Below are 113774 nucleotides of genomic sequence, written 5' to 3'. Positions count from 1 at the left end.
GTTTCTGCAGAGGCGTCGAAGTCGGTTCCGGTGGTGTACTGACCAGGATCAAAACCGGCCGGGCTCCCTTCGGAGCAAAACACCAGGTTAGTCGCCGCTTGGGCGAAAGGTGCGGCAGCTAACAGGCTGGCGCCGACTAAAAACGGAATGACCGCGTGTTTGAGCATGGTGGCCTCATGATTTGTTGTCATTTTTGGAATTAGAGGACGACCTCGTGAGTCGTGCCTGCGGATACTTATGCAGGGGCCATACCCATTGCAAGATGCAGGGTGGCTACAAGCATTAAACTGTGGCACGAACGTACCTTAATGTCGCATATGTATAAATTCCCGCGCATTTGACCGTTTGCGCAGGTTTTTTTCGGTGCAACCGGCGCACCGACAGGGGGCAATCGGAGTGCATTGCGCACCCGGTTGACGCGGGGTGTTACTTATACATACCACCTGATCCGCACGTGTGGGCCTCTGTAGGAGCTGCCGGAGGCTGCGATCTTTTGATTTGTTCTTTCAATATCAAAAGATCGCCGCCTGCGGCAGCTCCTACCACCAATCAAGGCATCAACACTTCAATCGACCCATCCGCCGTCATGCTGACCTGGCTGGTGCCGGCTTCAACTTCCGGGGTCACCGGGGCGGCGTCCATGCTGGCGGCTTTCATCATCATCGGCCCGCGCATGTACGGCTGTGGATAACCGTTACTGTTGAGGTTCAGGTTGACGATCTTGTAGCCCTTGCCGCCCAGTGCATCGGTCGCCAGCTGGGCGCGGGCCTTGAAGGCGCTGACGGCGTCTTTCAGTAAAGCATCTTCACTGGCCTTGCGGGTCGGCGTGGCGATGGCGAAGTCCATGCCGCCCATTTTCAGGTCGGTGAGCAATTCGCCGGTCAGTTTCGACAGGGCGGCGAAATCGGAGCTTTCCAAGCGCAGCTCGGCACGTTCACGCCAGCCGGTGATTTTCTGGCCCTTGGTGTCGTAGATCGGATAGCTGTTGCGGCTGCCTTGGCGCAGGGTGATGTCCTTGACCTGTTTGGCCTGGCCCAGCGCCTTGTTCATGGTGGTGCTGACATCGGCGGCGAGTTTGGCCGGGTCGGTGTTTTGGTCTTCGGTGTAGAGGGTGACGATCATCAGGTCGCGGGCGACTTCCTGGCTGACTTCGGCGCGCAGGGAAATCTGGTTGTAATGCAGCTCTTCGGCGGCCAGGGCCGGGAGGCTGGCGACGGCGCCAACGCTAAGAGCAAGAAGGGCGGCGCTGCGGCGGAAAGTGTGCATGAAAACTCCTTGGGCGGTGCGCAGGGGTTAAGGTCCGAGCCTGCGTGAAACCATCAGACTCTAGCTTCATTGATCCGGTTCGCACAGTTACAACTTCTATACAGGTGGGATGTCGGTGGCCGCTGCGCGACCAATCGCGGGCAAGCCTTGCTCCCACAGGTCGGGAGTGTGCAAGCGACCTGGGCACTAAACAAAACTGTGGGAGCAAGGCTTGCCCGCGATGGCGGTCGACAAGACGCCGCGTCACTCCCGGCCATGTGGCCGTTTGCCGCACTTTTGCCTGCCAGCCCCCGCGCTTGGTTATACTCCCGGCGATCCGCCTGGAGCACTCATCAGGAGAGCTCATGCTCGCCCCCGTTCAAATCACTTCCGCGACTCGCCAGAATCTCTGGCGGCTGACGTTCATCCGCACTTTGGTCCTCGCCGCCCAGGCTGGCTCCGTGGGCCTGGCCTACTGGCTCGACTTGCTGCCGCTGCCCTGGTTTCAACTGGCCGTCACCCTTGGCTGCTCGATGCTGCTGTGCGCCTTCACGGCGATTCGCCTGCGCACCTCCTGGCCGGTCACCGAGCTTGAATACGCCGTGCAACTGGCCTGCGACCTGTTTATCCACAGCGCCTTGCTGTATTTCTCCGGTGGCTCGACCAACCCCTTCGTCTCCTATTACCTGGTGCCGCTGACTATCGCTGCCGTGACCCTGCCGTGGCGATTCTCGGTAATCCTGTCCGGCATCGCGCTGACTATGTACACCTTGCTGCTGGCGCGTTTCTATCCGCTGCAGACATTCCCCATCGCCCGGGAAAACCTGCAGGTCTACGGCATGTGGCTGAGCTTCGCCCTGGCCGCTGCGGTGATCACCTTCTTCGCTGCGCGCATGGCCGAGGAGCTGCGGCGTCAGGAAGAGTTGCGCGCGATCCGTCGTGAAGAGGGCCTGCGTGATCAGCAATTGCTGGCCGTCGCGACCCAGGCTGCCGGTGCCGCCCATGAGCTGGGCACACCATTGGCGACCATGAGCGTGCTGCTCAAGGAGATGCAGCAGGACCATCCAGACCCGCTGCTGCAGGATGATCTGAAGGTGCTGCAAGACCAGGTCAAAGCCTGCAAGGATACTTTGCAGCAACTGGTGCGCGCCGCCGAAGCCAATCGCCGCCTGGCCGTGGAGATGCAGGACGTTACCGACTGGCTCGACGAAGCCTTGAACCGCTGGCACCTGATGCGCCCGGAAGCCAGTTATCGCTTCCAGCGCCTCGGCCAGGGCAGCGTGCCGCGCATGGCGCCTCCGCCGGACCTGACCCAGGCGCTGCTGAATCTTTTGAACAACGCCGCCGACGCCTGCCCCGACGGGTTGCAGGTGACGCTGGACTGGAATGCCGAGGACCTGACCATCAGCATCCGCGACCACGGCGCCGGTGTGCCGCTGGCCATTGCCGAACAGATTGGCAAACCGTTTTTTACCACCAAGGGCAAAGGTTTCGGCCTGGGCCTGTTTTTGAGCAAGGCCAGCGTGACACGCGCCGGCGGCTCAGTGAAACTCTATAGTCATGAGGAAGGCGGCACGCTCACCGAGCTGCGCCTGCCCCGTGTCGCCCGAGGAGACGAACATGAGTGACGATATCCAAGTCGAAGGCGAAGAACTCCCGCATTTGCTGCTGGTAGACGACGACGCAACTTTCACCCGCGTAATGGCCCGTGCCATGGCCCGCCGCGGCTTTCGCGTCAGCACCGCCGGTTCCGCCGAAGAAGGCCTGACCATCGCCCAGGCGGACTTGCCGGATTACGCCGCGCTGGACCTGAAAATGGATGGCGATTCCGGCCTGGTGCTGCTGCCCAAGCTGCTGGAACTGGACCCGGAAATGCGCGTAGTGATCCTCACCGGTTACTCGAGCATCGCCACGGCGGTGGAGGCAATCAAGCGCGGCGCCTGTAATTACCTGTGCAAGCCGGCCGATGCCGATGACGTCCTGGCGGCCTTGCTGTCCGAACACGCCGACCTCGACACCCTGGTGCCGGAAAACCCGATGTCGGTGGATCGCTTGCAGTGGGAACACATTCAGCGCGTGCTCACCGAACACGAAGGCAACATCTCCGCCACTGCCCGCGCCCTGGGCATGCACCGTCGCACCCTGCAGCGCAAATTGCAGAAGCGTCCGGTCCGCCGCTGAACCGGTGCTGAACAATTGTTGTCCCACCGCGTTACAACACGAACTGATCATCTATGATCGGTTCGTGTGTTGTTCTTTTTTCCAATGAGCCTTTTCCATGAATCAGAACGCTGAATATTCTGCGGTCAATGATGCTGTGCGCGGCCAGTTTTTTCGCAAGGTCTGGGCGATGATCACGCCCTATTGGCGCAGTGAAGAGAAGGGCAAGGCCTGGACCCTGCTGATCGCCGTGATCGCGCTGTCGCTGTTCAGCGTGGCCATCTCGGTGTGGATCAACAGTTGGTACAAGGACTTCTATAACGCCCTGCAGAAAAAGGACGAGGCTGCTTTCTGGCAGTTGATCCTGTATTTCTGTGGCATCGCCGCCGTGGCGATCCTTGGTGCGGTGTATCGGCTGTACCTGACGCAGATGCTGACCATCCGCTGGCGAGCCTGGCTCACCGAGCAGCACTTCACCCGTTGGCTCAGCCACAAGAATTACTACCAGCTGGAGCAGGGTGGCTATACCGATAACCCGGACCAGCGGATTTCCGAAGACCTCAACAAATTCACCGCCAACACTCTGGGGCTTGGCCTTGGATTGATCCGCAACGTCGTCAGCCTGGTGTCGTTCTCGATCATTCTGTGGGGCGTGTCGGGCAGCATCGAGGTGTTCGGGTTCACCATTCCTGGCTACATGTTCTGGTGCGCCCTGGTTTACGCCGCCGTGGGCAGCTGGCTCACGCACTTGATCGGTCGCCGCCTGATCGGCCTCACCAACAATCAACAACGCTTCGAAGCTGACCTGCGTTTCTCCATGGTGCGGGTTCGCGAAAATGCCGAGAGCATTGCGCTGTACAACGGCGAGCCGAATGAAAACCGGCGCCTGAGCAGCCGCTTCGGGTTGGTCTGGCATAACTTCTGGGACATCATGCGCGTCTCCAAGCGCCTGACATTCTTCACCTCAGGCTACAGCCAGATCGCGATCATCTTCCCCTTCATCGTTGCTGCGCCGCGCTACTTCACCGGCAAGATCGAGCTCGGTGAGCTGATGCAGATCAACTCGGCATTCGGCAACGTCCAGGAAAACTTCAGCTGGTTCATCAGTGCGTACCAGGACCTGGCCGAATGGCGCGCCACCTGTGACCGTCTGCTGAGTTTCCGCCAGGCCATGAGCGAAAACGAGCAGCGTGCGCCGGCGATTGACGTACAGAACACGGGCTCGGTGTTGCAGGTGCATAACCTGGGCCTCGATCTGGCGGATGGTCGGCACCTGCTGACCAATGCCGACATGACCGTGGAGGAGGGCGAGCGCGTGATGGTCAGCGGTCGCTCCGGCAGTGGCAAGTCGACGCTGCTGCGGGCGATGGGGCATCTGTGGCCGGCAGGCCATGGCAGTATTCGCCTGCCAGCAGCGCGGTATCTGTTCCTGCCGCAAAAACCCTATCTGCCGATCGGTACCCTGCGTGAAGCACTAAGTTATCCACAGTCCGGCGATGTCTATACCGACGAGCGCTATGCCCAAGTACTGGAACTCTGCCGTTTGCCGCATCTGCGTTCGCGCCTGGATGAAGCCAATCACTGGCAGCGCATGCTGTCCCCGGGTGAGCAGCAGCGCCTGGCATTTGCCCGTGCGTTGCTCTTTGCGCCGCAGTGGCTGTACATGGACGAGGCGACTTCGGCGATGGATGAAGAGGATGAAGCGTCGCTGTATCAAGCGCTGATCGACGAGATTCCGGGCCTGAGCATTGTCAGCGTCGGGCACCGCAGTAGCCTGAAACGCTTCCACCCAAGGCATGTGCGAATCGATAATGGGCATCTGGTGGATCAGGCAGTGACCGCCTGAATACCCCCACCCCCGTAGGAGCTGCCGAAGGCTGCGATCTTTTTATCTTGTTGTTGATGAAGATCAAAAGATCGCAGCCTGCGGCAGCTCCTACGGGGGTAGAGGTGATCGTACAACTGCGTTGAGCTATGATGCTCTTTCAGCCGAATTTTTTGAGACCGATGTTCACCATGGAAAACCCGATCGCCGCACCACGCCTCCCTCGCAAGCGCCGCAGCCTCGCACAGGAACTGGTGACGGTGCTGTCCGAGCAGATCCGCGACGGCCATCTCAAGCGCGGCGACAAGTTGCCGACCGAGTCGGCGATCATGGATGCCCATGGTGTCAGCCGCACTGTGGTGCGCGAAGCGATTTCACGCTTGCAGGCGGCCGGGCAGGTGGAAACACGTCACGGCATCGGCACCTTCGTGCTCGATACCCCAAGCCCAAGCGGTTTTCGCATCGATCCGGCCACCGTGGTGACCTTGCGCGATGTGCTGGCAATCCTGGAATTGCGCATCAGCCTGGAAGTGGAATCCGCCGGCCTCGCCGCGCAACGCCGCAGCGCCGAGCAGTTGGCCCTGATGCGGGCCGCGCTGGATGCCCTGAATGAAAGCGCCGCCCACGCCAGTGACGCCGTGGGCTCGGATTTCCAGTTTCACCTGCAGATCGCGCTGTCGACCGGTAACCGCTACTTCACCGACATCATGACCCACCTGGGCACCAGCATCATCCCGCGCACCCGCCTCAACTCGGCGCGCCTGGCCCATGACGACCAGCAGCATTACATGAGTCGCCTGAGCCGGGAGCACGAAGAAATCTACGACGCCATCGCCCGCCAGGATTCCGACGCGGCACGCGCGGCCATGCGCCTGCACCTGACCAACAGCCGCGAACGGCTGCGCCATGCTCATGAAGAGGCTGAGGCGCAGCGGGGGTAAGCCTTGTGGGCACCTGTGGGAGCCGGGCTTGCCCGCGATGACTGCGGCACAGCCAATATCGATGTGACAGGAAGACCGCTTTCGCGATCAAGCCCGCTCCCACTGTGTCCGAGGTGAAATCTAGCTTTGTAACCGCCGCTGATCCCTGTGGGAGCCGGGCTTGCCCGCGATGGCGGCGGCCCATTCAGCATTGATGCGACTGGCAGATTGCAATCGCGAGCAGGCCAGCAGCCACACCACACCGGCATGTGTCTCCAACTCTTCCGACAACCTGCCTCCATGCCGTAGCTCTCCAGACCCCATCCTCCCAGCGTTTTCCCCAATTATTCCCATCCCAGCGATGAAATGCAGTTGACGATTATATTTTAAGTTGTACGATGACCTACAACTCGGCGAGAGCTGAACAGTTTTTTCAACAACAAATACGTCGCTACCCAGGGTGTTCGAATAATGAATCCACAAGAACTGAAGTCCATCCTCTCTTCCGGCCTGCTGTCTTTCCCGGTCACCGATTTTAATGCCCAGGGTGATTTCAATCGCGCCGGGTACATCAAGCGCCTTGAATGGCTGGCCCCATACGGCGCCTCGGCGTTGTTCGCCGCGGGCGGCACCGGTGAGTTCTTCTCCCTGGCGGCCAGCGAATACTCGGAAATCATCAAGACCGCTGTCGACACCTGCGAAACCAGCGTGCCGATTCTGGCTGGTGTTGGCGGTTCGACCCGTCAGGCCATCGAATACGCTCAGGAAGCCGAGCGCCTGGGTGCCAAGGGGCTGTTGTTGCTGCCGCACTACCTGACCGAAGCCAGCCAGGACGGTGTTGCCGACCACGTTGAAGCGGTGTGCAAATCGGTAAAAATCGGTGTGGTGGTCTACAACCGTAACGTCTGCCGGCTGACTGCTCCTTTGCTGGAACGTCTGGCCGAGCGCTGCCCGAACCTGATCGGTTACAAAGACGGCCTGGGTGATATCGAGTTGATGGTGTCTATCCGTCGCCGCCTCGGTGATCGCTTCAGCTACCTGGGTGGTTTGCCGACGGCCGAAGTCTACGCCGCGGCTTACAAGGCCCTGGGCGTGCCGGTCTACTCCTCGGCGGTGTTCAATTTCATCCCGAAAACCGCGATGGATTTCTACCACGCCATTGCCCGCGAAGATCACGCCACCGTCGGCAAGATCATCGACGACTTCTTCCTGCCATACCTGGACATCCGCAACCGCAAGTCTGGCTACGCAGTGAGCATCGTCAAGGCCGGGGCAAAAATTGCCGGTTATGACGCAGGTCCCGTGCGTGCCCCGCTGACCGATCTGCTGCCAGAAGAGTACGAAGCTCTGGCTGCGCTGATCGACAAGCAAGGTGCGCAGTAAAAACCGATTAAACAAGGCCGCTGAGTGATCAGCGGCCTTTTGCGTGAGGAGATCTGAAGTGGCTGATACAAAGCGTTTTGATAACTACATCAACGGTGAATGGGTTGCCGGCAGTGAATACTGCGCCAACATCAACCCGTCCGAACTGACCGACACCATCGGCGAATACGCCAAGGCTGACCTGGCTCAGGTCCACGCTGCCATCGACGCCGCACGCGCCGCGTTCCCGGCCTGGTCCACCTCAGGTATTCAGGCTCGCCATGATTCGCTGGACAAAGTGGGCAGTGAAATCCTCGCACGCCGCGAAGAACTCGGCACCCTGCTGGCCCGGGAAGAGGGCAAGACCCTGCCGGAAGCCATCGGCGAAGTCACCCGCGCCGGCAACATCTTCAAGTTTTTCGCCGGTGAAACCCTGCGTCTCTCCGGCGACTACCTGCCGTCGGTACGTCCGGGCGTCAACGTCGAAGTCACTCGTGAAGCCCTGGGTGTGGTTGGCCTGATCACGCCGTGGAACTTCCCGATCGCGATCCCGGCCTGGAAAATTGCCCCGGCCCTGGCCTACGGCAACTGTGTAGTGCTGAAACCGGCTGATCTGGTCCCGGGCTGCGCCTGGGCACTGGCTGAAATCATCTCCCGCGCGGGCTTCCCGGCCGGTGTGTTCAACCTGGTGATGGGCAGCGGTCGAGTGGTTGGCGATGCGCTGGTGCAGAGCCCGAAAGTCGATGGCATCAGCTTCACCGGTTCCGTTGGCGTGGGTCGCCAGATCGCCGTGAGCTGCGTGTCGCGCCAGGCCAAAGTGCAGCTTGAGATGGGTGGAAAGAACCCGCAGATCATTCTCGATGACGCTGACCTCAAGCAAGCGGTCGAGCTGTCGGTGCAGAGCGCGTTTTACTCCACCGGCCAGCGTTGTACCGCTTCGAGCCGCTTCATCGTCACCGCAGGGATTTACGACAAGTTCGTCGAGGCCATGGCCGAGCGCATGCAGTCGATCAAGGTCGGTCACGCGCTGAAAACCGGCACCGACATCGGTCCGGTGGTTTCGCAGGCGCAGCTTGAGCAGGACCTGAAATACATCGACATCGGGCAGTCCGAAGGTGCGCGCCTGGTCAGTGGTGGCGGTCTGGTGACTTGCGACACCGAGGGCTATTACCTCGCGCCAACCCTGTTTGCCGACAGCGAAGCAGCGATGCGCATTAGCCGCGAGGAAATCTTTGGCCCGGTGGCGAACATTGTTCGCGTGGCGGACTACGACGCGGCACTGGCCATGGCCAACGACACCGAGTTTGGTCTGTCGGCGGGCATCGCCACCACTTCGCTGAAATACGCCAACCACTTCAAGCGCTACTCCCAGGCCGGGATGGTGATGGTCAACCTGCCGACGGCGGGCGTGGATTACCACGTTCCATTCGGCGGGCGCAAAGGTTCATCCTATGGATCCCGAGAGCAAGGTCGCTACGCACAAGAGTTCTACACGGTCGTGAAAACCAGTTACATCGGATCGTAACCGCTGCACTGCGGTATCTGGCGCCGCCACGGTGGTACTGCTACCGCAACCCCCGTAGGAGCTGTCGAGTGAAACGAGGCTGCGATCTTTGCTTCTGAAGATCAAAAGATCGCAGCCTCGTTTCACTCGGCAGCTCCTACAGAGGGATACCCGTTTCACCCGCGCATAAAAATAATCAGTGGGAGTACATCTACATGCAAGCGACCAAGCCAACCCACGTCCGCTATTTGATATTGCTCATGCTTTTCCTGGTGACCACGATCAACTACGCCGACCGGGCAACCATCGCCATCGCGGGCTCCAGCCTGCAAAAAGACCTCGGCATCGACGCGGTCACCCTCGGTTACATCTTCTCCGCATTCGGTTGGGCCTACGTGGCCGGGCAAATCCCCGGTGGCTGGCTGCTGGACCGCTTCGGTTCGAAAAAAGTCTACGCACTGAGCATTTTCACCTGGTCGCTGTTCACCGTGCTGCAGGGATATGTCGGCGAGTTCGGCATCTCCACGGCGATCGTTGCCCTGTTCATGCTGCGCTTTCTGGTGGGCCTGGCCGAAGCGCCATCCTTCCCCGGCAACGCGCGCATTGTCGCGGCCTGGTTCCCGACCGCCGAGCGCGGTACGGCTTCGGCGATCTTCAACTCGGCGCAATACTTCGCCACCGTGTTGTTCGCACCGCTGATGGGCTGGATCGTCTACAGCTACGGCTGGCAGCACGTGTTTATCGTCATGGGCGTGATCGGCATCATCTTCTCGGGGATCTGGCTGAAGGTAATCTACAGCCCGCGCCAACACCCGATGATCAACGAAGCCGAGTTCAAGCACATCGCCGACAACGGCGGTATGGTCGACATGGATCAGGACAAGGGCAAAGGCGCCAAGGCTGACGGTCCGAAGTGGGACTACATCCGCCAGCTGCTGACCAACCGCATGATGCTGGGCGTCTACCTCGGTCAGTACTGCATCAACGGCATCACTTATTTCTTCCTGACCTGGTTCCCGGTTTACCTGGTGCAGGAACGCGGCATGACCATTCTCAAGGCTGGTTTCATTGCCTCGTTGCCGGCCATCTGCGGCTTTATCGGTGGCGTGCTCGGCGGAGTAATCTCCGATTACCTGCTGCGCAAGGGCCACTCCCTGACGTTCGCCCGCAAGGCGCCGATCATTGCCGGCCTGCTGGTTTCCAGCAGCATCGTGGCCTGCAACTATGTCGATGTTGAATGGATGGTCGTCGGTTTCATGGCCCTGGCCTTCTTCGGCAAAGGCGTGGGAGCGCTGGGCTGGGCGGTGGTGTCCGACACTTCGCCGAAGCAGATTGCCGGTCTCAGTGGTGGCCTGTTCAATACCTTCGGTAACATCGCCTCAATCACCACCCCGATCGTCATCGGCTACATCATCAGCTCCACCGGTTCGTTCAAATGGGCCCTGGTGTTCGTTGGTTGCAACGCACTGGTCGCGGTGTTCAGCTACCTGGTGATCGTCGGTCCGATCAAGCGTGTGGTGCTCAAGGAGCCGCCAGTCAGCGGTCCTGAAGCTCATAATAAATTGTCTCAAGCGCATTCCTGAGGAGCGGCGTCATGCAGTTGATCGAACATTCCGACTCGCCGCGCTACATCCGTTTGCACGAGCGGGACAACGTGGTCGTCGTGGTTAACGACCAGGGTGTGCCTGCCGGCACTGAATTTGCGGACGGCCTGATAACCCTGGACTTCGTGCCGCAGAGCCACAAAGTTACTCTGGAAGATATTCCCGAGGGCGGCCAGGTGATTCGTTACGGCCAGACCATTGGCTATGCGTTGCAGCCGATCCCCCGCGGCAGTTGGGTCAATGAAGATCAACTGCGCATGCCCACAGCGCCACCGCTGGACAGCTTGCCGCTGTCTACCGAAGTGCCAGCGGCGCAGGCTCCGCTCGAAGGGTTCACTTTCGAGGGTTATCGCAATGCCGACGGCACCGTGGGCACGCGCAACATTCTCGGGATCACCACCACGGTGCAGTGTGTTACCGGGGTACTCGATCATGCGGTCAAGCGCATTAAGGACGAGTTGCTGCCCAAGTATCCGAACGTCGACGACGTGGTGGCGCTGACCCACAGCTACGGTTGTGGCGTGGCGATTACCGCGACGGATGCGTACATCCCGATCCGCACCGTGCGCAACCTGGCGCGCAACCCGAACCTGGGCGGCGAGGCACTGGTGATCAGCCTGGGCTGCGAGAAATTGCAGGCCGGGCAGGTGATGCACGAGGGCGACAGTTCGGTGAATTTGAGCGATCCGTGGCTGTACCGCCTGCAGGATTCCAGTCACGGTTTCAGCGAGATGATCGAGCAGATCATGGCGCTGGCCGAGACCCGTTTGAAAAAGCTCGATCAGCGTCGCCGGGAAACCGTGCCGGCGTCCGAGTTGATTCTTGGCATGCAGTGCGGCGGCAGCGATGCGTTCTCCGGGATCACTGCCAACCCGGCCCTGGGCTATGCCTCGGACCTGTTATTACGCGCCGGTGCGACGGTGATGTTTTCCGAAGTCACCGAAGTGCGCGATGCGATTTACCTGCTGACCTCCCGGGCGGAAACCGAGGAAGTCGCCCAGGAGCTGGTGCGTGAAATGGACTGGTACGACCGATACCTGGCCAAGGGCGAAGCGGACCGCAGCGCCAACACCACGCCGGGGAACAAGAAGGGCGGGTTGTCGAACATTGTCGAGAAGTCCCTGGGCTCGATCGTCAAATCCGGTAGCAGCGCTATCAATGGGGTGCTCGGTCCTGGCGAACGGTTCAAGCGCAAAGGTCTGATTTTTTGCGCGACCCCGGCCAGTGATTTTGTCTGTGGGACTTTGCAACTGGCCGCCGGGATGAACCTGCACGTGTTCACCACCGGGCGTGGTACGCCGTATGGACTGGCGATGGCGCCGGTGGTGAAGGTGTCGACTCGGACTGAACTGGCGCAACGCTGGCCGGACCTGATCGATATCGATGCCGGGCGGATCGCCACCGGCCGGGCTTCGATCGAGGATCTGGGGTGGGAGTTGTTCCACTACTACCTGGACGTCGCCAGCGGCAGGAAGCAAACGTGGGCGGAGCAGCATAAACTGCATAACGACATCACCCTGTTCAACCCTGCGCCTATCACTTAAGACCGAGTCGCCTGCATCGCGGGCAAGCCTTGCTCCCACAGGAGATCTGCTTTGTTGCACAAATTGTGTGAATACTGCACATCCCCTGTGGGAGCAAGGCTTGCCCGCGATGGCGGTCTAACAGACGCCACGGGGCCTGGTGGCTTATCATTAGCCACCTAACGACGCCCACCCAAGGTTACCCCCGGCATGCTGGCAATCTTCCTCGAAACCCTGAACATCACCGCCCCGGTGTTTGCCATGCTGTTTCTGGGTGTGCTGCTCAAGCGCATCGACTGGATCAACGACAACTTTATCCACACCGCCTCCGCCCTGGTGTTCAACGTCACCATGCCGGCGCTGCTGTTTCTGGGCATCCTGCATGCCGACCTGCACGCCGCGCTGCAACCGGCGCTGTTGATCTATTTCTCGCTGGCAACCCTGGTCTGTTTCGCCATCGCCTGGGGCTGGGCGATCTGGAAGTGCCCACGGGAAGATCGCGGTATCTACACCCAGGGTGCCTTTCGCGGTAACAACGGGGTGATCGGTCTGGCGCTGGCGGCGAGCATGTACGGCGACTACGGGATCTCCCTCGGGGCGATTCTCGCGGCGCTGGTGATCCTGTTTTACAACACCCTGTCGACCATTGTGCTGGCGGTCTACAGCCCGGTGATCAAGTCCGACCCCTGGAGCATCTGCAAGAGCGTGATGATCAATCCGCTGATCATCAGCGTATTTGCTGCAGCACCCTTCGCCTATTTCAAGATCGGCTTGCCCGGCTGGCTGGAAACCTCCGGCCAGTACCTGGCACAGACCACATTGCCCCTGGCGCTGATCTGCATCGGCGGCACCCTGTCGCTGGCGGCGATGCGCAAAAGCGGCTCGATGGCGCTCAGTTCCAGCCTGGTCAAGATGATCGGCCTTCCGGTGCTGGCGACCCTGGGTGCATGGCTATGGGGTTTTCGCGGGGCGGAGTTGGGGATTCTGTTCCTGTACTTCGGCAGCCCGACTGCCGCTGCCAGTTTTGTCATGGCGCGCCAGGCCAATGGCAACCATGAGCTGGCGGCGGCGATCATTGTGATTACCACCCTGATGGCGGCGGTGACTACCAATGTCGGGATCTTTCTGTTGCAGTGGGGCGGGTGGATCTAGATCAAAGGATCGCAGCCTTCGGCAGCTCCTACAGGGTTACGCGTTCTCTTGTAGGAGCTGCCGAAGGCTGCGATCTTTTGACCTTACGGTTTTTGATAGCTATCTATCACTTCCTGCGCCGCCCGAAACGCATCGATTGCCGCCGGCACGCCCGCATACACTGCACAATGCAGCAGTGCCTCGCGAATTTCTTCCACCGTGCAACCATTGTTCAAGGCACCGCGCACGTGGCCCTTGAGTTCCTGCGGGCACTTCAATGCGGTCAGCGCGGCCAGGGTGATCAGGCTGCGGGTTTTTAGCGGCAGGCCTTCGCGGTTCCAGACGCTGCCCCAGGCGTGCTCGTTGACGAAGTCCTGCAGCGGCTGGGTGAACTCGGTGGCATTGCCGAGTGCGCGATCAACGAACGCATCGCCCATCACTTGTCGGCGCACTTCAACGCCGGGCTTTTTATTGTCGGTCATGGCAATTCCTTCTTGTGGTGTTGGCGGCGCCAGGCGAGCAGGGACGTGAACAGTAAAAACGCCACCAAGGCCGGCAGGACGAAAAACAGCATCAGGTGTTCGAGTTTGCCGGCCAGGGGCATGCCGGTGGTGAACGACACCACATGCAGGCCGTAGGCCAGGTACAGGCCCAGGAATACCAGGCCTTCGGCACGCGTCACCCGGTAGCCGGAATAGAAGATGGGCAGGCACAGCGCCGCGACGCCGAGCATCACCGGCAGGTCGAAATCCAAAGCGTTGGGCGAGACCGACAGCGGCGTCGGGGCGATCAGTGCGGTCACTCCGAGCACGCCCAGCAGGTTGAACAGGTTGCTGCCAATGACGTTGCCCACGGCGATTTCGCGCTGGCCGCGCAAGGCGGCAATCAGTGAAGTGGCCAGTTCCGGCAGGGAGGTGCTGATGGCGACGATGGTCAGGCCGATGATCCGCTCCGACAGCCCCAGGTCAGTCGCCACGGCCACCGCAGCGCCCAGCAGCAAGTGCCCGGCGTAAATCAGCATCGCCAGCCCGGCGACGATCATCAGCAGGCTGCTGAACCAGGGTGCCTGGCGAGTTTCATCGTGGGACGGTGGCCGGGCCGAGTGCCGCGACTGACGCAGCAGCAAGCCCAGGTACAACACCAGCGCGGCCAGCAGTATCACACCGTCGAGGCGGGTCAGTTCTTCATTCCACGCGAGGACGAAGACCAGCAGGCTGGCGCCGATCATCAGCGGGATATCCAGGCGCACCAATTGCCGCGACACCCGCAGCGGGATGATCAGCGCCGACAGGCCGAGCGTTACCAGGATGTTGAAGATGCTGCTGCCGATCACGCTGCCGACGGCGATATCGACGTTCTGCGCCAGGGTCGCCTGCAGGCTGACGGCCATTTGCGGCGCGCTGCTGCCGAGGGCGACGATGGTCAGGCCGATGATCAGTGGCCGAACGTGCAGGCGCGCGGCCAGGCGCACGGCGGCGCGCACCATCAGCTCGGCGCCGGCGATCAGTAGAACCAGGCCGCTGAGCAATTCAATCAGATTGATCAGGGGCAAATCTGCAAGTCCGAAAATGGTCGGCGCTCCAGCTGTCAGTCGTCGAGGGCTTGCACACGAACCCGTGCGGTCCCGCTTCTAAGCATACCCAGTCGCTCGGCAGCCTCGTGAGAAAGATCAATCAGGCGCCCACGGGTGTGTGGCCCGCGGTCATTGATCCGGACCACGCAGGATTTGTCATTGCTCAGATTGGTGACCTTCACCCGCGTACCGAAGGGTAGTTGGCGATGGGCGGCGGTCAGGGAATTCTTGTTGAAACGCTCGCCACTGGCGGTGCGTTTGCCTTGGTGTTTGGCGCCGTAATAGGACGCGGTGCCGGTCTTGTCGTAACCGTGGGGGTCGATGATGTCGTTGCTGGAGCAACCGGCCAGCAGGGAGAGCAGGGCGCAGGCGCTGAGTAGACGCTTCATTCAAAGTTTTCCACAAAGCAAATGTGGGAGCGGGCTTGCTCGCGAAAGCGGTGGGACATTCTACATTTTCGTTGGATGTCACATCGCTTTCGCGAGCAAGCCCGCTCCCACAGGGGGATCGAGCCAGGGTTGGGGGCTGGCTCGATTCTCATCAGCCTTCGAGCTTGCTTTTCAGCAGTTCATTGACCTGTTGCGGGTTGGCCTTGCCTTTGGAAGCTTTCATGGCCTGGCCAACGAAGAAGCCGAACATCTTCCCGCGTTTGGCTTCGTCTGCCGCACGGTATTGTTCGACCTGCTCGGCGTTGGCCGCGAGCATCTCGTCCAGTACCGCCGAGATCGCGCCGCTGTCGGTCACTTGCTTGAGGCCGCGTTTGTCGATGATCTCGTCAGCGCTGCCTTCACCGTTGGCCATGGCTTCAAACACCACTTTGGCAATTTTGCCGGAGATGGTGTTGTCCTTGATGCGCAGCAGCATGCCGCCCAGTTGTTCGGCCGAGACCGGCGACTGGTCGATGTCCAGGCCCTGCCTGTTCAACAGGCTGCCCAATTCAACCATCACCCAGTTGGCCGCCAGCTTGGCGTCGCCGCCAATGCTCACGACTTTCTCGAAGTAATCGGCTTGCTCACGGCTGGTGGACAGGACGCTGGCGTCGTAGACCGACAGGCCGAACTGCGCCTGGAAACGCTCGCGTTTCTGCGGCGGCAATTCCGGCAGGGTCGCGCGCACTTCGTCGAGGAACGAGTCCTCGATGACCACCGGCAGCAGGTCCGGGTCGGGGAAGTAACGGTAGTCGTTGGCTTCCTCTTTGCTGCGCATCGGACGGGTCTCGTCCTTGTTCGGATCGTACAGGCGGGTTTGCTGAATCACCCGGCCGCCGTCTTCGATCAATTCGATCTGGCGCTGCACTTCGCTGTTGATCGCCTTCTCGATGAAGCGGAACGAGTTGACGTTCTTGATCTCGCAGCGAGTGCCGTACTCAACCTGGCCCTTCGGACGGATCGACACGTTGCAGTCGCAACGCAGCGAACCTTCGGCCATGTTGCCGTCACAGATGCCCAGGTAGCGCACCAGGGCGTGGATCGTTTTGACATAGGCCACGGCTTCCTTGGCGCTGCGCATGTCCGGCTCGGAAACGATTTCCAGCAGCGGCGTGCCGGCACGGTTCAGGTCGATGCCGGTGGCGCCGTTGAATTCTTCGTGCAGGCTTTTACCGGCGTCCTCTTCCAGGTGCGCACGGGTCACGCCGACACGTTTGATCGTGCCGTCGTCCAAGGCGATGTCCAGGTGGCCCTTGCCAACGATCGGCAATTCCATCTGGCTGATCTGGTAGCCCTTGGGCAGGTCCGGGTAGAAATAGTTTTTACGGGCAAACACGTTGTGCTGGCCGATCTCGGCATCGATGGCCAGGCCGAACATCACCGCCATGCGCACCGCTTCCTGGTTCAGCACCGGCAATACGCCAGGCATGCCGAGGTCAACCAGGCTGGCCTGGGTGTTCGGCTCGGAACCGAAAGTGGTGGAACTACCGGAAAAGATTTTCGACCGGGTGGTGAGCTGGGTATGAATCTCCAGCCCGATCACGACTTCCCATTGCATGTGTTTCTCCTCAGAAGCCGGTTGGGGTGCGGGTGTGCCAGTCAGTGTGTAACTGATACTGATGGGCAACGTTCAACAGGCGACCTTCCTGGAAATACGGGGCAAGCAGTTGCACGCCCACCGGCAGGCCATCGACGAAACCGGCAGGCATGGACAAGCCTGGCAGGCCGGCGAGGTTGGCGGTGATGGTGTAGACGTCTTCCAGGTACGCGGCAACCGGGTCGCTGTTCTTGGCGCCAAGTTTCCACGCCGGGTTCGGCGTGGTTGGGCCGAGGATGATGTCGACCTCGGTGAAGGCGGCCATGAAGTCGTTTTTCACCAGGCGGCGGATTTTCTGCGCCTTCAGGTAGTAGGCGTCGTAGTAGCCGGCCGACAGCGCATAGGCACCGACCATGATCCGGCGCTGCACTTCCGGGCCGAAACCTTCGCCACGGGAACGCTTGTACAGGTCTTCAAGATTCTTTGGATCTTCGCAGCGATGACCGAAACGTACGCCGTCGAAACGCGACAGGTTGGACGAGGCCTCCGCCGGGGCGATCACGTAGTACGCAGGAATCGCATGCTGCATGTTCGGCAGGCTGATTTCCTTGATCACGGCACCGAGCTTTTCCAGCTCCTTGATGCTGTTGTGGATAAGCTCGGCGATGCGCGGGTCGAGACCGGCGCTGAAATACTCTTTCGGCACGCCGATGCGCAGGCCCTGCAGCGAACCGTTGAGGCTGGCGCTGTAATCCGGCACGGGCTCGTCGATGCTGGTGGAGTCATTGGCGTCGAAACCGGCCATGCCTTGCAGCAGGATCGCGCAGTCTTCGGCGGTGCGCGCGAGTGGGCCGCCCTGATCGAGGCTGGAGGCGTAAGCGATCATGCCCCAGCGCGAAACACGACCGTACGTCGGTTTCAGCCCTGTCAGGTTGGTAAATGCGGCGGGCTGACGAATGGAGCCCCCGGTGTCGGTCGCAGTAGCGGCCGGCAGCAGGCGAGCGGCTACGGCAGCGGCCGAACCACCGGACGAACCGCCCGGCACGTGTTCCAGGTTCCACGGGTTTTTCACCGCGCCGTAGTAGCTCGACTCGTTCGCCGAGCCCATGGCGAACTCGTCCATGTTGGTCTTGCCCAGCGTCACGGCTCCGGCAGCGGCCAGCTTGGCAACCACAGTGGCGTCGTATGGCGCCTTGAAGTTGTCGAGCATCTTCGAGCCGCAGCTGGTGCGGATGCCCTGGGTGCAGAACAGGTCCTTGTGGGCGATCGGCGCACCCAGTAGCGCACCGTTCTCACCATTGGCCCGACGTGCGTCAGCGGCCTTGGCCTGCTGCAGCGCCAGGTCTTCGGTGAGGCTGATGAAGCTATTGAGCTGCGGATCGAGCTGGGCGATGCGCGCCAGCAGGACCTTGGTCAGCTCTTCGGAAGAAAACTTTTTATCGGCGAGTCCGCGGGCGATCTCGGCCAGAGTCATGTGATGCATTGCAGGCTCTTTCCCTTTAGTCGATGACTTTCGGAACCAGGTACAGGCCGTTTTCGACCGCTGGTGCGATGGACTGGTAGGCCTCTCGATGATCGGTCTCGGTCACGACGTCCGCGCGCAGGCGCTGGCTGGCTTCCAGTGGATGGGCGAGCGGCTCGATACCGTCGGTATTGACCGCCTGCATTTCGTCGACCAGCCCGAGAATGCTGTTCAGGGCCGAAGTGATGTGTGGAAGATCGGCATCATTGAGGCCAAGGCAGGCCAGATGAGCGATTTTTTCCACGTCGGAGCGTTCAAGCGCCATGGGAATCTCCAGTGGAAAACAGAACGGACGGCGTCCGTGTGTTAGATTGTCGGAACACTACCGCATTTCTACGGTCATAAGGCCGCGATTGTGGGGGTTGGTGCACAGAAAAGCGGTCAATTTAACATATTGGCGCCTTGCCCAAAATCCCTGTCGTTGTTAGAGTTTGCCGCACTTTTTTACCCACGCGTTGCCTAGGGTCCTTTCCCCATGTTCAAGAAACTGCGTGGCATGTTTTCCAGCGATCTTTCCATTGACCTGGGCACTGCCAACACCCTTATTTACGTGCGCGAGCGCGGAATCGTTCTGAATGAGCCATCGGTTGTGGCCATTCGGACACACGGTAACCAGAAAAGTGTCGTGGCCGTCGGCACCGAGGCCAAGCGCATGCTCGGCCGTACACCAGGAAATATCGCTGCCATTCGTCCGATGAAAGACGGCGTTATCGCCGACTTCAGCGTCTGCGAAAAGATGCTGCAGTACTTCATCAACAAGGTTCACGAAAACAGCTTTCTGCAGCCAAGCCCGCGTGTGCTGATTTGCGTTCCGTGCAAATCCACCCAGGTTGAGCGTCGTGCCATCCGTGAATCGGCTCTTGGTGCCGGTGCCCGTGAAGTGTTCCTGATCGAAGAGCCAATGGCGGCTGCGATCGGTGCCGGCTTGCCGGTAGAAGAAGCGCGCGGCTCGATGGTTGTCGATATCGGTGGTGGTACCACTGAAATCGCACTCATCTCCCTGAACGGTGTGGTCTACGCCGAATCCGTACGGGTTGGCGGCGACCGCTTCGACGAAGCGATCATCACCTACGTGCGTCGCAACTACGGCAGCCTGATCGGTGAGTCGACTGCCGAGCGCATTAAGCAGGAAATCGGTACGGCCTACCCGGGCGGCGAAGTTCGCGAAGTCGATGTTCGCGGTCGCAACCTGGCCGAAGGTGTTCCACGTGCCTTCACCCTGAACTCCAATGAAGTGCTGGAAGCTCTGCAAGAGTCCCTGGCCACCATCGTTCAGGCAGTGAAAAGCGCACTGGAGCAATCGCCTCCGGAACTGGCTTCCGACATCGCCGAGCGCGGCCTGGTGCTGACCGGTGGTGGCGCCTTGCTGCGTGACCTCGACAAGTTGCTGGCCCAGGAAACCGGTCTGCCGGTGATCGTTGCCGAAGATCCGCTGACCTGTGTTGCTCGCGGCGGTGGTCGTGCCCTGGAAATGATGGATAAACACACCATGGACCTGCTCTCCAGCGAATAATTCGCCGGGTTGCATCTATGCTGTTGAGCGCGCAGGCAGCACTTTGCAGTGCTGCCTGTTGGCGTTTATCTTCTGTCAGTCTGCATCCAGCCGGTCTGCCGTATGAATAGACAAAACATTTGCCTGGGAGGAGCGGCTTATTAAACCGCTTTTCACCAAAGGGCCTTCACTGGGCGTGCGCTTGTTGGTGCTGGTCGTGCTATCGGTCGCGCTGATGGTGGTCGATGCCCGCTTCACACTGTTCAAGCCAGTGCGTAGCCAGATGTCGCTGGTGCTGATGCAGTCCTACTGGATCACCGACTTGCCGCAGCGGTTATGGCAAGGTGTGGCCAGCCAGTTTGGCAGCCGCACCGAACTCGTTGCCGAAAACGAAAAACTCAAGAGCGAAAACCTGCTGTTGCAGGGGCGCATGCAAAAGCTTGCCTCCCTCACCGAGCAGAACGTTCGGCTGCGCGAGTTGCTCAACTCTTCGGCACTGGTCAACGAAAAGGTCGAAGTGGCCGAGTTGATCGGCATGGATCCCAATCCATTCACCCATCGCATCATCATCAACAAGGGTGAGCGCGACGGTGTGGTCCTCGGTCAGCCGGTGCTCGATGCCCGTGGCCTGATGGGGCAGGTGGTCGAGTTGATGCCTTACACCTCTCGCGTGTTGCTGCTGACCGATACCACCCACAGTATTCCGGTTCAGGTCAACCGCAACGGCCTGCGCGCGATCGCCAGCGGCACCGGCAACCCGGAACGCCTGGAACTGCGCCACGTGGCTGATACGGCCGACATCAAGGAAGGCGATCTGCTGGTTAGTTCCGGCCTGGGGCAGCGATTCCCGGCGGGTTATCCGGTGGCGACGGTCAAGGAAGTGATCCATGACTCCGGCCAGCCGTTCGCGATAGTTCGCGCCGTGCCCACCGCCGCCTTGAATCGCAGCCGTTACCTGCTGTTGGTTTTCAGCGACGGTCGCACTGCAGAAGAACGCGCCAATGAAGCGGCGCAGGCCCAGGAAACCCTGGATCAGTACGGTGGTGGCCCGGTCATTCCGGCAACAGTGTCGAAGCCGGCCATGGTTCCGGCAGCAGTTGCTGCGCCTGTCGCACCGGCTGCCGTACCTGCCGTACCTGCCGCAGCTCCTGCGGCAACGACTCCGGCCAAGCCGGTCGCCACCAGGCCGCCGGCCAAACCACCTGCCAAACCGCCTGTCTCCGCACCGGCTGCCACTGGGGGACGAGAATAATGGTCGGTACGACTGCTTCGCGAAACGGCTGGATCGTCTGGCTGACCTTCGCCATCGGCATGCTGCTCAGCGTTTCACCGCTACCGCAGTTCATGGAAATCCTGCGTCCGTTGTGGCTGGCCTTGCTGCTGGCCTTCTGGGCGCTGGCGATGCCGCAGAAAGTCGGCATGGTCACCGCGTGGTGCCTGGGCCTGGCCGAAGACGTGCTCTACGGTACGCTGCTGGGCCAGAACGCACTGATCCTGACGCTCATCACCTTCCTGGTGCTGTCACTGCAACAACGCCTGCGAATGTTCCCGATGTGGCAACAGAGCCTGGTGATCCTGGTGATCTTCGGCCTCGCACAGCTAGTGCAGCTGTGGCTCAGTGCACTGACCGGTAATCGCCAGCCAACCCTGGCGCTGGTGTTGCCGGCGCTGGTCAGTGCCTTGCTCTGGCCGTGGATCAGCTACGGTTTGCGCGGATTGCGTCGACGCTACAAGATCAACTAATCCACTCGGGCATTTGCCATTTCGACAGGGAGATGTCTTGATGAAACAGCTATTTCTCGCCTCAGGCTCGCCACGTCGGCGTGAACTACTCACGCAAATCGGCGTGCCGTTCTCCGCCATCAGCGCGGACATCGATGAAACCCCATTAACTCAAGAATCCCCTTCAGCCTATGTCGAGCGCCTCGCGCGTGGCAAGGCCCTGGCCGGGAGAGGTGCCGTCGTGTGCCCCGCAGAGTTTTGCGTGCTGGGTGCCGATACGGCCGTGGTGCTGGACGGGAAAATTCTCGGCAAACCAGTAGACGAAGCCGACGCATGCGCCATGCTTATGCTGTTGTCGGGTCGCGAACATGAAGTTCTGACAGGTATTGCCTTGCTGGATGCAGAGCGTTGCGAATCCCGGGTGATCCGCAGCCTGGTGCGTTTTCGCCAGATCGGCCCCGGAGAAGCGGCCGCCTACTGGGCCAGCGGTGAACCTCGGGACAAGGCCGGCAGTTATGGCATCCAGGGGCTCGGCGCGGTGTTCGTGGCGGGGCTGGATGGCAGCTACTCGGCGGTGGTTGGCTTGCCGCTGTGCGAAACCGCAGAACTGCTGGGCCATTTCGGCATACCCTGTTGGCAAACCCTTAACGCGCTCTGAGCGTCGTACTGACAAGATGCGGCCATTATCGTGAAAATGCCTGAACGAGACCCTGCCATGAGTGAAGAGATCCTGATCAACATCACGCCGATGGAATCGCGCGTGGCGGTGGTGGAAAACGGTGTTCTGCAAGAGGTTCACGTCGAGCGCACGCAAAAGCGCGGGATCGTCGGCAACATCTATAAGGGCAAGGTCGTTCGGGTATTGCCAGGCATGCAGGCGGCATTTGTCGACATCGGCCTGGACCGCGCCGCGTTCATTCATGCGTCGGAAATCTCCCTGCGCGAAGGCCCGGCAGTCGAGAGCATCAGCGCGCTGGTGCATGAAGGCCAGAGCCTGGTGGTGCAGGTGACCAAGGACCCGATCGGTTCCAAGGGCGCTCGCCTGACCACCCAGCTGTCGATCCCCTCGCGTTACCTGGTGTACATGCCGCGCACCGCGCATGTCGGCATTTCCCTGAAGATCGAAGACGAAGCCGAGCGCGAACGGCTCAAGCAGGTGGTCACCGATTGCGTGGCCATGGAAGGCATCAAGGAAGCCGGCGGGTTCATCCTGCGCACTGCTGCCGAAGGCGCCGGCGCCGATGAAATCCTCATGGACATCCGTTACCTGCGCCGCTTGTGGGATCAGATCAACGAGCAGATCAAGACCATCGGCGCGCCAAGCGTGATCTACGAAGACCTCGGCCTGGCGTTGCGCACCCTGCGTGACCTGGTCAGCCCGAAGATCGAGAAGATCCGCATCGACTCCCGGGAAACCTTCCAGAAAACCACGCAGTTCGTCGCCGAGCTTATGCCGGAAATCGCCGACCGCCTGGAGCACTACCCTGGCGAACGGCCGATTTTCGACCTGTATGGCGTCGAAGACGAGATCCAGAAGGCTCTCGAACGCAAGGTCCCGCTCAAGTCCGGTGGCTACCTGGTGGTCGACCCGGCGGAAGCCATGAGCACTATCGACGTCAACACCGGGGCGTTTGTCGGCCATCGCAACCTCGAAGAAACCATCTTCAAGACCAACCTCGAAGCCGCCACCGCCATTGCCCGCCAACTGCGCCTGCGCAACCTGGGCGGGATCATCATCATCGATTTCATCGACATGGAAGACGAAGAGCACCAGCGCCAGGTGCTGCGCACGCTCGAGAAGCAGTTGGAGCGCGATCACGCCAAGACCAACATCATCGGGATCACCGAGTTGGGCCTGGTACAGATGACCCGCAAGCGCACCCGCGAAAGCCTCGAGCAGGTGCTGTGCGAGCCATGCAGCAGCTGCCAGGGCCGGGGCAAGCTGAAGACTCCGGAAACCGTCTGTTATGAAATCTTCCGGGAAATTCTCCGCGAGGCTCGCGCCTATCAGGCGGAGGGCTATCGTGTATTGGCGAACCAGAAAGTTGTCGACCGCTTGCTCGATGAGGAGTCGGGCAATGTCGCTGAGCTGGAGGGTTTCATCGGGCGCACCATTCGTTTCCAGGTGGAAACCATGTATTCCCAGGAACAATACGACGTGGTGCTGCTCTGAAGCCTTACGTTGTAAATCGCCTGGAACAGCTGGCCTCAGCTTTCTGTAGTTTTTATCCCATGGGAGCCACCTGACATGGACCGTCTGACACGCATATTGGCTGCACTGACCCGCTGGGGTCTGGGCCTGTGCGCGTTGGCTTTGGTGCTGATGGCGTTGTATGTCAGCCTCGGTCGGGAACTGACGCCACTGGTAGCCGAATACCGGGCAGAGGTCGAGAGCAAGGCCAGCGCGGCTTTGGGCATGCCCCTGCACATCGGTGAACTGGAAGGCAACTGGAGCGGGTTTGCACCGATCCTGCTGGCCCATGACGTGATGCTCGGCGAGGGTGCCAACTCCCTGCGTCTGGACCAGGTACGCGCGGTGCCGGATATCTGGGCCAGCCTGCTGGCTCGCGAAGTGCGCATTGCCCATCTCGAACTCAACGGCCTGAAGATCAGCCTCAAGGAAGGCGAGGATGGTCATTGGGCGCTTGAGGGTTTGCCGCTCCAGCAGGATCAGCCGCTGGACCCGGAACAACTGCTCAATCGCATGCAGATGGTTCAGCAGCTGACGGTTCTCGACAGCCAGGTGACCTTGCAGCCACTGGATCATCCGCCGCTGACCCTGACCTACTTGGGCCTCAGTCTCAAGACTGGCAGCTCGCGCCAGCGCCTCGATGCCCGCCTTACGTTGCCCGACGGCCAACCCATGGCCCTGAGCCTGCGCACTCGCCTGCGTGCCAGCGACTGGAAAAACGGCGAGGCGGACGCGTACCTCAGCGTGCCGCAAAGCGACTGGTCGAAATGGCTGCCGGAGCGCCTGACCCGGCAGTGGAATTTCAGCGAGATCAAGGCCGGCGGCGAGCTGTGGGTGAACTGGAACCAAGGCGCGCTGCAGAGCGCGGCCGTGCGCCTGAATGCGCCACAAATCAAGGGCGCCTACGCCGAGCGCAAGCCGGTGCAGATCAACAACCTGGCCCTCAATGGTTATTTCCAGCGCAACGCCGATGGCGTACTGGTAACCCTGGATTCCCTGGCCATGAACCTCGGCGAGACCCGTTGGGAATCTCGCCTGCAACTCAAGCAGACTGCGGCCACCGATAACACTGCGGAACTCTGGCACCTGCAAGCCGACCGCCTGGATCTGACGCCAATAACCCCGCTGCTGAATGCGCTGGGGCCGTTGCCCGAAGGCGTCGCCACGGCAGTTGAGCGACTGAAGGTGACTGGTGGCCTGCGTAACGTGCTGGTCGACTTCCGGCCAACGGCCACGGACGACAGCAAACTCAGCTTTGCCGCCAACCTGGATCAGGTTGGTTTTAATGCCTATCACGGTGCTCCAGCGGTTAGAAATGTCAGCGGCAGCATCAGCGGTGACCTGGGTCAGGGCGAGTTGCGCATGGACAGCAAGGATTTTTCCCTGCACCTGGACCCGATTTTCGCCAAGCCCTGGCAGTACATCCAGGCCAATGCGCGGTTGACCTGGAAGCTCGATAAAGATGCCTTCACCCTGATCGCGCCGTACCTGAAAGTGTTGGGCGAAGAGGGCAAGATCGCCGGCGACTTCCTGATCCGCCTGCATTTTGATCACTCCCAGGAAGACTACATGGACCTGCGGGTCGGCCTGGTGGACGGCGACGGCAAATACACGGCGAAGTATCTGCCGACCGTGTTGAGCCCGGCGCTGGACGAATGGCTGCGCACGGCCATTCTCAAGGGCGCGGTGGACCAGGGCTTCTTCCAGTACCAGGGTTCGTTGGCCCACGGTGCCGGGGACGCCGACCGCAGCATCAGCCTGTTCTTCAAGGTGCATGACGCCGAGTTGGCCTTTCAGCCGGGCTGGCCGCATGTCAGCAAGGTCAGTGGCGATGTGTTCGTCGAAGACAGCGGAGTGCGGATCCTCGCCAGCAAGGGCCAGTTGCTTGATACCCAGGTGCGCGATATCTACGTGGAAATTCCCCACGCGGCTCCCGGCAAAAGCAGTCACTTGCTGCTCGATGGCGCTTTTGCCGGCGGCTTGGGCGATGGCCTGAAAATCCTCCAGACCGCGCCAATCGGTACTGGCGAGACCTTCGCTGGCTGGGAAGGCGAGGGCGATCTGCAAGGCAAGTTGAAACTGGATATTCCGCTGGCCAAAGGCGAACTGCCGAAAATCCTGGTCGACTTCAAGACCGCCAAGGCGCGCTTGAAGTTGAGCGAGCCGGCCCTGGAGTTGACTCAGCTCAAGGGTGATTTCCGTTTCGACAGCGCCAAAGGCCTCAGTGGCCAGAACATCACGGCGCGGGCCTTCGATAAACCGGTGTCCGCGCAGATTTTTGCCGACGGCAGCGCCGGCAATCTCAAGACGCGCGTGACCGCTTCGGGCCAGGTCGAGGTGAAAAAGCTCACTGACTGGTTGCGCGTCACCCAGCCTCTGCCAGTGTCCGGGGTGATTCCATATCAGCTGCAACTCAACCTCGGCGGCGCTGACAGCCAGTTGCTGGTCAGTTCCAACCTCAAGGGCGTTGCTATCGATTTGCCGGCGCCGTTCGGCATGGCGGCCGACGTTGGCCGCGACACCACGTTTCGCATGACCCTGCAGGGCGCGGATCGGCGTTACTGGGTCAACTACGGTGAGCTGGCGAACTTCACCTACGAAGCGCCAACCAGCAATTTTGCCGAGGGTCGTGGTGAACTGCTGCTGGGCGGTGGACAGGCCGTTGTGCCAGGGGCCAAGGGCCTGCGAGTGCGCGGCTCGCTGCCGGCGCTGGACGTCGGCCCGTGGAAGGACCTGGCGGACAAGTACACCGGCCAGGATCCCGGCGGCAGCGCCAAGCAATTGCTCAGCAGCGTTGACCTGAGGATCGGCAAGCTGATTGCCATGGGCACGACTCTGGATCAGGCGTGGGTGCAGTTGAACCGCAGGGCGGCAACCTGGGCTTTGCAGCTCGACAGTCAACAGGTCAAGGGCACGGTCACTGTCCCCGATGCGAAAGCGGCGCCGATTGCGATCAATCTGCAGTACGTGAAGTTGCCGGCTCCCGATCCGACCGTTCTTGCCGATGAAAACTCTCCGGACCCGCTCGCTACCGTGGACCCGACCAAGATTCCGGCGCTGGATATCACGATCAACCAGCTGATGCAGGGCAAGGACCTGGTCGGCGGCTGGTCGCTGAAAGTCCGGCCGACGGCCAAAGGTATTGCCCTCAATACCCTGGACCTGGGGCTCAAGGGCATCCTGCTGCAGGGCAGCGGTGGCTGGGAAGGTACGCCCGGCGCTTCGAACAGCTGGTACAAGGGCCGGATCAGCGGCAAGAACCTTGCCGATGTGTTGAAAGGCTGGGGATTCGCGCCGAGTGTTACCAGCGAGGACTTCCATATGGACGTCGATGGTCGCTGGCCTGGATCTCCGGCCTGGCTGGCCACCAAACGTTTCTCCGGCAGCCTCGATGCATCGCTGAATAAAGGTCAGTTTGTCGAAGTGGAAGGTGGCGCCCAGGCATTGCGGGTGTTTGGCCTGCTCAACTTCAACTCGATCGGCCGGCGCCTGCGCCTGGACTTTTCCGACCTGTTTGGCAAAGGCCTGAGTTACGACCGGGTCAAGGGATTGCTGGTCGCCAGCAACGGGGTGTACGTCACCCGCGAGCCGATCCTGCTGACCGGGCCTTCAAGCAACATCGAATTGAACGGCACGCTGGACCTGGTGGGCGACAAGGTCGACGCCAAGTTGCTGGTGACCTTGCCGGTCACCAATAACCTGCCGATTGCCGCATTGATCGTCGGCGCACCGGCGATCGGTGGCGCGTTGTTCCTGATCGACAAATTGATCGGCGACCGCGTGGCGCGCTTCGCCAGCGTCAAGTACACCGTCAAGGGGCCATGGAAAGAGCCGAAAATCACCTTCGACAAGCCTTTTTGAAATCATCACCCCAGCTCTTTGGAGTAGCATGAACCCCGTAGGAGCTGCCGAAGGCTGCGATCTTTTGATCTTGATTTTGGCACGTTCAAAACCGTCCGGATCAAAAGATCGCAGCCTTCGGCAGCTCCTACGGGGTATGCGTCGATTTCAGGTTAGGAGTTCGCCATGTCATTTGCGGTGATTCAAATGGTCAGCCAGAGCGACGTGCTGGCCAATCTGGCCCAGGCCCGTCAGCTGCTTGAGCAGGCCGCTGCGGCGGGTGCGCAACTGGCCGTGCTGCCGGAAAACTTCGCCGCCATGGGCCGCCGCGACATCGCTGACATAGGTCGCGCCGAGGCTTTGGGTGAAGGCCCGATCCTGCCATGGTTGAAACAGACCGCCCTCGACCTCAAGTTATGGATAGTGGCCGGCACATTGCCGCTGCCGCCGGTGAATAATCCGACGGCCAAAGTGCATGCCTGCTCATTGCTGGTGAATGACCAAGGCGAGACGGTGGCGCGCTATGACAAGCTGCACCTGTTTGACGTGGATGTAACAGATAATCGCGGGCGTTATCGCGAATCCGATGACTATGCTTACGGCAGTGGCGTCGTCGTGGCGGATACGCCAGTCGGCCGGGTTGGCCTGACGGTGTGTTACGACCTGCGTTTTCCAGAGCTGTATAGCGAACTGCGTGCTGCCGGGGCGGAGTTGATTACCGCGCCGTCAGCCTTCACTGCGGTGACCGGCGCGGCGCATTGGGATGTGCTGATTCGCGCCCGGGCCATCGAGACTCAATGTTATGTGCTCGCGGCGGCCCAGGGTGGAACGCACCCAGGGCCCCGGGAAACCTGGGGGCACGCCGCCATCATCGACCCCTGGGGTCGCGTGCTGGCGCAGCAGGATCAAGGCGAGGCCGTGCTGCTGGCCGAACGCGATAGCAGCGAACAGGCGTCCATCAGGGCGCGCATGCCGGTGTCGAGTCACCGGCGCTTTTTCTCGCAGGGCGCTCAGCGACCTGCCTCAGAACGATGAATTTAAGGCGTAAAACATATGAGCGAGTTGTTGTCCTCAGTCAGTGAACACCTCCTGGCGCCCGGCGGCGTAACTATCGAAAGCCTGCAGGGTGTGCTCGGCGATCTCGCCGGCCCTGGCATCGATGCTGCCGACCTGTATTTTCAGGGACAGATCTCCGAGTCCTGGGCGCTGGAAGACGGCATCGTCAAGGAAGGCAGCTTCAATCTCGACCAGGGCGTTGGCGTGCGCGCGCAGTCCGGGGAAAAAACCGGATTTGCCTACAGCAACGCCATCACCCTCGAAGCCTTGGGCGCCGCCGCCCGTGCCGCGCGTTCCATCTCTCGTGCCGGGCAGAACGGCACCGTCCAGGCTTTCACCACCCAGGATGTTGCCCAGTTGTACGGGCCGGATAACCCGCTGGAAGTGATGAGCCGTGCCGAGAAAGTCGAGTTGCTCAAGCGCATCGACGTCGCGACTCGTGCCCTCGATCCGCGCATCCAGCAAGTCACCGTGAGCATGGCCGGTGTATGGGAACGCATCCTGGTGGCTTCCACCGACGGCAGCCTGTCGGCGGACGTTCGACCGCTGGTGCGCTTCAACGTCAGCGTGATCGTCGAGCAAAATGGTCGCCGCGAGCGCGGCGGGCACGGCGGCGGCGGGCGTACCGATTACCGATACTTCCTCAGCGATGACCGTGCCATGGGCTACGCCCGCGAAGCATTGCGCCAGGCGCTGGTGAATCTTGAGGCCATTCCGGCACCGGCCGGTACCTTGCCGGTGGTCCTGGGCTCCGGCTGGTCCGGGGTGTTGCTGCACGAAGCAGTTGGCCACGGCCTGGAAGGCGACTTCAACCGCAAGGGCAGCTCCGCCTACAGCGGGCGCATGGGCGAGATGGTTGCGTCAAAGCTGTGCACCATCGTCGATGACGGTACGCTGGCCGGTCGTCGCGGCTCGCTGAGCGTCGATGACGAAGGCACCCCGACCGAGTGCACCACGCTGATCGAAAACGGCGTCCTCAAAGGTTATATGCAAGACAAGCTCAATGCCCGTCTGATGGGCGTGGCCCGCACCGGCAACGGTCGTCGTGAATCCTACGCGCACCTGCCGATGCCGCGCATGACCAACACCTACATGCTCGCAGGCGAGAGCGATCCAGAGGAAATCATCGCCTCGGTAAAGCGCGGCATCTACTGCGCCAACCTCGGCGGTGGCCAGGTGGATATCACCAGTGGCAAGTTCGTGTTCTCCACCAGCGAGGCGTATTTGATCGAGGACGGCAAGATTACCGCACCGGTCAAGGGCGCAACGTTGATCGGCAACGGGCCGGAAGCCATGAGCAAGGTATCGATGGTCGGTAACGATCTGTCGCTGGACAGCGGAGTCGGAACCTGTGGCAAGGATGGGCAGTCGGTGCCGGTGGGTGTCGGCCAGCCAACGCTGAAAATTGATGCGATCACTGTGGGTGGCACAGGATCGTAGGAACACACATCCCCCTGTAGGAGCTGCCGAAGGCTGCGATCTTTTGACTTTGGATTGTTAAAATCCAAAGCAGGATCAAAAGATCGCAGCCTCCGGCAGCTCCTCCCGGATGGGTTGCACGCTACTTAACGCAGACCGCGTTGAGTCTCGTCCAGCTCACGGATGTACTTGAAGATTTTACGGCTCGATGCCGGCGGCTTGTTGGTCGCCAGTTCGTGCTGGGCCTGACGGATCAGGGAGCGCAACTGTTGACGATCAGCCTCCGGGTAGTCGACCACGAACTTCTCCAGGACCGCATCGTCGCCCGCGATCAAGCGATCGCGCCAGCGTTCCAGGCCATGGAAACGTTCGTTGTACTGCCGGGTGGAGGCATCAAGTTGATCGAGCAAGACCAGAATGGCGTCAGTGTCCTGATCGCGCATCAGTTTGCCGATGAACATCAGGTGCCGTTTACGCGCGATATTCGCGGTGTGCTTGGGCGCATCGGCCAGTGCCCGGCGCATGGCGTCGGTCAACGGCAGTTTTGCCAGCAGGTCAGGCTTGAGTGTTGTAAGGCGCTCGCCAAGGTCAACCAGAGCATGCAGCTCACGTTTGACCTGGGTTTTGCTTTTTTCTCCCGTATCGAGGGAGTCGTCGTAAGAATCAACCATGGTGGCCGTCCGCAAAGAAACGCCGCCATGATAACCAGTCGGGGGCCGCTTGTCCGGCCCGGTCGCTCGATGACCCTCGCCGAAAGCAGAATTTGAGTGGAGAACAGCATGAGTGCAGTTGAAAGCGTCGGCCCGAAAGCGTTGCCGGCACTGCAGGAACAAGTCGAGCAGATCATCGCTGAAGCCAAGCGTCAGGGTGCCAGTGCCTGTGAAGTGGCGGTGTCCCTGGAGCAGGGCCTGTCCACTTCGGTACGCCAGCGTGAGGTCGAGACTGTCGAGTTCAACCGCGATCAGGGCTTCGGCATCACCTTGTATGTCGGCCAGCGCAAAGGTTCGGCGAGCACTTCGGCCAGTGGCCCGGAAGCGATCCGCGAAACCGTCGCTGCCGCGCTGGCCATTGCCAAGCACACCTCCGAGGACGAAGCCTCGGGCCTGGCCGATGCCGCGCTGATGGCCAAGGACCTGAAGGATTTCGACCTGTTCCACCAATGGGACATCACTCCGGAACAAGCCATCGAGATGGCCTTGACCTGTGAAGCAGCGGCGTTTGAAACCGATAGCCGGATCAAGAACGCCGACGGCACCACGCTCAGCACTCACCAGGGCTGCCGTGTGTACGGCAACAGTCACGGGTTTATCGGCGGTTATGCGTCGACCCGTCACAGCCTGAGCTGTGTGATGATCGCCGAAGCCGATGGCCAGATGCAGCGTGATTACTGGTACGACGTGAGCCGTCAGGGCAACCTGCTGGCGGACCCGGTGAGTATTGGCCAGCGCGCGGCACAGCGGGCTGCGAGCCGGCTCGGTGCGCGCCCGGTCCCCACCTGCGAAGTGCCTGTACTGTTTTCCGCGGAACTGGCCGGCGGCTTGTTCGGCAGTTTCCTCTCGGCCATTTCCGGTGGCAGCCTGTATCGCAAATCGTCGTTTCTCGAAGGCACCCTGGGGCAGAAGCTGTTCCCGGAATGGCTGACCATCGATGAGCGGCCGCATTTGATGCGCGCCATGGGCAGTTCGGCGTTCGACGGTGATGGTCTTGCGACCTATGCCAAGCCGTTCGTCGAGAAGGGCGAGTTGGTGTCGTACATCCTTGGTACGTACTCCGGTCGTAAGCTGGGGATGCCGAGTACCGCCAATTCCGGCGGCGTGCACAACCTGTTCGTCACCCATGGCGACGAAGATCAGGCTGCCTTGCTGCGCCGCATGGGCCGTGGCTTGCTGGTCACCGAGTTGATGGGGCAGGGCCTGAACATGGTCACGGGCGACTACTCCCGTGGCGCGGCCGGCTACTGGGTCGAGAACGGCGAAATTCAGTTCGCGGTGCAGGAGGTGACCATCGCCGGCAACATGCGCGATATGTTCAAGCAGATCGTTGCGGTGGGTAATGACCTGGAACTGCGCAGCAATATTCGCACTGGGTCGGTATTGATCGAGCGGATGACCGTAGCTGGTAGCTGATGTTTACCGTTGCATAAACAGGCGCGCCACCCACTGGGTGGCGCGCTTTTTTTTTTGCCTGCACATCACACCTGGCACACATCTTTGGGAGCAAAGCTTGCTCGCGATGGCGGCTCTGCAATTGTCATCGCGAGCAAGCTTTGCTCCCACAGAAGACCATCCAGAATCCTGCCGCTTGTTTTGGTTCTCATTATCACCTAATAATGAGTCTCATTACATAATTAGCCATGGGTCATGAATCCTGCTTTTCGTGTAATCACCGCTACCGTTTTGGAGGCTCACCATGGAGCACTGGAAACGCACGATCGAAAGAGCAAATCGCTGTTTCATGCAGGGTGAACTGGTCGATGCCCGCGAGGCTTACTTGCAGGCACTGGCGCTGGCCCAGGTGTTGTTCGAGCGCTGGGCGGATGCCGACGAAGCGGTGGCGGCCTGCGTCATTTCCCACCACAACCTGGCGGACTTGCACCTGCGCCTTAATCAGCCGGAGGAGAGTGCTGAGTACCTGTGTGCCATCCACCAGCGTTTGTTGCAGACCATGCAGGACACTCGACTGGCGCCAGCCTTGCGCGAAGCGGCACTGCGCCAGAGCAGCAAGACCTACGTCGAGCTGCTGAATTTCATCAGCGAGCACGGTGAATACCCACGTACTCACCGCCTGCTGCACATCGGTGCCGTTGCAACTGCCAACCGGCCTGCGCCACTTCATCATGGAGTTCATTGAACATGGCTTTCACCTTGCCTGCCTTGCCCTACGCCTACGATGCCCTGGAACCGCACATTGATGCCAAGACCATGGAGATCCACTACACCAAGCACCACCAGACCTACATCAACAACCTGAACGCTGCCGTCGAGGGCACCGAGTTCGCCGAGTGGCCGGTGGAAAAGCTGGTGTCAGGCGTGCAGCAGCTTCCGGAAAAACTCCGTGCCGCCGTGATCAACCAAGGGGGAGGTCATGCCAACCATTCGCTGTTCTGGGAAGTTATGGCCCCGCACGGTGGCGGCGCACCTGATGGCGCGCTGGCCAAGGCAATCGCTGAGCAATTGGGCGGGCTCGACAGTTTCAAAGAGGCTTTCACCAAGGCTGCGCTCACCCGTTTCGGCAGTGGCTGGGCGTGGCTGAGCGTAACCCCGCAAAAGACCCTGGTCGTGGAAAGCAGTGGCAACCAGGACAGCCCGCTGATGAATGGCAATACGCCGATCCTCGGCCTGGATGTCTGGGAGCATGCGTACTACCTGCAGTACCAGAATCGTCGCCCGGAATACATCAATGCGTTCTACAACGTGATCAATTGGCCCGAAGTCGCGGCGCGCTACCAGGCGGCCCTGGGTTGAGTCTTCAATAAAAAACACCAAGGCTGATTATGGGCACTGAAACGCTGGCGATCGGGAGTGGGCGGATGTTCCGTTACGCTCTGGGATCGCTGTTACTCCTGGCGGGCACGTCCTTGCTGGTTGCGCAGGGACTGGCGTGGCTGGACCTTGAGCCGAAACTGCTGCGCGCCTTGCAGGGTGGGGCCATCTGCGCCTTGGGTACGGCGTTGGGCGCAGTGCCGGTACTGGTGATTCGGCGTATGCCGCAAACCGTCAGCGATACGCTGCTCGGGTTTGGCGCTGGGGTGATGCTGGCGGCGACCGCGTTTTCGCTGATCGTGCCAGGGATCTCTGCCGCCGAAAGCCTGGGCCTCACGCCTTGGGCGGCCAGTGGCCTGATCAGCTTTGGCATCATGCTCGGCGCTCTGGGTTTGTACCTGGTAGACCGAAAAGTCTCCCGGGCCAGCCCGGAAATGTTGGTTGGCACGCTGGAGCGACCGGTGATTCCACCGCGGATCTGGCTGTTTGTCTTTGCAATCATCGCCCACAACATTCCGGAAGGCATGGCGGTGGGGGTGTCGGCCGGGGGTGGCATGCCTGATGCCGACAGCCTGGCGATGGGTATCGCGCTGCAGGATGTGCCGGAAGGGTTGGTGATTGCGCTAGTACTGGCCGGGGCAGGGATGTCCAGGGTCAAGGCCTTCCTGATCGGCGCGGCGTCAGGTCTGGTTGAGCCGATATTCGCGCTGCTGTGTGCGTGGCTGGTAAGCCTGGCCGAGCTGTTGCTGCCGCTGGGATTGGCATTGGCGGCGGGGGCGATGTTGCTGGTGGTCACGCATGAAGTGATCCCCGAGTCGCGGCGCAATGGTCACGACAAACTGGCGAGCCTGGGGCTGCTGGTCGGGTTTTGTTTGATGATGGTGATGGATACGGCGCTGGGTTGAGGCAAGATCAAGAGATCGCAGGTGGGAGCAAAGCTTGCTCGCGATTACGGCGTGTCAGTCACCACCAATATTGAAAACGAGCCCCCAATCGCGAGCACGCTTTGCTCCCACTTCGGCAGCTGCTACGTGGCAAGCATTACTCGCCTTCGTCGAAGTAGTTATTGATCAAATTAACGAGCGCAGCCAGCGCTTCATCCGCCTGTTCGCCTTCCGTACTCAAATAAATTTTTGTGCCCTTGCCAGCCGCCAACATCATCATCGCCATGATGCTCTTGCCGTCGACCGTGGATTCCGGCGTGCGCCCGACCCTGATAGTGCAATCCTTGAACTGCCCAGCAACCCCGACAAATTTTGCAGAAGCGCGAGCATGCAGGCCCAGCTTGTTGATGATTTCGATTTCCAGAGCAGGCATCGCGATGTGAATCCTTTAGCTGAGGTCGCGGTGGCGGACCTGGACGTTCTTCAGGGATTGTTGCAGAACCTGGCCCAGACGTTCGGTCAGGTAGACGGAGCGGTGATGCCCGCCGGTGCAGCCAATGGCAATGGTGACATACGCACGGTTGCTGGCAGCGAAGCGCGGCAACCATTTGAGCAGGTAGCTGGAGATGTCCTGGAACATTTCCTCGACATCCGGTTGCGCCGCCAGGTAATCGGCTACCGGTTGATCAAGCCCGGATTGCTCGCGCAGTTCCGGTTTCCAATACGGGTTGGGCAGGCAGCGCACGTCGAACACCAGATCGGCATCCACCGGCATGCCACGCTTGAAGCCAAAGGACTCGACCAGGAACGCGGTGCCCGGCTCGGGCTGGTTCAACAGCCGCAATTTGATGGTATCGCGCAGCTGATACAGGTTCAGGTTGGTGGTATTGACCTTGAGGTCGGCCAGGTCGGCAATCGGCCCGAGCAAGTTGGACTCGTCCTGAATGGCCTCGGCCAGCGAACGATTGGCATTGCTCAGCGGATGCCGGCGACGGGTCTCCGAAAAACGCTTGAGCAGGGTTTCCTCGTCGGCGTCCAGATACAGCACATCACACTTGATATGCCGGCTGCGGACCTCTTCCAGCAATTCTGGAAAGCGCGACAGGTGGCTTGGCAGGTTGCGCGCGTCGATCGACACGGCCACCAGCGGTTGCGCAAGCTCGGTGTGAATCAGTGCTCGTTCGGCCAGCTCTGGCAACAGCCCGGCAGGTAAGTTGTCGATGCAGTAGTACCCGCTGTCTTCAAGGACATCGAGGGCAGTGCTTTTACCTGAGCCGGAACGGCCACTGACAATGATCAAGCGCATGATTAATGACCGTTCTGCTCGTCCAGGACGACCTGGTACAAGGCTTCATTGCTCGGGGCGCTGCGCAGTTTTTCGCGAACTTCCTTGCGATCCAGCATGCTGGCGATCTGGCGCAGGAGCTCCAGGTGCGCATCGGTGGCCGCTTGCGGGACCAGCAGCACAAACAGCAGGTCAACCGGGGCGCCGTCGATGGCGTCGAAATCGATAGGGGCGTCGAGGTGCATCAAGGCACTGACAGGTGACGCGCAGCCCTTGAGACGACAGTGGGGGATGGCGATGCCGTTGCCAAAACCGGTCGAGCCGAGTTTTTCACGGGCGATCAGAGCCTCGAAGACATCTTGCATCTCCAGATCCGGTACTTCTTTATGGATAAGGTTGGCAATTTGCTCGAGGGCTTTCTTTTTACTGCCGCCCGGCACGTTCACGAGGGAACGGCCGGGGGTCAGGATACTTTCAAGTCGGATCATGGGTTGGGAGTGTTAACGACCGGTTGCGCCCTGGAGGAGGCTCTGGGTCTTTTCCTTATGCTTTTTGAGTTGGCGATCCAGCTTGTCGGTCAGCAGGTCGATGGCGGCATACATATCGTCATGCTCGGCATTGGCGACCACTTCCCCGCCGGGAATATGCAAGGTGGCTTCGATTTTCTGCTTGAGCTTCTCGACGTTCATCGTGACTTGCACGTTGGTTATCTTGTCGAAATGCCTCTCTAAACGGGCGAGTTTTTCGCCGATATAGGTGCGCAGGGGTTCGGTAACTTCCAGCTGGTGTCCACTGATGTTGACTTGCATACAGCTTCTCCTTCGTTGCCAGTGCATAAAGCGGCAGACCAGATGATCTGCCACTGGAACGCTGTGGCGTGGCTTACATCAACCGCTTGCGTTCGCTCGAAGGCGCGATCCCAAGGGATTCGCGGTACTTGGCGACGGTGCGGCGAGCCACCTGAATGCCTTGTGCCTCCAGTAAACCAGCGATCTTGCTGTCACTCAACGGCTTTTTCTGATTTTCCGCCGCAACCAGTTTTTTGATGATCGCGCGGATCGCCGTGGACGAGCATTCGCCGCCTTCGGAGGTGCTGACGTGGCTGGAGAAAAAGTATTTCAGTTCATAAATGCCCCGTGGGGTATGCATGAACTTCTGCGTGGTCACCCGTGAAATCGTCGATTCATGCATGCCGACTGCTTCGGCGATGTCATGCAGTACCAGCGGCTTCATCGCTTCGTCGCCGTACTCCAGAAAACCGCGTTGATGCTCGACGATCTGGGTGGCAACTTTCATCAGGGTTTCGTTGCGGCTCTGCAGGCTCTTGATGAACCAGCGGGCTTCCTGCAACTGATTGCGCATGAACGTGTTGTCGGCACTGGTGTCCGCGCGGCGAACGAAACCGGCGTACTGGGCGTTGACCCGCAGCTTCGGCACCGATTCCTGGTTGAGTTCCACCAGCCAGCGTTCGTTGTCCTTGCGCACGATCACGTCCGGAACCACGTACTCGGCTTCGCTCGACTCAATCTGCGAGCCGGGACGCGGGTTGAGGCTCTGGACCAGCTCGATGACCTGGCGCAGTTCGTCTTCCTTAAGCTTCATCCGCCGCATCAACTGGCTATAGTCGCGGCTGCCCAGCAGATCGATGTAGTCCGTGACCAGGCGCTTGGCTTCAGTAAGCCAAGGGGTCTTGGCGGACAGCTGGCGCAATTGCAGCAGCAGGCATTCGCCCAGGTTGCGAGCGCCGATGCCGGCCGGTTCGAATTGCTGGATGCGGTGCAGAACGGCTTCGATTTCGTCCAGTTCGATGTCCAGTTCCGGGTCGAAGGCTTCGAGAATTTCCTCGAGGGTTTCGTCCAGGTAGCCCTGATTGTTGATGCAGTCGATCAGGGTGACGGCGATCAGGCGATCAGTGTCGGACATCGGCGCGAGGTTCAGTTGCCACAGCAGGTGGCTCTGCAGGCTTTCGCCGGCCGATGTGCGGGTGGTGAAGTCCCACTCGTCATCATCGTTGCTTGGCAGGCTGCTGGCGCTGGTCTGGTAGACATCTTCCCACGCGGTATCAACGGGTAGCTCGTTGGGAATGCGCTCGTTCCAGTCGCCTTCCTCGAGATTGTCTACCGTCGGCGCGGTTTCCTGATAGGACGGCTCCGAAACGTCGGCGTTGGGTTGCTGCTCGGCTTTGTCGGCCAAGGGATCGGCATTGTCGAAGTCGTCGCCTTCTTCCTGGCGTTCGAGCATCGGGTTGGACTCCAGCGCCTCCTGGATTTCCTGCTGCAGGTCCAGGGTCGACAATTGGAGCAGGCGGATGGCCTGTTGCAGCTGAGGAGTCATCGTCAGCTGCTGGCCCATTCTCAAGACTAGCGATGGTTTCATGGCAGGGGCTTAAACCTTATTCGCCGGCGCGCATGCGCCATCCACTACAGGGCGCCGGAGCGCCAAACTTAAGCAAATTATATGCCCGATATTGCAGTGTTTGCCTAGAGCGCTGTAACAATAAAAAAGTATTGATTTTTTAGAGTGTCGAGCGCCCGGGCGACTGGCCAGGCACCGCAGCGCTTAAAGGCGGAACTCGTGGCCCAGATAAACTTCCTTGACCAGGTCGTTGGCCAGGATGGTGGCAGAGTCGCCCTCGGCGATCAGCTGGCCATCGTTGACGATGTAGGCGGTCTCGCAGATGTCCAGGGTTTCACGGACGTTGTGGTCAGTGATGAGCACGCCAATGCCCTTGGCCTTGAGGTGATGGATGATCTGCTTGATATCGCCTACCGAGATCGGGTCCACGCCGGCGAAAGGTTCGTCGAGCAGGATGAACTTCGGATTGGTCGCCAGCGCCCGGGCAATCTCCACCCGGCGACGCTCGCCGCCCGACAGGCTCATGCCGAGGTTGTCGCGGATATGGCTAATGTGGAATTCCTGCAGCAGGCTCTCCAGCTCCTTGCGCCGACCGGCCTTGTCGAGCTCCTTGCGGGTCTCGAGGATGGCCATGATGTTATCGGCCACCGACAATTTGCGGAAGATCGACGCTTCTTGCGGGAGATAGCCAATACCGGCCTTGGCACGGCCGTGCATTGGCTGATGGCTGACGTCCAGGTCGTCGATCAGCACGCGGCCCTGATCGGCCTGCACCAGGCCGACGATCATATAGAAGCAGGTGGTCTTGCCGGCGCCGTTAGGGCCGAGGAGCCCGACGATCTGACCGCTGTCAATCGACAGGCTGACGTCGCGCACGACCTGGCGGCTCTTGTAAGCCTTGGCCAGATGCTGAGCTTTCAGAGTTGCCATTAATTGGCCTTTTTCTGGTCGTTTTTCGGCTTGGGCTGGATCACCATGTCGATGCGCGGACGCGATTCGGTGACCTTGTTGCCCGTGGCACGGCCGGCGCTCGCAAGCTTCTTGACCGTGTCGTAGACGATTTTCTCGCCCTGGGTGACGTTGTTGTCCTTGTCGATGACCTTGGCGCGATCAATCAGCACGACGCGGTTCTGCGAGGCGTGATACTGGATCGTGACGCCGTAACCCTGCACAGGCTTGGTGTCACCCTGGGTCTGAAGCTGCTCGAAGTAAGCCAGGTTGCCGACCGAAGTCACCACGTCGATATCGCCAGCCGGGGTGCGGGTGATGGTCACGGTATTGCCGGTCACCTTCATCGAACCCTGGGTGATGATGACGTCACCTTTGTAGGTGGCGATGCCATTCTTGTCGTCCAGTTGGGCGTCGTCGGCCTGAATGCGGATAGGCTGCTCTTGATCGTTCGGCAGAGCCCAGGCGCTCACGCTTCCCAGTGCTGCGCCCAGGCTGAGCAAAATAGGGAGGGTTTTAACGAGCCTCATACTGTCCTCTTACGTTCGATAGCAGGTGTATCCTGCTTTCTTTCAAATACGCCTTCATTCCCGTACCAGTCGACACGCCACCGGCGCCGTCGATTCTAACGGGTTGCTCCGTCTGCGCATATTGCTGCTTCGGGAACACGGTCATGCGGGTGGTGGTAATCAGCGTCTTGCGGTTTTTCTCGTCGAAACGTGTGATGCGCACCGAGTCGATCAGTTCCACCTCGGTACCATCCGGATTCACTTCTCCGCGTTCGCTCTGCACGTGCCAGGGAAACTCGGTGCCGCGAAACATGTTCAGGTCCGGGTTGGTCAGCAGCGTCACTTCCGTGGCTTTAAGGTGTTCGACCTTGTCCGACGTCATCTCGTACTGCAGTTTGCCGTCCGGGAGGAACTGCACGCTGTGGGCGTTCAGGGCGTAATAGTCGATCGCGCTTTCATCGACGGCCACTTTCGGCTGGTCGAGGAAGCGTTCCGGGCTGATGTTCCAGTAGCCCACGGCCGCAAAGATCGCGGCGATGCAGCCGAACAGCAGTATGTTGCGAAACTTTTTGCTCAGCATAGTTGGCTCACAGGTACGCGGCATTCGCCGCATCGAGGCGGCCCTGGGCGCGCAGGATCAATTCGCAGAACTCGCGAGCGGCACCCTCGCCACCGCGGGCTTGGGTGATGCCGTCAGCATGTTCACGCACGAAGCTGGCCGCGTTGGCCACCGCCATGCCCAGGCCGACGCGGCGTATCACCGGCAGGTCAGGCAAGTCGTCGCCGAGGTAGGCAACTTGTTCATAGCTTAGGCCGAGTTGGGCGAGAAGCTCGTCCAGCACTACCAGTTTGTCTTCGCGGCCCTGATACAGATGGGGAATGCCGAGGTTTTTTGCCCGGCGCTCAACCACCGGGGTCGTGCGACCGCTGATGATAGCGGTCTGGAGGCCGGCTGCCATCAACATCTTGATGCCTTGGCCGTCGAGGGTATTGAAGGTCTTGAATTCACTGCCGTCTTCAAGGAAGTACAGGCGTCCATCGGTGAGGACTCCGTCGACGTCGAAAATCGCCAGCTTGATATGCTTGCCACGTTGCAGCAGATCGTTGCTCATTACATGACTCCTGCGCGCAGCAAGTCGGAGAGGTTGAAGGCGCCAACAGGGCGATCCTCCTTGTCTACGACCACCAGGGCGTTGATTCGGTTGTCTTCCATGATCTTCAAGGCTTCGGCGGCGAGCATTTCGGCGCGCGCGGTTTTGCCGTGAACAGTCATGACCTGATCGATGGTGGCGTGATGGATGTCGATGGCGCGATCCAAAGTGCGACGCAAATCACCGTCGGTGAAGATCCCGGCCAGCTTGCCGTCGGCTTCGACGATCGCGGTCATGCCCAGGCCCTTGCGCGTCATTTCCATCAGCGCGTCCTTGAGCAGGGTGCCGCGTTGCACTTGCGGCAGGGCGTCCCCGGCGTGCATGACATTTTCCACTTTGAGCAACAGGCGACGGCCAAGCGCGCCACCAGGGTGGGAGAAGGCGAAGTCTTCTGCGGTGAAGCCGCGCGCCTCCAGCAGTGCAACGGCCAGGGCATCACCCATGACCAGCGCCGCCGTGGTGGACGAGGTGGGCGCCAGGTTCAGCGGGCAGGCTTCGTGTTCGACGTGCACGTTGAGGTTGACTTCGGCGGCCTTGGCCAGCGTCGAGTCGGGGTTGCCGGTCACGCTGATCAGCTGGATGCCCAGGCGTTTGATCAGCGGCAACAGGGTGACGATTTCAGTGGTCGAGCCGGAATTGGACAGGGCCAGGATGATGTCATCCCGGGTGATCATGCCCATGTCGCCGTGGCTGGCTTCGGCCGGGTGCACGAAAAATGCCGTGGTCCCGGTGCTCGCCAGGGTGGCGGCGATCTTGTTGCCGACGTGTCCCGATTTTCCCATGCCGACCACGACCACGCGGCCCTTGCTGGCCAAAATCATCTCGCACGCGCGTACGAAATCTGCGTCGATGCGTGGAAGCAAGCCCTGCACGGCTTCCAGTTCGAGACGGATGGTGCGTTGTGCCGATTGAATAAGGTCGCTGGATTGGCTCATGTCGGAAATCGTATAGCCTGATGAAAAGGCGGCGATTATAGCGGTAATGAGCAAAACCCTCACGCAAGTTCGTCGTGCTTTGTCATTCGCTGTTACGTAATCCTGTCAGCGTGAGGCTTTTGAGCTGTCACGCGGCTGAACATAGCCCGGCTTTAGCCTTGGGCGCCAAGCGCTTGCAGTGATATAGTTCGCCGCCAGTTCGGCCTGCCCACGAGGAATGTGCTTTCGCCAGAAAGTCAGGCGTCCGAGTGTGAGGCTGCATCGCAAGGAGTTTAGATGAGTGCCGATAACGCCTACGCGGTCGAGCTGAAGGGACTGACCTTCAAGCGCGGTGCGCGCAGCATTTTCAATAACGTCGATATCCGCATTCCGCGGGGCAAGGTCACCGGCATCATGGGGCCTTCCGGGTGTGGCAAGACCACGCTGTTGCGCCTGATGGGCGCACAGTTGCGGCCGACTGCCGGCGAAGTCTGGGTCAACGGCCAGAATCTGCCGAAGCTGTCGCGCAGCGATCTGTTCGACGCGCGCAAGCATATGGGGGTGCTGTTCCAGAGCGGCGCGCTGTTTACCGACCTCGACGTGTTCGAGAACGTCGCCTTTCCGCTGCGCGTGCACACCCAGCTTCCGGAAGAAATGATCCGTGACATCGTCCTGCTCAAACTGCAGGCGGTGGGCTTGCGTGGCGCAATCGACCTGATGCCCGACGAGCTGTCCGGTGGCATGAAGCGTCGGGTCGCGCTGGCGCGGGCCATTGCCCTCGATCCGCAGATCCTCATGTATGACGAGCCCTTCGTGGGCCAGGACCCGATCGCCATGGGCGTGCTGGTGCGCCTGATCCGCCTGCTCAATGACGCGCTGGGCATCACCAGTATCGTGGTTTCCCATGACCTGGCAGAGACCGCGAGCATCGCCGACTACATCTATGTAGTAGGTGAAGCGCAGGTCCTGGGGCAGGGCACGCCGGACGAGCTGATGAATTCGGACGATCCACGGATCCGCCAGTTCATGACGGGTGAACCTGATGGCCCGGTCGCGTACCACTTTCCAGCGACGGATTACCGCGCAGATCTTCTGGGGAAGCGTTGATGCGCAAGATTTCACTGATAGAACGTGTACGCCGGTTCGGCGAGGCGGCAATCGATGCCGTCGCGGTATTCGGGCGCGCTACGCTGTTCCTGTTCCATGCCCTGCTCGGCCGTGGCGGCATCGGTGGCGGCTTCGGCCTGCTGATCCGGCAATTGCATTCGGTGGGCGTGATGTCCCTGGTGATCATCGTGGTCTCCGGGGTGTTCATCGGCATGGTGCTGGCGCTGCAAGGTTTCAACATCCTGTCCAGCTATGGTTCGGAGCAGGCGGTCGGGCAGATGGTTGCGCTGACGCTGCTGCGTGAACTGGGCCCGGTGGTCACCGCCTTGCTGTTCGCCGGGCGTGCAGGCTCTGCGCTGACCGCCGAGATCGGCAACATGAAGTCCACCGAGCAGCTGTCCAGTCTGGAAATGATTGGTGTTGACCCGCTCAAGTACATCATTGCCCCGCGCCTGTGGGCCGGCTTCATTTCCCTGCCGGTGCTGGCGATGATCTTCAGCGTTGTGGGTATCTGGGGTGGTTCGTGGGTGGCCGTCGATTGGTTGGGAGTCTATGAAGGTTCCTACTGGTCGAACATGCAGAACAGCGTGACGTTCTCTGAAGATGTCCTCAACGGCATTATCAAGAGTGTCGTCTTCGCCTTTGTCGTGACCTGGATCGCCGTATTCCAAGGCTATGACTGCGAGCCCACTTCCGAGGGGATCAGTCGTGCCACTACCAAGACCGTTGTATACGCCTCGTTGGCGGTACTCGGCCTGGACTTTATTCTGACCGCCTTGATGTTTGGAGATTTCTGATGCAAAACCGCACCCTGGAAATCGGTGTCGGCCTTTTCTTGCTGGCTGGCATCCTGGCTTTGCTGTTGCTTGCGTTGCGGGTCAGTGGCCTGTCCCCGAGCGCAACAACCGATTCTTATAAACTTTATGCTTATTTCGACAATATCGCCGGTTTGACGGTCAGAGCTAAAGTGACCATGGCCGGTGTGACCATCGGCAAGGTCACGGCAATCGATCTGGACCGCGACAGTTTCACCGGCCGGGTGACCATGCAGCTGGACAAGAGCGTCGATAATCTGCCGACTGACTCCACTGCATCTATCCTCACCGCTGGGCTGTTGGGCGAGAAGTACATCGGCGTCAGCGTTGGTGGTGAAGAAGCGCTGCTCAAGGATGGCGGGATTATCCACGATACGCAGTCGTCGCTGGTGCTAGAGGACCTGATCGGCAAGTTCCTGCTCAACACCGTTAGCAAAGAAGCCAAATGAGGAGCTTTGAATGATCTCTACCTTGCGACGTGGCCTGTTGGTATTACTCGCGGCTGTGCCGCTGATGGCTAACGCCGTGGCGGCGCCGTCGGCGCATGAACTGGTACAGGACACCACTACCCGGTTGCTGGCCGACCTGGCTGCCAACAAAGCAAAGTACAAACAGGACCCTAACGAGTTCTACAACGCGCTCAACGAGATTGTCGGGCCGGTGGTCGATGCCGATGGCATCTCCCGCAGCATCATGACCGTCAAGTACTCGCGCAAGGCTTCGCCTGAGCAGATGCAGCGCTTTCAGGAAAACTTCAAGCGCAGCCTGATGCAGTTCTATGGCAATGCCCTGCTGGAGTACAACAATCAGGGCATCACCGTTTCTCCGGCGAAGGACGAAAGCGGCACCCGCACCAGCGTCGACATGCAAGTCAAGGGCAGCAGCGGTTCGCTCTACCCTGTGTCCTACACGCTGGAGAAGATCAACGGCGAGTGGAAAGTGCGCAACGTCATCATCAATGGCATCAACATCGGCAAGCTGTTCCGTGATCAGTTCCAGGATTCGATGCAGCGTAACGGCAACGACCTCGACAAGGTGATCAACAACTGGGCCGGTGAAGTCGCCAAGGCCAAGGAAACCACCGAGCAAGCAGCCCAGAAGCAAGCCCAATGAGTGAGTCGGCCGTCCAGATCAATGAATCCGGCGAACTGCACCTCAGTGGCACGCTGGATTACCGCAGCGGCCCGCTCCTGCGCAAGCAGGGCCAGGCGCTGATCAAGTCGAGCAAGGCTGCGGCACTGGTGGTTGATTGTTCGCAGGTGGTGAAGTCCAGCAGTGTCGGCTTGTCGCTGCTGCTGTGCTTCATGCGTGATGCCCAGGCGGCCGGCAAGGCCCTGAGCATCCGCGCGATGCCCGAAGATATGCGTGAAATCGCTCAGGTCAGCGAATTGACCGAGTTATTGGCGCATCCCTAACCGCATCTATAGGGAAGCCCCCCGTCAGAGTCCTGCTTGCCGGGGTTCGCAGGCGCGGGGCTTTTTTGTATGATGTCCGACCCGCGCGCACAAGGCGCCGATTGAGGTTGAGCATGCAGGCCGTAGAAGTGAAGAGCTTCCTTGAAGGAAAGCTGCCAGGCACGAAGGTGGAAGTTGAAGGCGAAGGCTGCAATTTCCAGCTGAACCTGATTAGCGATGAACTGGCGGCGTTGAGCCCGGTGAAGCGTCAGCAGCAGGTCTATGCCCATTTGAACCCATGGATCACCGATGGCAGCATCCATGCGGTCACTATGAAATTTTTCAGCAGCGCGGCCTGGGCCGAGCGCACCTGAGCCCAAGGGCGTCGAGATTCTTATGGATAAATTGATTATTACCGGTGGCGTTCGTCTTGATGGCGAAATCCGCATCTCCGGGGCAAAGAACTCTGCCCTGCCGATCCTGGCTGCAACCTTGCTGTGCGATGGTCCGGTTACCGTGGCCAACTTGCCGCACCTGCACGACATCACCACCATGATCGAGCTGTTCGGTCGCATGGGTATCGAGCCGGTGATCGACGAGAAGCTCAGCGTCGAAATCGACCCGCGCACCATCAAGACCCTGATCGCCCCGTACGAACTGGTGAAAACCATGCGTGCGTCGATCTTGGTGCTGGGCCCGATGGTTGCCCGTTTCGGTGAAGCTGAAGTCGCGCTGCCTGGCGGTTGCGCCATCGGCTCGCGTCCGGTTGACCTGCACATCCGCGGCCTTGAAGCCATGGGCGCGGTGATCGACGTGGAAGGCGGCTACATCAAGGCCAAGGCGCCTGAAGGTGGCCTGCGCGGCGCGCACTTCTTCTTCGACACCGTCAGCGTGACCGGTACCGAGAACATCATGATGGCCGCAGCCCTGGCCAAGGGTCGCAGCGTCCTGCAAAACGCCGCTCGCGAACCTGAAGTCATCGACCTGGCGAACTTCCTGATCGCCATGGGCGCGAAGATCTCCGGCGCCGGCACCGACACCATCACCATCGATGGCGTCGACCGTCTGCACCCGGCCACCTATAAAGTGATGCCGGACCGGATCGAAACCGGTACCTACCTGGTTGCTGCTGCCGTGACCGGCGGCCGTGTGAAGGTCAAGGACACTGATCCGACCATCCTCGAAGCGGTACTTGAGAAACTCAAGGAAGCGGGCGCGGAAATCACCTGCGGCGAAGACTGGATCGAGCTGAACATGCACGGCAAGCGGCCTAAAGCCGTGAACGTGCGTACGGCTCCGTACCCGGCGTTTCCGACCGACATGCAAGCGCAGTTCATCTCGCTCAACGCCATTGCCGAAGGCACTGGTGCGGTAATCGAGACGATCTTCGAAAACCGCTTCATGCACGTGTACGAACTGCACCGCATGGGCGCCAAGATCCAGGTCGAAGGCAACACTGCCATCGTTACCGGTACCGAGAAGCTCAAGGGCGCGCCAGTCATGGCCACCGACCTGCGCGCTTCCGCCAGCCTGGTGATCTCGGCGCTGATCGCCGAAGGCGACACCCTGATCGACCGCATCTACCACATAGACCGTGGTTACGAGTGCATCGAAGAGAAACTGCAGATGCTCGGCGCCAAGATCCGCCGCGTACCGGGCTAGTCCCTGCTGCATGGGCGCAGGGACGCGCCCGTTGAATTCGTTACGAGTCGAGCCGTCTGCGGCTCGAGTGTGTCCGGCGCCGCTTGCGACCGGGCATGAGTACCTTGATAAGGACTGACGTTTCCCATGTTGACCATTGCACTGTCCAAGGGCCGCATTCTTGACGACACCCTGCCGCTTCTGGCCGAAGCAGGCATTGTGCCGACCGAGAATCCGGAAAAGAGCCGCAAGCTGATCATTCCCACGACCCAGCCCGACGTACGTTTGCTGATCGTGCGCGCCACCGACGTGCCGACCTATGTCGAGCATGGTGCTGCGGACCTGGGTGTTGCCGGTAAAGATGTGCTGATGGAATACGGCGGCCAGGGCCTGTACGAGCCTCTGGACCTGCAGATTGCCCAGTGCAAGCTGATGACTGCCGGCAAGATTGGCGCTGTCGAGCCTAAAGGCCGCCTGCGCATCGCCACCAAGTTCGTCAACGTTGCCAAGCGTTACTACGCCGAGCAGGGCCGTCAGGTCGACATCATCAAGCTGTATGGCTCGATGGAGCTGGCACCGCTGATCGGCCTGGCAGACAAGATCATCGACGTGGTCGACACCGGCAACACGCTGCGGGCCAATGGCCTGGAGCCACAGGATTTCATTGCAGCCATCAGTTCCCGTTTGATCGTCAACAAAGCATCGATGAAGATGCAGCACGCTCGTATCCAGGCGTTGATCGACACCCTGCGCAAGGCAGTGGAGTCTCGACACCGCGGCTGATTCACCTGCGCGACCTTGAGTCGCGCCGTCTATCCGCCTCATAGCCAGAATTCTCAGGTGCCCAAGCGGATCGAATGTTAGCTTCGGGCGCCTGAGTTTTTGCCATTCCTATGAGGCTCTCGCTATGACCGCACCGACTGCAATTCGCCGACTCAACGCTGCTGACCCGGATTTCGCGCATCATCTGGATCATCTGCTGAGCTGGGAAAGTGTGTCTGACGACTCGGTCAATCAGCGGGTGCTCGAGATCATCAAGGCCGTGCGCGAGCGTGGTGATGCGGCGCTGGTGGAGTTCACCCAGAAGTTCGACGGCCTGGAAGTCGCCTCGATGGCCGACCTGATCCTGCCGCGCGAACGCCTGGAACTGGCCTTGACGCGCATCACTATTGCCCAGCGCGAAGCGTTGGAAAAAGCTGCTGCACGGGTGCGCAGCTACCACGAGAAACAAAAACAGGATTCCTGGAGCTACACCGAGGCCGACGGCACCGTGCTGGGCCAGAAGGTCACGCCGCTGGATCGCGCTGGCCTTTATGTGCCCGGCGGCAAGGCATCGTATCCGTCTTCGGTATTGATGAACGCGATCCCGGCCAAGGTGGCGGGCGTGACCGAAGTGGTCATGGTGGTGCCGACCCCGCGCGGTGAGATCAACGAGCTGGTGCTGGCGGCTGCATGCATCGCCGGCGTTGACCGGGTGTTCACCATTGGTGGCGCCCAGGCAGTTGCCGCGCTGGCCTATGGCACTGAAAGCGTGCCGAAGGTCGACAAGGTCGTTGGCCCTGGCAACATCTATGTTGCCACCGCCAAGCGCCACGTGTTCGGCCAGGTCGGTATCGACATGATCGCCGGCCCTTCGGAAATCCTCGTGGTGTGCGACGGCCAGACCGATCCGGACTGGATCGCCATGGACCTGTTCTCCCAGGCCGAGCACGACGAGGACGCCCAGGCGATTCTGGTCAGCCCGGACGCCGAGTTCCTCGACAAGGTCGCCGCCAGCATCGACAAACTGCTGCCGACCATGGAGCGCGCCGGGATCATCGAAACCTCGATCAATGGCCGCGGCGCCCTGATTCTGGTCGAAGACATGAACCAGGCCATCGAAGTGGCCAACCGCATCGCTCCGGAACACCTGGAGCTGTCGGTGGCCGATCCCCAAGCCTGGCTGCCGCAGATTCGCCACGCCGGTGCAATCTTCATGGGCCGTCACACCTCTGAAGCCCTGGGCGATTACTGCGCAGGTCCGAACCACGTATTGCCGACGTCCGGCACCGCGCGTTTCTCTTCGCCGCTGGGCGTCTACGACTTCCAGAAACGTTCGTCGATCATCTTCTGCTCCGAGCAGGGTGCGTCCGAGCTGGGCAAGACTGCTTCCGTGCTGGCCCGTGGCGAGTCGCTGACCGCCCACGCCCGCAGCGCCGAATACCGCATCATTGACGACAAGAAGGGGAACTGAAAATGAGTAAATTCTGGAGCCCGTTCGTCAAGGATCTGGTGCCGTATGTGCCGGGCGAGCAGCCGAAGCTGACCAAACTGGTCAAGCTCAACACCAATGAGAACCCCTACGGTCCTTCGCCAAAAGCCTTGGCAGCGATGCAGACCGAGCTGAACGCCAACCTGCGCCTGTACCCGGACCCGAATAGTGATCTGCTGAAAAACGCCGTGGCAACGTATTACGGCGTGCAGGCCAATCAAGTGTTCCTCGGTAACGGCTCAGACGAAGTCCTCGCACACATTTTCCATGGCTTGCTGCAACACGACAAAGCAGTGCTATTCCCGGACATCAGCTACAGCTTCTATCCGGTCTACTGCGGGTTGTATGGCATTAAATTCGACGCGGTGCCGCTGGATGAGCAGTTCCAGATCAACCCGGCAGACTACGCCAAGCCCAACGGTGGGGTGATTTTCCCTAACCCGAATGCGCCGACAGGTTGCCTGCTGGCACTGGACGCGGTTGAGCAGATCCTCAAGACCAATGCCGATTCGGTAGTGGTGGTGGATGAGGCGTACATCGACTTCGGCGGCGAGACTGCAATCAGCCTGGTCGACCGTTATCCGAACCTGCTGGTGACTCAGACCCTGTCCAAGTCCCGCTCACTGGCCGGCCTGCGGGTCGGTCTGGCGGTGGGGCATCCGGATCTGATCGAGGCGCTGGAGCGAATCAAGAACAGCTTCAACTCCTATCCGCTGGATCGCCTGGCGAATGTCGGGGCTGCGGCGGCGTTCGAGGATCGCGAGTACTTCGACAAGACCTGTCGGTTGGTCATCGAGCATCGGGAGTGGGTGGTCGCGCAATTGGAACAGAAGGGCTTTGAAGTACTGCCGTCGGCAGCCAACTTCATCTTCGCGCGCCACCCCAAGCATGACGCGGCAGGCTTGGCGGCCAAACTGCGTGAGCAAGGTGTGATCGTCCGCCACTTCAAGCAGGAGCGGATTGCGCAGTTCTTGCGGATTTCCATCGGCACACCTGAACAGAATCAGGCGCTGATCGACGGCCTCGGCGACCTTTAAAGCTCAATCTGCCTGTTCTATTTTGTGGGAGCTATACTCCTGTGAGAGCAAGGCTTGCCCGCGATGACAATCTTCAGCACGCCATCGCGGGCAAGCCTTGCTCCCACAAAGGCCTGGCTTCCAAAGGCCGTGGTCTCCCTCAGGATTTATCCCTCCCTGTTACAGTTCAAGCGTAAGGCTGACCGTAAAATTGCGCGGCTCGCCGGGGTTGACCCAGTAGTTGCTGTAAGAGCGCTCGTAGTATTTCTCGTCGAACAGGTTGTTCAGGTTCAGGCCTACGGTGACGTTTTCACTGGCCTTGTAATGGGCCAGTAGGTCGACGGTGTGGTAGGCCGGCAGTTCGAAATCGCTGCCGGACTCGCCCGAGCGGTCGCCGACGTAGGTGAACGCCGCGCCTACGTCGGAACCGCGCAAATGGCCATTTTGAAATTCATAAACCCCGAGCAGACTGCCGCTGCGTTTGGCCACGCCGAGGATTCGGCTGCCGGTGGGAATTACCTTGTCGCCTTCAGTGACCTCGGCGTCGATATAGGCGAAGGCACCGATCAGCCGCACGGCGTCGGTCACCTGCCCAGTAACTTGCAGGTCGAAACCCTGGCTGCGGGCCTTGCCCATGGTGCGGCTGGTGTCGGTGCCTGGGTCTAGTGCGAGGACGTTTTCCTTTTCGATATGGAAGGCGGCGAGGGTGGTGCTCAAGCGGTCGTCGAACAGCTCGCTCTTGATCCCCACTTCGTAACCCACGCCTTCTTCCGGGTCGAAGGATTTGCCGCCAGCGTCCAGGCCATTGTTTGGTTTGAACGAGGTGGAAGCATTGGCGAACAGGCCAACTTCAGGCGTGAGTTGATAGAGCAGGCCCGCCCGTTGGGTCAGTGCATCGTGACTCTGGCGACTGGTGGCGCCGCGGCTGTGATCGTCGATGCTTTGCTCGAAATGCTCGAAGCGTGCTCCGAGCATGCCGCGCAGCTTGTCGGTGAAGACGATCTGGTCCTGCAGGTTCAGCGCCTGGCTTTCGACATGCTCGAAAAAGTCCGTGCCTGAACGCGTGCCATTGGGTTTCGGCTGGCCGTAGATTGGCTGATAAATGTCGATGGCGTAGGGGCCGCCGGCAATGGTCGTGACCCGTTCGTTCTTGCGGAAATTCTCGTATTCGGTGCCAATCAGCAGTTCATGCTGCCAGTTGCCGAGGTCGAAAAAACCGCGCAATTCGAGTTGGGTGATGCTGTCGTGCCAATTGGTATCGCGTTCGCGGTAGCGTCGGTTGACGGTGTGACCGTCGGCATTCAGCGGGCGACTTTCGGAAGCGTAGCCCCAGAGTTTGCCTTCCTTGTAATGGCTGGCCAGGCGCAGTTTCCAGCTGTCATTGAGATGATGTTCAAGCGCGGCTTGCAGCAGATTGTTGTGATTGTCGATGTCGCCGTCATTGGGTTCGCCGAGAAAAGTCGAACGAGAAACGCCACTCCATTTATTGTTCGGCGCGACGATGCCGCGGTCGAATGTGGAGCTGTGACGGACGAATTCACTTTCCACCAACAGGCTGGTGTCCGGGTTTAGTTGCCAACTGAAGGAGGGCGCGACGAACACCCGCTGGCTGTCGACGTGATCGCGGAAGCTGTGGTTGTCCTCGACCGCCAGGTTAATTCGGGACAGCACGTTGGCGTCGTCATCCAGCGGCGTGTTGACGTCAAGGGCGGTGCGATAACGATCCCAACTACCGGCGCTGGTTTGCAGGGTGGTGAAGGCTTCAGGCTGGGGTTTCTTGGTGACGATATTGACCGTGCCGCCCGGATCGCCACGCCCATAGAGACTGGCGGCGGGGCCTTTGAGCACTTCGATGCGCTCGATGTTGGCCACGTCCGGCGTGCTTGGGTAACCACGGTTGGCGCTGAAGCCATCCTTGTAGAACTCCGACGTGGTGAAGCCGCGCACGCTGTATTCGTAAAGCGTAAGGCCGCCGAAGTTGTTTTGCTTCGACACGCCACCAGCAAAATCCAGCGCCCGTTCGACGCTGATGCTGCCCAGGTCCTTGAGCACGCTGGCGGGCACCACGCTGATCGATTGCGGGATGTCGCGGATCGCGGTATCGGTTTTGGTCGCACTTGAGGAGCGGGTGGCGCGGTAGCCGGTGACCGGGCCGGTAGGGGATTCATAGTCTGAAGTGACGCTAATCGCCTCCAGTTCGATGGGGTTGGAGTCTTGGGCAAACACCGGATCTGCCAGCAGGCCAAGGGCAAGGGTTGCCACGCAGGCCTTTATTCGAGACGACATGTCATGTTGTTCCAATAGTGATATTGAAACAACATAACATTTCTATTCGGAAAGTCTGCTGCTAACCCGCGATTGGCGGGTTAGTGCTTATTCCGCTTCTTTTTCCTTGACCGGCGGGGGCGCCGGCGGCGGACGCAAACCGATTTCGGCGGTGAGCTTGATCTCCTTGCCGTTACGCATCACCTGAATGGTCACCTTGTCCGTCGGCTTGATCCGCGCGACCTGGTTCATCGAGCGACGACCATCGCCAGCCGGTTCGCCATCGATCGCGAGAATCACATCACCCAATTGCAGGCCAGCCTTTTGCGCCGGGCCATCACGGAAAATTCCCGCGACCACGATGCCAGGGCGTCCGGACAAGCCAAACGACTCGGCCAGTTCCTGGGTCAGCGGCTGCACTTCGATGCCGAGCCAGCCGCGTATTACCTGGCCATGCTCGATGATCGACTTCATGACTTCCATGGCCAGCTTGACCGGGATGGCGAAGCCAATACCCTGTGAACCGCCGGATTTGGAGAAGATCGCGGTGTTGATCCCGGTCAGGTTGCCGTTGGCATCGACTAGCGCACCGCCGGAGTTGCCCGGGTTGATCGCGGCATCGGTCTGGATAAAATCTTCGTAGTTGTTCAGGCCCAACTGGTTGCGGCCTGTGGCACTGATGATGCCCATGGTCACGGTCTGGCCGACGCCGAACGGGTTGCCGATCGCCAGGGCAACGTCGCCGATACGGATGTTGTCGGAGCGGCCGACGGTGATCGACGGCAGGTTTTTCAGGTCGATCTTCAATACCGCGAGGTCGGTTTCCGGGTCGCTGCCGATCACTCGTGCCAGGGTTTCACGGCCGTCCTTGAGGGCCACGACGATCTGGTCGGCGCCGCTGGTGACGTGGTTGTTGGTGAGCAGGTAGCCTTCGGGGCTCATGATCACGCCCGAACCCAGGCTCGATTCCATGCGCTTCTGTTTAGGCGAATTGTCGCCGAAGAACCGGCGGAACTGCGGATCCTCGAACAGCGGATGGTTCGGCTTGTTGATCACTTTGGTAGTGTACAGGTTGACCACCGACGGCGCGGCCGTGGTCACCGCATCGGCATAGGACACTGGGCCTTGCTGCACGCTGGTGGTTTGCGGGGCTTGCTGCAGGTTCACATCGAGGCTTGGCAGCCCGACCCATTGCGGGTATCGCTGGATGATCAACAGAGCGATAAGCACGCCGGCCAACAACGGCCAGCCGGAAAAACGCAGCGCCTTGAGCATTAAGCACGTCCTGAAAGGTTGCAGGCGACATGAGACCGCCCATAATGTCGCGCATTATACGAGGCCGCGCGTGCCTCTGAACGGGATATTTAGGAGTCTTTTATGGCCGTTGCCTTGAGCACCCTGGTCGAAGAAGCCGACCGCTACCTCAGCAGTGCCAAAATCGCCGATTACTGCCCCAACGGTTTGCAGGTCGAAGGCCGGCCGCAGGTGATGCGCATTGTCAGCGGCGTCACCGCGAGCCAGGCGCTGCTGGACGCGGCGGTCGAAGCCCAGGCCGACCTGGTGCTGGTGCATCACGGTTATTTCTGGAAGGGCGAGAACCCTTGCGTCACCGGCATGAAGCAACGCCGCCTGAAGACCCTGCTCAAGCACGACATCAGCCTGTTGGCGTACCACTTGCCACTGGACCTGCACCCGGATGTCGGCAACAACGTCCAGCTCGCCCGCCAGCTCGACATCACTGTTGAAGGGCCGCTGGATCCTGACAACCTGAAGATTGTCGGCCTGGTCGGTTCCCTCAGCGAGCCGATGACACCACGGGATTTCGCCCGGCGAGTACAGGAAGTCATGGGTCGTGAACCGTTGCTGATAGAAGGCAGCGCGATGATTCGCCGGGTCGGCTGGTGCACTGGCGGCGGCCAGGGCTACATCGACCAAGCGGTGTTGGCTGGTGTCGACCTGTACCTGAGTGGCGAAGCGTCCGAACAGACCTTCCACAGCGCCCGGGAAAACGATATCAGCTTCATCGCCGCCGGCCACCACGCCACCGAGCGCTACGGCGTGCAGGCCCTGGGCGATTACCTGGCGCGTCGGTTTGCCGTTGAGCACATCTTCATCGATTGCCCCAACCCGATCTGAAACCACCGTGTAGGAGCTGCCAAAGACTGGGATCTTTTGACCTGGATTTTTAAGATCAAAAGATCGCAGCCTTCGGCAGCTTCTACAGTATGGGTTTGCATCTCCACAGCCCAAACAGGGGGGTATATTCATATACCCTTTCGATCTAGCCAGCGGCCTGATTAGAAGAGGTCGCTGTGCTAGGATTCCCCGCTCGAACACGGCCCGCTGGCCGTCCATAAGATCGTTTTCGTGAGTAGCCATGGTCGACAAACTGACGCATCTGAAACAGCTGGAGGCCGAAAGCATCCACATCATCCGCGAGGTCGCCGCCGAGTTCGATAACCCGGTGATGCTGTACTCCGTCGGTAAAGACTCCGCCGTGATGCTGCACCTTGCGCGCAAGGCATTCTTCCCGGGCAAGCTGCCGTTCCCGGTGATGCACGTCGACACCCGGTGGAAGTTCAAGGAAATGTACGCGTTCCGCGACCGCATGGTCGAAGAGCTCGGCCTTGACCTGATCGTGCACGTGAACCCCGATGGCGTCGCGCAGGGCATCAACCCGCTGACCCACGGCAGCGCCAAGCACACAGACATCATGAAAACCGAAGGCCTGAAACAGGCCCTCGACAAGCACGGCTTCGACGCCGCCTTCGGTGGCGCCCGCCGCGACGAAGAGAAGTCCCGCGCCAAAGAGCGCGTGTATTCCTTCCGCGACACCAAGCACCGCTGGGACCCGAAAAACCAGCGTCCAGAGCTGTGGAACGTCTACAACGGCAACGTCAACAAGGGCGAATCCATTCGTGTATTCCCCTTGTCGAACTGGACCGAACTGGACATCTGGCAGTACATCTACCTCGAAGGCATCCCGATCGTGCCGCTGTATTTCGCCGCCGAGCGCGACGTCATCGAGATGAATGGCACCTGGATCATGATCGACGACGAACGCCTGCTCAATCACCTGAGCGACGAAGACAAGGCGCGCATCGTCAAGAAGAAAGTCCGTTTCCGCACACTGGGTGACTACCCGCTGACCGGTGCGGTCGAGTCCGAGGCCACCAGCCTGACCGACATCATTCAGGAAATGCTCCTGACGCGAACTTCCGAACGCCAGGGCCGGGTCATCGATCACGATGGCGCAGGCTCGATGGAAGAAAAGAAACGTCAGGGTTATTTCTAAGGGGTTGTCATGTCGCACGTATCTGATTTGATCAGCGAGGACATCCTCGCCTACCTGGGCCAGCACGAACGCAAGGAAATGCTGCGCTTCCTGACCTGTGGCAACGTCGACGACGGCAAGAGCACCCTGATCGGGCGCCTGCTGCACGACTCCAAGATGATCTACGAAGATCACCTGGAAGCCATCACCCGCGACTCGAAAAAAGTCGGCACTACCGGCGAAGACATCGACCTGGCTTTGCTGGTTGACGGCCTGCAGGCCGAGCGTGAGCAGGGCATCACCATCGATGTCGCCTACCGCTACTTCTCCACCGCCAAGCGCAAATTCATCATCGCCGACACCCCTGGCCATGAGCAGTACACCCGCAACATGGCCACCGGTGCTTCCACCTGTGACCTGGCGATCATTCTGGTCGACGCGCGCTACGGCGTGCAGACCCAGACCCGTCGCCACAGCTTCATTGCCTCGTTGCTGGGCATCAAGCACATCGTGGTCGCCATCAACAAGATGGACCTCAACGGCTTCGACGAAAGCGTGTTCGAGTCGATCAAGGCCGATTACCTGAAGTTCGCCGATGGCATCGCGTTCAAGCCGACCACCATGGCCTTCGTGCCGATGTCGGCGCTGAAGGGCGACAACGTGGTGAACAAGTCCGAGCGCTCGCCGTGGTACACCGGCCAGTCGCTGATGGAGATCCTGGAAACCGTCGAGATCGCCAACGACCGCAACTACACTGACCTGCGTTTCCCGGTGCAGTACGTCAACCGTCCGAACCTGAACTTCCGTGGTTTCGCCGGCACCCTGGCCAGCGGCGTCGTGCACAAGGGCGACGAAGTCGTGGTGCTGCCGTCGGGCAAGAGCAGCCGCGTGAAATCGATCGTCACCTTCGAAGGTGAGCTGGAGCATGCAGGCCCAGGTCAGGCTGTCACGCTGACCATGGAAGACGAGATCGACATCTCCCGCGGCGACCTGCTGGTGCACGCCGACAATCTGCCGCAAGTCACCGACGGCTTCGACGCCATGCTGGTGTGGATGGCCGAAGAGCCGATGCTGCCGGGCAAGAAATACGACATCAAGCGCGCCACGAGTTACGTGCCGGGCTCGATCACCAGCATCGTCAATCGTGTCGATGTGAACACCCTGGAAGAAGGCCCTGCCAGCTCGTTGCAACTGAACGAGATCGGTCGGGTCAAGGTCAGCCTCGACGCCGCCATCGCCCTGGACGGTTACGCGAGTAACCGCACCACCGGTTCGTTCATCGTCATCGACCGCTTGACCAACGGCACCGTCGCCGCCGGCATGATCATCGCCCAGCCACTGGCCCATGGCAGCAGCTCGCACCACGGCAAACTGGCGCACGTTGCTACCGAAGAACGTGCCCAGCGCTTCGGCCAGCAACCGGCCACCGTGTTGTTCAGCGGCCTGTCGGGCGCGGGCAAAAGCACTCTGGCCTATGCAGTTGAACGCAAACTGTTCGACCTGGGCCGTGCGGTGTTCGTACTCGATGGCCAGAACCTGCGTCACGACCTCAACAAAGGTCTGCCACAGGATCGCGCCGGGCGTACCGAGAACTGGCGCCGTGCCGCACACGTCGCGCGTCAGTTCAACGAAGCCGGCCTGCTGACCCTCGCTGCATTCGTCGCTCCGAGCGCCGAAGGCCGTGAACAAGCCAAGGACCTGATCGGCAAGGAGCGTCTGCTGACCGTCTACGTCCAGGCCTCGCCGACGGTCTGTGCCGAGCGTGACCCGCAAGGTCTGTACGCTGCAGCGGGCGACAACATTCCGGGCGAGTCCTTCCCGTACGACGTGCCGCTGGATGCCGACCTGGTGGTCGACACCCAGTCACTGTCGCTGGAAGAAAGTGTGAAGCAAGTGCTGGATCTGCTGCGTCAGCGTGGCGCGATCTAAGCGTTAGGTGTTGATCAAAAAACCCGCCGATGAGTGATCATCGGCGGGTTTTTTTGTGTCCTTGAGAACGCCATCGCGAGCAGGCTCACTCCTACAGTGGATCTCCACAGAGTACAAATTTTGTGTTCGCAGAAGTTCCACTGTAGGAGTGAGCCTGCTCGCGATGAGGCCCTCAAAGCCACCTTATTCTTCCATGCTCAGTATTCACAAAGTGTTTGCCTTGAAAATACCCCCTACAGCCCGATGTAGTCCTCAGAATTAGGAAGTTGTAGGAAAAATCCTTTTTAACCTTTTCCTACACATCCCTGAACAATTGATCATTACTCACAAGATGAGTATTACAACTCACTCGGAATTCAAGAACTGCCATCCCTGTAACTTCACGAGTACGGTTTCCTTCCGCAACATTGCTTTAGCTAGGGAGGGTGCAACTATGCAGAGGATGCCGAGTAATCAAACTACAAACACCACGTATTCAATTTCATTGTTGCTTGCGTTGCTGTCGACACTATTTCCACCTTCTGCCCAGGCCACTATCGATGAAGGTCGCGCAACACTCTTAGCCGTCTATCAAGATGCACTGGCGAATGACGCCCAGCTATTAGCCGCCCGACACCACTATGAATCCCTCAAGGAAAAAGTCCCACAGGCCCGCGCCGGTTTATTACCAACCCTGAACTCTTCGGTACGGTCCTCCGCCGTCACCCAGGAGGCTTCCTCTGCAAGCCGCTCTCGTACCGATTCGGTTTTCCAGGCCAACCTGATTCAGCCACTGTTCCGGGCCGATCGCTGGTTTCAGCTGGACGCCGCGCAAGCCACAGTGACCAAGGATCAATATGAACTGCTGGCGAAGGAACAACTACTGATTCTCACCGTGGCGCAGGCCTACTTCGAAACCCTGCGGGCGCTGGACAGGGTGGCGGCAACCAAAGAAGCAGAGGAAACCGCGCTGCAGCGTCAACAGCAACAGGCGCAGGGACGACTGGCCAACGGCGCGGCCAACATTACCGATGTGCTGGAGTCCAAAGCGGCGCATGACAATGCCACCGCTAATCGCAAACTCGCCGAGCGCAAGGTAGGCGATGCATTTGGGCATCTGTCTCGACTGACCAATAGGTCCTACTCGTCGATTGAGGGTATTCGGCACCAGTTGCCGATAGTGGCGCCAGAACCTGGCGAAGCAGACGTTTGGGTCAATCAGGCGGTACAACAAAACCTCAGTTTACAAGCCAGTGAATCCTCTGTGGTCGCCGCAGAACACACGCTGTCGCAACGCAAGGCTGGTTTTGCCCCGACGGTCGACGCCGTGGTTTCCTTTCGAAAGGGCAATAGCGAGGCAATGGGCGGCATTAGTCAACGAGGAGATATCACCCAACGCAGCATAGCGCTTGAACTCAACATTCCGTTGTACTCGGGCGGCATGGTTCGCTCTCAAGTACGCGAAGCAACAGAGCAATTGACGCGTAGCCAATATGAAAAAGAAGATCGACTGCGCGAAACAGTACTCACCACTCGCAATCTGCATCGCAGCGTTAACTCCGATGTCGAGCAGGTCATTGCGAGGCTCCAGAGTATTCAGTCCAGTCAGGCATCGGTGCAGGCAAATAAGGTTGGTTGGCAGCTTGGGTCTCGTAACTTCTCGGATGTTCTGAATGCGCAACGCCAGCTCTACACCGTCGTCAGGGAATACAACAATGCTCGTTATGACTTCATTATCAATACCCTGAAGTTAAAACAGGCGGCAGGGGTACTAAGTCCGGCTGATCTGACAAGTCTGAGCGCTTATCTATCCAGCAATTACGATTTTGAACGGGACTTTCTTCCTCCGGAAAGTTCGCGCACAAATTTGCCATCGATCGACAAGGATGCCTCATGAACGATGATGAAATGCCCAAGCCGGCGGACACGCTCGCGCAAATCGATACGGGTGTGGCATGCCTGGTCATGCTCGCCCGCTTCCATAATGTGGCGGCGTCAAGCGACCAACTTTGTCACCAGCTATCCGCACATTCGAGCGCGCTTGGACACACCGAACTGCTCCTGGCAGCGCGCAAGCTGGGTCTCAAGGCAAAGTGGGTCAACACTACGCTCGCTCGTCTGGACCGTACGCCATTGCCCGCCATCGCGATGGATCGGGATGGCTCGTTCTTTATCATCGCCAAGCTGGATGCGGGTAAGGCGCTGATCCAGGATCCCCGTTGCAGTCGGCCGTTAGTTATCCCGCTGGATCAGCTCGACGCACGATGGACCGGCCGCTTGCTCTTGGTGCGATCCGAGTCACCCAACCCCAGAGAGACTTCGCGTTTTGATTTCTCCTGGTTCATTCCGGCCATCGTCAAATATCGAAAGTTACTGGGCGAGATCATCCTGGTCTCTTTTGTACTGCAGCTTTTTGCGCTGGTGACGCCGCTGTTCTTTCAGGTGGTCATGGACAAAGTGCTGGTGCATCACGGCTTGACCACCCTGGATGTGATCGCCTCAGGCTTGCTGGCCGTAATGATCTTCGAAACGGCGCTCAGCACATTGCGTAGCTACGTGTTTGCCCACACCACCAGCCGGATCGACGTGGAGTTGGGGTCACGGCTTTTTCATCACCTCATTGAATTGCCCCTGGCTTATTTCCAGGCGCGGCGGGTCGGCGATTCGGTGGCGCGGGTGCGCGAGCTGGAAAACATCCGCAGTTTTCTCACCGGCAACGCCATTACCTTGCTCCTGGACGTGCTGTTTTCGGTGGTGTTTATCATCGTGATGTTTGCCTACAGCGGCTGGTTGACCTTGATAGTGTTGGTGTCGCTGCCACTCTATGTGCTGGTCTCGGTGTGCGTAACGCCATTGCTGCGGGCGCGGTTGCAAGACAGCTTCGCGCGTGGCGCGGAAAACCAGGCGTTTCTGGTGGAGACCGTCAACGGCATCGACACCCTCAAGTCGATGGCCGTCGAGCCGCAAATCCGCCGGCACTGGGACAACCAGCTGGCAGCGTACGTCGCGGCCTGCTTCAAAACCCAGAACCTGTCCACAGTTGCCAATGAAAGCGTGGGGCTGATAGGCAAACTCGTCACCGTGGCAACGCTTTGGCTCGGCGCTCAACTGGTCATCACCGGGCAGCTGTCGGTGGGAGAACTGATCGCGTTCAACATGCTTGCCGGTCGTGTATCTCAACCCATCATGCGCTTGGCGCAATTGTGGACCAGCTTTCAACAGACTGGCGTCTCGGTACAACGCCTGGGCGACATCCTCAATACGCCGACCGAGCTGTCCAATGCCACGCGCAGCACATTGCCGCCCCTCAAGGGCCGGGTGGAATTCGACCAGGTGCACTTCCGCTACCGCGCTGATGGCTCAGAAGTTCTGCGGGGCGTGAGCCTGCAGATCCAGGCGGGTGAAGTCATTGGCGTAGTCGGGCGATCGGGTTCCGGCAAAAGCACTTTGACCCGGTTGATACAGCGTCTTTATGTCCCGGAGCGTGGCCGGGTGCTGGTGGATGGCACGGACCTGGCGCTGGCTGATGTTTCTTCGCTGCGGCGACAGATCGGCGTGGTGTTGCAGGACAGCATGCTGTTCAACCGCAGCATTCGCGAAAACATCGCCCTTACTGATCCGGGAGCACCATTGGAGTCAGTGATGGATGCAGCGCAAATGGCCGGCGCCCATGAGTTCATCCTTGAGTTGCCTGAAGGCTACGACACCGTTGTCGGCGAGCACGGTGCTTCGCTGTCGGGCGGACAACGCCAACGCGTGGCGATCGCCCGAGCACTGATGGGTAATCCTCGCATCCTCATCTTCGATGAAGCCACCAGCGCCCTGGACTACGAGTCCGAGCGAATCATCCAACAGAACATGCAGGCCATCTGTGAGGGGCGCACGGTGATCATCATTGCGCATCGACTGTCTGCGGTCCGCGAGGCCGATCGCATCCTGGTGGTGGATCGAGGGCAGATTGTCGAGCAAGGCACCCATGCCGAACTGCTGGCCGCAAAGGCCGAGCACTACTGTCGACTGCATCACCTGCAAAAGGGCTGAGGCAGTCAGTGTTTTGATTCAAGGAGCGAACCTTCCATGAGCGCAAGTCTTGATCTTATGCAGCGTTACCGTGACGCCTGGCGCCAATCCTGGCGCGCGCGGCGGCAGATGGATGCCCCCGAACGCCTGTCCCACGAAATACAGTTCCTGCCTGTTGCGCTGGAACTCCAGGATAAACCCGTACATCCCGCCCCCCGAATTTTCATCTGGAGCATCATGACATTCGCCCTGCTGGCGCTGCTGTGGTCATGCATTGGCAAGATCGAAATGGTCGCCATCGCACCGGGCAAGGTGGTGCCCAGCGGCAAGACCAAACTGATCCAGTCCAGTGAAACAGCGGTGGTCACTGCCATCCATGTCAGCGATGGGCAGTTAGTCCGTGTGGGCGAGTTGCTGGTGGAACTCGACCCGACGTCGGCACTGGCGGACGTCAAGCTTATCCAGAGCGATCTACTGGCAGCTCGAATCGATAGCGCCCGTGGCAAGGCAATGCTGGACGCCATCAATCACCAGCAAGCGCCGTCATCTTTGGTGGGTGCCATCCACGACGCCAACCCCGAACAAGTGCTGACGGCGCAGCGCTGGCTCGAAGGGCAGTACCAGGAGTACCGCAGCAGCTTGCAGCTGGTAGATGCTGAGATTCTTCAGCGCAGTGCGGAAATCCAGGCCGCCCGGGCCCAGGTCGCGAACCTGGTGAAAACCTTGCCCATTGCCACGCAGTTGGCTGACGACTACCAGCGCCTGCTCGATCAGCAATACGTGGCTCGTCACGAATACCTCGACAAGGAACAGGCTCGCCTGGATTTACAACGGCTGTTGAAAGTGCAGCAAGCCGCCGTACTGCAACACACCGCAGCCCAAACCGAAGCCCGCCGCCGCCGCGAAGGCGTCGTCGCCCAAACCCGCAAAGCCATGCTCGACCTGCAGCAACAGGCCGAGCAAAAAGTCGCGCGCCTGCTCCAGGAACTCGCCAAGGCCGATTACCAACAATCCCTGACTCTGCTCAAATCCCCAGTAGCGGGCCGGGTCCAGCAGCTGGCGATTCACACCATCGGTGGAGTAGTCACCCCAGCCCAACCCTTGATGGTCGTCGTTCCAGGAAATCAGCCAGTGGAAGTGGAGGCTTTGCTGGAGAACAAGGACGTTGGTTTTGTTCGGGCAGGGCAGGCGGTAACGGTGAAGGTAGAGACATTCACTTTTACCAAGTATGGAACCGTGGACGGCGAGGTGATTGGCGTGTCCAGTGATGCAATCGAGGATGAAAAGAAGGGGTTGGTATATAGCAGTCGTATTCGCCTGAAAGCCGATCATCTGGTGGTGAATGGGGAGAAAGTGCCGTTGTCCCCAGGAATGTCGGTGACGGCTGAGATCAAGACAGATCATCGGCGAGTGATCGAGTTTTTCCTGAGTCCGTTGCAACAATATACCAGTGAGAGTTTGAGGGAACGGTGAGGTGGGTTTGGGGGTTCCTACATATTCTTGCTAGTGGGTCAGAGGCTGAGGCAGTTTAGCTTTTAGTTTTGAGGGGAATGGATGTAAGAAAAATCCTTATTTGTTGTTTCTAGAGAGATTGAATGCGAGGGATTTGCAGAGTTGTTGAGCGTCAGCCCTGAAAAAAACAAGTGGCGAGTTGCCCGGTTTAGAGCGTGCTAAAGGAAAAACTGTTTAGTGGGTGGCGCTCTGCTGGAGGTAGGTATTGTTTTGTTGATCGTTGTATGAATAGTCCTACTACAGTATTGACCAGCGCCGGAAATTGCCTACGTGATAATCGGAAGTGCGAATGGTGTCTTTTTTATCGGCGTAATACTACGCTGTTAATTACTGATCCCGGTAGCGTGTCGAAGGTTGCCGATTTTTCATTTTAGCGAGAAGGTCTACTAAATGATCTGGTCTTGGATAAAGTATTTTTTGTATTTTCTCGGGGGATGCCTGCTCTTGATCGCTTGTGGGATTTATTGGCTTAAAGGTGAGACTGAAGAAGGACTCGGAGTCATTGATCGATTTGGTGGGAGTGAAGTGGTCAGCGATAGAAGCATCATTCCTGTTGGGATCGATGAAATCTATATGCGCTCGCTCCGCCTTAAGCCTGAGCAAGATATCGTGTATGACATCCGGGCTTTCAAGCCCTGCGCGGAATACAGCCAGAACTGTCTGATCCAGGACTCTGCCAAGATAAATTTTGACCTCATCAGTACAGGGATAGTGTTGAGAGAGGTCGATGAATTCTTGATAAGGCGAGCACGGGTTTTTTTGAAGGTTCTTGTCCGGTGGTTTATGAAACTACAGCGCTCATTAAGGGGCTTACGGTGCTGCGGCGCCTGAGAGATCGAAAAGCACGGTCCAAGGAAAAGATACAAAGTATCCACCGCGACGGCGGGTTGACGTACTCGATGACAACTCCAGAGTGCCTGAGTTTTTTTCGAAGAAAACCTTATATGGCGAGGGCGTATGTAGGCCATCTAGCTATGTTGATGAGTTTTGCGGAAGACACGTTTTTGGGTTAACTAAATACGGTAAAGTTGAAGGTGAGGTTGTCAGTATTTCAAATGATGCGATTGAGGATGAAAAGCGAAGTCCCATTTACAGTGGTCGTATTCGGCTTAAGTCCGACAGCCTAACGATCAAAGGGCAACGTGTTGCGCTAACACCAGGAATGTCTGTCACGACTGAAGTTAAAACCGATCAGCGCAGAGTTATTGATTGCTTTTTGAGCCCGCGGCAGCAGCATATCGAAGAGAGCCTAAGAGAGTGCTGAGGTCGGATAATGAAGGCAGTTAAAAAGAAAATGAATTACAGACTTTTGGATCTATTGGGGCGTCTGGCTAATGAAGTGATTTTCTGGAGGTTGACATGAGAATGAAACGATTGGCAGCTATCGCTAGTTTGGTTTTTTTGGCGTTTCCGGCGTCAGCTGAGTGTGTTTTTTCTGAGCTTCCTCAGGAGGAACGGCCATATAAGCTCAATCTTTCAGGCTCTGAGTGCAAGCTTGTTCGTTACAGCGGAGGAAGTGTTGTAACTATTTTTGTGAACTACCCGAGCATGGAGGTGGTTCGCGAGCGACCATTTGATGATTCCCTTGTGAGTATTCGTTTGGTTTACATATCCAAGTCCACATTCAATCAGAACGCTACTATCGAAGGTAGGCAGCCTGCGAGCATAAAAAATGGAATTGAAACCTATGGAGATGGAAATAGTAGATTTATTAGATTTATTGGTGGTGATGGTAATCCAACATTTGTGTCGGAGTGGCCAAACACATACGACGCTCGGCATTTGTTTAATTACGGAATCCAAATTCGCTACCAATATGCCTTAAAGCATGAAAATTTTAGGGGTATGGACGATTTTGCAATAACGTTTCTCAAGAAAATCACACGTGAATAAGGAGTCTCTATGAGTGGAATGATTTTGAGTCCGGAGCAGCTCGCCGAGCTAAGTGCATTGCGGGATAATAAAGAATATCCTGCAATGTATGGCTACCTGCAAAAACTGGTTACTGAAAAAATTGCAGCTTCACCTAGTGATCCTTCGATTTCAGAGCTGGAAAAAACAGCTAATTGGTTGTCAGGCGCGAAATCAATAAACTCGAACGACCGAAGCTTTTTTAGCGATATGGTTCGTGGCTCAATAAAATTTGCTGTAGCAACCACCGGAAGGCCACTAACGGATGACGAGTTTCAGATAGTTTCAAATAAACTAGCAGAGAGCGTCGCACAGACAGTTATAGACGCAAGAGCAATCGTCCCTCCTCAAGAGATAATCCAAACCGATGTTACCGCAGCCGTTAACGGCTTCGGTTTGCAACAATGGAATTGGCCGGGCACCATTGGTGACCAACTACCCTCTCCATTTGGGCTCGGACAAGACTTTGTTCAGGTGACAGGTAGTGATCGCGTAGAGTACGGTAAAAATTTAGGTATCGCGATCATGCAAAATGCCGCGGGGCTGAATAAGTTCTTGGATCGAGATACACCGCTTGATATAAATAAACAATGGAAAATGGCGAGGGATATTAATAAGTGGATTGGCGACAATCTGTATAAAATTTTCCCAAATTCTGTTGAGACACCTGTTGATACGGCGCCCAAGCAACTAATCGATATTGATATGACTCCATCACCTCAACCTCAGCAGAATATTCAAGGCGAAAACAAAGCTCGGCAAGATGTAAGCAATGGCTATGTTGTCAACTCGCCTACCCACAGCATTTTATTTAAAGATGATACCCTAAATAAAACAGATTTTACTTCAACGCAAATTGGTAGTTTGGCGACAGGTGGAATACGACCAGGGGAAATACAACTCGACCCTAACGCTCGCCCCAATACCTATCTTTCACAGTTCTACCAGACCCCGGACAGCACTAGGCCGGACTTCAGTTTACTCAATGCTGTAACCCTGAATGGCCTTTCGGCGATGACAACGGTCAATACCTATGTCGATCCGTTGCTGCTGGACTTGGGCGGCAACGGCGTTCGCATGACCGATATCCGGGATGGCGTATTGTTTGACACCGATCATAGCGGCACGCTCAAGCGTACGGGATGGGCTGACCGCAGTACCGGTATGTTGGTCATTGACAACGGTAGTGGCCAGATTAAAGACGTCAGTCAGATGTTCTCCGAATACTATGCTGGCAAGGCTGGCGTTGGCGGTGCCGCTGGGGAGGTACGATTCAAAGACGGTTTCGCTGCGTTAGCCAGCGAAGACGCCAATGCTGATGGTGTGATTGACAAGAACGATCCGATCTGGAGCAAACTGCGTGTGTGGGTCGATGCCTCTCATGATGCTCAAACCGATGCCGGTGAGCTCAAGACTTTGACCGAACTAGGTATCACCCAAATTAATGTACGAACCACCACGGCCAGCAATGAAGTCCGTGATGGGAACAGAGTGCTTGCCCAAGGCACCTTTACAATTAACGATAAAACCCAAGAAGCTCTCGCGGTTGATTTTTTGGGGGATCCTGTAAGCAGCACATTGCTTGATCAGGACGCGGGAACTAAGGTGACTTCCACCTCAGAAGGAGTGACAACGACTGCTTATGCAAGTAAGAGCACTATTGGTGAGACGTTGGATGCTGCTCAGTTAGGCGTTAGCAATCTATACGGTGGTCTCGGGAACGATGCCCTCATTGCCGCGCCAACAGGTAGTTGGCTCGTGGGTGGAGGGGGAAGCAATACCTACACGGGTTCTGCTGGTAACGATGTCTTTGTGATCAGTGCGTCAGACCGTATGGAAAATATCCACGGTAACGGCGGACGCGATACGGCCATTATCGTCGGCGATGAAGGTGTGGCTTTAAACATGGCGCGAGCTGGACTGACAATTGCTCAGGGCGGCCGTGGTAATGATGTTATTGCCAGTGGTGGCACCTCTAGTGCATTCATCAAAGGTGGTTCCGGAGATTCGACACTGATCGGTGGTGCGGGCAATGATGTCTTAGTCGGAGGGACGGGATACAACACAATTTTAGGCGGCAGTGGGAAGGCTGTCATTTATGCAGGTCCGAAAGGCGACACCATTTACGCATCAGAAGGCGGCAGCATCATTCACGCTGGCGGTGGGGATGACATAATTTACGGAAGTGTTGGCAATGATGTCGTTGAGGTCGGAGGTGGCAATGCCATTATTGACGGTGACGGCGGAATCAACATCGTTACCCTGCATGGCAACCATGGCGACTATAAGATCACACGCACTGCCACGGGTTACGAAGTGGCCGATACGGTTGCCGGGCGGGATGGTACCGTCACACTGAAAAACATCCAAAAGCTGAATTTTTCTGATATTTCGGCGGTGGACCTTCAGCTGCCGAGCGCCTTGCCCGTAGCGGATGCCTTGCGGCTCAATCAGGCCGGAGGTGAATTCAACCGTACCCAGCCGCAGCTGATATCTGCTGCCAGCATCCTTGCCAATGACCAGCGCTTGAACAGCCAAGGCAACTTGCGGATCGCTTTTGTTAGCGATCCGATTGGCGGTAATGTGAGCCTCGTTGAACAGGGCGATGTGCTGTTTACCCCCGACCCGAGCTTTACCGGAATTATGAAGTTCAAGTATGACGTCACGGATGAGGCTGGTAACCCGACAATCTCGGTGGCGAATTGGAAGACGGGTGAAATGGCGCTAATGCGGGCGACAGCTTCATTGCTGACACCAGATGTCCCGACCGACCCGCTGACCAACAGTCAGTGGTACTTGAACGACATCAACGTACTGCCAGTCTGGAAGGACTATACCGGCAAAGGTGTGCGCATCGGGCAGTTTGAGCCAGGAGGTGAGTTTTCCACCGCCTCGGAAATCTTCGACACCCAACATCCGGACCTGGCAGCAAATGTGGATCAGTCCTGGCTGCAGGCGCAGCGCACGGGCCAGACGCTGCCATCGCTGGTGTCGGATCACGCAACGATGGTCGCGGGCGTTATGGTGGCGGCAAAAAACGCGTTGGGTGGAGTCGGGATTGCCCATGAAGCAACACTCGGGGGGCACTATCTGGCTCGCGGCACATATATGCCCGGCATAGGCAAGATGCTCGGATATGACATTGCCAACCACAGCTGGAGCTTCGCGGATGACTTTGCTCTCAGCAATATGCAAAATTCAAGGGGTAGTGGAGCTCTTACGTTGTTAAGTAACGCGCAATACGCGGCCGAAAATGGTAGGGGAGGGCGCGGTACGGTAATTGTCACCATAGGTGGGAACGAACGGGCCAGTGGAGGTAGTGCTCAAGGATCGTTGACCAACAACAACCGCTTTTCGATTCAGGTCGGCGCCATCAATTCTTTAGGGGATATTTCGACCCTTGAGTCACGTTCTGCGCCTTTCTCCAATCCTGGTGCGAGCCTTTTGATTTCAGCACCAGGCAGCAACATTTTGTCGACCAGTCACAAACTGGAAACCGAGCGTGGTTCGACATTTGGCAGTGACTACAGTGCTTCGAATGGAACCAGTTTCGCCGCACCGATCATATCCGGAGTGGTTGCCCTGATCCTGCAGGCAAATCCCAATCTCAGCTATCAGGATGTGCAACAAATACTTGCGGTATCCGCGCGCAAAGTTGAAGACGAAAGCACTCAGTGGGCCGATAACGGTGCTCGAAACTGGAACGGTGGCGGGATGCATGTGAGTCACGATTACGGTTTTGGCAAAGTGGACGCGCGTGCCGCCGTGCGATTGGCGGAGAGCTGGATACCAAAATCCATGAACAAATCGACCTCTACATCGACATCTGGGCGAGGGCTATATATTGGTGCCGGACAGAGTCTCGTCGATATGCTGGCACCTTTCGCGGATCTCAGCATCGAGCATGTCGAAGTGGATTTAGACGCAACAGTCGGGCGGTTAGGCGACCTAGTGGTCAAGTTGATTGCACCCAATGGTACTCAGAGCGTTTTACTCAATCGGACTGGCAAAAGACCCGTTACAGCGCCAGGAGCGAACGACGCGGATGTCGGAAGCACTGTGTCGGGGGCATTCAAGTACACCTTCATGTCAACCCATCACCGTGGTGAAACCTGGACAGGGCTACCGAGGGAGGATTGGATATTGGAAGTGACTAACGCAGCTAATGGATTGCCTGTCACGCTCAATGGCTGGTCGTTACGTCTGTTCGGTTCTGGAAATTCTGATGGCGAAACCTACTTCTATACCGATGAGTTTGCGAATTCACTCGTACGCCAGAAGCAGAGGGCCATCCTAGATAATGGACCTGGGGGCAGCATTATAAATGCGGCAGCCGTTAGCGGTGATGTTTCGATTGATCTTAGTACAGGCATAGCGCTTATTACTGGTGCGGAAATGAAGGTGAACAACGTGCAGGGTATACACACTCTGCTAAGCGGTGATGGTAATGACACGCTAATAGCGGGGCCGTCTGACAGCTTGTTGAATGGCGGCCGTGGCAACAACATGTTGGTTGGGGGGGCGGGTAAAGACCTCTTCGTCGTTCATCGACGGGACGGGGGACTCGACACGTTGGTTAATTTCGATTCTGCTCGTGGGGAATTGATCAATCTGGTCGGTTTCAGAAGTAGAAAATTCTCTGATTTACGCCTCATTCAGCAACAAGCGGACGTGGTGGTGGAGTTGGAGGGGAAACAACGGATCTTGTTAAAAAATCAACTCGCCGCTGCATTAGGTCCCAGCCAATTTAAATTTCAGGCTACTTTTTTTGCTGACCCCGTGCTCCCCGATGAAGTGCGTATCCGCCTGGAATCCATGATTAACGCTCTTGGCGTCTCATCCGAGGTTGCAGCTATGGAGCAAGAACCCCCGGGTATACTGACACTTAGAGGTGGCGCAGAGGGGGTGGGCCATTTCCCAGACGCCAATGGGCGCATCATTGCGTCTTTAGATGGCTTAGTGTATGTGCATGACAGGGAGCCTTCCAATGTCTTCGTTGTTGCGAAGCAAGAGAATGTGGCGGATTACCTAAATGCTTTGCAAGGCTTTCGTCAGGGCGTCGACAAGATCGATTTGAGCCAAACAGGCGTCACTGAATTCAGCGCTTTAACGATCAGCAAACATTATCGCCTGCTGATCGATGATATACCGGTGATCCACGGAGTGACGGTCAGTATTGAAGCAGCAGCTCCAGATTCTGAAATAAAGCTGCTATATCTGGATGGGTTGGAGGTTACTCAGTTAGTTGAGTCTGACTTCATATTCGCCTACCCGCAGGCACAGACAGTCGTCAGTACTATATCAGAAGTTCCCACCCTAGCTGAAAACTGGACGAACAATCCATCAGGCGAGCTTACTCCCGGGGATATTGCCAAAAGCGGACAGCCTGTCATATCTGAGGCATTCCCATCTCGCTCCAACGCTGACGTACTGGTTCAAGCAATGGCGTCGTTCGCGCCGCGATCTGCCGCAGGCTTGACGTTTGCATCAATGGACCAAAGTTCGTTACATCCAATGTTGGCAGCGAATGCCGCCTGAGTAGAGTAGTAAAGTTGTCATTACCAAGTCGATGCCGTATCGCTCTTGCAACATCAATGTTGCAGGAGCGAATTTCGCTACGCCACCGGTAGGGCGTTCGCGAGCTAGGTAAAACGAGCGTGGCAATGATTAATTGCTGTCTCATGTCCCTAACCAATCGAAGCCGTAGTGTACTGAACGCATGCTCTGGGAGATTAATATGCGCAAATTATTTATCACCACGCTTTTGCTCGCACTGGCATCAAATAGTTGCTGGGCCAGCGAAGGTGAAGATCAAACCGCCTCATTCTTCAAGATTTACTCGTCGCTTTGCCTCAAGAATATTCACAAGTTTGAGGCGCTCAAAGAAACGCTGAAGCCTATGCCGAAGCTTCCGCCAGAAAAAGCAGAACCTTTTCTGGCAGGTCAGGCTGGAGACGCTTGGCCTGTTCCCGACGAACACGCAACAGCCGTACTTGCCATACTGTCTGGGAATAGTCTTTGCGCGGTATATGTCCGCAGAGCAGACACTGCTGCGGCGATAAAGCTGTTTACTTCAACGGTCGCAACCGCGCCATCTCCAATCAAAGTGAAACTATTGAAGAGTGAAACCATGGAAACCGTCTTGAATGGGCAGACGCAAACTGTTTCATACGAATGGTCAGCTCCAAACGCCAAGCGCGGGATATTGTTTACTCTCACGACAGCTTCAGCCGATTTCGCACACATTCAAGTGCTTGGCTCCGTCGCTGTCGTGGGACTTCACGACTCTCCCTCACTCACGTCCGAACCGGATACTCCCGATGCATCTGCCCCAGCAACGCATCCTTATCCAGCCACAACTGATTAATCCACCCCTGAAACTGCAACCGGTACTCCCCATCCTGCTCATAATTCTTGCCAATAAACTCCGGCGGAATCTTCAATTCCTGGAAGTGCACCACCACGTCCGCGACATTCCCACACAACAAATCCCAATACCCCGGTCGCCCGCCAGGATAATGAATCGTCACATCAACGATCGACTCCAGCTGCTCACCCATCGCATCCAGCACAAACGCAATGCCCCCAGCCTTGGGTTTCAGCAGGTATTTAAACGGTGATTTCTGCTGCGCATGCTTGCCTTCGGTAAAGCGCGTACCTTCGGCGAAGTTGAACATCCCCACCGCATGATTGCGAAATTTCGCGCAGGTCTTGCGCGTAGTTTCCAGGTCTTTGCCCTTCTTCTCCGGGTGCTTTTCCAGGTAGGCCTTGGAGTAACGTTTCATGAACGGGAAGCCTAAGGCCCACCAGGCCAGGCCAATCACCGGGACCCAGATCAGTTCCTGTTTGAGAAAGAACTTCAGCGGCTGGATGCGGCGGTTGAGTACGTATTGCAGCACCATGATGTCGACCCAGCTCTGGTGGTTGCTGGTGATCAGGTAGGAGTGTTGGTAGTCCAGGCCTTCCAGGCCGCTTAGGTGCCAGCGGGTGCGGCAGACCAGGTCCATCCAGGCCTTGTTGTTGCTGATCCAGGCTTCGTGGGTGTGGCTCATCAACCAGCGCGTGAAGCGCTGGGTAATGGCGAACGGCAGCACTTTGAAGATCGCCACGCAGAACAGGAACGAGCACAGCAGGATGGTGTTGAGGGCGAGCAATATCGAGGCGATCACGCCGCGCACGGCGGCAGGCAGGAAACCCAGCATTTAAAGATCCATAGGTCGGTTGGCGGCTTGGATCGCGGTCAACGCGATGGTGTAGACGATGTCATCGACTTGGGCGCCGCGCGGCAGGTCGTTCACCGGTTTGCGCAGGCCTTGCAGCATCGGGCCGAGGCTGACGCAGTCGGCGCTGCGCTGCACGGCTTTGTGTGTGGTGTTGCCAGTGTTCAGGTCGGGGAACACGAACACCGTGGCGCGGCCAGCCACCTGGCTGTTTGGCGCCAGTTGCCGGGCGACGGTTTCGTTGGCGGCGGCGTCGTACTGCAGGGGGCCGTCGATCAGCAGCGAGTTTTGCTGTTCGTGGGCGAGCAAGGTGGCTTCGCGGACCTTTTCGACTTCTTCGCCGCTGGCGGATTCGCCGCTGGAGTAGCTGATCATCGCCACGCGCGGGGTGATGCCGAAGGCGGCAGCGGAATCGGCACTCTGCAGGGCGATCTCGGCCAGTTCGCTGGCACTCGGGTGCGGGTTCATCACGCAGTCGCCGTAGACCAGAACTTCCTCGGGAAACAGCATGAAAAACACCGAAGACACCAGGGTGCAGCCCGGTGCGGTCTTGATCAGCTGCAGGGCCGGGCGGATGGTGTTGGCGGTGGAGTGGATGACGCCGGACACCAGGCCATCGACTTCGTCCAGCGCCAGCATCATGGTGCCGATCACCACGGTGTCTTCCAGTTGCTGTTCGGCCATTGGCGCGTTGAGGCTTTTGCTTTTACGCAGTGCGACCATGGGCTCGACGTAACGCTCACGGATCAGGTCCGGGTCGAGAATTTCCAGCCCCGGCGGCAGCTCGATATCGTGCGCGCGGGCCACGGCTTCGACGTCTGCCGGCTTGGCCAGTAACACGCAGCGGGCGATGCCGCGGGCCTGGCAGATGGCGGCGGCCTGCACGGTCAACGGCTCGCTGCCTTCGGGCAGGACGATGCGTTTGTTCGCGGCCTGGGCACGTTGGATCAGTTGATAGCGGAACACCGCCGGCGACAGGCGCATCTCCCGTGGTGTACCGCAACGCTGGTGCAGCCAGTTGGCGTCGAGGTGGCTGGCGACGAAGTCAGTGATGATCTCCGCACGTTCGCGGTCGTCGATCGGGATTTCCTTGTTCAGGCCGTTCAACTGGTTGGCGGTGTCGTAGGAGCCGGTGCTCACCGACAGCACGGGCAGGCCCGCCTGCAAGGCGCCGCGGCACAGTTCCATGATGCGCGGGTCGGGCAGCGTGTCGCTGGTCAGCAACAGACCGGCCAGCGGCACGCCGTTCATGGCAGCGAGGCTGACGGCGAGGATGATGTCGTCGCGGTCGCCAGGGGTCACCACCAGCACGCCGGGCTTGAGCAGCTCCACGGTGTTGCGCATGGTGCGGGCGCAAATGATGATTTTGCTCATGCGCCGGGTTTCGTAATCCCCGGCGTTGAGAATCTGCGCGCCCATCAGGTCGGCGACGTCGCGGGTGCGCGGCGCATTGAGTTCCGGCTGGAACGGGATGCAGCCGAGCAGTTTGAAATCACCGCTGCGCAGCAACGGCGAATGATCCTTCAGACGCGAGGCGAAGACTTCCATGCTCTCATCGGTCTTGACCTTGTTGAGTATCACGCCGAGGACCTTCGGGTCTTTCGGACCGCCGAACAATTGCGCCTGCAATTCCACGCGACCGGAGAGCTCGGTCAGCACTTCGTTTTCCGGCGCCGAGACCAGGATCACGTCGGCGTCCAGGCTCTTGGCCAGGTGCAGGTTGACCCGTGCGGCGTAGCTGGCGCTGCGGGTCGGGACCATGCCTTCGACGATCAGCACGTCCTTGCCGATGGCGGCCTGCTGGTAGAGCGTGATGATTTCTTCGAGCAGCTCGTCGAGCTGACCGTCGCCCAGCATCCGCTCGACGTGGGCCAGGCCCAGCGGCTTGGGCGGTTTCAAACCGTGGGTGCGCGCCACCAGTTCGGTGGAGCGTTCAGGGCCGGTGTCACCCGGGTGCGGTTGGGCGATCGGTTTGAAAAAACCGACCTTGAGCCCTGCGCGTTCGAGGGTACGCACCAGGCCAAGGCTGATGGAGGTCAGGCCCACTCCAAAATCGGTGGGTGCGATAAAAAAAGTTTGCATGCGGATTCTCTAAAGGAACGCAGGGGTGAGCATCTAGCAGTGACGCTCTACCGAAATTCAGTCGCCAAGGTTATCGCTAACCGAGCCTTGTGCGCACCAACCGCAAGCAAAGGGCTGGCCTATTTTTTCAAGACGTTGCGCGGGGTCCGTGACCCAGGCCCGGTTTTGCCACGGCGGCTGGTGCCGCAGGTGCTGCGTATGGCCGCAGGACAGCTCGGCCACCCAATGCCCGTCCTCGTCCAGATGAAAACCTGTGACTGTCGAGCCTGGCGCCGCGTTCCGTCTGTCCGGGTTGTGTTCGCTTTCGGACGATTGCTTCGCTAAACTTGGCCTTTCTTTATTCTTCTGCAAAAGGTCTCGCCCCATGCTGATCGCCGCCAATAAGGCTGTCTCCATCGACTATACCCTGACCAACGACGCTGGTGAGGTCATCGACAGCTCCGCCGGCGGCGCGCCGCTGGTCTACCTGCAAGGCGCAGGTAACATCATCCCGGGCCTGGAAAAAGCCCTGGAAGGTAAAGCAGTTGGTGATGAACTGACCGTTGCCGTTGAACCTGAAGATGCCTATGGCGAGTACGCTGCCGAACTGGTCAGCACCTTGAGCCGCAGCATGTTTGAAGGCGTTGACGAGTTGGAAGTGGGCATGCAGTTCCACGCATCTGCGCCAGACGGCCAGATGCAGATCGTGACCATTCGCGACCTGGACGGCGACGACGTGACTGTCGACGGCAACCACCCGTTGGCCGGTCAGCGCTTGAATTTCCAGGTCAAGATCATCGACATCCGTGACGCCAGCCAGGAAGAAGTGGCCCATGGTCACGTGCATGGCGAAGGTGGTCATCAGCACTGATTTTCTGCGCTAAGCTTTCGAGAACTGGAGAGGCGCCCGAGGGCGCCTTTTTTAGTCCGCGGTTGTCCATGGCAGCGCCGCCAGGTGGCTGTTTCGAGAAGAACACGGGAATTTGGAGTTCGTCATGAGTGCTTTTCACGACCTTAAATTGACAGCCCTGGATGGTCAGGAGCTACCGCTGGCGCCTTTCAAAGGGCGCGTCGTGCTGGTGGTGAACGTTGCATCCAAATGTGGCCTCACTCCGCAATATGCGGCGCTGGAAAACCTGTACCAGCAGTACAAGGACAAGGGTTTCAGCGTACTCGGGCTGCCGTGCAACCAGTTTGCCGGACAGGAACCCGGGTCTGAGCAAGAGATCCAGGACTTCTGCAGCCTGAACTATGGCGTGACGTTTCCGTTGTCCAGCAAGCTGGAAGTCAACGGGCATGACCGTCATCAGTTGTACCGCCTGCTGGCGGGCGAGGGTGCGGAGTTTCCTGGGGACATTACCTGGAACTTCGAAAAATTCCTGCTGGGTAAGGACGGCCGCGTGCTGGCGCGGTTCTCGCCGCGGACGGCGCCGGATGATGCTTCTGTTGTTCAGGCCATCGAGAAAGCGCTTAGCTGAAAGATCAAAAGATCGTCCGAACGCGGCCCGAGCCTTCGGCAGCTCCTACGGGTGTACGCATTTCACCGTAGGAGCTGCCGAAGGCTCGGGCCGCGTTCGGACGATCTTTTGCCTTTTGAACCTAAATCACCAAAATCAATAGTACTTTTCAATTCGCGGAACCCTCCATATTATGGCTGTCATAAAGCCTATCCCCGTGGAGCGTCCAATGCCCGTCAAAGCCCTGTTCAAACCGTTCCACCTCGGCACCCTGGAACTGCCGACCCGCGTCGTCATGGCGCCGATGACCCGTTCGTTCTCCCCAGGCGGCGTGCCTAATTCCAAGGTGATCGAGTACTACCGTCGTCGCGCTGGCGCCGGAGTCGGCCTGATCATCACCGAAGGCACCACGGTTGGGCACAAGGCTTCCAACGGCTACCCGAACGTGCCGCACTTCTATGGTGAGGCCGCGTTGGCCGGCTGGAAGAAGGTGGTGGATGCGGTACACGCCGAGGGTGGCAAGATCGTTCCTCAACTGTGGCATGTGGGCAGCGTGCGGCGCATCGGCACCGAGCCGGACGCCAGCGTGCCGGGTTACGGTCCGACGGAAAAACTCAAGGACGGCCAGGTCGTGGTGCACGGCATGACCAAGCAAGACATCCAGGACGTCATCGCCGCGTTTGCCCAAGCAGCCAAGGATGCCCAGAGCATTGGCATGGACGGCATCGAAATCCACGGTGCCCACGGCTATCTGGTCGACCAGTTTTTCTGGGAAGGCAGCAACCAGCGCACCGACGAGTACGGTGGCAGCCTGGCCAACCGTTCGCGCTTTGCCATTGAATTGATTCAGGCCGTGCGCGCAGCGGTGGGCGAAGGCTTCCCGATCATCTTCCGATTCTCCCAGTGGAAGCAGCAGGACTACACCGCGCGCCTGGTGCAAACCCCGCAAGCGCTGGGCGAATTCCTCCAGCCGCTGTCGGATGCCGGCGTGGATATTTTCCATTGCTCGACTCGCCGCTTCTGGGAACCGGAGTTTGACGGTTCCGAACTGAACCTGGCGGGTTGGACCCGCAAGCTCACCGGTAAGCCGACCATCACCGTGGGCAGCGTCGGCCTGGATGGCGAGTTTCTGCAGTTTATGGTCAATACCGACAAGATCGCGCAGCCGGCCAGCCTGGAGAAATTGCTGGAGCGACTGAACAATGATGAGTTCGATCTGGTGGCGGTAGGGCGTGCGCTGCTGGTGGATCCGGATTGGGCGCAGAAGGTGCGGGATGGGCGGGAGGAGGAGATCTTGCCGTTTAGTCGTGAGGCGTTGATGACTTTGGTTTAAGCGTTTACCGGGCTGGCCCCTTCGCGAGCAAGCCCGCTCCCACATTGGTTCTGCGTCGTACACAAATCCAGTGTGGGAGCGGGCTTGCTCGCGAAGACGGCTTCAGAGTCAGCTAAGATTCAAGGAATGGTCGGTGCATTCAGCACCCCCATCTCCCCCACACAAGCCCCCCGCAACTGCCCCTCAAACTGCTCGATAATCGCCGGCCATCCCTGCCGACTCGCATGCTGCCGGGCATTCAACCGAACGCAGCGCAACGTCTCGCGCTCTTCCAGCAGCCACACCGCTGCATCGCAAAACGCGTCCTCATCCCCAGGCATCGCCAACACCCCGTTGTAGCCATGGCGAATATGCTGGGCCGCCGCAGCCTGATCGTAAGCCACCACGCCCAAGCCCGAAGCCAGCGCCTCAAGCACCACATTGCCGAAGGTTTCAGTCATGCTCGGAAACAGAAACACATCCCCTGACGCGTAGTGACTGGCCAGCACTTCTCCGCGTTGGGCGCCGCAGAAAATCGCCTGCGGCAACTCCTTCTCCAGCGCAGCCCGTTGTGGCCCGTCACCAATCACGATCAGCTTCAGATTCTTCTGTGGATGACTTGCCTGCAGCGTATCGAAACAACGTTTGAGCAGACCCAGATTCTTCTCCGGTGCCAGGCGACCAACATGGATCACCGCAATGTCACGCTCACCCACCCCCCACTGCTCGCGCAGCGCCGGCAAGCGCCTGGTTGGATGAAACAACTGGCTGTCGACCCCGCGCGACAATAACGCCAGACGCTCGAAATGCCGCCGTTCCAGTTCCATTCGCTGGCTGACACTGGGCACCAGCGTCAGGTTCGAGCGGTTGTGGAACCAACGCAAGTAGTGGGTAAGCAACCGGGTCAGCAGGCCAAAGCCATACTGGCTGGAGTACTGCTGGAAGTTGGTGTGAAAACCACTGACCACGGAAATGCCCAGGCGCCGCGCAGCGCGCAGGGCGGATAATCCCAACGGGCCTTCGGTGGCGATGTACAGCACGTCCGGGCGATGGCGCTGCCAACGCCGCAGCAACTTGTGCATCGACGACTGCCCCCACTGCAACCCCGGATACCCGGGCAGTGGCCAGCCCCGGCACAGCAGCAACTCATCGTCGCCAGCCATTTGCTGGTCGCCATCCTGACGCGGTCGCACCAGCTCCACATGATGCCCGCGCGCGCGCAAGCCGTCGCACAGGCGGCCAAGGGTGTTGGCCACACCGTTGATTTCGGGAGGGAAGGTTTCGGTGATCAGGGTGATATGCAGAGCTGTCGTCATGACCCCAGTGTCGGCTGGGGCCATGTCGTCAGTGTGACGGAGAAATGATGTATTTATGAACGATCAGCGTTGGGTGATGAGGTTTTCCGCGCCGCGTTCACGCACCCAGAACAGCGTTGCACCCGCGACGGCTGCCGGCATCATCAGGATGTTGACTACCGGAATCAGCAGCACCAGGTAGACACTGCCGCCGAAACTCATGCTCTGCCAGCGCTTTTCGCGCAGCCAGGCGAGCATCTCGTTCCAGCCGAGCTTGTGGTTATCAGCCGGGTAGTCAATGTACTGGATCGCCATCATCCACACCCCGAACAGCAGCCACAGCGGCGCCGCGATGATGTTCACCACCGGGATGAACGACAGGATGAACAGCCCGAGCGCGCGGGGCAGGAAATAGCCGAGCTTGCGCATTTCCCGGGCCAGGGTGCGCGGGATCATGGCGATCAGTTCACCCCAGCTGAAGGCCGGGAAGTCATCAGTGCCACGCACCACCACTTCGACTTTCTCCGCGAGAAAGCCGTTGAAGGGCGCGGCGATGATGTTGGCCAGCATGGTGAAGGTGAAGAACACCATCAACACCACCAGCACGACGAAGATTGGCCACAGGATGTAACTGAGAAAACTCAGCCATTCGGGCAGGGAAGGCATCAGCGTATCGACCCACAGGCTGAACTGATGGCTGGCCAGGTAGATCAATCCGACGAATAGCACCAGGTTGATCATCAGCGGCAACAGCACAAACAGTCGCAGACTGGGGCTCAGCACCAGCTTGAGGCCTTCACGCAGGTATTGCGGGCCAGAGAGAACGGGGGCGGGCATAAGGTGCTCCGAGCAAGGGAAAACGCGCCGACCTTACCGGCTTTGCCCGAGGGGCGAAAGCGCGGCAGCAGTGTCGACATCAGCTTTAACAAATTAGTCTATATAGACGCGGCACCGGATAGAGACCCGCTATGAGCTGGATTGTTATTGCGTATTTCCTTAATCTTCGCCCCCTCGATAAGCTGCACCCATTCTTTTTACAGGACTGTCGAGCCCAAGCCTTCCCCAAGTGCTGTCAACGGTCCTTTTTTATTTCCGCCGGCAACCCGGCGTTCCGCGCCAGTTTTTCGGCCGGTCAACAGGAGCAGGTCATGTCTGAAGTCCGTCATTCGCGAGTGATTATTCTCGGTTCCGGCCCTGCCGGTTACAGCGCCGCGGTCTATGCCGCCCGTGCCAACCTCAAGCCGTTGCTGATCACCGGCATGCAGGCTGGCGGTCAACTGACCACCACCACTGAAGTCGACAACTGGCCGGGCGACGTCCACGGCCTGACCGGCCCGGCGTTGATGGAGCGCATGAAAGAGCACGCCGAGCGCTTTGAGACCGAGATCGTCTTCGATCACATCAATGCCGTCGACTTCGCTTCCAAGCCCTACAGCCTGACCGGCGACAGCGGTACCTATACCTGCGATGCCCTGATCATCGCCACCGGCGCCAGCGCTCGTTACCTGGGCCTGCCGTCGGAAGAAGCGTTCATGGGCAAAGGCGTTTCGGCCTGCGCCACCTGCGACGGTTTCTTCTACCGCAACAAGCCTGTGGCTGTGGTCGGTGGTGGTAACACTGCAGTGGAAGAAGCGCTGTACCTGGCCAACATCGCCAGCACTGTGACCCTGATTCACCGTCGTGAAACCTTCCGCGCCGAGAAGATCCTGATCGACAAGCTGAACGCCCGCGTTGCCGAAGGCAAGATCGTGCTGAAGTTGAATTCGACCCTGGACGAAGTATTGGGCGACAAGATGGGCGTGACCGGTGCGCGACTGAAGAACAACGACGGCAGCTTCGACGAGCTGACAGTCGATGGCGTGTTCATCGCCATCGGCCACACGCCGAACACTTCGTTGTTCGAAGGCCAGCTGACGCTGAAAGACGGCTACCTGGTAATCCAGGGCGGCCGTGAAGGCAACGCTACTGCCACCAACCTTGAAGGTATCTTCGCGGCTGGCGACGTGGCCGACCACGTCTACCGCCAGGCCATCACCTCCGCCGGCGCCGGCTGCATGGCGGCACTGGATGCCGAGCGCTACCTGGACGACCTGCAGAACGCGAAGTTCTGAGATCGATGAAATGAAAAAACCGGCTTCGGCCGGTTTTTTTGTGGGTGCCTGTCAGACTCCCTGACCACTGTAGGAGCGAGCCTGCTCGCGATGGACGTATCGGCGACGCGGGCATTCAGGAAACCCGCGTCATCGTTGACGTCCATCGCGAGCACGCTCGCTCCCACAGGGGGCGGGTTGTTCCTCTAGCCCTTGATTCGTTCCTGGACGAAATCCATCACCTTCAACGACTGATAGATCGCATTCGCCGCCACCCGGCCGAATGGCCCGCCATTCCAGTCCAGCAAGTACGGTTTGAACAACTCATACCGCCGGCTTTCCCCGCACACTGCTTCGGCAATCACCCGGCCGCCAATCGACCCGGTATTCAGCCCGTGGCCACCAAATGAAGTGCAGGCCCACACCCCCGGATCCAGCTGACCCAGGTTGGGCATCTTGTTGGTCGAATAGCCCATCAGGCCGGACCACGCCAATTCAATTTTCACCGAGGCCAGCTGCGGATAAACCGAGACCATGTCCGCCTTGAGCATGGCCGCCAGGGCTTTTTCATTCTGTTCATTGCGCGTGGTAATGCGCCCGCCCCACAGCAGACGATCGCCTTCAACCACCCGGTAATAATCCGAGGCGCGACGGTCGTCGGAGAATGCAGCGCCGGAGTCGAGGACGGATTTGATCGAGTCACCCAGATGCTCGGTCAGCACCACATAGGTGGCGATCGGCAAATAGGCGCGGCTGAGCTTCTGCAGCTCTGGGCCACCGTAGCCACCCGCGCAAAAAACCAGGTCCCGGCAGCGCACACTGCCGCGACCGGTCTTGATTACTTTGTCAGCGCCTTCATGGTGCCAGGCGAGCATTTTCGATTGCTCGTAGATCTTGCCACCAGCCGCTTCAATCGCCAGGGCCAGGCCCAGGCAGTAGTTGAGCGGGTGGAAATGCATGGCCTTCGGGTCTTCGACGCCCTGGAAATAGCGCTGGGTGTGGGCGCGCTCGCGGACTTGGGCGGTGTCGAGGTAATTGAGCTCGTAGCCGAAGTCGCGGCGCATTGTTTCGATGTGAGCCTTCACACCAGCGCCGTCGTCGTAGCGCTTGACCCGGATGGTGCCGGCAGATGGCGCGCACCCTTCGAGCCCGAGCTTGGCGATGTTGTCGCGAACGACCTGCACACCTTCGACCGACATCTGGAACAGCTCCCTGGCCTGATCCAGCCCGAGCTTCTTGCGAATCGCGCCCGAGCCTTCCGCCCAGCCGGGCGAGACCACGCCGCCGTTGCGCCCGGAAGCGCCCCAGGCGACCTGATGGGCTTCGAGCAGGACCACGCGCTTGCCGCGTCGGGTCAGTTCCAAAGCAGCGGTGAGCCCGGCGATGCCGGCGCCAATGATGCAGACGTCGCAGCTTTCATCGCCATTCAATTGGGCCCTGGCCGCGCGGGGCAGCGAGGTTTGGGAGTACCAGGTGTTGGGGAAGGACATGGTCGATCCTTGAGAAATTATTGACCGCACACACACACACACACACACAACCCTGTGGGAGCGGGCTTGCCCGCGAAAGCGGTGTGTCAGTCAACATCATCGGTGGCTGATACACCGCTTTCGCGGGCAAGCCCGCTCCCACAGGTGAATTGGTGCTTACTTCACAGTCGAATAGTCGACGCCATACCACTTGGTCGACAACTTCGTCAGCGTGCCGTCCTTGTGCATCTCTTCGATGATGGTACCGAGCTTGGCCTTCAGCTCTGGATCACCCTTGTCCGTAGCAACGGCCAGCGGTTCATAGAACGCCACTACGTTATCCACCGCACGCAGCGGATAACCTTTTTTCACCGCCGCATCCAGCGTACTGCGCTGGGTGAGGATCGCATCCAGGCGAGCGCCATCGCCCAGGCGCAGATCGTCCAGTGGCCCGACCGAACCGGCATAGGTCTTCATTTTTTCAGTCTTGACGTCATACACAACAGGCGGCACGTCGGTGGTTTCGATGGCCAGTGCCTGGTTGAGGAAGTCCTCGGAGGTGGTCCCACCTTCGACGCCGATGGTCTTGCCATTCAGCGCCTTGTGGTCAGTGACCGTGGACTTGTCGTGCACGGCAAACACGTACGGAACGTAGTAGTAGGTCCCCGGGAAATCGAGGATCCGCGCGCGGCTCTTGGTCGCGGTCATCGAGCCCACGGACATGTCCCAGCGCCCGTTCCACTTGCCGGCGGTGATGACATCCCAGTCGGGAGTGATGAACTTGACCTCGACGCCCAGGCGCTTGGCGATCTCTTTCGAGACATCGATATCGAAGCCGTCAATTTCGTTCTTGTCGTTGATGAACCCCTGGGGTGGCCAGGTTGCCGAAGTGGCAACGGTCATCGTCTTGCTGCTCTGGATCTTGTCCAGCACAGCACCGGCATTGGCGGCGCCAACGAACAACAGCGACATTGCGGCGGCGAGGGTGAGTACGCGTTTACTTCTGACCATGTCCATCTCCATGTCTCGTTATTGTTAGAAAGGGCAAAGCGGTCTTCAGTGACCGATAATCTGCGACAGGAATTTCTGCGCGCGTTCGGTCTGTGGGTTGTTGAAAAATTCCGCCGGAGTCGCCTGTTCGATCACCTGCCCCTGGTCCATGAACAACACGCGGTCGGCGACCTTGCTGGCAAAACCCATCTCGTGGGTCACGCAGATCATGGTCATGCCGTCGGTGGCCAGTTCGCCCATCACATCCAGCACCTCATGGACCATCTCCGGGTCGAGGGCCGAAGTCGGCTCATCGAACAGCATCACCTTGGGGTTCATGCACAGTGCCCGGGCAATCGCCACGCGCTGCTGCTGGCCGCCGGACAATTGCGACGGGTACTTGTCGGCATGCTCGGCAATGCGCACCCGTTCCAGGTACACCTGGGCGCGCTTTTTTGCTTCGGTGGAGGACACGCCTTGCACCAGTTGCGGGGCCAGGGTCAGGTTGTCCATCACGCTCAGGTGCGGGAACAGATTGAAGCTCTGGAACACCATGCCGATTTCACTGCGCACGGCGCTGACACTTTCCGCCTCGCTGGTGAGCACGATGCCGTTGACCTTGATCTGGCCTTTCTGGAAATTTTCCAGATGGTTGATGCAGCGAATCATCGTCGACTTGCCCGAGCCTGACGGCCCGCACACTACAAGAATTTCGCCCTCGGCGACGTTCAGGTCAACATCGCGCAGTGCGTGGAAATTGCCGTACCACTTGTTCAGGCCGGTGATGGAAATCATCGAGGGATTGCCTGACGCTACGGGGGCCAGGTCGAGACGTTCTGCGGTATTGGTTCGAGCCATCATCAACCCCTTGCCGTGGATCGGTTGACCCGTTTTTCGATTCGCGCCTGCACCCGCTCGAGGATGAACGACAGCGCCCAGTAGATCATCGCGGCGGTGATCAGCATTTCCAGGTGGCGGAAGTCCGCGCGGCCCTGGGTCTTGGCCAGGTACATCAACTCCCACACGCCGATGACCGAGACCAGGGAGCTGTCCTTGAGCATGGCGATGAACTGGTTGCCCGTGGGCGGGATAATCACGCGCAGGGCCTGGGGCATGATGACCCGGCTCAGGGTCTTGAACGGGCTGATGTTCAGGGCCCGGGAAGCTTCCCACTGGCCCACCGGAATGCTCTGGATGCCGGCGCGGAAAATTTCCGTCATGTACGCGCCGTAGCACAGCGACAGGGCGAGGATGCCCGCCGGAACTGCGTCGACCACATAACCGAGCTGCGGCAGGCCGAGGTAGATCAGGTAGATCTGGATCAGCAGCGGCACCCCGCGGAAGAACGAGGTGTAGAACGAGGCGAGGGCGTTGGCCAGGCCGTTGTTCGACAGCTTGGCCACCGCACCGATCAGCGCCAGGACAAAGGCAATCACGATTGCCACCGCCGAGATATACAGCGTGGTGGCGGCACCCTGGATGACCAGGAAGCCGACCTTGTCGAGGATGAAGCTGTAGGACAGGTTGAAGGTGTCGAAGAACGCGAGGAACAGGATTAGCAGTTCGATCCACACCACGGTGGTCTGCACCTTGAACTTGAGGCGCCCGAGGACGTGAAAATTCAGGGTGCCCAGCACGGCGATGGCCAGGCCGATGGCGATGTTGCGGGCGGTCAGACTGTCGGGAGCATTGCCCAGCAGAGGATGCAGGAAGTTGCTGATAGCGCTGTTGCCCAGGTTCATCAGGTAGGCGCCGAGGAATAACACCACGGCTACACCGAGCAGGAATTGCGGATCGTTGGACTTCTTCTTATAAATTATATTGTCGTGATACATGCATGCCTCGGCGTCTAAATGGTGATGATCTCGCTACATGAATGGGTCTTCAGTGAGTATTGCGACGCAAAATCAGGGACTGCAAGCGACCATAATTCGCTACGTCAGTCCCTGAGCTCATTTTGCTATCAGGTGAGTTTCGCCAGGCAGGCCTCGAGGATGTCCAGGCCTTCCTCCAGAACAGCAGCCTCGGTGGTCAACGGCGCCAGCAACCGAATGATGTGGCGCGATTTGCCGCTGGGCATCAGCAGCAAGCCGGCGTCGCGGGCGAGGGCCAGCAACTGGGTCAGCTGCGCCGGGGCCGGTGTGCCGTCGGGTTGGGTCAATTCAATGCCGCGCATCGCGCCAACGCCGGTCAAGCGCCCCAGGAAAGGCGACAGCTGGTTGGCGCGCCAGGACTGATAACGGCTGACAATGGCCTCTTCCTGCTGCGCACCCCAGTTGTGCAGTTGGGGGTCGGTCATTTCATCGAGGGTCGCCAGCGCCGCAGCGCAGGCGATAGGGTTGCCGGAATAGGTGCCGCCCAGTCCGCCCTTGGGCAGAACGTCGAGCAGCGCCTTGCGCCCGACCACCGCCCCCAGCGGCAAACCTCCGGCAATGCTTTTGCCCAGCAGGATCAGGTCCGGCTCGATGCCCAGGCGAGAAAACGCGAAGCGCTGGCCGGTGCGACCAAAGCCCGACTGGATTTCGTCGGCAATCAGCACGATGCCTTTCTCGTCGCACAAATGCCGCAGCGCCTGGGCGAACTGCGGGTCCATGGCGAGGAAACCGGCTTCGCCCTGCACCGGTTCGAAGATGACGCAGGCGACGTCCTCGAAGTCGATTTCCACGCTGAACAGGCGATCCATGGCTTTCAGGGCTTCAGCGCAGGTCACGCCGTTGTCCGGGCTGGGGAAGGGCATGTGATACACCGGGCCGGGCAGCACGCCGACTTTTTGTTTGTAGGGCGCGACCTTGCCATTGAGGTTGAGGGTGGCCAGGGTGCGGCCATGAAAAGCGCCGTCGAAAGCAATTACCGCGCTGCGGCCGGTGGCGCCGCGCACGATCTTCAAGGCATTTTCCGCGGCTTCCGCGCCGCTGTTGGTGAGCATGCCGCTGACCGGGTAGTCCACCGGAATGAACGCGCTCAGGCGCGCCATCAGGTCGATGTACGGCTGATGCTGGGCGGCGTTGAAGGCGTAATGGGTCAGGCGCGTGGCCTGCTCGCGAATGGCCTCGACGATGCGCGGATGGCAATGGCCGAGGTTCAGCACGCCGATGCCGCCGACGAAGTCGATGTAGCGCTTGCCATCGGTGTCCCAGACCTCGGCGTTTTTGCCGTGACTGAGGGTGACTGGGTGAACCACGTTGATCGAACGGCTGATGGTTTCGCTGCTCATGGGTGACCGACTCTGAAGAAGGGATGCTTCTTTTTATCTAAGCCGTGAGCGGTGGTGGCGGGCAAACGAAATAAAGTCGCCGGGTCAATCTTAAAAGTCGGGATGTGTGGTTTTTAACGTCAAAAGATCGCAGCCTTCGGCAGCTCCTACAGGCAAACGCATTCCACCGTAGGAGCTGCCGCAGGCTGCGATCTTTTGATTTTGATTTTATGTCAGCGGCGAGAAAGCGGTGGCTCAGAGAACTCCACACCCGCCAATCCATGAACAATCAACGCCCGAATATTGCCATGGTCACTGCCCTCAGGCGTCGCCACCACCGAACGATAATGCTCACCAAACGCCAACAGCGCCTCTTCATCGCTCAAACCTTCAAGCAGCGCCAGGCCCAGGGTCTTGCACGAACCTTCGTTCTGCCCGGCTGCGTTTTCCACGCCGCCATTAGTGAACGCCTGAGGCTGATAGTCGTAGCCGGCGGCGATGAAAGCGAGGGTGTCGGCAAACAGATGCTCGCTGCTCTTGAGGCTGGCGCGCAGGGTGTTCAAATCACTCATTGGGTTTTCCTTTGGCAAACGCCGCTTGTTGTTCGGCGCTGGCTTCTTGCTGATATTGGGCTTTCCACTCGGCATACGGCATGCCGTACACGACTTCGCGGGCATCATCCAGGCTGACGTCGATCTGGCGGTCGTCGGCCGCAGCCTTGTACCACTTGGACAGGCAGTTACGGCAGAACCCGGACAGGTTCATCAAGTCGATGTTCTGCACGTCCTTGCGGCTGTCAAGGTGAGCCACCAGCCGGCGAAAGGCGGCGGCTTCGAGTTCAAGGCGTTGTTGATCGGTCATGGGGGATTCTCTGCGAGACAGCTTCGAGCGGTAAGCTTCAAGCTGCAAGATGGTTTGCGCTAGCTTACCGCTTGAAGCTACAAGCTTGAAGCCTGGCGACTCGCCGCGAGCGTGATCGATACCGATTCGGCGAAGCGCAGCGCGTGGGGCTTGTCGACTTCGACCTCGGCGTACAGCACCGACTCATTGAGCATGACCAGGTCAAGTATCTCCTGGGTCAGGCGTTCGAGCAGGGCGAAGCGATTGCCTTCCACGTGAGCGATGATCGCCTTGGTGATGGTGCGGTAGTTCAGCGCGTGATCGATATCATTGTCGCGCACCGCTTCCTGGGCCGCATACAGGATCGTCAGGTTGATCAGCACGTCCTGCTTGTTGAGGATCTCGTCCTCGTTGATTCCGATAAAGGTGCGCAAACACAGGTCCTTGACCCGGATGCGTGCCATTCCTGGCTGAAGTTGTGGCATTGCTACTTGCTCCGTCCAATCAATTGCAGGAACTCCTGGCGGGTATTGCTCGACTCGCGAAAGGCGCCGAGCATCACCGAAGTATTCATGGTCGAATTCTGTTTCTCGACGCCGCGCATCATCATGCACATGTGCCGGGCTTCGATCACCACCGCGACTCCGGCGGCGCCGGTCACGTCCTGTATCGCGTCGGCAATCTGGCGGGTGAGGTTTTCCTGGATCTGCAGGCGGCGGGCGAACATGTCCACCAGCCGCGCGATCTTCGACAGCCCCAGCACCTTGCCGGTCGGAATATAAGCCACATGGGCCTTGCCGATGAAGGGCAGCAGGTGATGTTCGCACAACGAGTACAGCTCGATGTCGGCGACGATGATCATCTCGTCGGTGTCCGAGGAGAACAGCGCACCGTTGACGATCTCCTCGACACTCTGCTCGTAGCCATGGCAGAGGTACTGCATGGCCTTGGCGGCGCGTGCCGGAGTATCGAGCAGACCCTCGCGGTCGGGATTTTCACCGATGCCGACGAGGATCTCGCGATAGCTCTGGGACAGCGCCTTCTGGGGTAGCGTTAACGTCATGGGACATCCTCGCGGGGCGGCTTATTTGACGTGCCGTCCGCCGTTGACGGTCAGGGTCGTGCCGGTGACATAGGGATTGTCGAGCAAATAGCGCAGGCTTTGATAGACAACTTCGCTGCCAGGTTCGATCCCCAGCGCGGACTTGGCCAGGGCCTTGGCGCGGTACGCCGCGTCGTCGTCAGGGTTGAACAGTAGCAGGGCGGGCGCAATGCCGTTCACCTTGATTGCCGGGGCGTACCTGGCCGCGAACGACAGCGTCAGACTATCGAGCCCGGCCTTGCTGGCGCAATAGCCGATATGCCGGCTGCTGCCCTTGCGTGTCACGTCGTCGCTGATGTGCACGATATCGGCCGGGCTGCAGCGTTTGAGCAGGTCGGCGCAGTGCAGGTTGATCAGGTAGGGCGCCAGCATGTGCACGTTGAACATGCGAGTGAAGGCAGCCGCGTCGGTGTCCGGTGTTTCGGCCAGCCACTCGGAGGCGTTATGCACGATCGCCCGCAGGCTGCTGGTTAGGCTTTTCAGCTGGTCGATGAACGCGAGGATCCCGGCTTCGCTGGAGAAGTCGGCGAACACCGCCGTCGCCCCGAGCTCACGCAGGGCCTGCACTCCAGGGCGTTCGCTGCGATAGCTGAAGATGACCGGATGGCCATCCTCAAGCAAGCGCTGCGCACAATGCAGCCCGACCCGCTGGCCGGCACCGGTGATGAGGATTGGGGCTGCGCAAGAGGTCATGTCGGGCTCGCTTTGCGATGAGAGCAAAACTATACCAGCGACGGGATGGATCTACCTCTAAACCTCTAAACCTCTAAACCTCTAAACCTCTAAAACCCATGAAATCTATGAAACCTGTGGGAGCAAAGCTTGCTCGCGACGGCCTCCACTCAATCTCAATGATTCTGCGCCGAAGCCTTCACCGCCAACCGCCGCGCAGAATCACCACTCAGCCACCCCGCCAGCATCCGCGTCGACAGCGGAATAAAGAAATAAACCATCAACGGCGTCAGGCACAGCGTGCTGATCATCACCCGCGGCAACAGACTCATCTCGCCGAGCAATGGCCCCAGCACAAAATTAAACAGCAGCGACACCGGGAAAAATGCCAACCAGATCGCCACTGCCTGCTTCCAGCGCGGCGGTCGGGCACCTGTGGCACCAAACCACCCTTCAATCCCGCTGACCCGATGCTCCTTGGGATGGGCGAACAAATCACTGCCACGCGCCAGCCAGGCCGTACGTGAGGCCGAGTGTTCCCAGGCGTGCATGGTCTGCTCGTCGGCGAAGCGGAAAATAATCTGGAATTCGTTATCGCCAGGTGGTGGAGCGAGCACGCCGGAGCCGAGGTAACCCGTGAAGTCGGTCGCCAGCTGTTCGCCTTCGCGCAGCCAATCCATCAAGTCCTGGTAGCGCCCATCGGCGACTCGACGCGCAACCATCAGCGTGACGGGGGAAGTAGACATTGTGTATCTCCGTAAGACAAATGCCTCGCTCCGGATAGGAGTTCGGCCAGGCGCTGCACCGGGGTGATGGGCTGCGCTTTGAGACAAGCAAGGATTATTCCTGATTCTGAATATTACGCCAGTGTCTTTGGTCGCTCATCAATGGCTTGAATAGTCAGGGGGCAGGAGAGGTAAGATGAGATCCGTTGCATACATGGACGTGGGACCGCGAAATGCCTGTATTGACTGATATTGCCCAAGAAGCCCTGCAGGAGCGCTCCCTGCAGCGTGAAGATCTGTTCCCGATCCGCGAAGTGTCGCGCCTGACCGGGATCAATCCGGTGACACTTCGAGCCTGGGAGCGCCGTTATGGCCTGATTCAACCCACGCGCACCGAAAGTGGGCATCGGCTGTACTCCATGACCGATATCGAAAAGGTCCGGAGCATTCTTGGCTGGATCGAGCGCGGCGTTGCGGTGAGCAAGGTCGGCAAGATCCTGGCGAAAGCCGAGCCGCTCCAGGCGCTGGCCAAAATCATCCCCGATGAACTGGTGCTGGCTGACTACGCGCAATGGCAGCATCAGATGCAGTCGGCAGTCACCGGTTTTGACGAGCTGCAGCTGGAGCAAATCTACGGGCAGATTTTTTCCAGTTATCCGCTGTCGGTGGTCTTTCAGGACATCCTGATGCCACTGTGGAACCGCCTGCTACAACGCCGTGAAGCATTCGGGCAAATCAGCGAGTGGTTGTTCCTCGACGGATTCCTGCGGTCCCGAGTATTGCAGCGCATGCTGCTGGTGCGGGTGATGCAACCGCGACGGGTGATTGTCTGCGGCCTGGGCGATCAAGTCCGTGAACTCGAGGTGCTGGTCACGGCGCTGTACCTCAGCCATGTCGACTCGGCTATTCAATTGCTGGCGATCGGTCAACCCTTCGACGAGCTCACGTTGATTTGCGAACGGCTCAAACCCCAGGCGCTGGTCCTGGTGTCCAATCACGCGCCAGCTGCCGACTTGCCCAAACGTTTGAATCGTCTGGCCATGAGCCTGGATTGTCGTTTGTTTCTGGCCGGCGACGCGTCCGACCTGTCACAGGAGAGCCTGGCCGAGTCTTCGATCGGGTGTCTTGGCGGGGAGGGCGTGGTGATGCGTCAGCGCCTGAAGCAATTTCTGGCGGGCACGCTTGATACCTAGAGCCCCTGATACCTGAATCAGAGGTGCAGGGCGGGGTGGGTCAGGCGGTGTTGCTGGAGGATGAACTGACGCAGGCGCTCGGTTTCGTCCTTGTCGCTCTGACTCAGTTGATAGGCATAAAAACCGCTTTCGGTTTCTTTCTCGAACGTGCCGCGCAAGGCGATTCGTTCGTAGCCCGACGGGCTGAACCACAAGGCAAAATGTTTCGGCGGTTTGGTCTTGTTGCGCACTTCCAGCAGCACACCTTTGAACGACACTTCATGCACCCACAGGGTGCCAGGCTGGCCGTTGGCATTTTCCAGAGCCACTGGCTCTTCGAGTACCAGGCGCCACGGCCGGACCATGGGCCCGTCTTCATAAATGCTGGGCACGCCCAGACGCAGATGCAGCGCATGAAACTCGTCTTCCACCAGGTGCAGCGGAAAGGTCATTTGCTGATTTTCGAAATTGGCCTGGATGGTCACCTGTTCATGCGCTGCCAGGCGCGTGAGCAAATCACGGATCTGCGAGCCACCGTTGACGAGCAGGCTCGACGTCGCATCCCGCATGTTCAGCTGCGGGTTATGTTGCATGGTCTGGATGAAATCCAGCTCATCCTGAGTCAGGAGCGCGTCGCGTTGCATGATCTACTCGAAAGAAATAGTTACAAAGTCATCGGTGATTGTAGTTAATGACAATTAATTCGCTTTTTAGTTTTGACCGTTCGTCGCTTTGAGTGCTGCGAGCTCGGCCTGGACTTCAGCCAGTTGCGCCTCTAATTGGGCAACTCGCTGCTGCGCCTTGACCTGGACGCTGACATCTTTCTGCACTCCGATGAAATAAGTGATGCCGTCGCTCTCGTTTTTTACCGTGGAAAGCGACAGCTCGTTCCAGAACGGCGTGCCGTCCTTGCGGTAATTGCGCAGGACCTCCCGGCAAGAGCCATCATTCCTCAAGGCATCGCGAATGTGCGTCAGTGCCTCCTGGTCGCGGTCGCCGGCCTGCAGGAAGCGGCAATCCTGATACAGGACGTCTTCGCTGGAATAACCCGTCAGGCGTTCGAATGCCGGGTTCACATAAATCAGAATGTTGTCCTGCTCGCCTTCTTTTTCGGCAATCACGATGCCGTCGTTGGAGGCGTTGATAACCAGTTGCAGCAGCTGGGCGTTAATCATTGAAGAATCCTTTCCTGTTTGATGGTCTGTGCCATTCTAAAGAAACCATCGTGGTGCTGCTGTTAATATCCGGCGATATTTACTCAGCATCAGGATCAGATTGATGAAAGTCGCCATTTTTTCCGGTTCGGTCTACGGTTCGGCCGAAGAAGTCGCTCGTCACGCGGCAAAGATTTTGAACGCCGCAGGCTTCGAAGCCTGGCACAACCCGAGGGCAACGCTTGCAGATGTCCAGGCTTTTGGCCCAGAAGCATTGCTCGCCGTGACCTCCACCACCGGCATGGGTGAACTGCCAGACAACCTGCAGCCACTGTATTTCGCTATACGCGATCAACTGCCTGCAGCCTGGCGCGGTCTGCCGGGTGCCGTGATCGGCCTGGGCGACGCGAGCTACGGCGACACCTTCTGCGGCGGCGGTGAGCTGATGCGTGAATTGTTCGGCGAGCTGGGTGTTCGCGAAGTGCTACCAATGCTGCGCCTGGACGCCAGCGAAAGCGTCACCCCGGAAACCGATGCTGAGCCTTGGCTTGCGGAACTGGTAGGCGCTTTGCGCAACTGACTCGCTCGGCCATCAAGCTGGCTGCCAATGCAACTACGCGAATCCCGGGGGCTGACTAGACTGCTGACACGTGCAAAACAATAAGAACAGGAGTTCCTTGTCGTGAGCGTAGCCCCCGTCTCGTCACCCCCCAACGTCAAAGATCAGGTCAGCGCTGCCGAGTGGCAGGCCCGCGTCGATCTGGCAGCCTGCTATCGCTTGGTGGCCCAGCATGGCTGGGACGATCTGATCTTCACCCATATTTCCGCCAAGGTGCCCGGCACCGAAGACTTCCTGATCAACCCGTTCGGGCTGATGTTCCACGAAATCACAGCGTCGAGCCTGGTCAAAGTTGACCAAGCCGGTAACAAGCTGATGGACACCCCGTACGAGATCAATCCTGCGGGCTACACCATCCACAGCGCCGTACACGAAGTGCGTCACGATGTGGTTTGCGTGTTGCATACCCATACTGCATCCGGCGTTGCGGTCTCGGCCCAGAAACAGGGGATCCTGCCGATCAGCCAGCAGTCGTTGTTTGTGCTTTCGAGCCTGGCTTACCACGCCTACGAAGGAGTCGCGCTCAACCACGAAGAGAAGGCGCGCCTGCAAGCCGACCTCGGCGACAGCAACTTCCTGATGCTGCACAACCACGGCCTGCTAACCTGCGGCGGCACCATAGCCGACACTTTCCTGATGATGTTCACCTTCCCGCGCGCCTGCGATATCCAGGTGCTGGCGCAAAACGGTGGTGCCGAGCTGATCGCCATCGAGCCGCAGATTTTGGCCGGGGCCAAGGCGATGATCGCCGGTGTCACCAAAAGTGCTCAAGGGATGGGTGGTGCCCTGGCCTGGCCAGCGTTGCTGCGCAAACTCGATCAACTTGACCCGGGTTATAAACTCTAATGCCACTCGCCGAGATTCCCCTGTGTGTCTGGCGCAAGCGCGGCCAGACGTTTGAATTCCGTGGCCAGGCAATCCGTTACTGGACGGCCGGGCAGGGTGAGCCATTACTGCTGATCCATGGTTTCCCGACCGCCAGCTGGGACTGGCATTTTCTGTGGCAGCCGCTGGCCCAGCGCTATCGGGTGATAGCCTGCGACATGCTCGGGTTCGGCGATACCGCCAAGCCGCGCCAACATGAATACAGCCTGCTGGAGCAAGCCGATTTGCAGCAGGCCCTGCTCGCGCATCTGCAGGTCGAAGAGCCGGTTCATGTCCTCGCCCACGATTACGGCGACAGCGTGGCCCAGGAATTATTGGCCCGGCACCACGAGACGCGGCTTGAGCTGGCCAGCTGCGTGTTTCTCAACGGCGGCCTGTTTCCCGAAACCCATCGCCCGATACTTATGCAGAAACTCCTGCTTAGTCCATTGGGCTGGATGATCGGCCGGGCCTTCACCCGTGACGCACTGGTGAAGAGTTTCCGACAGGTGTTCGGCCCGCAGAGTCGTCCCAGCGAGAGCGAGATGGATGACTTTTGGAGCCTGGTCGAGAGCAATCACGGGCCGCGGATCATGCACAAATTGATCGGCTACATCCCCGAGCGACGAGTGCAGCGTTATCGCTGGGTCGGGGCGATGCAGCGCAATGAGGTGCCGATGCGGGTGATCGATGGCGAGGCCGATCCGATCTCCGGTGGGCATATGGTTGCGCGTTATCGGCAGCTGATTGCCAATCCCGACACGGTGTTGTTGCCTGGCATTGGACACTATCCGCAGATTGAGGCGCCTGTACAGGTGCTGAAGCATTACCTGGAATTTCGCGAAAACTGCATGCTACCGCCGCGCAAGGTAGCGTGCTCGTAGGCTCCATTCCCTGTGGGAGCCTGGCTTGCCAGCAATGGCGGCCTGACGTTCACCACTGCAATCGCTGGCCGAATCCTACGACTTTGCGTCCGCAGGAGCTCCCGAAAGCTGCCCGTTCCTTGTGGGAGCCTGGCTTGCCAGCGATGGCGACCTGACGTTCAACGCATCATCCCCCTACCTTATCGAACACCATTCAGCCCCGACCGTATTCATTGTGACCCGCAGCCCGCTGCCTGACACTCGGACTAACGTCCCCTTGGCCTGGAGTTGTCCCCTATGAGTGAGTCTGTGCGCTTCGAAGATAAAGTCGTGATTATCACCGGAGCCGGCGGCGGTCTCGGTCGCGCCCATGCATTGCTGTTTGCCAAACAGGGCGCCCGGGTACTGGTCAACGACCTTGGCGGTTCGGCCCAGGGGGAGGGCGCCAACGCTTCGGCAGCGGATCGCGTGGTCGCGGAAATTCGCGAAGCCGGCGGCACTGCCGAGGCTAACCATGACTCCGTCACCGACGGCGACAAGATCGTCCAGCATGCCCTGGATGCATTCGGCCGGGTCGATGTCGTGGTCAACAACGCGGGCATCTTGCGCGACAAGACCTTCCACAAAATGGAAGACGCCGATTGGGATCTGGTCTACCGAGTCCATGTCGAAGGCGCTTATAAGGTCACCCGCGCCGCCTGGCCGCATATGCGCGAGCAGAACTATGGCCGGGTGATCTTCACTGCTTCGACTTCCGGGATTTACGGCAACTTTGGCCAGTCGAACTATGGCATGGCCAAGCTTGGCCTTTACGGCCTGACCCGCACCCTGGCCATCGAAGGCCGCAAGAACAATATCCTGGTCAACGCCATTGCCCCTACTGGCGGCACTCGCATGACCGAGGGGCTGATTCCGCCGCAGGTGTTTGAGCAACTCAAGCCGGAGTTGGTCAGTCCGTTGGTGGTGTATCTCGCCAGCGAGAATTGCCAGGAGACTTCGGGGTTGTTCGAAGTGGGTGGTGGCTGGATGGGCAAGGTTCGTTGGGAGCGTAGCCTGGGTGCCGGGTTTGATCCGCGAGTGGGGTTTTCGCCGGAGGACGTTGCGGCGCACTGGCAGCAGATTTGTGATTTCGAGGGGGCGGCGCATCCTAGGGATAATATTGAGGCGCTGAAGGAGATGATGGCGAATTTGCAGAAGTATTCGCTGTAGCAGGGGGGGGGGTAAGCGGGGTTACGCCGTTTTTCTGTAGGAGCTGTCGAGTGAAACGAGGCTGCGATCTTTTGATCTTGCCTCTTTGACTGTGGACATATCCGTTCCTGATGTCACGGCTTCCATTGGTTCCGCTTTTACAGCGGGTCACTTGGAACAGCGCCAAGTAACCAAGCGCTTTTTGCCCCACCACTCGGCACCTCGCCTAGGCTCGGTGTGCCCGCACTCCGGCATTGCTCCGCGGGTCGCTGCGATGGGCCTTCCCTGGCCCAGCGCAGCTAAACCGGCATCCTTGCCGGTTTACCCGCTGCGCAATACCTGCGTTCGGCCATCGTGGTTAACGGGGCGTCCGCGATCAAGAACCGGGCCGTGGCGGCCTTCGGGCCGACCAAGGCATCAAGCCGGCGCGCTTCGCTTATTTTGATTGTGCACATCCGCCGCGTTTGATGTGGTCCCTCCCTGTGGGAGCAAAGATTGCTCGCGATGGACGTCAACGATAACGCGCGATCCCTGGAGAAACACAATCCACTGTAAATCGACGCTGGTCCTCCCGATCGTACGGTTCAGACAGCGGCACATTGCCCTTCGTGCCCAACTGCCAATCAAGACAAATCATCTACCCGCACCGCATCCAGAAAATTTTGCACAGCGATAGCTTGCTCGCTGAGCATCTGAATCGTCTGAAATATCAGTCTGGAATCGCAGGCTGCCTGATATGAAGTGAGCCAAGCCTTTATCGCGACGCCATCGCTGTTAGCATCCGACTCCATGCCCGCTGCCTTGAGGTAAAAATCTGCCAAGGATTTATCAACAGGGTCGCTGCCGTAGAACAGATTGGCAATTCTGATCTTCTCGCGGTACTCGGCGTTTTTTCGTGCCAGTAACTTGTTGCGTACTTCAATCTCTCGGTTTATCGCATCTAGGAGTGAAGCAGTATCGATAGCGCCAACCATCCGTGTGGCGGTCAGCTCTTTCTCAATTGATTGAGATAGTTGATGACAATGGGTCTGATATTTTTGCTCTATCCAAGCTTTGTGCATATCCATCAGTTGCGAATATTGTGTGATCGCATGCATCGGATCAAGAGTAACGTCGTTGGTTTCGTTGTTAGATGGGTTGGTAAGTAGAGGTCGCGCAGCTTCATCTGTTGTTCTACTGCTGTGTATGATTTCCGCTGTTTCAAACTCTACAAAGATTGAGCTTGAGGTTTTTAATACAGCTCCCGGTGGGGTTTGCATGTTCTTTTCCTTCCGATGTGCAGGCGTTGACTAATGAGATTTTCAGATCGCAGCATTTAAAGGGGCGTAGAAAATACTTTTTGCGGTCATTGAAGCTACATTGAAATCAGAAGTAATGGGTCTGTGAATTTTGTGGGCGATGCTTTTGAAAGTCGTAGGATATTTCCGAAGCGAGTTTGGATCGGAAAAAGCTCAGAGTGAAAGCGAAAAATCCTACATTCGTAGGGTTAATGTGGGATTTCCTACTCGCTGGGAGATAAGTTATGTAGGGGGTTTGAGAATATTTAAACGGTGTTGCATCAGGTTGTTTATTTAGGCTGATTTTTGGTTTGTCAGGCAAACGGGTATGGTGAGTAAATCCAGCAGGGTTTATTGAAGGAGGTGAGTTGGTTCTGTGAAAGAGGCTCTCTATTCCCGGTCAATGGTCGTGACATTCGGCATTGATGGTGACTGAATCGGCCGCTTCGCGAGCAAGCCCGCTCACAGGGGATCACATCAGGGCCGGAGGGGGCGCACGCCCAAACAAGCGCAGCGCGCCGGCTTGATGCCTTGGTCGGCTCGAAGGCCGCCACGGCCCGGTTTTTGATCGCGGACGCCCCGTTAACCACGCTGGCCGAACGCAGGTATTGCGTAGCGGGTAAACCGGCATGGATGCCGGTTTAGCTGCGTTGGGCCATGGATGGCCCGTCGCAGCGGCCCGCGGAGCAATGCCGGAGTGAGGGCACACCGAGCCTTAGCGAGGTGCCAAGTGGTGGGGCAAGAAGCGCTTGGTTACTTGGGGCCGGGGCGCGTAGCCATTTCCAAGTGACCCGCTGTAAAAGCGGAACCGATAGAAGCCGTTACCGCAGGAATGGATATGTACGCAGAAAAAGAAGCCAGATCAAAAGATCGCAGCCTCGTTTCACTCGACAGCTCCTACAGGGGGATGGGGGGGGCAGACAAAACCTGCGCCCATAAAAAAGGCCGCTGCAAACGCAGCGGCCAAAGTAAGACGTTCATCAAGGAGCTACAAATCAACGTCTATGAACGCAGTGCGATAAACCGAAAAAATCTTCAGCTCATCAGAAAACGGTAAGCAGCGGAGCGCCAACAACACACCCCTGTCAATCCTCGCCTCCAGCCAGTTCCCCTGAAAGCCTGCCCACAATAAACCCTTGTCCCCAAAGGAAAAATAGCGATTCCCGAGATGCACTGTTACCGCCACGACAACAGTGCCAGTCACATCCATACACACCGCTGATCCAACGCCATCCCAAGCGACCATACCCCCATGTCAGCAGGTCACTAATCCTAAAGAGCGACACCACAAATACCTCCTTGGTGCGCTTATCGCCCCCCGTAGCCAGCAGTAGGGTGAGCGCTTCTGTCACTCACCGGGGAAGACGCATGACAAAAACAACAATGCGCGCCATCTTCACGCCGCAGGCACTGGCCGCTGCGGTGGCCTTGGGTTGCTGTGCCCAGGCGCAGGCTGTTTCATTCAATGTCGGGGAAATCGAGGGCACCTTCGATTCTTCGCTGTCGGTTGGCGCAAGCTGGGGCATGCGCGATGCCGACAAGTCGCTGGTGGGTACCGTCAACGGTGGGACTGGCCAGGCGTCGACCGGGGACGATGGTCGGCTGAATTTCCGCAAGGGCGAGACATTTTCCAAGATCTTCAAGGGCATCCACGACCTCGAACTCAAGTACGGCAACACCGGGGTCTTCGTTCGCGGCAAGTACTGGTATGACTTTGAACTCAAGGACGAAGACCGTCCGTTCAAGCCCATCAGCGATCAAAATCGCAAGGAAGGCTCGAAGTCGGCCGGGGCGCAGATTCTCGATGCGTTCGTCTATCACAACTACTCCATCGCCGACCTGCCGGGCACCGTGCGGGCCGGTAAACAGGTGGTCAGCTGGGGCGAAAGTACCTTCATCGGCAACTCGATCAACAGCATCAACCCGGTTGACGTCTCCGCGTTCCGCCGGCCTGGGGCCGAGATCAAGGAAGGCCTGATTCCGGTGAATATGCTGTTCGCCTCCCAGGGCCTGACCGACAAACTCACGGTCGAAGGTTTTTATCAGCTGGAGTGGGACCAGACGGTCCTCGACAACTGCGGGACCTTCTTCGGTGGTGACGTGGCAGCGGATGGTTGCACCAAGGGCTACACGGTCGCCAGCCCGGCCATTGCGCCCTTGCAGCCGATCGCTGCGGCCTTCGGCCAGGGTTTTGAAGTCACCCGCGAAGGCGTGGTGGTACCCCGTGGCGGCGATCGCGATGCGCGGGATTCCGGACAGTGGGGCACGGCGTTGCGCTGGCTCGGGGACGACACCGAGTACGGCTTGTACTTCATGAATTATCACAGTCGCTCGCCGAACGTCGGCACCACCACCGCCGGTCTGGGCACACTCGCCGCCCTTCCGGGAATCGTCGCCACCGCCAACGCAATCGCCCCCGGTACCGGTTCGGCCCTGGCGCAAAGCGTGATGCTCGGCCGCGGTCAGTACTACCTCGAATACCCCGAAGACATTCGCCTGTACGGCGCCAGCTTCTCCACCACCTTGCCCACCGGTACTGCGTGGACCGGCGAGATCAGCTATCGCCCCAACGCTCCGGTGCAGATCAACAGCACCGACCTGACCCTGGCCATGCTCAACCCGATTGCAGGCGGCGCCGCTTCACCAATCGCCAGTGCACCCGGTGCGGACAACAAGGGTTATCGGCGCAAGGAAATGACCCAGCTCCAGAGCACCCTCACGCACTTCATCGATCAAGTCGCTGGTGCCGATCGCCTGACCCTGGTCGGCGAAGCAGCAGTCGTTCACGTCGGTGGCCTGGAAGCGCGTTCCAAGCTGCGTTACGGCCGCGATTCGGTGTACGGCCAGTACGGTTTCAACGGTGACACCGACGGCTTCGTGACCTCGACCTCCTGGGGTTATCGAGCTCGCGCCATCCTCGACTACAACAACGTGATCGCCGGGATCAACTTCAAGCCCAACCTGTCGTGGTCGCATGACGTTTCCGGCTACGGCCCCAACGGCCTGTTCAACGAAGGCGCCAAGGCCATCAGCGTCGGCGTCGATGCCGACTACCGCAACTCCTACACCGCGAGCCTGAGTTACACCAATTTCTTTGGTGGTGACTACAACACCCTGGAAGACCGCGACTTCCTGGCGCTGAGCTTTGGCGTGAATTTCTGATCTGGCTGAGAAGGATGATGGTTATGCGCAAGATGATTCTGCAATGCGGCGTGCTGGCCTTGAGTTTGCTGGCCGCCCAGGTGATGGCTGCGGTGTCGCCCGAGGAAGCCAACAAGCTGGGCACCAGTCTTACCCCGCTGGGCGCCGAGAAGGCCGGTAATGCTGATGGCTCGATTCCGGCGTGGACCGGTGGCATTTCGAAAAACGCCGGGGCGGTCGACAGCAAGGGCTTCCTGGCCGACCCGTTCGCCAATGAAAAACCGTTGTTCACCATCACGGCGAAGAACGTCGACCAGTACAAGGACAAGCTTTCTGACGGCCAGGTCGCCATGTTCAAACGCTACCCGGAGACCTACAAAATTCCGGTGTATCCGACCCACCGCACTGTGGCTGTACCACCGGAAATCTACGAGTCGGCCAAGCGCAGCGCGTTGAATGTGACACCGATCAACGACGGTAACGGCCTGGCCAATTTCACCGGCAATCGCTACTACGCTTTCCCGATTCCCAAGAACGGCGTCGAGGTCATCTGGAACCACGTCACCCGTTATCACGGCGGCAACCTGCGCCGCACCGTGACCCAGGCGACGCCGCAATCCAATGGTGATTTCACCGTCATCCGGTTCAAGGATGAAGTGGCGGTGCCTTCGCTGCTGGGCGACCTGAAGCCGGGCAGCGACGAGAACGTGCTGAACTACTTCAAGCAGGAAGTCACCGCGCCGGCGCGCCTGGCGGGCAACGTATTGCTGGTTCACGAGACGCTCGATCAGGTCAAGGAGCCGCGCAAGGCCTGGATCTACAACGCTGGCCAGCGCCGCGTGCGCCGCGCGCCGCAGGTGGCTTATGACGGAGTCGGCACTTCGTCCGACGGCCTGCGCACCACCGACAACTTCGACATGTTTTCCGGCGCTCCAGATCGCTATGACTGGAAGCTGGTCGGCAAGAAGGAAATGTACATCCCGTACAACAGCTACAAGCTCGATTCGCCCAATCTCAAGTACACCGACGTGATCAAAGCCGGGCACATCAACCAGGACCTGACCCGCTACGAGTTGCACCGGGTGTGGGAGGTGGTCGCCACGGTCAAGCCGAACGAGCGTCACGTGTACGCCAAGCGCCACATGTACATCGACGAAGACAGTTGGCAGGTCGCACTGGCCGACCACTACGACGGTCGTGGTCAGTTGTGGCGAGTCGCCGAAGGGCATGCGCAGTTCTACTACGATCACCAGGTCCCGGCGTATACGGTCGAGGCTTTGTATGACCTGATTGCCGGTCGCTACATTGCCCTCGGAATGAAGAACGAGGAGAAGCGCAGCTTTGAATTTAACATCGATGCAAAATCAGGGGACTACACCCCTGCTGCCCTACGGAGTACAGGTGTGAGGTAGTTTTCCTACAGTGCTTTACACAAACAGGTGACCTCGTGGTCACCTTTTTTATAGGGCTTGATCAGTACGCTGAATACTTCTTCAACAAGCCGGCGAGACAGGGCTAGGGTGGCGCCACAACGATAACAAGGCGCACTTATATGACTGCCATGACGCGGTGTCTGGATCGACCTGGAATCCGCCCCCGGTTGTCTGCCCACCACCAGTCTCGGCAGCGGTTGATCGAACCGCTGCTGGCGTCCCCAGCGCGGGTGAAACTGTTTTGTGCGCCGGCTGGCAGTGGAAAAACTGCGCTGCTGACTGAATGCCTGATGCTGGCGCCCGAGGGCTGTCAAGTCAGTTGGCTATCTCTGGCCGGCGAGTCGATGAGTGCGGATGATTTGCTCCAGCGACTGATTTGGGCACTGGAGTTGGCTGGCACAGGTGAAGCATCTTTGCTCGCAACCCTGGCCAGCATCCACACGCCAATGTGGATTTTTCTCGATGACTACTGTCGCATCCGCAACCCTCAGCTGGACCTGCTGCTGGACCAACTGCTGACCGTCAGCAGCCCGGCGATCACCTGGTGGATCAGTGGGCGCCGCCGCCCGCAAATCAACTGGCCACGCTTGCTGCTCAACGACGAACTCTACGACTGCGCGCCCGGGACGCTGGCGTTCACTCAGGCGGAAATCGCAACGCTGCTGCATTGCCATGGCTCCGCCGACGCGACCAAGGCCGCCAGCAGGATTTATCGACTCAGCGGTGGCTGGTGTGCCGGCGTGCGGATCGCGCTTCTGCAGAAATGCGACTGGTCGCGTAATGACGGGCAAGGTCGAGCGGGCACCCTGCACGACTACCTGGAACACGAATTGTTCGCCAGCCTGTCGCCAGAGCTGTTGGAGGCGTGGCGAGTGTTGGCGCATCTGCCGCGATTTAATGCGCGCTTGTGCGAGCACTTGTTTGGCGCAGTCGCCGGCGTACAGATTCTGAACGAGCTGCATGAGCTGGGGTGTTTCATCGAGCCTTGGGAAGACAGCGCCGACTGGCTGCAGATCTTCACCCCGCTGACCCGACTGATTCGTGAGGAACCCTGGATCCAGGGACGCTCCTGGCATCGGCGCGCCTGTCAGTGGTTCGCCGGAGAGTCGGACTGGAAGGCCGCATTCGAGCAGGCCTTGCTGGCCGAGGAATTCGAGGTTGCCGTCAGTCTGTTGCAGCATTTCACCTTCGAGCATCTGTTCGAGGAACAGACGGTGGTGCTGTTGTTGCGACTCTACGAGCAGCAGGGCGAAGCATTGCTGTTCGGTTCACCGCAACTGATTGGTTTGATAACCGCAGCCTTGTTGTTTGCCGGCCGGTTTGACCCGGCAGGCGAGTGCATCGCGCAGCTGTCGCGCTTCCTCCCCCAGCCGACGGAGTTTCTGCAGCGCCAACTGCTGGCGCGCTGGCTGGCGCAACAAGGCTGGCTACTGCATCTGCAGGGTCGCATGGAGGCTTCCCGGGCGCACTTTCTCGAAGCCTTGAGTGAACTCGGTCCCGAACTCTGGACGGTGCGGCTGCTGTGTCTGTCCGGCTTGACCCAGCAAGCCTTGCTTCGGGGCGAGCTCGATGTGGCACAGGCGACCAGCCGCGAAGCGTTATGCCTGGCCCGTGCCAAGGGTTCACTGGTGTTTGAAAGCCTGTTGGAGCTGGATCATGCGCAATTGCTGGAGCAACGCGGCGCGGCCGGCCGGGCCGAGCAGTTGCTGGCGGCCATGGCCGATTTACTCGCCGGGCAAAAAATCGCCGAGCCCTTGATTGGACGAATCGCCCTGCGGCGTGGCCGTTTGAGTTTGAGCCAGGGCCTGGACTCACAGGCGGCCGGATTCTTCGAGCTGGGGCTGCAGATTTGCCTGCGCAATCACGACAAACGCGCGCTGTACGGATTTCTTGGGTTGGCGCAGCTGGCGGCCAATCAGGCAGATTACGCCCAGGCGTTCGTATTGCTGCGCGACGCGGAACGCTTGATGCAGCAGCGGCAGATCCCCGATACCGTTTACCGTGGGGTGTTATTGCAGGTCAGCAGTCACTTCTGGTTGCAGCAGGGTCGCCCGGAACTCGCCCGTGAAGCGCTTACCCGAGTACTGCGCCACTATCGCGGGCCCTATGCGCGCCAGGCGCCACCGGCAACGCTTGAGCTGATTGCGCGTATCGAATATCAACTGGTGCTGGCCGAAACCTTTCTGCACCCTGCGCCATCTGCGCTGCAGCAGCTCAATGTCTTGCTCGCCCGCGCCCAGGAAAGAGCAATGTTCGCGCTGGAAGCCGAATTGCAACTGGCGATCAGCGAAGTAGCGCACCTCATCGGCCAGCCCGCGCTCGCCAGCGCGGCGCTGCGAGCAGGGCTGGAACGGGTAGACCGATGCAACCTGCAACAGGCTTTACGTGAATCAAGGATGCGTCAGCCTGAGCTGCCGTGTCGTGTGGGGGAGATGGGCCGGGAGATTCCTGCAGCCCTGGAGGCAAATCCGTTAAGCGCCAGGGAGCTGGAAGTGTTGGGCCTGATTGCCCAGGGCGATTCCAATCAACAGATCGCCGAGCAATTGTTCATCTCACTGCACACGGTGAAAACCCATGCCCGCAGGATTCACAGCAAGCTCGGAGTAGAGCGCCGCACGCAGGCAGTTGCCACGGCGAAGAAACTGGGACTGATCACTGCGTCCTGACTAGCGGTGTTACCTAAGCGGGTTGAAATCCCATCCGCCAACTGACTGCACGGGTCGCTGCCAACAACCGCTGAGCCGCCGGGCCGTCTTCATCAGCGTGGAACAACGACGCCGGGCCGACGATAGTCATCACCGCCACTACATGCCCCACCGCATTGAACACCGGTGCCGACAATGCGTCGACACCGGGCATCAACAAACCATGCACGTGATGCAGGCCGCGGTCACGAATCTGCCCGCACAGGGCGGCGTACACCTGATCGTCCGCCAGTGCGTGGGCCGTGGTTGACTGCAATTCCAGCTCGCGCAAATCCACGGTTTCCCGTTTGGGCAGGTACGCGCCAAACACCAGACCGGTGGATGAGCTGAGCAGCGGCAACACTGAGCCCAATTGTGTCACTACCGTCACCGCACGCACGGCGGGTTCGATATGCACCACGGTCGCGCCCTGATTGCCCCACACCGCCAGGAAACAGGTTTCGTTCAGCTCGTCGCGCAACTCGGCCAGGGGCAGGGCGCCAACTTTCAGCACGTCCATACTGTTGAGGGCCGCCAGGCCCACGCGCAAGGCTTCACGGCCCAGGCCGTAATGATTGGTGGCGGTATTTTGTTCGGCAAAACCGCTGGCGATCAGCGCCTGCAGATAACGGTGGACCTTGCTCGCCGGCATCTGCACGTGTTCGGCCAGGCGCGACAACGAGGTCGAGGGAGACAGTTCGGCCAGCGCCTTGAGGATGTCAGTGCCGACCTCGGCCGAGCGGACTTTCTGCTTGTCGTTGCTGCGCGGCGTTTCCATGAAGGCGATTCGATCCTATAACGAATGGGCGTCTTTATAACTTGACGGTCGATACCAATCAAATTACGTTATGCGTAATCGAATTACGATAAAAATAACCCAGGCGTGCCGAGATCTCTGCGAAGGAGCGACAGGCCACAGCCTGTTACCTGTTCAGGAGGCTCCATGAACCTCGATTCAACGGCGCCCGCGCTGGCTTACCAGTCCGGTTTCGGCAACGAGTTCAGCAGCGAGGCGCTGCCTGGCGCATTGCCCATTGGCCAGAACTCCCCGCAAAAAGCCCCGTACGGCCTGTACACCGAGTTGCTGTCCGGGACCGCATTCACCATGGCCCGTGCCGAGTCGCGCCGGACCTGGATGTACCGCATTCAGCCGTCGGCCAATCACCCGGCATTCACCAAGCTGGAGCGGCAACTGGCAGGCGGTCCGTTGGGTGAAGTGACGCCCAATCGGCTGCGCTGGAATCCGCTGGACATGCCAAGTGAGCCGACCGATTTCATCGACGGTCTGGTGAGCATGGCGGCCAATTCAAGCGCCGAGAAGCCGTCCGGAATCAGCATCTACAGCTACCGTGCCAACCGCTCCATGGAACGCGTTTTCTTCAACGCCGATGGCGAGCTGCTGCTGGTGCCGGAACAGGGGCGCCTGCGCATTGCCACCGAGCTGGGCGTGCTGGAGATCGAGCCGCTGGAAATAGCCGTGCTGCCCCGGGGAATGAAATTTCGGGTCGAGCTGCTCGACCCGCAAGCCCGTGGTTACATCGCCGAAAACCACGGGGCGCCGTTGCGTCTTCCGGATCTCGGCCCGATCGGCAGCAACGGCTTGGCCAACGCCCGGGACTTCCTGGCACCAGTCGCGCATTACGAAAATCTGCAACAGCCGACTTCCCTGGTGCAGAAATTCCTCGGCCAGTTGTGGGGCTGCGAGCTGGATCATTCGCCACTCAACGTGGTCGCCTGGCATGGCAATAATGTGCCGTACAAATACGACCTGCGCCGCTTCAATACCATTGGCACGGTGAGCTTCGATCATCCTGATCCGTCGATTTTTACCGTCCTGACTTCGCCTACCAGTGCCCTTGGCCTGGCCAACCTCGACTTCGTTATCTTCCCGCCACGCTGGATGGTTGCTGAGAAGACCTTCCGTCCGCCCTGGTTCCACCGCAACCTGATGAACGAATACATGGGCCTGATCAAGGGCGAATACGACGCCAAGGCCGAAGGCTTCTTGCCTGGTGGTGCGTCCCTGCACAGCTGCATGAGCGCCCATGGGCCGGATGGCGAGACGTGCACCCGGGCGATCAACGCTGAGTTGGCGCCGGCAAAAATCGATAACACCATGGCCTTCATGTTCGAAACCAGCCAGGTCCTGCGCCCGAGCCGTTTCGCCCTGGAGTGCCCGCAACTGCAAACCAACTACGATGCCTGCTGGGCCACGCTGCCCGCCACTTTCGACCCGACCCGGAGATAACCCATGACTCAGACTTCCATTCCTCGCAGCTGGGTTGCTTCGGCCAACGACCATGTTGATTTTCCACTGCAGAACCTGCCACTGGGCGTGTTCAGCATCGATGATGGGGCACCGCGTAGCGGTGTGGCAATTGGCGAGCACATCTTCGATCTGCAAGCGGGCCTGGAGAACGGGCTATTTGAAGGTGCTGCCAAGGCGGCGGTGGAAGCTACCGTTGGCGGGCAACTGAATGCGTTTTTCCAGTCGGGCCCTGAGGCGCGGATAGCGCTACGTAAACGTCTGCTGGAGTTGCTGGCAGACGGCAGTAGCCTGCGCGGCAAGATCGAAGCTCTGGGCGCGAAACTGCTGCCGCTGGCGGCGAACTGCGAGATGCACCTGCCGGCGAAAATCAACGACTACACCGACTTTTACGTGGGCATCGAGCATGCGCAAAACGTCGGCAAATTGTTCCGTCCCGACAACCCGTTGCTGCCGAACTACAAGTACGTGCCGATCGGCTACCACGGTCGCGCCTCGACCATTCGCCCATCCGGCACTGATGTACGCCGCCCGAAAGGCCAGACCCTGCCGGCCGGCCAGACCGAGCCGGTGTTCGGTCCGTGCGCACGCCTGGATTACGAGCTGGAGCTGGGCATCTGGATCGGTCAGGGCAACGAGATGGGCGACTCGATCGCCATCGATGATGCCGCTGATCACATCGCCGGTTTCTGCCTGCTTAACGACTGGTCGGCACGGGACATCCAGGCGTGGGAATATCAGCCGCTGGGCCCATTTCTGTCGAAGAGTTTCATCACCAGCATCTCGCCGTGGGTGGTGACGGCTGAAGCGCTGGAGCCGTTCCGTCGTGCCCAGCCTGCTCGTCCACAAGGCGATCCGCAGCCGCTGCCGTACTTGTTCGACACCCGTGACCAGGCCGCTGGCGCTTTCGACATTGAGCTGGAAGTGCTGCTGCTCACCGAAACCATGCGCGAGCAGAATCTGCCGGCCCATCGCCTGACCCTGAGCAACACCCGGCACATGTACTGGACCGTGGCGCAGATGGTCGCGCACCACAGCGTCAATGGCTGCCAGTTGCAAGCGGGTGATCTGTTCGGTTCGGGCACCTTGTCCGGCCCTGAGAATGGTCAGTTTGGCAGCCTGCTGGAAATCACCGAAGGCGGAAAAAAACCGATCGAACTGGCGTCCGGCGAGGTACGTAAATTCCTTGAGGACGGCGACGAGATCATCCTGCGCGCCCGTTGCAGTCGCGACGGTTTTGCATCCATCGGCTTCGGTGAGTGTCGCGGCAAAGTGCTGCCGGCGCGCTAGGGGGATCGGCCCATGCAACTTTTTACCTACTACCGTTCGACCTCGTCCTACCGGGTGCGAATTGCCCTGGCGCTCAAGGGCCTGGATTACCAGGCGCTGCCGGTCAATCTGATTGCACCAACGGGTGGCGAGCACCGCCAGCCGCCGTATCTGGAGATCAATCCACAAGGCCGTGTGCCGGCGTTGCGCACCGATGGCGGCGATCTGTTGATCCAGTCGCCGGCGATCATCGAGTATCTGGAGGAATGTTATCCACAGGTGCCGCTGTTGGCCTCGGACCTGGTTGTTCGTGCACATGAGCGTGGGATCGCGGCGTTGATCGGTTGCGATGTGCATCCGCTGCACAACGTCAGCGTGCTCAACAAGCTTCGCCAGTTGGGCCACGATGAGCCGCAGGTGGTGGAGTGGATCGGCCACTGGATCAGCCAGGGACTGGGGGCGGTTGAACGGTTGATTGGGGATGAGGGGTATTGCTTCGGGCCGCAGCCGGGGGTGGCGGATGTGTATCTGATACCGCAGTTGTATGCGGCTGAGCGTTTTAATATTTCGCTGGAGGCCTGGCCGCGGATACGGCGGGTAGCTGCGCTCGCAGCGGCCCATCCGGCATTCATCAAGGCGCATCCGGCGAATCAGCCCGATACGCCCTGATGAAGCAAGATCAAAAGATCGCAGCCTCCGGCAGCTCCTACATGGTACTGCTCGATCCCTGTAGGAGCTGCCGGAGGCTGCGATCTTTTGCTTCTAATGAACTATGGAGTTCGGTGGCAGATGCCCCAGCCGTTCCGTCAGGCGGATCCGCTGGATCGGATCGTCGCTAAGCATCAAGGCATGCTCCAGGTCGAAGCGCTCGGCATTGGGGCAGTCCAGTCGTTGATACAGGCTCGCCCGGGCCAGGTAATCGGCGGCGCTGGCATTGCCCAGCTCCAACACCCGTTCGGCGTCGATCAGTGCACCGATGTAGTCATCGTGGGCAAGGTGCAGCTGGCGCAGGTTGCGGGACAGCCGTTGCAGCATCTGCAGGGGTGCGGCAGACATCAGGTGTTCGGCGCTCAGCTTCATGTTCGGACCGTACTGGCGATGCAGCAACTCCCGGCAATCATTAGGGTACAGACGTCGGCCGCCGCAGGGATCAAGCAAGTGATCGGCACCCGGGACACGCAGCAGAAAATGTCCCGGAAAGTTGACCCCGACCAGGGGGATCTCCAGGCATCGCGCCAGTTCCAGCGCAATCAATCCCAACGCCAGCGGTTGCCCGCGCCGACGCGCCAGCACCTTGTCGAGCAACGCAGCTTGCGGACGCAGGGGCGTGAAGTCGTCCTGGGCAAAACCCAGGTCATTCATGCGGCGCAACAACGGCTGGGCCAGTTCGCTCACCGGTAACATCGGCAAGCCGTGGCTGACCCGTTGCTGCAGATCCTTGAAGTCAGCCAGCAGGGATTCGGTACTCAGCTCCTTGTCATGCTCGACCGCCATCCACAGCGCCGCCTCGAACAGCGCGGGCGGTGTTCGTTGCAGGCACTCGAAGAAGCGTTGGCGGGGCGTCATCACAATCTCCCGGGGAATGCCTCGTTTTAGCCCCGTCTCCTGCATTCGTCCAGTGTCGCGAAAGGTTATGTCCGAAAGCCCTGAATCGTAGCGACGCTTATTCCGGTGCGCTCCGGCAAATTTTGGGCGCAAGCCTATACTGGCGACTACAGGAAGCATTTTCGGGAGCCTTACGATGTTCGCTCTCATGCAAAGCAATCGCGTTGAATCGCTGCACCTGAGCGTCGACCCGGTCACCGGGTTGAAGGCGGTGATTGCCATTCATAACAGCCGCCTCGGCCCCGCACTTGGCGGGTGTCGATACCTTGCCTACCCAGACGACGAGTCCGCTGTCGAGGACGCTGTTCGCCTGGCCCAGGGCATGAGCTACAAGGCCGCGCTGGCCGGCCTGGCTCAAGGCGGCGGCGTCGCGGTGATCATCCGGCCGATGCACGTGGAAAACCGTGCGGCGCTATTTGAAGCCTTCGGTCGCTGCATCGATCAACTCGAAGGACGTTACATCACCGCCATCGACAGCGGCACGTCGGTGGCGGACATGGACTGCATCGCCCAGCAGACTCAGCATGTCACCAGCACCACCTCAGCGGGCGACCCGGCGCCGCATGCCGCGATGGGCGTGTTCGCCGGGATTCGCAGTACCGCGATGGCGCGATTGGGCAGCGACAATCTCGAAGGCCTGCGCGTGGCGATCCAGGGACTGGGCAACGTAGGCTATGCACTGGCAGAACAGCTGCATGCGGCCGGCGCCGAACTACTGGTAAGCGACATCGACCATGGCAAGGTGCAGCTGGCGATGGAGCAGCTGGGGGCTCATCCCATCGCCAACGACGCGCTGCTAAGCACACCCTGCGACATACTTGCGCCTTGCGGCCTGGGCGGAGTGCTCAATAGCAATAGCGTGTCACAATTGCGCTGTTCGGCGGTGGCAGGTTCCGCGAACAACCAGCTGACCCATCTGGAGGTTGCCGATCTACTTGAGCGCCGGGGGATTTTGTATGCGCCGGACTACGTGATCAATGCCGGCGGCCTGATCTATGTGTCGCTCAAGCATCGCGGTGAGGCGTTGACCACCATCACCGCTCACCTGTCAAAAATCAGCTCCCGGCTGACCGAGGTGTTTGCCCATGCCCAGGCGGAAAAGCGTTCGCCCGCGCGGGTGGCGGATGAGCTCGCGGAGCGGGTGTTGTATCGCTGACGCCCAGGCATGAAAAAGGCCCTGAGTCGCTGGACTCAGGGCCTATTCAATTCGGGCACCGATTACTTCGGCGCTTTGGCCGTCTTTGCAGGCTTGGCCAGAGCAACGGTCTCAGCTTCTTCAGGTGCTGGTTGCACTGCAACCGGTTCAATTACTTCGGCAGGCGCGCTCAGCAGCTCGGACAGGGCGTCCGGTTGACTCTTGAATGCCTTGGCAAACACATCGCGGTTCTTCGCCATGTAGATTCCGGCTTCTTCCACTTGCTGTTCAGTCAGGGACGGAACGGCTTTTTGCAACACTTCAGCCAGCAATTCGGCGAGTTCGAGCATTTTGTCATGACGGTCAGCTTCGGCTTTATCCATGAACAAGCGCTCCAGATCTCGGCTGCTGCGGTATACCACTTCGACGGCCATTCACCACCTCACATGCCTTCACATTAAGTTGTCTTATTCGACCACTGTATTTATATACAGCGAAAAGGATAAGCGAATCCCTGCGCTTTGGGTAGTGACTTTTCACTTTAGACCGGTTTTGAGGTGTTCGCGGCTGGCATTTGGCTCCTACTTTATGGCAATGATGCCCCGTAGGAGCTGCCGAGAGAAACGAGGCTGCGATCTTTTGATCTTGCTGTGTACATATCCGTTGCTGCGGTCATGGCCGCTAATGGTTTCGCCCTTACGGCGAGTCCCTTTTGGCAAACGCCCGGAATGCCGGCCCAGCCAAAAGGAACCAAAAGGTCTATGCCCCTCCACTCGGCACCTCGCTAAGGCTCGGTGTGCCCGCACTCCGGCATTGCTCCGCGGGCCGCTGCGACGGGCCATCCATGGCCCAACGCAGCTAAACCGGCATCCATGCCGGTTTACCCGCTACGCAATACCTGCGTTCGGCCATCGTGGTTAACGGGGCGTCCGCGATCAAGAACCCGGCCGAGGCGGCCTGAAAGCCGACCTGGCCGATAGTTCGGCTGTGCATCAGTGGTGAATGGCACACCCTGGAATGGAAGTACCCCCTGTGGGAGCAAAGCTTGCTCGCGATGACAGATTGGCATTTACAGTGATGGTGACTGTTGCGCCGCCATCGCGAGCAAGCTTTGCTCCCACAAGCATCAGCTCCCACAAGTATCACTTCCCACAGATTTTCATTTCGAATTCGGTAAAGGTGCACTACCAAACAAGCGCAGCGCCCCCGCTTGAAGCCTTGGTCGGCCTGAAGGCCGCCACGGCGAGGCTGTAGATTGCAGGCGCCCCGTAAACCACGCTGGCCGAACGCAGGTATTGCGTAGCGGCTAAACCGGCAAGGATGCCGGGTTAGCCGCGCTGGGCCAGGGAGGGCCCATCGCGGCGGGCCCGCGGAGCAATGCCGGAGTGCGGGCACACCGAGCCTAGGCGAGGTGCCGAGTGGTGGGGCATAGACCTTTTGGTTCCTTTTGGCTGGGCCGGCATTCCGGGCGTTTGCCAAAAGGGACTCGCCGTAAGGGCGAAACCATTAGCAGCCGTTACCCCAGAAATGGATATGTACACCAAAAAGAAAAACACGAAGTGCCTCATATCACCCAGCCACCATCTCACCTCTCAACCCCTGGCCTTTTTTCTGCATGCCAAACAACCGTCACGTCAAAACCGCATCATCCGGTCAAGCCGACCTAAGGAAGAACCATCGTGAAAATCAACTGGGCCGAGAAACTGCGGCTGAACGTGCACCAACTGGCCGAATCCCTGGGCAACCTGTTCGTCGAGAGCTTCCACTACCTGGCATTGTTCGCCATCGGCGCGGTAACCGCCTGGGCCGCAGTGATGGAATTTCTGGGAATGCTGGACAAGGGCAACATCAAGATCGATGACATCTTGCTGCTGTTCATCTACCTGGAATTGGGGGCCATGGTCGGGATTTACTTCAAGACCAACCACATGCCGGTGCGTTTCCTGATCTACGTGGCAATCACCGCGCTGACGCGACTGCTGATTTCCAACGTCTCACACCACAACCCACCGGACATCGGCATCATCTACCTGTGCGGCGGAATCCTGCTGCTGGCCTTCGCGATACTGGTCGTGCGGTACGCCTCGTCGCAATTCCCTTCGGTGAAGATCGAACACCCGCAACGCAAAGTCGGTGCGGGCTCCGGTGAACACCCCGAAGTGGAGAAGGGCGAGATTTAAAGCCCCATCGCCGGGCGCGTCAGGCCTTGGATGAGCGGCGGTGGCAACGCGCGGTTGTCGCCGTCGGTCATGGCTTCGAGGATGGCCACGGCACTGTGGCCCTGCTCGATGGCGATGCCGAACTGAATGCTTTGCACCAGGCGCTTCAGGCGCTTGGGATCGTTGCGCTGTTCCGCACTGATCATCCGCTTGGCCACCACACGACCACTGTTGGACAGGGTCAGCATGATGCTGCCGTCGAGTCCCTGAATGCTCAGGTTGATCTGATAGTCCGGCGCAAAGGCATCGGTAATGAGCTGAAAAGGGTTGTCCATGATGCGTCACCGCCTGATTGAACGTGCAGTTGTTGACCGGCCATGTTCGGGTTGGTTCGCAACACCGGACCATTGGTGATCTCGCATAACAGCCGTAGCAAGCGGCATGCCGGAAAGATTGTCAGACAATCCACAACCCTGTGGGAGCGAGCCTGCTCGCGATAGACGTCAACGATAACGCGTGTTTTCTGAAACAACGCATTGTTCTGAAGTGCATCGCGAGCAAGCCTGCTCCTACAGAATCAGCTCATTTCCTGCACGTTTCAGGGCAGGAATGAAAAGATGATCGCTGACAGTGCAATCAGGCCGATCAACACCACGAACACATTCGAAGCCTGACCCGAATACTGGCGCAAGGCCGGTACGCGGCGTATGGCGTACATCGGCATCAGGAACAGCAGGCACGCGATGATCGGCCCGCCGAGGGTTTCGATCATGCCCAGGATGCTCGGATTGAACGTCGCCACGGCCCAGCAGCTGAGGATCATGAACACTGCCGTCGCACGGTTCAGCCAGCTGCTCGACATCTCTTTGCCGCGGCCGCGCAGGCTTTTCACGATCAGGCCCTGGAAGCCTTCGCTGGCGCCGATGTAGTGGCCCAGGAAGGACTTGGTGATCGCCACCAATGCAATCAGCGGGGCGGCGTAAGCGATCACTGGGGTCTGGAAGTGGTTGGCCAGGTACGACAGGATCGAGATGTTCTGCGCTTTCGCCGCCGCCAGATCCGCCGGGGACAATGCCAGCACGCAGCTGAAGCAGAAGAACATCACCGTCACCACCATCATCCCGTGGGCGATGGCGAGGATGCCGCTGCTCTGGGCTTCAGCCTGATCACCGTAGCGCTGTTTCTGATCGACCGCGAAGGCCGAGATGATCGGCGAGTGGTTGAACGAGAACACCATCACCGGGATCGCCAGCCACAGGGTCTTGACGAACAGCGGCATCGGCATGCCTTCGCTGGCCGTGGCGAAGAAGGCGCCGTTCCAGTTCGGGATCAGGCTGAGGCCGAGCAACAGCAATGCCGCCACGAACGGGTAGACCAGCACGCTCATGCACTTGACGATCACGCCCTGGCCGCAGCGGACAATGGCCATCAAGCCAAGGATCAAGCCCAGTGACAGGATGGCGCGCGGCGGCGGGACGATGTGCAGCTGGTGCTCCATGAAACTGCTGAGCGTGTTGGTCAGCGCTACGCTGTACACCAGCAGAATCGGGAAGATCGCGAAAAAGTAGAGCAGGGTGATCAGCTTGCCGGCGCCAACGCCGAAGTGTTCTTCCACGACCTCGGTGATGTCGCCCGAGCGGCCGGACAACACGAAGCGGGTCAGGCCCCGGTGGGCAAAGAAGGTCATCGGGAATGCCAGCACTGCCAGGATCAGCAGCGGCCAGAAACCGCCTACCCCGGCGTTGATCGGCAGGAACAGCGTACCGGCGCCAATCGCCGTGCCGTAGAGGCCGAGCATCCAGGTGGTGTCGTGTTTGCTCCAG

General features: G+C 59.2%; 103 protein-coding genes and 2 pseudogenes (2 of these 105 running past the window's edge). 60 read left to right on the top strand and 45 right to left on the bottom strand.

Going from position 1 to position 113774, the window contains the following annotated elements; translation table 11 throughout:
• A protein-coding gene (locus ACYZTK_RS11465; protein WP_462014539.1) for an ABC transporter substrate-binding protein crosses the window boundary here: on the bottom strand, positions 1 to 167 show its 5' end (the start). It extends 1459 nt beyond the left edge of the window; only the first 167 of its 1626 coding nucleotides appear in the window; it begins with the start codon at positions 165 to 167; its stop codon lies beyond the left edge, outside the window.
• A gap of 382 nt (positions 168 to 549) precedes the next feature.
• Entirely contained in the window at positions 550 to 1266 is a 717-nt protein-coding gene (locus ACYZTK_RS11460; RefSeq protein ID WP_462014538.1) for an SIMPL domain-containing protein, read from the bottom strand.
• 344 nt (positions 1267 to 1610) lie between these two features.
• On the opposite strand from ACYZTK_RS11460, the gene ACYZTK_RS11455 reads away from it, so the two are divergent.
• From ACYZTK_RS11455 to ACYZTK_RS11415, 9 genes are all read left to right on the top strand, one after another.
• Positions 1611 to 2873: an ATP-binding protein gene (locus ACYZTK_RS11455; protein WP_462014537.1), complete on the top strand. Its 1263-nt coding sequence runs from the start codon at positions 1611 to 1613 to the stop codon at positions 2871 to 2873.
• A complete protein-coding gene (locus ACYZTK_RS11450; protein WP_027924503.1) occupies positions 2866 to 3426 on the top strand; it encodes a response regulator transcription factor in 561 nt (186 codons plus the stop codon). Before ACYZTK_RS11455 ends, ACYZTK_RS11450 begins: the two co-directional genes overlap by 8 nt.
• Before the next feature lie 97 nt (positions 3427 to 3523).
• Positions 3524 to 5251, top strand: coding sequence for an ABC transporter ATP-binding protein/permease (locus ACYZTK_RS11445; RefSeq protein WP_462014536.1), 1728 nt, complete (start codon positions 3524 to 3526; stop codon positions 5249 to 5251).
• A gap of 170 nt (positions 5252 to 5421) precedes the next feature.
• The gene (locus ACYZTK_RS11440) at positions 5422 to 6171 is read left to right on the top strand and encodes a FadR/GntR family transcriptional regulator (RefSeq protein WP_462014535.1); all 750 of its coding nucleotides are present in this window, start codon (positions 5422 to 5424) and stop codon (positions 6169 to 6171) included.
• Positions 6172 to 6621: 450 nt separating this feature from the next.
• Positions 6622 to 7533, top strand: coding sequence for a 5-dehydro-4-deoxyglucarate dehydratase (kdgD, locus tag ACYZTK_RS11435; RefSeq protein ID WP_462014534.1), 912 nt, complete (start codon positions 6622 to 6624; stop codon positions 7531 to 7533).
• Positions 7534 to 7591: 58 nt separating this feature from the next.
• Entirely contained in the window at positions 7592 to 9037 is a 1446-nt protein-coding gene (locus ACYZTK_RS11430; RefSeq protein WP_462014532.1) for an aldehyde dehydrogenase family protein, read from the top strand.
• A 194-nt stretch (positions 9038 to 9231) separates the two neighbouring features.
• The gene (locus tag ACYZTK_RS11425; protein WP_462014531.1) at positions 9232 to 10599 is read left to right on the top strand and encodes an MFS transporter; all 1368 of its coding nucleotides are present in this window, start codon (positions 9232 to 9234) and stop codon (positions 10597 to 10599) included.
• 11 nt (positions 10600 to 10610) lie between these two features.
• Entirely contained in the window at positions 10611 to 12164 is a 1554-nt protein-coding gene (gene garD / locus ACYZTK_RS11420) for a galactarate dehydratase (RefSeq protein WP_462014530.1), read from the top strand.
• 189 nt (positions 12165 to 12353) lie between these two features.
• The gene (locus tag ACYZTK_RS11415) at positions 12354 to 13295 is read left to right on the top strand and encodes an AEC family transporter (RefSeq protein ID WP_462014529.1); all 942 of its coding nucleotides are present in this window, start codon (positions 12354 to 12356) and stop codon (positions 13293 to 13295) included.
• An 83-nt stretch (positions 13296 to 13378) separates the two neighbouring features.
• On the opposite strand, the gene ACYZTK_RS11410 is transcribed toward ACYZTK_RS11415, so the two are convergent.
• The 6 genes from ACYZTK_RS11410 to gatC all read right to left on the bottom strand — a co-directional run bounded on the left by ACYZTK_RS11410 (position 13379) and on the right by gatC (position 18599).
• Positions 13379 to 13756 (bottom strand): carboxymuconolactone decarboxylase family protein, encoded by a 378-nt coding sequence (locus ACYZTK_RS11410; RefSeq protein ID WP_462014528.1) that lies wholly within the window; start codon positions 13754 to 13756, stop codon positions 13379 to 13381.
• Positions 13753 to 14811: a calcium/sodium antiporter gene (locus ACYZTK_RS11405; RefSeq protein ID WP_462014892.1), complete on the bottom strand. Its 1059-nt coding sequence runs from the start codon at positions 14809 to 14811 to the stop codon at positions 13753 to 13755. Before ACYZTK_RS11405 ends, ACYZTK_RS11410 begins: the two co-directional genes overlap by 4 nt.
• A 50-nt stretch (positions 14812 to 14861) precedes the next feature.
• The gene (locus tag ACYZTK_RS11400; protein WP_462014527.1) at positions 14862 to 15236 is read right to left on the bottom strand and encodes a septal ring lytic transglycosylase RlpA family protein; all 375 of its coding nucleotides are present in this window, start codon (positions 15234 to 15236) and stop codon (positions 14862 to 14864) included.
• A 151-nt stretch (positions 15237 to 15387) separates the two neighbouring features.
• Positions 15388 to 16833: an Asp-tRNA(Asn)/Glu-tRNA(Gln) amidotransferase subunit GatB gene (gene gatB / locus ACYZTK_RS11395; protein WP_462014526.1), complete on the bottom strand. Its 1446-nt coding sequence runs from the start codon at positions 16831 to 16833 to the stop codon at positions 15388 to 15390.
• A 10-nt stretch (positions 16834 to 16843) separates the two neighbouring features.
• Positions 16844 to 18295, bottom strand: coding sequence for an Asp-tRNA(Asn)/Glu-tRNA(Gln) amidotransferase subunit GatA (gene gatA, locus ACYZTK_RS11390; RefSeq protein WP_462014525.1), 1452 nt, complete (start codon positions 18293 to 18295; stop codon positions 16844 to 16846).
• A 16-nt stretch (positions 18296 to 18311) separates the two neighbouring features.
• Complete coding sequence (gatC, locus tag ACYZTK_RS11385; RefSeq protein WP_045061473.1) at positions 18312 to 18599, bottom strand: Asp-tRNA(Asn)/Glu-tRNA(Gln) amidotransferase subunit GatC; 288 nt, start codon at positions 18597 to 18599, stop codon at positions 18312 to 18314.
• Between the two features lie 210 nt (positions 18600 to 18809).
• Here gatC and mreB point away from each other — a divergent pair, with 210 nt between their 5' ends.
• From mreB to tldD, 8 genes are all read left to right on the top strand, one after another.
• Positions 18810 to 19847: a rod shape-determining protein MreB gene (gene mreB, locus ACYZTK_RS11380; RefSeq protein ID WP_002555108.1), complete on the top strand. Its 1038-nt coding sequence runs from the start codon at positions 18810 to 18812 to the stop codon at positions 19845 to 19847.
• A 175-nt stretch (positions 19848 to 20022) separates the two neighbouring features.
• Complete coding sequence (gene mreC / locus ACYZTK_RS11375; protein WP_462014524.1) at positions 20023 to 21078, top strand: rod shape-determining protein MreC; 1056 nt, start codon at positions 20023 to 20025, stop codon at positions 21076 to 21078.
• Positions 21078 to 21569 (top strand): rod shape-determining protein MreD, encoded by a 492-nt coding sequence (gene mreD / locus ACYZTK_RS11370; protein WP_045061471.1) that lies wholly within the window; start codon positions 21078 to 21080, stop codon positions 21567 to 21569. Before mreC ends, mreD begins: the two co-directional genes overlap by 1 nt.
• Before the next feature lie 40 nt (positions 21570 to 21609).
• Positions 21610 to 22206, top strand: a complete 597-nt coding sequence (locus ACYZTK_RS11365; RefSeq protein ID WP_462014523.1) for a Maf family protein — start codon at positions 21610 to 21612, stop codon at positions 22204 to 22206.
• 57 nt (positions 22207 to 22263) lie between these two features.
• Positions 22264 to 23721: a ribonuclease G gene (gene rng / locus ACYZTK_RS11360; RefSeq protein ID WP_462014522.1), complete on the top strand. Its 1458-nt coding sequence runs from the start codon at positions 22264 to 22266 to the stop codon at positions 23719 to 23721.
• 75 nt (positions 23722 to 23796) lie between these two features.
• Positions 23797 to 27600: a YhdP family protein gene (locus ACYZTK_RS11355; protein WP_462014521.1), complete on the top strand. Its 3804-nt coding sequence runs from the start codon at positions 23797 to 23799 to the stop codon at positions 27598 to 27600.
• A 165-nt stretch (positions 27601 to 27765) separates the two neighbouring features.
• The gene (locus ACYZTK_RS11350) at positions 27766 to 28614 is read left to right on the top strand and encodes a carbon-nitrogen hydrolase family protein (protein ID WP_462014520.1); all 849 of its coding nucleotides are present in this window, start codon (positions 27766 to 27768) and stop codon (positions 28612 to 28614) included.
• An 18-nt stretch (positions 28615 to 28632) separates the two neighbouring features.
• Positions 28633 to 30075, top strand: a complete 1443-nt coding sequence (tldD, locus tag ACYZTK_RS11345; protein ID WP_462014519.1) for a metalloprotease TldD — start codon at positions 28633 to 28635, stop codon at positions 30073 to 30075.
• Between the two features lie 125 nt (positions 30076 to 30200).
• Here the strand turns inward: tldD and yjgA are convergent, their stop codons facing one another.
• Positions 30201 to 30725, bottom strand: coding sequence for a ribosome biogenesis factor YjgA (yjgA, locus tag ACYZTK_RS11340; protein ID WP_462014518.1), 525 nt, complete (start codon positions 30723 to 30725; stop codon positions 30201 to 30203).
• A 108-nt stretch (positions 30726 to 30833) separates the two neighbouring features.
• Between yjgA and pmbA the strand changes: the two genes are divergently transcribed.
• The 4 genes from pmbA (at position 30834) to ACYZTK_RS11320 (ending at position 34441) form a co-directional block, all read left to right on the top strand.
• Positions 30834 to 32180 (top strand): metalloprotease PmbA, encoded by a 1347-nt coding sequence (gene pmbA, locus ACYZTK_RS11335; RefSeq protein WP_462014517.1) that lies wholly within the window; start codon positions 30834 to 30836, stop codon positions 32178 to 32180.
• A gap of 283 nt (positions 32181 to 32463) precedes the next feature.
• Positions 32464 to 32904, top strand: a complete 441-nt coding sequence (locus ACYZTK_RS11330) for a hypothetical protein (protein WP_462014516.1) — start codon at positions 32464 to 32466, stop codon at positions 32902 to 32904.
• A 2-nt stretch (positions 32905 to 32906) separates the two neighbouring features.
• Positions 32907 to 33518 (top strand): superoxide dismutase, encoded by a 612-nt coding sequence (locus ACYZTK_RS11325; protein ID WP_462014515.1) that lies wholly within the window; start codon positions 32907 to 32909, stop codon positions 33516 to 33518.
• Positions 33519 to 33547: 29 nt separating this feature from the next.
• Positions 33548 to 34441: a ZIP family metal transporter gene (locus ACYZTK_RS11320; protein WP_462014514.1), complete on the top strand. Its 894-nt coding sequence runs from the start codon at positions 33548 to 33550 to the stop codon at positions 34439 to 34441.
• Between the two features lie 136 nt (positions 34442 to 34577).
• On the opposite strand, the gene ACYZTK_RS11315 is transcribed toward ACYZTK_RS11320, so the two are convergent.
• The 10 genes from ACYZTK_RS11315 to ACYZTK_RS11270 all read right to left on the bottom strand — a co-directional run bounded on the left by ACYZTK_RS11315 (position 34578) and on the right by ACYZTK_RS11270 (position 41603).
• Positions 34578 to 34853 (bottom strand): HPr family phosphocarrier protein, encoded by a 276-nt coding sequence (locus ACYZTK_RS11315; RefSeq protein ID WP_462014513.1) that lies wholly within the window; start codon positions 34851 to 34853, stop codon positions 34578 to 34580.
• A 15-nt stretch (positions 34854 to 34868) separates the two neighbouring features.
• The gene (gene rapZ, locus ACYZTK_RS11310; RefSeq protein WP_462014512.1) at positions 34869 to 35726 is read right to left on the bottom strand and encodes an RNase adapter RapZ; all 858 of its coding nucleotides are present in this window, start codon (positions 35724 to 35726) and stop codon (positions 34869 to 34871) included.
• Positions 35727 to 35728: 2 nt separating this feature from the next.
• Positions 35729 to 36193 carry a PTS IIA-like nitrogen regulatory protein PtsN gene (gene ptsN, locus ACYZTK_RS11305; RefSeq protein WP_462014511.1) on the bottom strand — a complete coding sequence of 155 codons (465 nt, stop codon included), beginning with the start codon at positions 36191 to 36193 and terminating at the stop codon, positions 35729 to 35731.
• 12 nt (positions 36194 to 36205) lie between these two features.
• Positions 36206 to 36514 (bottom strand): ribosome hibernation-promoting factor, HPF/YfiA family, encoded by a 309-nt coding sequence (hpf, locus tag ACYZTK_RS11300; protein ID WP_462014510.1) that lies wholly within the window; start codon positions 36512 to 36514, stop codon positions 36206 to 36208.
• Positions 36515 to 36587: 73 nt separating this feature from the next.
• The gene (locus ACYZTK_RS11295; protein WP_462014509.1) at positions 36588 to 38081 is read right to left on the bottom strand and encodes an RNA polymerase factor sigma-54; all 1494 of its coding nucleotides are present in this window, start codon (positions 38079 to 38081) and stop codon (positions 36588 to 36590) included.
• Between the two features lie 183 nt (positions 38082 to 38264).
• The gene (gene lptB, locus ACYZTK_RS11290; RefSeq protein WP_266014942.1) at positions 38265 to 38990 is read right to left on the bottom strand and encodes an LPS export ABC transporter ATP-binding protein; all 726 of its coding nucleotides are present in this window, start codon (positions 38988 to 38990) and stop codon (positions 38265 to 38267) included.
• Positions 38990 to 39538, bottom strand: coding sequence for a lipopolysaccharide transport periplasmic protein LptA (lptA, locus tag ACYZTK_RS11285; RefSeq protein ID WP_462014508.1), 549 nt, complete (start codon positions 39536 to 39538; stop codon positions 38990 to 38992). The genes lptB and lptA overlap by 1 nt, the downstream gene beginning before the upstream one ends.
• The gene (lptC, locus tag ACYZTK_RS11280) at positions 39525 to 40097 is read right to left on the bottom strand and encodes an LPS export ABC transporter periplasmic protein LptC (RefSeq protein ID WP_462014507.1); all 573 of its coding nucleotides are present in this window, start codon (positions 40095 to 40097) and stop codon (positions 39525 to 39527) included. The genes lptA and lptC overlap by 14 nt, the downstream gene beginning before the upstream one ends.
• A 7-nt stretch (positions 40098 to 40104) precedes the next feature.
• The gene (locus ACYZTK_RS11275) at positions 40105 to 40629 is read right to left on the bottom strand and encodes a KdsC family phosphatase (RefSeq protein ID WP_462014506.1); all 525 of its coding nucleotides are present in this window, start codon (positions 40627 to 40629) and stop codon (positions 40105 to 40107) included.
• On the bottom strand, positions 40629 to 41603 hold the full coding sequence (locus ACYZTK_RS11270; RefSeq protein ID WP_462014505.1) for a KpsF/GutQ family sugar-phosphate isomerase: 975 nt from the start codon (positions 41601 to 41603) through the stop codon (positions 40629 to 40631). The genes ACYZTK_RS11275 and ACYZTK_RS11270 overlap by 1 nt, the downstream gene beginning before the upstream one ends.
• 276 nt (positions 41604 to 41879) lie before the next feature.
• On the opposite strand from ACYZTK_RS11270, the gene ACYZTK_RS11265 reads away from it, so the two are divergent.
• The 10 genes from ACYZTK_RS11265 (at position 41880) to hisC (ending at position 49827) form a co-directional block, all read left to right on the top strand.
• Positions 41880 to 42689, top strand: coding sequence for an ATP-binding cassette domain-containing protein (locus ACYZTK_RS11265; protein ID WP_122837516.1), 810 nt, complete (start codon positions 41880 to 41882; stop codon positions 42687 to 42689).
• On the top strand, positions 42689 to 43486 hold the full coding sequence (mlaE, locus tag ACYZTK_RS11260) for a lipid asymmetry maintenance ABC transporter permease subunit MlaE (RefSeq protein ID WP_462014504.1): 798 nt from the start codon (positions 42689 to 42691) through the stop codon (positions 43484 to 43486). Before ACYZTK_RS11265 ends, mlaE begins: the two co-directional genes overlap by 1 nt.
• On the top strand, positions 43486 to 43953 hold the full coding sequence (gene mlaD / locus ACYZTK_RS11255; RefSeq protein WP_462014503.1) for an outer membrane lipid asymmetry maintenance protein MlaD: 468 nt from the start codon (positions 43486 to 43488) through the stop codon (positions 43951 to 43953). Before mlaE ends, mlaD begins: the two co-directional genes overlap by 1 nt.
• A 10-nt stretch (positions 43954 to 43963) precedes the next feature.
• Positions 43964 to 44617, top strand: a complete 654-nt coding sequence (locus ACYZTK_RS11250; protein ID WP_462014502.1) for an MlaC/ttg2D family ABC transporter substrate-binding protein — start codon at positions 43964 to 43966, stop codon at positions 44615 to 44617.
• Entirely contained in the window at positions 44614 to 44919 is a 306-nt protein-coding gene (locus ACYZTK_RS11245; protein WP_462014501.1) for an STAS domain-containing protein, read from the top strand. Before ACYZTK_RS11250 ends, ACYZTK_RS11245 begins: the two co-directional genes overlap by 4 nt.
• A gap of 113 nt (positions 44920 to 45032) precedes the next feature.
• Entirely contained in the window at positions 45033 to 45272 is a 240-nt protein-coding gene (locus ACYZTK_RS11240; protein WP_266014912.1) for a BolA family protein, read from the top strand.
• A 22-nt stretch (positions 45273 to 45294) separates the two neighbouring features.
• Positions 45295 to 46560 carry a UDP-N-acetylglucosamine 1-carboxyvinyltransferase gene (murA, locus tag ACYZTK_RS11235; protein WP_122837518.1) on the top strand — a complete coding sequence of 422 codons (1266 nt, stop codon included), beginning with the start codon at positions 45295 to 45297 and terminating at the stop codon, positions 46558 to 46560.
• 126 nt (positions 46561 to 46686) lie between these two features.
• Positions 46687 to 47322: an ATP phosphoribosyltransferase gene (gene hisG, locus ACYZTK_RS11230; protein ID WP_462014500.1), complete on the top strand. Its 636-nt coding sequence runs from the start codon at positions 46687 to 46689 to the stop codon at positions 47320 to 47322.
• 124 nt (positions 47323 to 47446) lie between these two features.
• Entirely contained in the window at positions 47447 to 48772 is a 1326-nt protein-coding gene (gene hisD, locus ACYZTK_RS11225; RefSeq protein WP_462014499.1) for a histidinol dehydrogenase, read from the top strand.
• Between the two features lie 2 nt (positions 48773 to 48774).
• Positions 48775 to 49827: a histidinol-phosphate transaminase gene (gene hisC / locus ACYZTK_RS11220; RefSeq protein WP_462014498.1), complete on the top strand. Its 1053-nt coding sequence runs from the start codon at positions 48775 to 48777 to the stop codon at positions 49825 to 49827.
• 159 nt (positions 49828 to 49986) lie between these two features.
• Here hisC and ACYZTK_RS11215 read toward each other — a convergent pair whose 3' ends face one another.
• The gene (locus tag ACYZTK_RS11215) at positions 49987 to 52092 is read right to left on the bottom strand and encodes a TonB-dependent siderophore receptor (RefSeq protein WP_462014497.1); all 2106 of its coding nucleotides are present in this window, start codon (positions 52090 to 52092) and stop codon (positions 49987 to 49989) included.
• Between the two features lie 87 nt (positions 52093 to 52179).
• Positions 52180 to 53346 (bottom strand): Do family serine endopeptidase AlgW, encoded by a 1167-nt coding sequence (gene algW, locus ACYZTK_RS11210; protein ID WP_462014496.1) that lies wholly within the window; start codon positions 53344 to 53346, stop codon positions 52180 to 52182.
• A gap of 102 nt (positions 53347 to 53448) precedes the next feature.
• Between algW and ACYZTK_RS11205 the strand changes: the two genes are divergently transcribed.
• The 11 genes and pseudogenes from ACYZTK_RS11205 (at position 53449) to ACYZTK_RS11155 (ending at position 71063) form a co-directional block, all read left to right on the top strand.
• Positions 53449 to 54207 carry a Nif3-like dinuclear metal center hexameric protein gene (locus ACYZTK_RS11205; RefSeq protein ID WP_462014495.1) on the top strand — a complete coding sequence of 253 codons (759 nt, stop codon included), beginning with the start codon at positions 53449 to 53451 and terminating at the stop codon, positions 54205 to 54207.
• 241 nt (positions 54208 to 54448) lie between these two features.
• On the top strand, positions 54449 to 55366 hold the full coding sequence (gene cysD / locus ACYZTK_RS11200; protein ID WP_028621848.1) for a sulfate adenylyltransferase subunit CysD: 918 nt from the start codon (positions 54449 to 54451) through the stop codon (positions 55364 to 55366).
• A 9-nt stretch (positions 55367 to 55375) separates the two neighbouring features.
• Positions 55376 to 57274, top strand: a complete 1899-nt coding sequence (gene cysN / locus ACYZTK_RS11195) for a sulfate adenylyltransferase subunit CysN (protein ID WP_462014494.1) — start codon at positions 55376 to 55378, stop codon at positions 57272 to 57274.
• 433 nt (positions 57275 to 57707) lie between these two features.
• Entirely contained in the window at positions 57708 to 59150 is a 1443-nt protein-coding gene (locus ACYZTK_RS11190; RefSeq protein WP_462014493.1) for a TolC family outer membrane protein, read from the top strand.
• The gene (locus ACYZTK_RS11185) at positions 59147 to 61294 is read left to right on the top strand and encodes a type I secretion system permease/ATPase (protein WP_462014492.1); all 2148 of its coding nucleotides are present in this window, start codon (positions 59147 to 59149) and stop codon (positions 61292 to 61294) included. The genes ACYZTK_RS11190 and ACYZTK_RS11185 overlap by 4 nt, the downstream gene beginning before the upstream one ends.
• Positions 61295 to 61330: 36 nt before the next feature.
• Positions 61331 to 62746: an HlyD family type I secretion periplasmic adaptor subunit gene (locus ACYZTK_RS11180; RefSeq protein WP_462014491.1), complete on the top strand. Its 1416-nt coding sequence runs from the start codon at positions 61331 to 61333 to the stop codon at positions 62744 to 62746.
• A gap of 429 nt (positions 62747 to 63175) precedes the next feature.
• Positions 63176 to 63616 carry a hypothetical protein gene (locus ACYZTK_RS11175; RefSeq protein ID WP_462014490.1) on the top strand — a complete coding sequence of 147 codons (441 nt, stop codon included), beginning with the start codon at positions 63176 to 63178 and terminating at the stop codon, positions 63614 to 63616.
• 172 nt (positions 63617 to 63788) lie between these two features.
• A pseudogene (locus ACYZTK_RS11170) lies at positions 63789 to 64049 on the top strand (hemolysin secretion protein D); the annotation flags it as partial.
• 95 nt (positions 64050 to 64144) lie between these two features.
• Positions 64145 to 64678 carry a hypothetical protein gene (locus ACYZTK_RS11165; RefSeq protein WP_462014489.1) on the top strand — a complete coding sequence of 178 codons (534 nt, stop codon included), beginning with the start codon at positions 64145 to 64147 and terminating at the stop codon, positions 64676 to 64678.
• A 9-nt stretch (positions 64679 to 64687) separates the two neighbouring features.
• Positions 64688 to 70234, top strand: coding sequence for a S8 family serine peptidase (locus ACYZTK_RS11160; RefSeq protein WP_462014488.1), 5547 nt, complete (start codon positions 64688 to 64690; stop codon positions 70232 to 70234).
• A 199-nt stretch (positions 70235 to 70433) separates the two neighbouring features.
• Positions 70434 to 71063, top strand: coding sequence for an NMCC_0638 family (lipo)protein (locus tag ACYZTK_RS11155; protein ID WP_462014487.1), 630 nt, complete (start codon positions 70434 to 70436; stop codon positions 71061 to 71063).
• Here the strand turns inward: ACYZTK_RS11155 and ACYZTK_RS11150 are convergent.
• From ACYZTK_RS11150 to ACYZTK_RS11140, 3 genes are read right to left on the bottom strand one after another with little or no spacing between them, the layout of a single operon-like run.
• Positions 70993 to 71898 carry an acyltransferase gene (locus ACYZTK_RS11150; RefSeq protein WP_462014486.1) on the bottom strand — a complete coding sequence of 302 codons (906 nt, stop codon included), beginning with the start codon at positions 71896 to 71898 and terminating at the stop codon, positions 70993 to 70995. The two genes, ACYZTK_RS11155 and ACYZTK_RS11150, sit on opposite strands and share 71 nt — an antisense overlap.
• Positions 71899 to 73998 carry a phosphate acetyltransferase gene (pta, locus tag ACYZTK_RS11145; RefSeq protein WP_462014485.1) on the bottom strand — a complete coding sequence of 700 codons (2100 nt, stop codon included), beginning with the start codon at positions 73996 to 73998 and terminating at the stop codon, positions 71899 to 71901.
• Between the two features lie 57 nt (positions 73999 to 74055).
• Positions 74056 to 74394: a DUF3565 domain-containing protein gene (locus ACYZTK_RS11140; RefSeq protein ID WP_462014484.1), complete on the bottom strand. Its 339-nt coding sequence runs from the start codon at positions 74392 to 74394 to the stop codon at positions 74056 to 74058.
• On the opposite strand from ACYZTK_RS11140, the gene ACYZTK_RS11135 reads away from it, so the two are divergent.
• The 3 genes from ACYZTK_RS11135 (at position 74363) to ACYZTK_RS11125 (ending at position 76767) form a co-directional block, all read left to right on the top strand.
• Positions 74363 to 74848 carry an FKBP-type peptidyl-prolyl cis-trans isomerase gene (locus tag ACYZTK_RS11135; RefSeq protein WP_462014483.1) on the top strand — a complete coding sequence of 162 codons (486 nt, stop codon included), beginning with the start codon at positions 74363 to 74365 and terminating at the stop codon, positions 74846 to 74848. The two genes, ACYZTK_RS11140 and ACYZTK_RS11135, sit on opposite strands and share 32 nt — an antisense overlap.
• A 124-nt stretch (positions 74849 to 74972) precedes the next feature.
• Positions 74973 to 75455 (top strand): glutathione peroxidase, encoded by a 483-nt coding sequence (locus ACYZTK_RS11130; RefSeq protein ID WP_462014482.1) that lies wholly within the window; start codon positions 74973 to 74975, stop codon positions 75453 to 75455.
• 208 nt (positions 75456 to 75663) lie between these two features.
• Positions 75664 to 76767, top strand: a complete 1104-nt coding sequence (locus ACYZTK_RS11125; RefSeq protein ID WP_462014481.1) for an NADH:flavin oxidoreductase — start codon at positions 75664 to 75666, stop codon at positions 76765 to 76767.
• A gap of 119 nt (positions 76768 to 76886) precedes the next feature.
• Here the strand turns inward: ACYZTK_RS11125 and ACYZTK_RS11120 are convergent, their stop codons facing one another.
• Complete coding sequence (locus tag ACYZTK_RS11120) at positions 76887 to 78086, bottom strand: glycosyltransferase family 4 protein (RefSeq protein WP_462014480.1); 1200 nt, start codon at positions 78084 to 78086, stop codon at positions 76887 to 76889.
• A 39-nt stretch (positions 78087 to 78125) separates the two neighbouring features.
• Positions 78126 to 78878: a sulfate transporter CysZ gene (gene cysZ, locus ACYZTK_RS11115; protein WP_462014479.1), complete on the bottom strand. Its 753-nt coding sequence runs from the start codon at positions 78876 to 78878 to the stop codon at positions 78126 to 78128.
• 311 nt (positions 78879 to 79189) lie between these two features.
• Here cysZ and trxB point away from each other — a divergent pair, with 311 nt between their 5' ends.
• Complete coding sequence (gene trxB, locus ACYZTK_RS11110) at positions 79190 to 80152, top strand: thioredoxin-disulfide reductase (protein ID WP_462014478.1); 963 nt, start codon at positions 79190 to 79192, stop codon at positions 80150 to 80152.
• Positions 80153 to 80337: 185 nt separating this feature from the next.
• Here trxB and ACYZTK_RS11105 read toward each other — a convergent pair whose 3' ends face one another.
• The 11 genes from ACYZTK_RS11105 to ACYZTK_RS11055 all read right to left on the bottom strand — a co-directional run bounded on the left by ACYZTK_RS11105 (position 80338) and on the right by ACYZTK_RS11055 (position 89143).
• Positions 80338 to 81621, bottom strand: a complete 1284-nt coding sequence (locus ACYZTK_RS11105) for an NAD(P)/FAD-dependent oxidoreductase (RefSeq protein WP_462014477.1) — start codon at positions 81619 to 81621, stop codon at positions 80338 to 80340.
• 156 nt (positions 81622 to 81777) lie between these two features.
• Positions 81778 to 82611 carry a transporter substrate-binding domain-containing protein gene (locus tag ACYZTK_RS11100; RefSeq protein ID WP_462014476.1) on the bottom strand — a complete coding sequence of 278 codons (834 nt, stop codon included), beginning with the start codon at positions 82609 to 82611 and terminating at the stop codon, positions 81778 to 81780.
• 45 nt (positions 82612 to 82656) lie between these two features.
• The gene (locus ACYZTK_RS11095; protein ID WP_462014891.1) at positions 82657 to 83385 is read right to left on the bottom strand and encodes an amino acid ABC transporter ATP-binding protein; all 729 of its coding nucleotides are present in this window, start codon (positions 83383 to 83385) and stop codon (positions 82657 to 82659) included.
• A gap of 65 nt (positions 83386 to 83450) precedes the next feature.
• Entirely contained in the window at positions 83451 to 84425 is a 975-nt protein-coding gene (locus ACYZTK_RS11090) for an amino acid ABC transporter permease (RefSeq protein ID WP_462014475.1), read from the bottom strand.
• A 128-nt stretch (positions 84426 to 84553) separates the two neighbouring features.
• Positions 84554 to 85804 (bottom strand): 2-aminoadipate transaminase, encoded by a 1251-nt coding sequence (locus ACYZTK_RS11085; protein ID WP_462014474.1) that lies wholly within the window; start codon positions 85802 to 85804, stop codon positions 84554 to 84556.
• Between the two features lie 212 nt (positions 85805 to 86016).
• The gene (locus ACYZTK_RS11080) at positions 86017 to 86355 is read right to left on the bottom strand and encodes a HopJ type III effector protein (RefSeq protein ID WP_462014473.1); all 339 of its coding nucleotides are present in this window, start codon (positions 86353 to 86355) and stop codon (positions 86017 to 86019) included.
• Positions 86348 to 86644 carry a DUF1244 domain-containing protein gene (locus ACYZTK_RS11075; protein ID WP_462014472.1) on the bottom strand — a complete coding sequence of 99 codons (297 nt, stop codon included), beginning with the start codon at positions 86642 to 86644 and terminating at the stop codon, positions 86348 to 86350. Before ACYZTK_RS11075 ends, ACYZTK_RS11080 begins: the two co-directional genes overlap by 8 nt.
• A 77-nt stretch (positions 86645 to 86721) precedes the next feature.
• Positions 86722 to 87108 (bottom strand): dihydroneopterin triphosphate 2'-epimerase, encoded by a 387-nt coding sequence (folX, locus tag ACYZTK_RS11070; protein WP_462014471.1) that lies wholly within the window; start codon positions 87106 to 87108, stop codon positions 86722 to 86724.
• Between the two features lie 2 nt (positions 87109 to 87110).
• Positions 87111 to 87686 carry a GTP cyclohydrolase I FolE gene (gene folE / locus ACYZTK_RS11065; protein WP_462014470.1) on the bottom strand — a complete coding sequence of 192 codons (576 nt, stop codon included), beginning with the start codon at positions 87684 to 87686 and terminating at the stop codon, positions 87111 to 87113.
• 21 nt (positions 87687 to 87707) lie between these two features.
• Positions 87708 to 88418: a dihydromonapterin reductase gene (gene folM / locus ACYZTK_RS11060; RefSeq protein WP_462014469.1), complete on the bottom strand. Its 711-nt coding sequence runs from the start codon at positions 88416 to 88418 to the stop codon at positions 87708 to 87710.
• A gap of 155 nt (positions 88419 to 88573) precedes the next feature.
• Positions 88574 to 89143 (bottom strand): antibiotic biosynthesis monooxygenase, encoded by a 570-nt coding sequence (locus tag ACYZTK_RS11055; RefSeq protein ID WP_462014468.1) that lies wholly within the window; start codon positions 89141 to 89143, stop codon positions 88574 to 88576.
• Between the two features lie 212 nt (positions 89144 to 89355).
• On the opposite strand from ACYZTK_RS11055, the gene ACYZTK_RS11050 reads away from it, so the two are divergent.
• The gene (locus tag ACYZTK_RS11050; RefSeq protein ID WP_462014467.1) at positions 89356 to 90315 is read left to right on the top strand and encodes a MerR family transcriptional regulator; all 960 of its coding nucleotides are present in this window, start codon (positions 89356 to 89358) and stop codon (positions 90313 to 90315) included.
• 17 nt (positions 90316 to 90332) lie between these two features.
• On the opposite strand, the gene ACYZTK_RS11045 is transcribed toward ACYZTK_RS11050, so the two are convergent.
• Both ACYZTK_RS11045 and ACYZTK_RS11040 read right to left on the bottom strand, forming a co-directional pair.
• Complete coding sequence (locus ACYZTK_RS11045; RefSeq protein ID WP_462014466.1) at positions 90333 to 90938, bottom strand: hypothetical protein; 606 nt, start codon at positions 90936 to 90938, stop codon at positions 90333 to 90335.
• Between the two features lie 66 nt (positions 90939 to 91004).
• Positions 91005 to 91469, bottom strand: a complete 465-nt coding sequence (locus ACYZTK_RS11040) for a PAS domain-containing protein (protein ID WP_462014465.1) — start codon at positions 91467 to 91469, stop codon at positions 91005 to 91007.
• 103 nt (positions 91470 to 91572) lie between these two features.
• Between ACYZTK_RS11040 and ACYZTK_RS11035 the strand changes: the two genes are divergently transcribed.
• The 4 genes from ACYZTK_RS11035 (at position 91573) to ACYZTK_RS11020 (ending at position 95003) form a co-directional block, all read left to right on the top strand.
• Complete coding sequence (locus ACYZTK_RS11035) at positions 91573 to 92028, top strand: flavodoxin (RefSeq protein ID WP_462014464.1); 456 nt, start codon at positions 91573 to 91575, stop codon at positions 92026 to 92028.
• Positions 92029 to 92130: 102 nt separating this feature from the next.
• Entirely contained in the window at positions 92131 to 92913 is a 783-nt protein-coding gene (locus tag ACYZTK_RS11030) for a class II aldolase/adducin family protein (protein ID WP_462014463.1), read from the top strand.
• Positions 92913 to 93815 (top strand): alpha/beta fold hydrolase, encoded by a 903-nt coding sequence (locus ACYZTK_RS11025; RefSeq protein WP_462014462.1) that lies wholly within the window; start codon positions 92913 to 92915, stop codon positions 93813 to 93815. Before ACYZTK_RS11030 ends, ACYZTK_RS11025 begins: the two co-directional genes overlap by 1 nt.
• Positions 93816 to 94091: 276 nt before the next feature.
• Positions 94092 to 95003: an SDR family oxidoreductase gene (locus tag ACYZTK_RS11020; RefSeq protein WP_462014461.1), complete on the top strand. Its 912-nt coding sequence runs from the start codon at positions 94092 to 94094 to the stop codon at positions 95001 to 95003.
• Between the two features lie 602 nt (positions 95004 to 95605).
• On the opposite strand, the gene ACYZTK_RS11015 is transcribed toward ACYZTK_RS11020, so the two are convergent.
• Positions 95606 to 96241, bottom strand: coding sequence for a hypothetical protein (locus ACYZTK_RS11015; protein ID WP_462014460.1), 636 nt, complete (start codon positions 96239 to 96241; stop codon positions 95606 to 95608).
• Between the two features lie 856 nt (positions 96242 to 97097).
• Between ACYZTK_RS11015 and ACYZTK_RS11010 the strand changes: the two genes are divergently transcribed.
• From ACYZTK_RS11010 to ACYZTK_RS10995, 4 genes are all read left to right on the top strand, one after another.
• A complete protein-coding gene (locus ACYZTK_RS11010) occupies positions 97098 to 97316 on the top strand; it encodes a hypothetical protein (RefSeq protein WP_462014459.1) in 219 nt (72 codons plus the stop codon).
• A 311-nt stretch (positions 97317 to 97627) separates the two neighbouring features.
• Positions 97628 to 99421, top strand: a complete 1794-nt coding sequence (locus tag ACYZTK_RS11005; protein ID WP_462014458.1) for a DUF1302 domain-containing protein — start codon at positions 97628 to 97630, stop codon at positions 99419 to 99421.
• A 23-nt stretch (positions 99422 to 99444) separates the two neighbouring features.
• Positions 99445 to 100812 (top strand): DUF1329 domain-containing protein, encoded by a 1368-nt coding sequence (locus ACYZTK_RS11000; protein ID WP_462014457.1) that lies wholly within the window; start codon positions 99445 to 99447, stop codon positions 100810 to 100812.
• A gap of 140 nt (positions 100813 to 100952) precedes the next feature.
• Positions 100953 to 103499, top strand: coding sequence for a LuxR C-terminal-related transcriptional regulator (locus tag ACYZTK_RS10995; protein WP_462014456.1), 2547 nt, complete (start codon positions 100953 to 100955; stop codon positions 103497 to 103499).
• A gap of 13 nt (positions 103500 to 103512) precedes the next feature.
• Here the strand turns inward: ACYZTK_RS10995 and ACYZTK_RS10990 are convergent, their stop codons facing one another.
• Complete coding sequence (locus tag ACYZTK_RS10990) at positions 103513 to 104295, bottom strand: IclR family transcriptional regulator (protein WP_462014455.1); 783 nt, start codon at positions 104293 to 104295, stop codon at positions 103513 to 103515.
• 165 nt (positions 104296 to 104460) lie between these two features.
• Here ACYZTK_RS10990 and hmgA point away from each other — a divergent pair, with 165 nt between their 5' ends.
• From hmgA to maiA, 3 genes are read left to right on the top strand one after another with little or no spacing between them, the layout of a single operon-like run.
• A complete protein-coding gene (hmgA, locus tag ACYZTK_RS10985; RefSeq protein ID WP_462014454.1) occupies positions 104461 to 105765 on the top strand; it encodes a homogentisate 1,2-dioxygenase in 1305 nt (434 codons plus the stop codon).
• 3 nt (positions 105766 to 105768) lie between these two features.
• Positions 105769 to 107073 (top strand): fumarylacetoacetase, encoded by a 1305-nt coding sequence (fahA, locus tag ACYZTK_RS10980; RefSeq protein ID WP_462014453.1) that lies wholly within the window; start codon positions 105769 to 105771, stop codon positions 107071 to 107073.
• Positions 107074 to 107085: 12 nt separating this feature from the next.
• Positions 107086 to 107721 (top strand): maleylacetoacetate isomerase, encoded by a 636-nt coding sequence (gene maiA / locus ACYZTK_RS10975; RefSeq protein WP_462014452.1) that lies wholly within the window; start codon positions 107086 to 107088, stop codon positions 107719 to 107721.
• 93 nt (positions 107722 to 107814) lie between these two features.
• Here maiA and ACYZTK_RS10970 read toward each other — a convergent pair whose 3' ends face one another.
• Positions 107815 to 108618, bottom strand: coding sequence for a SirB1 family protein (locus ACYZTK_RS10970; protein ID WP_462014451.1), 804 nt, complete (start codon positions 108616 to 108618; stop codon positions 107815 to 107817).
• Positions 108619 to 108793: 175 nt separating this feature from the next.
• Between ACYZTK_RS10970 and ACYZTK_RS10965 the strand changes: the two genes are divergently transcribed.
• Positions 108794 to 109813 carry a Glu/Leu/Phe/Val dehydrogenase family protein gene (locus ACYZTK_RS10965; protein ID WP_462014450.1) on the top strand — a complete coding sequence of 340 codons (1020 nt, stop codon included), beginning with the start codon at positions 108794 to 108796 and terminating at the stop codon, positions 109811 to 109813.
• A 158-nt stretch (positions 109814 to 109971) separates the two neighbouring features.
• Here the strand turns inward: ACYZTK_RS10965 and ACYZTK_RS10960 are convergent.
• A pseudogene (locus tag ACYZTK_RS10960) lies at positions 109972 to 110226 on the bottom strand (YebG family protein); the annotation flags it as partial.
• 1245 nt (positions 110227 to 111471) lie between these two features.
• On the opposite strand from ACYZTK_RS10960, the gene ACYZTK_RS10955 reads away from it, so the two are divergent.
• Positions 111472 to 111972 (top strand): phosphate-starvation-inducible protein PsiE, encoded by a 501-nt coding sequence (locus ACYZTK_RS10955; RefSeq protein ID WP_462014449.1) that lies wholly within the window; start codon positions 111472 to 111474, stop codon positions 111970 to 111972.
• Here ACYZTK_RS10955 and ACYZTK_RS10950 read toward each other — a convergent pair.
• Both ACYZTK_RS10950 and ACYZTK_RS10945 read right to left on the bottom strand, forming a co-directional pair.
• Positions 111969 to 112286 carry a DUF3509 domain-containing protein gene (locus ACYZTK_RS10950; protein WP_462014448.1) on the bottom strand — a complete coding sequence of 106 codons (318 nt, stop codon included), beginning with the start codon at positions 112284 to 112286 and terminating at the stop codon, positions 111969 to 111971. The two genes, ACYZTK_RS10955 and ACYZTK_RS10950, sit on opposite strands and share 4 nt — an antisense overlap.
• A gap of 263 nt (positions 112287 to 112549) precedes the next feature.
• On the bottom strand, positions 112550 to 113774 hold the 3' portion of the coding sequence (locus ACYZTK_RS10945) for a serine/threonine transporter (protein WP_462014447.1). Its footprint extends 77 nt past the window's final position; only the last 1225 of its 1302 coding nucleotides appear in the window; its start codon lies off the right edge, out of view; its stop codon occupies positions 112550 to 112552.

It is taken from the genome of Pseudomonas sp. LB3P31 (assembly GCF_054897945.1).
Note: the sequence above shows the minus strand (reverse complement) of the source record. Positions and strands in the feature narration are given on the sequence as shown.

What these genes read in the sequence shown, in the direction of transcription:
- ACYZTK_RS11460 (WP_462014538.1), bottom strand. Translation starts at nt 1,266, where the DNA reads ATGCACACTTTCCGCCGCAGCGCCGCCCTTCTTGCTCTTAGCGTTGGC.
- ACYZTK_RS11455 (WP_462014537.1), top strand. Translation starts at nt 1,611, where the DNA reads ATGCTCGCCCCCGTTCAAATCACTTCCGCGACTCGCCAGAATCTCTGG.
- ACYZTK_RS11450 (WP_027924503.1), top strand. Translation starts at nt 2,866, where the DNA reads ATGAGTGACGATATCCAAGTCGAAGGCGAAGAACTCCCGCATTTGCTG.
- ACYZTK_RS11445 (WP_462014536.1), top strand. Translation starts at nt 3,524, where the DNA reads ATGAATCAGAACGCTGAATATTCTGCGGTCAATGATGCTGTGCGCGGC.
- ACYZTK_RS11440 (WP_462014535.1), top strand. Translation starts at nt 5,422, where the DNA reads ATGGAAAACCCGATCGCCGCACCACGCCTCCCTCGCAAGCGCCGCAGC.
- kdgD (WP_462014534.1), top strand. Translation starts at nt 6,622, where the DNA reads ATGAATCCACAAGAACTGAAGTCCATCCTCTCTTCCGGCCTGCTGTCT.
- ACYZTK_RS11425 (WP_462014531.1), top strand. Translation starts at nt 9,232, where the DNA reads ATGCAAGCGACCAAGCCAACCCACGTCCGCTATTTGATATTGCTCATG.
- garD (WP_462014530.1), top strand. Translation starts at nt 10,611, where the DNA reads ATGCAGTTGATCGAACATTCCGACTCGCCGCGCTACATCCGTTTGCAC.
- ACYZTK_RS11415 (WP_462014529.1), top strand. Translation starts at nt 12,354, where the DNA reads ATGCTGGCAATCTTCCTCGAAACCCTGAACATCACCGCCCCGGTGTTT.
- ACYZTK_RS11410 (WP_462014528.1), bottom strand. Translation starts at nt 13,756, where the DNA reads ATGACCGACAATAAAAAGCCCGGCGTTGAAGTGCGCCGACAAGTGATG.
- ACYZTK_RS11400 (WP_462014527.1), bottom strand. Translation starts at nt 15,236, where the DNA reads ATGAAGCGTCTACTCAGCGCCTGCGCCCTGCTCTCCCTGCTGGCCGGT.
- gatB (WP_462014526.1), bottom strand. Translation starts at nt 16,833, where the DNA reads ATGCAATGGGAAGTCGTGATCGGGCTGGAGATTCATACCCAGCTCACC.
- gatA (WP_462014525.1), bottom strand. Translation starts at nt 18,295, where the DNA reads ATGCATCACATGACTCTGGCCGAGATCGCCCGCGGACTCGCCGATAAA.
- gatC (WP_045061473.1), bottom strand. Translation starts at nt 18,599, where the DNA reads ATGGCGCTTGAACGCTCCGACGTGGAAAAAATCGCTCATCTGGCCTGC.
- mreB (WP_002555108.1), top strand. Translation starts at nt 18,810, where the DNA reads ATGTTCAAGAAACTGCGTGGCATGTTTTCCAGCGATCTTTCCATTGAC.
- mreD (WP_045061471.1), top strand. Translation starts at nt 21,078, where the DNA reads ATGGTCGGTACGACTGCTTCGCGAAACGGCTGGATCGTCTGGCTGACC.
- ACYZTK_RS11365 (WP_462014523.1), top strand. Translation starts at nt 21,610, where the DNA reads ATGAAACAGCTATTTCTCGCCTCAGGCTCGCCACGTCGGCGTGAACTA.
- rng (WP_462014522.1), top strand. Translation starts at nt 22,264, where the DNA reads ATGAGTGAAGAGATCCTGATCAACATCACGCCGATGGAATCGCGCGTG.
- ACYZTK_RS11355 (WP_462014521.1), top strand. Translation starts at nt 23,797, where the DNA reads ATGGACCGTCTGACACGCATATTGGCTGCACTGACCCGCTGGGGTCTG.
- ACYZTK_RS11350 (WP_462014520.1), top strand. Translation starts at nt 27,766, where the DNA reads ATGTCATTTGCGGTGATTCAAATGGTCAGCCAGAGCGACGTGCTGGCC.
- tldD (WP_462014519.1), top strand. Translation starts at nt 28,633, where the DNA reads ATGAGCGAGTTGTTGTCCTCAGTCAGTGAACACCTCCTGGCGCCCGGC.
- yjgA (WP_462014518.1), bottom strand. Translation starts at nt 30,725, where the DNA reads ATGGTTGATTCTTACGACGACTCCCTCGATACGGGAGAAAAAAGCAAA.
- pmbA (WP_462014517.1), top strand. Translation starts at nt 30,834, where the DNA reads ATGAGTGCAGTTGAAAGCGTCGGCCCGAAAGCGTTGCCGGCACTGCAG.
- ACYZTK_RS11330 (WP_462014516.1), top strand. Translation starts at nt 32,464, where the DNA reads ATGGAGCACTGGAAACGCACGATCGAAAGAGCAAATCGCTGTTTCATG.
- ACYZTK_RS11325 (WP_462014515.1), top strand. Translation starts at nt 32,907, where the DNA reads ATGGCTTTCACCTTGCCTGCCTTGCCCTACGCCTACGATGCCCTGGAA.
- ACYZTK_RS11320 (WP_462014514.1), top strand. Translation starts at nt 33,548, where the DNA reads ATGGGCACTGAAACGCTGGCGATCGGGAGTGGGCGGATGTTCCGTTAC.
- ACYZTK_RS11315 (WP_462014513.1), bottom strand. Translation starts at nt 34,853, where the DNA reads ATGCCTGCTCTGGAAATCGAAATCATCAACAAGCTGGGCCTGCATGCT.
- rapZ (WP_462014512.1), bottom strand. Translation starts at nt 35,726, where the DNA reads ATGCGCTTGATCATTGTCAGTGGCCGTTCCGGCTCAGGTAAAAGCACT.
- ptsN (WP_462014511.1), bottom strand. Translation starts at nt 36,193, where the DNA reads ATGATCCGACTTGAAAGTATCCTGACCCCCGGCCGTTCCCTCGTGAAC.
- hpf (WP_462014510.1), bottom strand. Translation starts at nt 36,514, where the DNA reads ATGCAAGTCAACATCAGTGGACACCAGCTGGAAGTTACCGAACCCCTG.
- ACYZTK_RS11295 (WP_462014509.1), bottom strand. Translation starts at nt 38,081, where the DNA reads ATGAAACCATCGCTAGTCTTGAGAATGGGCCAGCAGCTGACGATGACT.
- lptB (WP_266014942.1), bottom strand. Translation starts at nt 38,990, where the DNA reads ATGGCAACTCTGAAAGCTCAGCATCTGGCCAAGGCTTACAAGAGCCGC.
- lptA (WP_462014508.1), bottom strand. Translation starts at nt 39,538, where the DNA reads ATGAGGCTCGTTAAAACCCTCCCTATTTTGCTCAGCCTGGGCGCAGCA.
- lptC (WP_462014507.1), bottom strand. Translation starts at nt 40,097, where the DNA reads ATGCTGAGCAAAAAGTTTCGCAACATACTGCTGTTCGGCTGCATCGCC.
- ACYZTK_RS11275 (WP_462014506.1), bottom strand. Translation starts at nt 40,629, where the DNA reads ATGAGCAACGATCTGCTGCAACGTGGCAAGCATATCAAGCTGGCGATT.
- ACYZTK_RS11270 (WP_462014505.1), bottom strand. Translation starts at nt 41,603, where the DNA reads ATGAGCCAATCCAGCGACCTTATTCAATCGGCACAACGCACCATCCGT.
- ACYZTK_RS11265 (WP_122837516.1), top strand. Translation starts at nt 41,880, where the DNA reads ATGAGTGCCGATAACGCCTACGCGGTCGAGCTGAAGGGACTGACCTTC.
- mlaE (WP_462014504.1), top strand. Translation starts at nt 42,689, where the DNA reads ATGCGCAAGATTTCACTGATAGAACGTGTACGCCGGTTCGGCGAGGCG.
- mlaD (WP_462014503.1), top strand. Translation starts at nt 43,486, where the DNA reads ATGCAAAACCGCACCCTGGAAATCGGTGTCGGCCTTTTCTTGCTGGCT.
- ACYZTK_RS11250 (WP_462014502.1), top strand. Translation starts at nt 43,964, where the DNA reads ATGATCTCTACCTTGCGACGTGGCCTGTTGGTATTACTCGCGGCTGTG.
- ACYZTK_RS11245 (WP_462014501.1), top strand. Translation starts at nt 44,614, where the DNA reads ATGAGTGAGTCGGCCGTCCAGATCAATGAATCCGGCGAACTGCACCTC.
- ACYZTK_RS11240 (WP_266014912.1), top strand. Translation starts at nt 45,033, where the DNA reads ATGCAGGCCGTAGAAGTGAAGAGCTTCCTTGAAGGAAAGCTGCCAGGC.
- murA (WP_122837518.1), top strand. Translation starts at nt 45,295, where the DNA reads ATGGATAAATTGATTATTACCGGTGGCGTTCGTCTTGATGGCGAAATC.
- hisG (WP_462014500.1), top strand. Translation starts at nt 46,687, where the DNA reads ATGTTGACCATTGCACTGTCCAAGGGCCGCATTCTTGACGACACCCTG.
- hisD (WP_462014499.1), top strand. Translation starts at nt 47,447, where the DNA reads ATGACCGCACCGACTGCAATTCGCCGACTCAACGCTGCTGACCCGGAT.
- hisC (WP_462014498.1), top strand. Translation starts at nt 48,775, where the DNA reads ATGAGTAAATTCTGGAGCCCGTTCGTCAAGGATCTGGTGCCGTATGTG.
- ACYZTK_RS11215 (WP_462014497.1), bottom strand. Translation starts at nt 52,092, where the DNA reads ATGTCGTCTCGAATAAAGGCCTGCGTGGCAACCCTTGCCCTTGGCCTG.
- algW (WP_462014496.1), bottom strand. Translation starts at nt 53,346, where the DNA reads ATGCTCAAGGCGCTGCGTTTTTCCGGCTGGCCGTTGTTGGCCGGCGTG.
- ACYZTK_RS11205 (WP_462014495.1), top strand. Translation starts at nt 53,449, where the DNA reads ATGGCCGTTGCCTTGAGCACCCTGGTCGAAGAAGCCGACCGCTACCTC.
- cysD (WP_028621848.1), top strand. Translation starts at nt 54,449, where the DNA reads ATGGTCGACAAACTGACGCATCTGAAACAGCTGGAGGCCGAAAGCATC.
- cysN (WP_462014494.1), top strand. Translation starts at nt 55,376, where the DNA reads ATGTCGCACGTATCTGATTTGATCAGCGAGGACATCCTCGCCTACCTG.
- ACYZTK_RS11190 (WP_462014493.1), top strand. Translation starts at nt 57,708, where the DNA reads ATGCAGAGGATGCCGAGTAATCAAACTACAAACACCACGTATTCAATT.
- ACYZTK_RS11185 (WP_462014492.1), top strand. Translation starts at nt 59,147, where the DNA reads ATGAACGATGATGAAATGCCCAAGCCGGCGGACACGCTCGCGCAAATC.
- ACYZTK_RS11180 (WP_462014491.1), top strand. Translation starts at nt 61,331, where the DNA reads ATGAGCGCAAGTCTTGATCTTATGCAGCGTTACCGTGACGCCTGGCGC.
- ACYZTK_RS11175 (WP_462014490.1), top strand. Translation starts at nt 63,176, where the DNA reads ATGATCTGGTCTTGGATAAAGTATTTTTTGTATTTTCTCGGGGGATGC.
- ACYZTK_RS11165 (WP_462014489.1), top strand. Translation starts at nt 64,145, where the DNA reads ATGAGAATGAAACGATTGGCAGCTATCGCTAGTTTGGTTTTTTTGGCG.
- ACYZTK_RS11160 (WP_462014488.1), top strand. Translation starts at nt 64,688, where the DNA reads ATGAGTGGAATGATTTTGAGTCCGGAGCAGCTCGCCGAGCTAAGTGCA.
- ACYZTK_RS11155 (WP_462014487.1), top strand. Translation starts at nt 70,434, where the DNA reads ATGCGCAAATTATTTATCACCACGCTTTTGCTCGCACTGGCATCAAAT.
- ACYZTK_RS11150 (WP_462014486.1), bottom strand. Translation starts at nt 71,898, where the DNA reads ATGCTGGGTTTCCTGCCTGCCGCCGTGCGCGGCGTGATCGCCTCGATA.
- pta (WP_462014485.1), bottom strand. Translation starts at nt 73,998, where the DNA reads ATGCAAACTTTTTTTATCGCACCCACCGATTTTGGAGTGGGCCTGACC.
- ACYZTK_RS11135 (WP_462014483.1), top strand. Translation starts at nt 74,363, where the DNA reads ATGCTGATCGCCGCCAATAAGGCTGTCTCCATCGACTATACCCTGACC.
- ACYZTK_RS11140 (WP_462014484.1), bottom strand. Translation starts at nt 74,394, where the DNA reads ATGGAGACAGCCTTATTGGCGGCGATCAGCATGGGGCGAGACCTTTTG.
- ACYZTK_RS11130 (WP_462014482.1), top strand. Translation starts at nt 74,973, where the DNA reads ATGAGTGCTTTTCACGACCTTAAATTGACAGCCCTGGATGGTCAGGAG.
- ACYZTK_RS11125 (WP_462014481.1), top strand. Translation starts at nt 75,664, where the DNA reads ATGCCCGTCAAAGCCCTGTTCAAACCGTTCCACCTCGGCACCCTGGAA.
- ACYZTK_RS11120 (WP_462014480.1), bottom strand. Translation starts at nt 78,086, where the DNA reads ATGGCCCCAGCCGACACTGGGGTCATGACGACAGCTCTGCATATCACC.
- cysZ (WP_462014479.1), bottom strand. Translation starts at nt 78,878, where the DNA reads ATGCCCGCCCCCGTTCTCTCTGGCCCGCAATACCTGCGTGAAGGCCTC.
- trxB (WP_462014478.1), top strand. Translation starts at nt 79,190, where the DNA reads ATGTCTGAAGTCCGTCATTCGCGAGTGATTATTCTCGGTTCCGGCCCT.
- ACYZTK_RS11105 (WP_462014477.1), bottom strand. Translation starts at nt 81,621, where the DNA reads ATGTCCTTCCCCAACACCTGGTACTCCCAAACCTCGCTGCCCCGCGCG.
- ACYZTK_RS11100 (WP_462014476.1), bottom strand. Translation starts at nt 82,611, where the DNA reads ATGGTCAGAAGTAAACGCGTACTCACCCTCGCCGCCGCAATGTCGCTG.
- ACYZTK_RS11095 (WP_462014891.1), bottom strand. Translation starts at nt 83,385, where the DNA reads ATGATTTCCATCACCGGCCTGAACAAGTGGTACGGCAATTTCCACGCA.
- ACYZTK_RS11090 (WP_462014475.1), bottom strand. Translation starts at nt 84,425, where the DNA reads ATGTATCACGACAATATAATTTATAAGAAGAAGTCCAACGATCCGCAA.
- ACYZTK_RS11085 (WP_462014474.1), bottom strand. Translation starts at nt 85,804, where the DNA reads ATGAGCAGCGAAACCATCAGCCGTTCGATCAACGTGGTTCACCCAGTC.
- ACYZTK_RS11080 (WP_462014473.1), bottom strand. Translation starts at nt 86,355, where the DNA reads ATGAGTGATTTGAACACCCTGCGCGCCAGCCTCAAGAGCAGCGAGCAT.
- ACYZTK_RS11075 (WP_462014472.1), bottom strand. Translation starts at nt 86,644, where the DNA reads ATGACCGATCAACAACGCCTTGAACTCGAAGCCGCCGCCTTTCGCCGG.
- folX (WP_462014471.1), bottom strand. Translation starts at nt 87,108, where the DNA reads ATGCCACAACTTCAGCCAGGAATGGCACGCATCCGGGTCAAGGACCTG.
- folE (WP_462014470.1), bottom strand. Translation starts at nt 87,686, where the DNA reads ATGACGTTAACGCTACCCCAGAAGGCGCTGTCCCAGAGCTATCGCGAG.
- folM (WP_462014469.1), bottom strand. Translation starts at nt 88,418, where the DNA reads ATGACCTCTTGCGCAGCCCCAATCCTCATCACCGGTGCCGGCCAGCGG.
- ACYZTK_RS11055 (WP_462014468.1), bottom strand. Translation starts at nt 89,143, where the DNA reads ATGTCTACTTCCCCCGTCACGCTGATGGTTGCGCGTCGAGTCGCCGAT.
- ACYZTK_RS11050 (WP_462014467.1), top strand. Translation starts at nt 89,356, where the DNA reads ATGCCTGTATTGACTGATATTGCCCAAGAAGCCCTGCAGGAGCGCTCC.
- ACYZTK_RS11045 (WP_462014466.1), bottom strand. Translation starts at nt 90,938, where the DNA reads ATGCAACGCGACGCGCTCCTGACTCAGGATGAGCTGGATTTCATCCAG.
- ACYZTK_RS11040 (WP_462014465.1), bottom strand. Translation starts at nt 91,469, where the DNA reads ATGATTAACGCCCAGCTGCTGCAACTGGTTATCAACGCCTCCAACGAC.
- ACYZTK_RS11035 (WP_462014464.1), top strand. Translation starts at nt 91,573, where the DNA reads ATGAAAGTCGCCATTTTTTCCGGTTCGGTCTACGGTTCGGCCGAAGAA.
- ACYZTK_RS11025 (WP_462014462.1), top strand. Translation starts at nt 92,913, where the DNA reads ATGCCACTCGCCGAGATTCCCCTGTGTGTCTGGCGCAAGCGCGGCCAG.
- ACYZTK_RS11020 (WP_462014461.1), top strand. Translation starts at nt 94,092, where the DNA reads ATGAGTGAGTCTGTGCGCTTCGAAGATAAAGTCGTGATTATCACCGGA.
- ACYZTK_RS11015 (WP_462014460.1), bottom strand. Translation starts at nt 96,241, where the DNA reads ATGCAAACCCCACCGGGAGCTGTATTAAAAACCTCAAGCTCAATCTTT.
- ACYZTK_RS11010 (WP_462014459.1), top strand. Translation starts at nt 97,098, where the DNA reads ATGTACGCAGAAAAAGAAGCCAGATCAAAAGATCGCAGCCTCGTTTCA.
- ACYZTK_RS11005 (WP_462014458.1), top strand. Translation starts at nt 97,628, where the DNA reads ATGACAAAAACAACAATGCGCGCCATCTTCACGCCGCAGGCACTGGCC.
- ACYZTK_RS11000 (WP_462014457.1), top strand. Translation starts at nt 99,445, where the DNA reads ATGCGCAAGATGATTCTGCAATGCGGCGTGCTGGCCTTGAGTTTGCTG.
- ACYZTK_RS10995 (WP_462014456.1), top strand. Translation starts at nt 100,953, where the DNA reads ATGACTGCCATGACGCGGTGTCTGGATCGACCTGGAATCCGCCCCCGG.
- ACYZTK_RS10990 (WP_462014455.1), bottom strand. Translation starts at nt 104,295, where the DNA reads ATGGAAACGCCGCGCAGCAACGACAAGCAGAAAGTCCGCTCGGCCGAG.
- hmgA (WP_462014454.1), top strand. Translation starts at nt 104,461, where the DNA reads ATGAACCTCGATTCAACGGCGCCCGCGCTGGCTTACCAGTCCGGTTTC.
- fahA (WP_462014453.1), top strand. Translation starts at nt 105,769, where the DNA reads ATGACTCAGACTTCCATTCCTCGCAGCTGGGTTGCTTCGGCCAACGAC.
- maiA (WP_462014452.1), top strand. Translation starts at nt 107,086, where the DNA reads ATGCAACTTTTTACCTACTACCGTTCGACCTCGTCCTACCGGGTGCGA.
- ACYZTK_RS10970 (WP_462014451.1), bottom strand. Translation starts at nt 108,618, where the DNA reads ATGACGCCCCGCCAACGCTTCTTCGAGTGCCTGCAACGAACACCGCCC.
- ACYZTK_RS10965 (WP_462014450.1), top strand. Translation starts at nt 108,794, where the DNA reads ATGTTCGCTCTCATGCAAAGCAATCGCGTTGAATCGCTGCACCTGAGC.
- ACYZTK_RS10950 (WP_462014448.1), bottom strand. Translation starts at nt 112,286, where the DNA reads ATGGACAACCCTTTTCAGCTCATTACCGATGCCTTTGCGCCGGACTAT.